Origin of the sequence: Cognatiyoonia sp. (assembly GCF_965661665.1) — a bacterium.
GTDB lineage: Bacteria > Pseudomonadota > Alphaproteobacteria > Rhodobacterales > Rhodobacteraceae > Cognatiyoonia.
The window spans coordinates 146,281-246,194 of the sequence record NZ_CBFIEO010000001.1; the positions used below are offsets into that span (position 1 = coordinate 146,281).

Sequence of the window (99,914 nt, forward strand, 5' to 3'; positions counted from 1 at the left end):
GTCAAAACATCGCGGATGTCTTGGCCTTCCAAGCCTTCCAGCTTTTCATAGCCGTCGGTGTTCGGGTTCATCAGTGTGCTGATGACCTTACCGGTCTCATCAACCACAATGCCGATGTCAGACACCTCAGAAATGATGTCGCCCAAAATCTCTGGTGCGATCAGTGGGATTGAGCCGTTGTCCCAATACTTCGCGCCACGCGATTGCACGCCGGAGCTGGTCCGCTTCTCAGCCCGATCACCGCTCATAGCACGAAATCCTGACTGGCTTGGGATTTTGTCTTTAGGCCGCAAAGAACAATCGCCTCATCTGGATCTTTGGTTGTAAACGTCGCACCGGTTGCAGCCTTAACATCGTAATCGGTCTCTAAGATTGTCCCGCCAATGACCACGGGAGGGGGGTTATCAATCGCCTCATGAATAGACTTCACAATTCCGCGAAGACTTTCAAGGGTTTCGCCGATTGATGCGGAAATGAAGACGGCATCGAAAGCATGATGGACGAGTTTTTGGCGCACGTCGTCTGGATGCGCGTCGAGCAGCAGATTAACCGACAAGCCGCGGCGCCGCAGTTGCCCAGCAAGAAGCACGGCGCCCAATGTATGGAAAATATCCTTGGCAACAACAATAAGCACCGTCGGTGCGTCGGCTGTTGCGGGTGTTTTTCCACTTGGCGCCGGGCCGAGTTCATGTAGCAACGACTGTAGTCTAGACACCCCAATCGTGACGCCGCTAAAGCTCATTTCGTCTTTGCACCAAGCATCGCCCATCTGTCTAGCGAGAGCTGGCACATAGCGGTCGACAATCAAATCTGGTGAGATGCCGGAGGCGATCGCCTCGTTAACCGTTGCCGACATTGCGCGCCGATCAGTGCTGAGGGCGGCAAGGCTGAATTTCACAAGAAGGTTGGTATCGAGGTCATCCAAATTCCCAACACCAAAAGCGCCGCCAGGATCCCCTAGCCGCGGTTTGGTCGTTTTGGAGGTGCGATACTCGGTCATCCGTGCATCCTTGTCAGTTAGGCCCACGTGGACCTAGCCTATATCTATTCTCTATTGCGCGACATGTAATGTCAAAGAGTATTGACAGTTACGCGGTTGTACAGCGCGATCCAGAAGATTTCTGATCAAAAAAGATTGGTATTTCTTACGGATTTAGCCCCAAAAATGAAAATTTGACAGCTTATAGAACTATGTAACGCAAGGTTGACACTTCGGGTCGGCGCCTCCTAAACTTTACAATAAGAAATGTAAGGGAGAGTTTACATGTCCATTGTTTCAGAACAGCCGGTTTCGGTTGGTTCTGCCTTTGGGCAGGCAAAAGGGTCTCTCTATACCCCTGAACAACGCGCCCGCCGTGATGCCACAGTCTGGACACTGGTGCAGGGTATTTTGGCGCCTTTACAGTTTCTCGTCTTCCTCGTGTCGGTCGTGCTGGTCGTGCGATACCTCCTGTCTGGCGTCGGATATGAAGCTGCAACGTGGTCGATTGTGATTAAAACTGCAGTGCTTCTAACCATCATGGTGACAGGCGCGATTTGGGAAAAAGTCGTCTTTGGGCGGTACCTTTTTGCGCCGTCATTCTTCTGGGAGGATGTGGTGAGTTTTGCGGTTATCGCATTGCATTTGTTATATATTCTTGCGCTTTGGTTTGATCTGCTCGACCCTATTCAGCTGATGATCGTCGCGCTCGTGGCCTATGCCGCCTATGTCCTCAATGCGGCGCAATTCCTGTGGAAGCTCCGGCAAGCACGCCTCCAGTCGGAGGGCGCCGCATGAACGACCTGACGCCAGCACCCAACAACGGATGCCGTGACACCCCAGTGTTGAAGGAACGTGGCCAACGCGAAGTCTTCTGCGGCCTCACAGGAATCATTTGGCTTCACCGCAAGATGCAGGATGCCTTCTTCCTTGTCGTTGGTTCACGCACCTGCGCGCACCTGCTGCAATCGGCCGCTGGGGTAATGATTTTTGCTGAACCACGATTCGGCACCGCGATTCTGGAAGAAACCGACCTTGCAGGTATGGTCGACGCGCATCAGGAGCTTGATCGCGAAGTGGCCCGCCTGTTGGAGCGCCGTCCGGACATCCGCCAGCTTTTCTTAGTGGGATCTTGCCCGTCTGAAGTAATCAAACTCGATTTGGCAAAGGCGGCAGAACGCCTCACCCAAGTGCACGCGCCGCACGTTCGGGTGCTCAACTACTCCGGCTCCGGCATTGAAACCACCTTTACGCAAGGGGAGGATGCCTGCCTCGCCTCAATGGTCCCCGTCCTGAACCACACCGACGAACGGCAACTGTTGGTTGTTGGCGCCCTACCGGATGTGGTTGAGGATCAAATGTTGGATTTGCTGTCGAAACTCGGCATCGTACCTGTGAAGGTGTTACCGGCGCGACGCATTGATCAAGACACCGCAATTGGTCCGAACACCGTCTTCGCGCTCACCCAGCCGTTCCTTGGTGATACTGCCGCTGCGCTGGAGCGTCGGGGTGCCAAACACATTGCTGCCCCGTTCCCATTCGGTGATGAAGGCACAACTGCGTGGCTTGCCGCCGTTGCGGAAGAATTTGGCGTCTCAAGAGAAGTCTTCGATGACGTGACCGTCGCCCCACGTACGCGCGCCAGAACCGCGATTGCGCAAGCCTCTGAGAGTTTGTGCGGCAAGTCGGTTTTCTTCTTCCCTGATAGTCAGCTTGAAGTCCCGCTTGCACGGTTCCTTGCCCGCGAATGCGGGATGACACCGATTGAGATCGGCAGCCCCTATATCCATGACGCAATCCACGGTCCTGATCTGGCGCTCATCCCGCCCGGTCCAACGATCAGCGAAGGGCAGGACGTTGAGAAGCAGCTCGACCGCGCCCGCGCAGCAAAGCCTGATCTGACGGTCTGCGGCCTTGGCCTCGCCAACCCATTGGAGGCAGAGGGCCTCAGCACGAAATGGGCGATCGAGTTGGTCTTCACCCCTGTGCATTTCTACGAGCAGGCGGGTGATCTCGCTGGTCTCTTCAGCCGACCGCTCAGACGCAAGGCGAAACTCTCGTTGGAGGCGGCAGAATGAAGCTTGCCGTTTGGACATATGAGGGGCCGCCGCACGTGGGGGCCATGCGCGTCGCAACCGCGATGAAGGGGATGCACTATGTGCTCCATGCCCCACAGGGCGACACTTACGCCGATCTTCTATTCACAATGATCGAACGCCGAAACCACCGCCCGCCTGTCACCTACACCACCTTCCAAGCCCGCGATCTTGGCTCCGACACGGCAGTCCTCTTCAAAGAGGCGGTGCAATCCGCGATGGAGCATTTCGATCCCGAAGCGCTGATCGTTGGGGCGTCTTGTACTGCCGAACTTATCCAAGACGATCCGGGCGGACTGTCGGAGGCGCTGGGCCTCTCCATCCCTGCCATCCCGCTCGAACTACCAAGCTACACGCGCAAGGAAAACTTCGGCGCGGATGAGACGTTCTACCAAATTTGTCGCGCTCTCGCGGGGCCGGTGGAGCGGACCGCGCGTGTGAGCTGCAATATCCTTGGGCCCACAGCCCTAGGCTTCCGCCATCGCGACGATGTGCAGGAACTGACAGCGCTGCTGGAGGAAGGTGGGATTGATGTGAATGTCGTGGCACCCCTGGACGCCACACCAAGCGACATCAAGCGGCTGGGCGCCGCGCATTTCAACGTCTGCCTTTACCCTGAAACAGCGAGCGCTGCCGTCCGTTGGTTGGAGCGGGAGCATCATCAAGCGTGGACCAAAACTGTGCCAATTGGGGTTGGCGCCACCCGCGATTTCCTCGCTGAAGTTTCTAAGATCACTGGCAAAGACATGCGCCCCGACGAAAGCCGCCTACGCCTGCCGTGGTGGTCCAAATCGGTCGACAGCACTTATTTGACAGGTAAGCGTGTCTTCATTTTTGGTGATGGCACACATGTCGCCGCCCATGCCCGCATCGCGCGGGATGAGATGGGGTTCGAGGTCGTTGGCATCGGTTGCTACAACCGCGAACAAGCCCGAGGAATTCGCGCGCTGGCCAAAGAATACGGCGTCGAAGCGCTCATCACAGACGACTATCTTGAAGTCGAACAGACCATCGAAACCCTTGCGCCAGAAATGATCCTTGGCACGCAGATGGAACGTCACATCGGTAAGCGGCTCGGCATCCCATGCGCTGTGATTTCAGCGCCGGTACACGTGCAGGATTTCCCCGCCCGATACTCACCGCAGGTCGGTTTTGAAGGGGCCAATGTTATCTTCGACACGCTTGTGCATCCGCTCGTGATGGGACTTGAGGAGCACCTGCTGACAATGTTCCGCGAGGACTTCGAGTTCCATGACGACGCTGGCGCGAGCCATCATGGTGGCAAAGCCGTTGAAAGGACCAAGACGGAGATCGTGGAAGCGGTCGCCTCTTTCGACAACGTTGTCTGGCTCCATGATGCAGAAAAAGAGCTGAAAAAGATCCCGTTCTTCGTGCGCGGCAAAGCCCGCCGGAATACGGAAACATTCGCGGCGGAGCGGGGCATCCACGAAATCTCGCTCGAAACGCTCTACGAGGCAAAGGCCCACTATGCGCGATGACGTGATGACATATCATCCCTATCGCGTTGTGATCGTGACGCTGGATCAGCACGCCGCTGGCCCTGCCGCCCGTGTGTCTGAGCGTCTGGCTGGTGATTTTCCGGGTCTTGAGATCAGCGTTCATGCCGCCGCTGAATGGTCCGAATGCCCCGACGCCTTGTCAGAGACCAAGAAAGCTGTGGCGCAAGCAAACCTGATCATCGCCAACATGCTTTTCCTCGAAGAGCATGTCGCCGCCATTTACGATGATCTGCTGGCCCGCCGTGAGGATTGCGACGGCATCCTTGGGATGATTGCGGAAACCAGCATCGTGAAGCTGACCAAGATCGGTGACCTCGACATGGCGAAACCGTCAAGCGCGGCGGTCAACTTGCTCAAGAAACTGCGCGGCAGTTCAAAGCCGGGCGCGGGGTCTGGTGCCAAGCAGATGAAGACGCTGCGCCGCCTGCCAAAGATCCTCAAGCTTATCCCCGGCAAGGCGCAAGACATGCGCGCTTGGTTCCTTGCGATGCAGTATTGGCTGGGCGGGTCCGACGACAACGTCGAAGGAATGGTCCGCTTCCTGTTGGGTCGCTATGCCAAGCGGGATGATTGGCAGACATCCGACGCGCCAATGCCAGTCGATTATCCAGAGCTTGGCCTCTACCACCCCGATCTTCCTGGTCACCACATCGCGACTGACCTTGCTGACCTGCCCGCGCTAAAAGAGCCGGTTGCAACAGTTGGCCTGTTGATGCTGCGGTCTTACATCCTTGCGTCTGATGCTGCGCATTATGACGATGTGATCAGGTCCTTTGAGGCGGCGGGTATGCGCGTCATTCCTGCCTTTGCGGGTGGCTTGGACGGGACACCTGCGATTGAGGAATACTTCGAAGGTCGCGTAGATGCGATGGTGTCGCTCACGGGGTTCTCCCTGATTGGTGGTCCGGCATATAACGACAGTGACGCGGCGGTCGCGCTTTTGCAGCGCTTGAACGTTCCCTACATCGCAGCGCAGCCGCTCGAATTCCAAACGCTCGACCAATGGGCAAAAAGTGGTCAGGGCTTGGGTCCAGTTGAGACAACCATGCTTGTCGCACTGCCGGAAATTGACGGTGCAACCAACCCAACTGTCTTTGCCGGACGGCACGGGGTGGAGGGGTGCAAGGGCTGCGCACATATGTGTTCGGCTGGTGTGGCCAAGACGATGGCCCCATGCCCAGAACGCATCGCGGCCCTAACAGAGCGCAGCAAGAAGCTCGCCGTTCTGCGCCGGAAGGACAACGCTGAGAAAACCGTCGCCATCGTCCTCTACGGCTTCCCGCCCAACGCCGGTGCTGTCGGAACAGCGGCCTACCTCAGCGTGTTTGAATCGCTCCACAACACGCTGCTTCAGATGAAGCGGGATGGGTATGAATTGGATGTACCCGAAACCGTTGATGACCTTCGCGCATTGGTCCTTGAAGGGAATGCCAAGCAATACGGGCAGGAGGCGAATGTTGCTGCCCAAGTCCTTGCCAATGACATCGTGACGCAAAGCCCTTGGCTGGATGAGATCGAGGCCGTTTGGGGCCCTGCACCTGGCAAGGTGCAATCAGACGGGCAGGGTGTGTTCGTTCTGGGTGCGCAGCTTGGTAAGGTCTTCATCGGGGTGCAACCGACCTTTGGGTATGAGGGCGACCCGATGCGTCTGCTTTTTGAAAAGGGCTTCGCCCCGACCCATGCCTTCGCGCAATTTTACCTCTGGCTCCGCAACACGCTGGAGGCGGATGCGGTGCTGCATTTCGGGATGCACGGCGCTTTGGAATTCATGCCGGGCAAACAGTCTGGTCCATCCGCCACCTGCTGGCCGGACCGTTTGATCGGCGACCTGCCAAACCTTTACCTCTATGCCGCCAACAACCCGTCGGAGGCATCGCTCGCCAAGCGTCGCAGCAATGCGATCACAGTCACGCATATGACGCCGCCGCTGGCGCAAGCGGGGCTTTACAAAGGGCTGAGTGAGTTGAAGGACAGCTTGCTGCGGTGGCGCGCCATGCCCGCGGATGACGACACGCGCGGTGAATTGGAAGACCTCATCCGGTCCCAAGCGAATGCGGTTGATCTCAATGCGCGCAGCTTGGAAAAACTCTGGTTGACCGTGCTTGAAACAGAAGGGTCCCTGATCCCCGACGGCCTGCATGTGGTGGGCAGGCCGATGACCGATGCGGCCAAGTTCGACATGCTGCAACTGATGCCGTCAGAGGCCCGCAAAGACGCCGCCGCGCGGCTTTCTGAGGAAAGCGAACTGCCCGCGCTGATGCGTGCATTGTCAGGGGAATATATCCCACCAGTACCCGGCGGTGACATCATCCGCAGTCCAGAAATCTTGCCAACGGGCCGCAACATCCATGCCTTCGATCCGTTCAGGATGCCAACCGCATTTGCGGTGCAAGAAGGGGCGCATCAGGCGCAGGTTCTCCTCGACACCCACACCGATTTGCCGCGCACCGTTGCGATGGTTCTATGGGGGTCGGACAACATCAAATCGGATGGCACGCCGATCTCCCAAGCTTTGGCGCTGATGGGGGCCAAGCCGCGCTTTGACAGCTATGGCCGCTTGGCAGGTGCGGACTTGATCCCGCTCTCCAAACTGGGCCGCCCGCGTATCGATGTGGTGATGACACTCTCCGGTATTTTCCGCGACCTGCTTCCACTGCAAACGCGGATGCTGGCAGAGGCGGCTTTGAAATGTGCGGAGGCGGATGAGCCGCTTGATCAAAACTACATCCGTGCCCACGCGCTCGCCTATGCGCAGGAAATGGGCTGCGATCTAGAGACGGCCGCGCTGCGTGTCTTCTCCAACGCGGAAGGGGCCTATGGGTCCAACGTCAATCAGTTGATCGACAGTTCCGCCTTCGGGGATGAGGATGAATTGGCTGACGCTTATGAGGCTCGCAAGAGCTTTGCATATGGCGTCAACGGCAAGGCCGCGCAGAATGCGGAGCTTTTGCAGAAGGCTTTGAAAGACGTTGATCTGGCCTATCAAAACCTTGAGTCTGTCGAGCTTGGCGTCACCACCGTTGATCACTACTTTGACACGCTTGGCGGTATCGCCCGCGCGGTGCGCCGCGCCAAGGGCGGGGAAGAGGCACCAGTTTACATCGGCGACCAGACCAGAGGCGGTGCAAAGGTTCGCACTCTGCAAGATCAAGTTGCGCTTGAGACCCGCAGCCGCAGTCTGAACCCAAAGTTCTTCGAGGGGCTTTTGAAGCACGGGCACGAAGGTGTCCGGCAGATCGAAGCGCAGATCACGAACACGATGGGATGGTCCGCCACCACAGGCGATGTGGAGCCTTGGGTCTACCAGCGGCTTAGCGAAACCTTCGTGTTGGACGAAGGCATGAGAGAGCGTTTGGCGGATTTGAATCCGCAAGCGTCGATGCGGATGGCAAACCGACTTTTGGAAGCATCTGACCGCGACTACTGGGCGCCGGATGCTGAAACGTTGGAGGCGTTACAAGACGCGGCTGACGCTTTGGAAGACAGAATTGAAGGGGTCGCTGCGGAGTAGCGACCGAACGAAAGGAAGGAGGCTCACATGAGCCCCAAAGACAACGTACCAAACCTGAATGGCCTTGATGGGGAGGGTTCTGTTCAGGTGCATCAGGACGCCAGCATGCAGATCGAAGGCACGAAAGTTTTCAGTGTCTACGGCAAGGGTGGGATCGGCAAGTCGACGACTTCCTCTAACTTGTCGGCTGCGTTCTCAAAGTTGGGCAAACGGGTGCTGCAAATCGGCTGTGACCCGAAGCATGACAGCACGTTCACCCTGACCGGATCATTGGTCCCCACGGTGATCGACATCTTGAAAGAGGTCGATTTCCACGCCGAGGAATTGCAGCCCGAAGACTTTGTTTTTGAGGGCTTCAACGGTGTGAAATGTGTGGAGGCTGGCGGCCCGCCAGCCGGCACAGGATGCGGCGGCTATGTCGTTGGCCAGACCGTGAAATTGCTCAAGCAGCATCACATGCTGGAAGAGACAGATGTGGTCATATTTGACGTGCTGGGCGACGTCGTCTGCGGTGGCTTTGCGGCACCGCTTCAACACGCGGATCGCGCGCTGATCGTTACGGCAAATGACTTTGACAGCATCTATGCGATGAACCGGATCATTGCGGCGGTTCAGGCGAAATCCAACAACTACAAAGTCCGCCTGGCAGGCTGCGTTGCCAACCGCAGTCGGGAGACGGATGAGGTGGATCGCTACTGCGAAAAGGTGGGCTTCAATCGCATCGCGCATATGCCGGATTTGGACGCGATCAGACGGTCGCGTTTGAAGAAGAAAACGCTGTTCGAGATGCCTGATGATGAAGAAATCGTGCAGGTCCGGAAGGAGTATATCCGTCTAGCTGAAACGCTTTGGAACGGCACCGAACCATTGGCGCCTGCGCCGATGGAAGACCGCGATATTTTCGAGCTTTTGGGGTTTGATTGATGATGTGGTCTGACCCCAAAAACCCCATGTTTTTAACGTACACCATGCGTACACACAGCATACACAGTGCATACATATGTTTTGGTGCACGCAGATGATGAGCTACGCCGCCACCCGTGACCGCGTCGAGGATTATTTCGACCGCACCGCGACCAAAACGTGGGAGCGTCTGACATCAGACGCGCCCGTGTCTGGTGTGCGGGCAACGGTGCGTGCTGGGCGGGATGAAATGCGTGCGTTGATGCTGGATCAGTTGCCTGATGATTTGACCGGTACGCGCATTCTGGATGCAGGCTGTGGCACTGGTGCGATGGCCGTCGAATTGGCGCAGCGTGGCGCGGATGTGGTGGCCGTGGACATCTCACCCGCGCTGATCGAGATTGCGAAAGAGCGGGCACCAGCAGAGCTGCGTCGACGGATCACTTGGGTGTCGGGCGACATGCTGGATAAGACCGCAGGTCGGTTCGATCATGCGCTGGCGATGGATTCGCTGATCTACTATGGCGCTAACGACATAGCGGCCCTTTTGGACAAGGCGAGCCAGCGGGTCGATGGCAAGTTTATCTTCACCCTCGCCCCGCGTACGAAGATGTTGATGCTGATGTGGCGGGTGGGAAAGCTGTTCCCGCGCAAAGACCGCAGCCCGACAATGGTACCGCACACGACCGCTGGTATTGCAACGGCCTTGCGCAATTCAGGTGCTAAGGGTCCGCTGAAAGAAATCCGGCGCGTGAAGTCCGGCTTCTACATCTCAACTGCATTTTCCTATGAGCGGAGGACGTCATGATCGTTCGCGCCGCCACGCTCAAAAAGATTTCCACCGACTTATTGCCTTTCTCGGACGCAGTGAGCGACGACCTCCCACTCGCTCAGCTTCTGCGGATGTCGCTGTTCCAATTCTCAGTTGGAATGGCGGCAGTCATGCTTCTGGGCACCTTAAACCGCGTGATGATCGTGGAGCTTTCGGTCCCAGCATTTTTAGTGGCGATTATGATTGCGATCCCTGTTTTGGTCGCACCGTTCCGTGCCCTATTGGGCTTCCGTTCTGACACCTACAAAAGTGCGATTGGCTGGAAGCGGATCCCTTACCTTTGGTTTGGATCGCTCTACCAGTTTGGTGGCTTGGCGATCATGCCGATGGCCCTGCTCGTTCTAGGCGGATCACAGGCTGTTGGTCCCACATGGGCGGGTGAAGTGGGTGTAGCTTTGGCGTTCCTCCTCACTGGTCTTGGGATGCATATGACTCAGACCGCGGGGCTGGCCTTGGCCGCTGACCGCGCGACGGAGGAGACACGGCCAAAGGTCGTCGCACTGCTGTACGTCACGTTTCTCATCGGGATGGCGTTCAGCGCTGTTATCATTGGCACCCTGTTGCGCGACTTTAGTGAGCTGCGCTTGGTGCAGGTCGTGCAAGGGGCGGCAGTTGTTACGCTGGTTTTGAACCTGACCGCGCTCTGGCGGCAGGAGCGGGTGCGTCCGATGAGCAAAGCCGAACGCGCCAAACCGCGCCCGATGTTCCGCGATGCATGGAATGATCTGGTGTCTGGCGGGTCCGCTGGGCGGCTGCTGCTGGTCGTATTCTTGGGCACGATGGCCTTTAACATGCAGGATGTTTTGTTGGAGCCTTACGGCGGCGAAATCCTTGGGCTGTCTGTGTCTGCCACGACGCTGATGACGGCGACATGGGCAGGTGGCGCATTGGTGGGATTTGCGGTTGCAGCCCGTTGGCTGGCCGCAGGTGTTAGCACATACCGCATGGCTGCTAGAGGAATCCTGTACGGATTGGCCGCCTTCTGCGCTGTCATTTTTGCTGCACCATTTGGATCAGCTTGGTTGTTCTACATCGGGGCGACCATGATTGGGTTTGGCGGTGGATTGTTTGGGGTCGCGACCCTGACCGCTGCCATGACATTACCGACCACAGGGACTGCGGGTCGGGGACTTGCCCTTGGCGCTTGGGGGGCTGCACAGGCTACCGGAGCAGGGCTGTCCATCTTTATCGGGGGCGCGCTTCGCGACCTTGTAAACCATGCCGCCGGGAACGGCATTTTGGGAGAGGCGCTCGCCACGCCAACCACGGGCTATTCTGTCGTCTACCACACGGAGATTGGCCTTCTTTTCGTAACCCTGATTGTCCTTGGACCCTTGGTAAAGGTCCGGGCCATGACCACGGAAAACTCTGCCAAGCTCGAGCTGGCAGACTTCCCGACCTGACCACTGAAAGGAACACACAATGGTTGGAGAAACATTCTTTGGAGACTTTGATCTGGCGAGCGCAGCGATATGGCTCTTCTGGATCTTCTTTGCGGGGCTTGTCTATTACCTGCAAACCGAAAACATGCGCGAGGGGTACCCGCTGCAAGACGACGATGGCACGACATCCTCTGGACCAGGGATATTCCCGACGCCAAAGGACAAGACATTCCATCTGCGTGATGGCCGTGGGCAGGTGACTGTTCCAAGCGGGCAGAACCCTGACCGGACGAACTTGAAGATGGCGCAAACCTCGCCCTCTGCAGGTTCACCCTATGTGCCAACGGGCGATCCGATGGTGGATGGGATCGGTGCCGCTGCATGGGCGCCGCGCCGCAATGTGCCAGAACTCGACGCGCATGGGCATGTGAAGATCCGCCCGATGTCGGCGATGGATGATTTCCACGTGTCTGCAGGGCGTGATCCACGTGGTCTGCCTGTTGTGGGCGGCGACGGTGAAGTCGTCGGCCGCACAACCGACATGTGGGTCGATGTGCCAGAGCAGCTGGTGCGATATCTGACTGTTGATCTGAACCCAGAGGGGACTGGCAAGACCCGCCTGATCCCAATGAACATGGCCAAGATCGGCACGGACCGTGTGACGGTGAAGTCGCTTTATGCCCACAACTGGGACGGCGTTCCGACCATTCGGTCTGCGGATCAGGTCACACTTCTCGAAGAAGAAAAGATCATGGCCTACTACGGCGGGGGCACGCTTTATGCAACGCCTGAACGCTCTGGGACGGTGATCTAATCAACAAACCGGCCCTGCGGTTTGTGGGGCCGGTTTCTTGCCAAAGGGGAACACAATGAGTCACGACGATTTCAACTTTGAGCCTGTCCGGGGATTGCCGGAGGAACTGCCTAAGGGTGAACATATCTTGTGGCAGGGCTCGCCTGACTTCAGGCGCTTGGCGCGGGAGGCTCTGGCAGTCCGCTGGGTCGCGGCCTATTTCGCCATTCTCTGCGTATGGCGGATTGGGGTGTCGTCGGTCGAAAACCCTTTGTTTGTGTCTGTGATGCACGCGGTGCCATTGGCGATTGCGGGGGTTATCGCTTGTGTGCTGATCTATCTGATTGCTTACGTGCAAGCGCGGGCGACGGTTTACACGCTGACCAACAAACGCGTTGCGATGCGGATTGGGGCGGCGCTGACGATGACGTTAAACCTGCCTTATAATTGGATCGGCTCTGCGCAGTTGGATTTGAAGCCGTCTGGACACGGCACGCTGGCGATGGAGCTGATTGGCGACACGCGGCTGTCTTATCTGATGACGTGGCCGCATGTCCGACCGTGGAGTATCGCGCGCACTAAGCCCGCGCTGCGGTGCATCCCTGACGCTCAGAAAGTGGCAGTGATCTTTGCCGACGCGGCGGAGACGCGGGTTGGCGAACCTCAGATCACACGGAAAAGCGCTGGGCCGTCTGGCGCCGTTGCAGCGGAGTAAGCCATGTCACAGCTCGAACAACAGATGCGGCATCGGGACAAGGAGATGGTCCCAACCATTCTTGTCAAAGCGATGTTTGGATTGATGCTCGCCACCACGGGGATCGTGGCCTATGCGCAATGGTCAGGCACGCCGGATGTAGGTGTGCTGGAAGCTTCGCCGATTGAACTGAGCAGAAACATTCTGCTGATCGGGGATCGGTCCGGTGTTTACGAGGTCCGCGATGTGGATGGCACCGTGATTGCGGTTTCATCAGACCCTAAAGCGGGGTTTTTGGGCGTGATTGGCCGTGTCGTGGATCGGGAGCGCATGCTCCACGATTTGACGACGCAGGACCCGATTCAAGTCGTGCGTCGCACCAACGGCAACGTCGCCATTCTTGATGACACCACCGGCATGGCCGTCGAACTTATCGGCTATGGCGAAGATAACGTGGCTGCCTTTGCGCAGCTTTTGGACTGAAACCACCGTGGCGAGCCACCACGGGCAGATGTGAAAGGGAACCACATGGGACTATTAACACGCAGCAAGGAAACCGCACCCTGCACGGTGACGATTTCCCATCGGTTTGACGAGCTGTCAGCGCATGTGCGTTTCGACAACGGCACGACCGTGAATCCGGGCGATAGCGTTCAGGTACAGGGGCCTGAGATCATGGCGCCCTTTGGTGAGATTGTTGAGGAACAGCGCACTGCTGTCATCACCCGTGCCAGCAAGCTTGAACAGCTTTGGACCCGCGCGACCGGTGATCTGGAGTTCATGGAGCTTTGCGAATTCTCCTTTAGCGAAGAGGTGATGTCATGAACGTGCAACGCCCCACCCATTCCGCCGACGCCTCCACCGTGGAGGAGGCGCTGGCCGCTGGCAACTATGATCCGGTTGTCGATAGCAAGACCGCGACTGATGTGGCGATGCAGAACACGCTGCTGACGCCGCGGTTCTACACCACTGATTTTGATGAGATGGACGGGATTGATGTCACGCCCGTCCGCGCAGAGTGGGACAAGCTCATTAGTCAGATGAAAGCAGACCCTAACAGAGGGCATTTCAAGAAGAACGAAGACTGGGACAACATTGATTGGGATGGTATGGACCCGCACCTGAAGGCGGAGTTCATCGATTTTCTGATCAGTTCTTGCACTGCCGAATTCTCTGGCTGCGTGCTTTACAAAGAGATGAAGCGCCGTGGGTCGAATGATGATATTACCACCTTGTTCCAGCTTATGGCACGGGATGAGGCGCGGCATGCGGGCTTTATCAATGATACGCTGCGCGAGGCAGGGATTGCGGTGAACCTTGGGTTCCTGACGCAGTCAAAGAAATACACCTATTTCCGGCCAAAGTTTATCTACTACGCGACCTATCTGTCGGAGAAGATCGGATACGCCCGCTACATCACCATTTACCGTCATTTGGAGGCAAACCCCGACAAGCGGTTCCATCCAATTTTCAAGTGGTTCAAAGAGTGGTGCAATGATGAGTTCAGCCACGGCGAAGCCTTCGCCCTGCTGATGAAAACAGACCCTAAATTGACCGAAAGCTTTGCAAACAAGCTGTGGATCAAGTTTTTCCTGACGGCGGTCTATTCGACGATGTGGGTGCGCGATCACCAGCGTCCTGCCTTTCATGAGGCGCTGGGCGTTGATCCGGCGTGGTACGGGCAAGAGGTATTCCGCAAGACATCAGAGATTAGCAAGCAGGTGTTCCCGATGACGCTCGACATCGATCACCCGCGCTGGATTCCAGCGTTGAACCGGATGCAGGTCGCGAACCTAACGATTGCCAATGGGCGTAAGCAAGGCGGTATTGTCGGTTGGGCCAAGCGGATGGCGGGATCAGCGAAAGCGGCGGCGGCCTTCGTGTCGCTGATGACAATTCCGGCGAAGAGCAACGAAGTGCCCGTCAGCCCAAGATTGGAGCCTGCATACTGATGTCAACGGTCTGGGGTGCAGCATTGATCGCGGTCTTCGCATGGTGGATGTCCACTGGCGTGATCCTGTTCGCTGTGCACTGGGCCGACCGTGCGAGTGCAAAAGCGCGGGGACGGTTCGCGATCCTCACCTTTCCGTTTAGTTTACTTGGGCTTTGGTTGTTGTCCTCTGCGGATGTGACCGTGGCGGGGGCCTATCAAGGGTTCGTTGGTGCCTTGCTCGTCTGGGGGTGGGTTGAACTGTCGTTCCTTACAGGCGCGATCGTGGGCCAACCTGTTCCAACGACGGAGGGGCAAAGCGCATGGCGGCGGTTTGGTGCCGCGTTGCGCGCACTCATATATCATGAAGCGGCTTTGGTCGCGGCGCTGATCGTCGTGGCGATGCTGTCCGTCGGGCTAGAGAACCGCGTTGGCATGGCGAGCTTTCTGATCCTCTACCTCGCGCGGGTGATGGCGAAGTTGAACCTCTATTTCGGTGTGCCACGGATCAATATTGAGTTCCTCCCCCGCGCCTTGGCGCATCTCAAGACCTACTTCCGGCAAGGGCCGATCACCTTTGCCTTTCCTGTGGCGATCACGCTGCTCACTATCATTTTTGCGGTTTGTGCCGAACGGCTTTGGACTGCAGAAACAGACTCTATTGCTGTTGGTTTCGCACTTTTGTCGACGCTGACGGCGCTTGGTTTGCTCGAGCATTGGCTCATGGTTGTGCCTTTGCCTGACGCGAAACTCTGGCGCTGGCTTTTGCCGGATGCTGCCGTAATTCCAGAAGACAAAGGGAAGACCCATGGATTTTGATGCGCTGTTTGACGCCCAATTGGATCAGCTGAAAAGCGAAGGAAACTATCGATATTTTGCTGAGCTTGAACGGCAATGTGGGAAGTTCCCGCGTGCGGCCAATCATGGGGAGGATGGCGTGCGCGATGTCACCGTTTGGTGCTCCAACGATTATCTGGGCATGGGCCAGCATCCGGCGGTCATCAACGCGATGTGTGAAGCGGTTCAGCGGACAGGCACGGGCGCGGGCGGCACGCGCAACATCTCCGGCACGAACCACGATCATTTGCTGCTTGAGGCGGAGCTAGCTGACCTCCACGGGAAAGAGGCCGCGTTGCTGTTCACCAGCGGATATGTGTCGAATTGGACGGCGTTAAGCACGCTGGGGTCACGGTTGGAGAATTGCGTGATCCTGTCGGATGCGGGCAATCATGCCTCCATGATCGAAGGGATCCGGCATTCCAAAGCGGACAAAGTGATTTGGAAGCACAATGATGTGGTGGATCTGGAAGCGAAGCTCGCTGCGCTGCCAAAGGATGTGCCCAAGATTGTTGCGTTTGAGAGTGTCTATTCGATGGACGGGGATGTTGCCCCCATTCGGGAGATTGTCGAGGTGGCCGAAAAGTACGGTGCGATGACTTATCTAGATGAGGTGCATGCGGTGGGCCTTTATGGACCGCGCGGTGGCGGGATCAGTGAGCGAGATGGGCTCGCAGATCGGATCACATTGATCGAAGGGACGCTCGGAAAGGCGTTTGGTGTTGTGGGCGGGTATATCACTGGTTCTGTCGCCCTGTGTGATTTCATTCGCAGCTTTGCCAGTGGGTTCATTTTCACGACTGCCTTGCCGCCAGCGGTGGCGGTAGCAGCCCGTACCTCCATCGCTCATCTGAAAGTGTCGCGGGCGGAGCGAACGCAGCAGCGGCGACAGGTGGCGCGGTTGCGCGCGCGGCTCGATCAGGCAGGGATCCCGCATATGCTGAACGACAGCCATATCGTGCCGGTGATGATCGGCGATCCGGTGAAGACGCGGATGCTGGCCGATTATCTGATGCGTGAGTGGGATATATATGTGCAGCCGATCAATTATCCGACGGTGCCGAAAGGGACGGAGCGGTTGCGCTTTACACCGTCGCCTTTGCACACGGATGATGACATCGATCATCTGGTCCAAGCGCTTCAGGTGCTATGGTCGCAATGCGCTGTGGCGCATGCGGTCGCTTAGGCCAATCGCTCTTTAAACCAGTTTGCCACTAAGTCTGGCGCCTCTTCATGGATGAGGTGCCCGTAATCTGGCACCTCCGTCAGGGTGGCTTTCGGCATCCTGTCGCTGGCTGTCCGGCTGGTGGCTGGTGGCACAGCTTTGTCGTTTGTTGCTGTCAGAAAATGGGTCGGCGTGTTGAACTTTGGCAACCGCGCCAGCAGCGGGTCGAGCGACCATTGCGCCATCATAGACAGCGTTCCGTCGACGTGTGCGGCGTCTATGGCAAGACGCAGGTAGAGCGCTTGGCCAGCCTCATCGATCTTTGATCCGGTGCCTTCAAGCAGTTGCCGGACAGAAGACCGGCTTGAGGTCGCGGCTAAGACCTGCGCGGCGAAGGGCGTTATGGAAAGGGCTTTGGCCATCAACGGGAAGAGCCAACCCGCGATGCCATCAAAGTTGCTGAGAGCTGCGTTGATCCCGAAGAGTTGTTGGGTCGGGAGTCCTAGTTCTACCATCCGCATGGCGATCGGCACGCCAGCGGAATGACCAACCAGCGCTTCGGGGGTGATGCTGAGGTGTTGGAGGAGGGCGTTCAAATCCTCCGCTATTGGGTCAAGGCCGTGGCGGTGCTGTGCGCCGGATTGGGTGAAGCCCTGACCGGGAAGGTCGATGGCTGTAACGTCGCATGTTTCGGCCAAGATCGGGAACAGGGCGCGCCAGCTTTGCGTGGCCCCGCCTGCGCCGTGGATCAGGACGAGTTTCGGACCTGTGCCCTGGCGCTGGATGTGCCATCTGTGAGGGCGATGGAGCACGATCTGCGACTGGTTGCGCATCGGCCACCCTGCCGCATCTGAGGGCCATTTCATGAGGTGGCGCTCAGGCCAGCGGTAACTGCGTTGGAGATGCTGCTGGCTTGGGCGCGGGGGAGGGAAACGTAGGTTGCGTTCATCACAGAGGCGAGCGTGCGCAGTTGGGACTCTGGTCGCTGGCCGGTGTCGATGATGACAGTGTCGATCCCTTCGGAGAGGACGATTTTGGCGATGTTACGCGCATCCTGTGCGGCTTGCGGTCGGTTGCCCGCGCCATCAAGCGCGACATTGGCGCGACCGTCCGTCAGAACGCAGATCGTCGGCGTCATGCCACGACGCCGCGCGGTAATGGCTTGCAAAAGTGCGGATTGAAGTCCGGCCGCAAGTGGCGTGCCGCCACCACCGGGAAGGGCAGCCAAGCGGCGTTTGGTCAGGACGAGGGAGCGTGTGGAGGGGAGGAGCACCTCCGCTTCTGTCCCGCGGAATGAAAGGAGGGAGACATGATCGCGCCGCGCATAAGCATCGGCAAGCAAAAGTTCGACCGCGCCTTTCGCCTCAGCCAAGCGGCCCATCGCGGCGGAGCCGGAGGCGTCTACGGCAAAGACGACGAGACGGTCTGATCGTTCCTCAAACCGTTTAATGCGCAGGTCGTCTGGGCTGATCTTGACCCGCCCGTCGAAGTTCGGCCCCCGTCGCAGCCTTTGAAACGGCGCGGCGGCGCGGAGTGTCGCGACGACGTCAAGCCGTGCTTCGCTATTCGGCCTCCCCGCTTTTGGCGCGATGGGTCGGCCGCGTCTGTTTGAACGTTTCGCCTGCCCCGTTCCAGAGCCTGCTGCGCCATTGGAGAGCGTCTTTGAACTGAACATCAAAAGGCCTGCAGGGATTGCTGCTTTCACGGCATCGATGATGCGGTCTTCGAGCGGGCCAATAGCGTCCGTGTCATCAGATTCGTTGCTGTCGCGCACTTGAGTGCCTGGAGGCTCCGGCTGCTCCGATTCCTGCGGGGTGGGGAGGCGCTTCGCGCGATGGGCAAAGACGAGTTCGGCGGCAAAGGTCACATCCACTTCGTCCAACGTTCTGGCCCCCCTCAGGCGGGCCAACGCCCGCGCGGCGCGAAGAGCGAAATCCGGGGCGCGGAGGGAGTCGATGCCGAGGTTTGCACTGATCTCGGTCAAGAGGACGATGGCATCCACGACTTCGATCTGGCCAGTTGGCGCTGGCAGCTTTGGGACGTGGGTGATGTCGCGCATCGACAGGTCTGTCAGGTCGATCCGAAAGGCCAAACGCTCTGCAAAGACTGCGGGGAAGGTGTCGTCTTCCAAATCACTTTCATCGACGGCGAAGATGGGTGTCTTCCCTTCTGTTGCTGCGAGAACGCGGCGGGCTGTGCCGCGGATCATTCGGTCCGCCATTGTGAGCAGAAGCGGCGCACCAGAGTTCACGATCCCTTGCGCGGCGACCATGCGCCCTTTGGTCAGGGTTGCTGTCACATCCATACCGCCGAAAAGTGCGGTTTCGTCCATTGCTGGATGGATACGGCGTGTGGATTTTGGCAATCGCGCCAGCAGCGCGTCGCGAACCGGACCTGGTCGCCCACGGCAGATCAAACCGCCGAGTGAGGGGTCATCACGGATCAGTTGAATGCAAATCAGCCCGTTGTGGTAGGCGTCTGGGGCGTCAGCCGAGGACATCGACCAAGACCCGTTCGACCCGCGCGGTTGATCCAGAATCGTCCAGCGGATCGCGGCGTAATCTGTGGCGCAGGGCCATTGGCGCGACAGCGCGGACATGGTCGCGCTTGAGCGTTGTGCCGCCGGACCATGCGCAATACGCGCGGGCGGCTTTCAGCAGGGTCAATTCGCCGCGCAGGCCGTCGGACCCAAGGGCAAGGCAAAGCTCCGCCACATCCCGCAAAACGCTTTCGCCGGTTGCGAGTGTCTTGATGTTTTCACGGGCCACGAGGATTTGATCGCGCACGGCGGCGTCTTCGGCTTGCCAGCGCAGAAGGAACGCAGCGTTGTCATTCTCAAAAGCATCGCGGCGGCGGATTACCTCTATCCGCGTGTCGATGTCGGTTGGGGTGCGGACGTCGAGCGACAGGCCAAAACGATCGAGGAGTTGTGGCCGAAGCTCGCCTTCCTCCGGGTTGCCGGAACCAACGAGGACAAAGCGCGCGGGATGGCGGATGGAAAGCCCTTCCCGTTCCACCAAATTCTCTCCACTTTGGGCCACATCGAGAAGCAAGTCGACAATGTGATCTTCGAGGAGGTTTACTTCGTCAATGTAGAGGTACCCGCGATTGGCGCGGGCGAGGAGGCCGGGTTCGAATGCTTTTTCACCTTTTGTGAGCGCCTTTTCGATGTCCAACGCACCTGTGACCCGATCTTCCGACGCGCCGAGCGGCAGGTCGACGACAGGGGTTTGTTGTTCCCCTATCGTGTGGTTGCAAAGGCCGGACCAATTGGGCACATCCTCTGCCGCAGGGCTGTTGACCGGGCAGCCTTTTACGGCGCGGATCGGCGGCAGCAGATTAGCGAGCGCGCGGACGGCAGTTGATTTGCCAGTACCACGGTCGCCAAACACCAAGACACCGCCAATTGAATGGTCGATCGCCGTCAGGATCATGGCGAGCTTCATCTCGTCTTGTCCAACGATGGCTGAGAAGGGGAATGGCTGTTTCATGCGGCTTCCAATTTCCGAAGGGGGGAGCGACCGCCCCATGAGCCCAGATCCGAATGAATTCTGAATCGGGCATAAAGTTCTTCTTGAAACCATCCTTCGGTGCGGACGGCTTTGATGGCTTCGGCGTGGGGGCCGGTGCGGGCGAAAGCGTTCATGCTTTGCTCCGACGGCCAGATGGAGAATGTGACCTGATGCAGCATTGGGATTTCGCCAATGCCGATTTTGAAGGCGACGTTGGGGTCTTGGCCGATCACTTCTGAGATGTTCGGAACACGGCCCCAGAACCGCGACAGGATGCGCGGCTTGATAGAGGCGCGGGTGAGCGCGGCGAGGGGGCCATTGAAATTCGCGGCGGCAGGCTCAAACGGTTCTTTGCCCGACCATTTGCCCCATGCGCGGGTCGGGTGCAGGAAGACGGACCAATCCTCAGATGCGCGGTTGCGGTAACGCTGGAAGATCGGGGAGCTGCGCACGCGGTCCACGGCGGTGTCCGTATCGGGCCATGTGGCGAGAATTGCGATGACCGATGGATTTGAGGTGGGTGTGAAACCTTCACCGACGCCTGATCCGCAGAGTTTCCAAAAACCGATATCGGGCGTTCTGGCCAAGGGAATCCGTGCAGATGCCATCATAGAGAGCGCCCAAAAGCGCGCCCAAAATCCGTCAAAACGGAAAAACGATAGGCTGACAGTCTGAGTCACGTACGACTCCCTTCGTAGTGTAAACTAATACTGACACATTGCGGATAATAAAGGAAGGTTTTGCTGAATTTTTCGGAATTGGTTGTAAAGTAAGGTTTACATAACTAGCCTGACTGCATGGAATCTGAATTTGATCAGCAAAGTGCGGCGGGCCGCGCGGTTGTGATTGGTGCCGGGCTGGGTGGCTTGTCGGCAGCGATGCGGCTTTGCGCGAAGGGGTATGCTGTCACCGTGGTCGATCGTTTGGACACAGTGGGCGGGCGCGGATCGTCCGTTCAGCAGGGTGGGCATCGGTTTGATCTAGGCCCAACGATTGTGACGGTTCCACAGGTGTTTGAGAAATTATGGGCCGATTGCGGGCGAGATTTTCGCAAAGATGTGACGCTTGAGCCGCTTGATCCGTTCTACGAAATTCGGTGGCCGGACGGCAGCATTTTCACCATGCGCAGTGGTGAGGAAGCGATGCGCGACGAAGTGCGGCGCATGTCGCCGCGCGATCTGAAAGGGTTCGATCGCTTCTTGAAAGACGCGCATCGGCGGTATGTGATTGGTTTCGAAGGCATGGTCGCCAAGCCGATGCATCGGCTATGGGACACGCTGAAAGTCCTTCCGACGTTTGCGATGTTGCGGGCCGATCGGTCGATCCTTGGGCTGGCGAAGGCACGGGTGAAAGACTCGCGGTTGCAGATGGCGCTGTCGTTCCATCCGCTGTTTATCGGTGGCGATCCGATGCATGTGACGTCGATGTACGCGCTTGTCAGCCATTTGGAAGCGAACTTCGGCGTGCATTACGCACAAGGTGGCGTGCAGGCGATTGCGGATGCGATGGCCAAGGTCGTCCGCTCGCAAGGGGGGCAGATCCTGTTGCGCGAAGAGGTCAGCAAGATTGCGTTTAGCGCGGGCAAAGCGGAAGCGGTTGAGTTGAAATCTGGTAAGCAGTTGGCCGCCCCGTTGATTGTGAGCAATGCCGACGCGGGCCATACTTATGAGACGCTTATGGCGGATCATCAAAAGCGCCGCTGGACACCCAAGAAGTTGAACCGCAAGCGGTGGTCTATGGGGTTGTTCGTGTGGTATTTTGGAACCAAGGGCACCGCTGACATGTGGCAGGACGTGGGACACCACACGATCCTGTCAGGACCACGGTATGAAGGGTTGCTGCGCGACATTTTCATTAAGGGCAAGCTGGCGGATGATATGTCGCTCTACTTGCACCGTCCGTCCGTGACGGACCCGTCTGCCGCGCCTGCGGGGGATGACACGTTCTATGCTTTGTCACCTGTCCCGCATCTTGGGTTCAAGAACCCTGTGGATTGGTCCGCTATGAAGGCGGAGTATCAGGACAAGGTCGCGGCGGTTTTGGATCAGACCTTGCCAGGTTTCCGTGATCGGATCACGACAGAGTTGGTTTATACCCCCGAAGATTTCAGGGATCGGTATCTGTCGCCGCATGGGTGCGGGTTCTCGCTTGAGCCGCGCATTTTGCAATCGGCTTGGTTCCGCCCGCACAACGTGAGCGAAGAGGCTGATGGGCTGTTCCTTGTTGGCGCTGGAACGCACCCTGGGGCTGGTTTGCCAGGGGTCGTCTCCTCTGCTGAGGTGCTGGGCAAACTTGTGCCGGATGCGCCGATGCGGGCTGATGTGAAGATGGCAGCAGAATGATACGGCCCGATGATCTGGAGCATTGCCGGAACGCGATCCGAACCGGGTCCCTTTCCTTTCATGCGGCGAGCAAGCTGTTGCCCGCCTCCGTCCGTGATCCATCGCTCGCGCTCTACGCGTTCTGCCGCTTGGCGGATGATGAGGTCGATGAGGGTGAGGAAAAAGCCAGCGCGGTTTTGCGACTGCGCGACCGGCTTGATCTGGCCTATGCTGGTCGTCCGCTGAACGCGCCGGAGGATCGTGCGTTTGCCGCGATTATCGAAGACTATGACATGCCCCGTGCTTTGCCAGAGGCATTGCTGGAAGGGCTGGCGTGGGATGCGGTTGGCAAGCACTACGAAACCTTGTCCGATGTGACGGCCTATTCCGCGCGGGTAGCGAGTGCTGTTGGCGTGATGATGTGCGTGTTGATGCGCGTGCGCGACCGCGATGCGCTGGCACGGGCCTGTGATTTGGGCGTCGCAATGCAACTGACCAACATAGCGCGCGATGTGGGGGAGGATGCGCGCGCTGGGCGGCTCTACCTTCCGCTCGATTGGTTTCAGCAGGCGGGCGTGATGCCTGAAGCGTTCCTCTCTGATCCGGCCCCTTCAGAGCCCATCCGTCAGATGACCAAACGCCTGTTGGCGCAGGCGCGGCTGCTCTATGAGCGGTCAGAGGCGGGGATCAACGCTTTGCCGCTGAATGCGCGGACGGGAATTTGGGCGGCGCGGTTGGTCTATGATGGGATAGGCAAAGACGTGCGTCGGAACCGCTATGACAACGTCACATGGCGCGCCCACACCAGCCGCCGTCAAAAGCTGGGTTGGTTGACGCAAGCCGCGGGTCAGACGGCGATGTCCCTTGTCATGCCGAAGTCGGCGATGCTTTATGCGCAACCGCTGCCAGAGGTGGCGTTTTTGGTCGACGCAGCGGGGCGGGATGCCAAGCAGCAGGGCCGCACGCAAGCCGTGCTGGACATCTTGTCAGAGCTGAGAGCACGCGAGGTGTCATTGGAATTTGAGCGCCGCTGACCTAGATTAAAGCCTCGAGAACATCGGAGCTGAGACATGGATATTTGGCTGTTTTTTCTGTTTTTTCTGGCGACTTTTGGCGCTGGGGCCACGGGTGCGTTGTTCCCGACGGGCGAGTGGTACAAAAGCTTGAATAAACCCACTTGGGTGCCGCCTGATTGGGTGTTTCCGATTGCTTGGACCTCGATCTATTTGCTGATTGCCTTTGCCGGTGCGCGGGTCGCGGGGCAAGATGGCAGCGGTTATGCGATGGCGTTCTGGGGTCTTCAGATCGCTTTTAATACGCTTTGGACGCCGGTGTTTTTCGGCCTCCGCGGGTTGCGAGAATCTTTGCCGGTGATGGCAATGCTTTGGCTGTCAGTCTTGGGCGCTTTGGTGACCCACTGGCAGGTTGATCTTTATGCGGGTCTCGCTTTTGTCCCCTACATGATTTGGGTCACAATTGCGTCGGCTTTGAACCTGTCGATGATACGGCTTAACCCCGATCAGGAGAAGTTGGAGCTTCACAAGATCTGACCTTGCGCCTTCACTGAAACTCGTGCCAGTTTTGGGGATGGAACATCACGTGAAATCTTGGGCGGAGGTTGCGCCGCATTTGGTTGCGGTGACGGCGGGCCGTGCGCCTGCAGACCTTGTCATTACCGGTGGCCGTTTGGTCAGCGTGCAAACGCGTGAGGTGTTGGATGGTTGGCAGGTGGCCATTGCGGAGGGGCGGTTCGCCTATGTCGGGCCGGACGCCAGTCATTGCGTCGGGCCAGAGACAGAGGTGCTAGACGCCAATGGCTGCTATCTGATCCCTGGTCTCTGTGATGGGCATATGCACATCGAAAGCGGAATGTTGACGCCAGCGGAATTTGCGGCGGCGGTCATTCCGCATGGCACCACGACAATGTTCACCGACCCGCATGAGATAGCAAATGTGCTGGGCCTTGATGGGGTGCGCATGATGCATGATGAGGCGCTGATGCAGCCCATCAACATCTACACCCAGATGCCGTCCTGTGCGCCCTCTGCCCCGGGGTTGGAGACGACAGGATTTGAGATCAGCGCCGCTGATGTGAAAGAGGCGATGGGATGGCCGGGGATCATCGGGTTGGGGGAGATGATGAACTTCCCCGGTGTGATCAACGGTGATCCGCAAATGCTGGCAGAAATGGCGGCGACGATGAATGCGGACAAGACCGTGGGTGGGCACTATGCCTCCCCCGACAAGGGTGTGGCGTTTAGTGCTTACGTCGCGGGCGGTGCGGCGGACGATCACGAAGGTACGGCAGAGGCGGATGCGCTGGCGCGAGTGCGCAACGGGATGCGGTCGATGATGCGGCTGGGATCGGCGTGGTATGACGTTGAAAGCCAGATCACCGCGGTGACGGAAAAGGGTCTGGACCCACGCAACTTCATCCTTTGCACCGATGATTGCCATTCGGGGACGCTGGTGAACGACGGTCATATGAACCGTGTTGTGCGTCATGCGATAGATTGTGGCTGTGATCCATTGGTGGCGCTGCAGATGGCGACGATCAATACGGCGACGCATTTTGGGTTGGAGCGTGAATTGGGCAGCATTGCCCCTGGACGGCGTGCCGATATGATCCTGACCTCGGATTTGACCGCCTTGCCGATTGGACAGGTGATCGCGCGGGGTCGGACCGTTGCGATCGATGGGGCGTTGCGCGCCGACTGTCCGCATTATGACTGGCCCAAGACTGCACGTGGAACGATACATTTGGGCAAAGAACTGGCGACAACAGATTTCGAAGTGGCGGCGCCCGAGGGAGCCAAAAGTGCGACTGTCAAAGTCATTGGCGTGGTGGAGAACCAAGCACCGACCAAGGCGCTGACGGCGGACTTGCCTGTGGTGGATGAGGTAATCCAAGGCCAGGGCGATGTTTGCCAGATCGCCCTTGTGGAACGTCACCGTGCGACGGGTGATGTGGTGAACGGGTTTGTCAGCGGGTTTGGGTATCAGGGGCGGATGGCGATGGCCTCCACCGTGGCGCATGATAGCCACCATATGATTGTGGTTGGGACCGATCGCGACATGATGGCCACTGCTGCGAACCGGTTGGGAGAGGTCGGCGGCGGTGTTACGGTTTGGAAAGACGGGGCGGAGCTTGCGCTGGTTGAATTGCCGATTGGCGGGCTTATGTCGGACCAACCCGCAGCTGAGGTTGCCGCCAAAGCCGATCAGATGGTCAAGGCGATGGAAGCCTGTGGCTGCACCCTCAACAACGCTTACATGCAGCATTCGCTGTTGGCCCTTGTCGTTATTCCAGAGCTTCGGATTTCGGACCTTGGGCTGGTGGATGTGACGAAATTCGAACTGACCGAATTGATCGAGACACAAGAATGAATACCCCAACGAGCAGAAACATCATCACACCAAAGGTGCTGGAAGCGGAAAGCTTTACCGACGCAGAGGCGGCGATTGAACGGTTAAAGGAGATTTATCAAATCTCCTCCAAATTTTTGTGTGATCGGTTTGAGGAGGCGCTGAAGACAGGCGTTGCCGATACAGCATATCGGGCGTTCTATCCTGAGATTAGGTTTACCTCAACCAGCTACACGAAAAGCGACTCGCGCCTATCCTTTGGCCATGTCGCGGAACCGGGCGTCTATAGCACGACAGTGACCCGGCCGGATCTGTTTGCGCATTATCTGAAACAGCAAATTACGCTGATCATGAAGAACCACGATCAGCCGGTGGTGATTGGTCCGTCGGATACGCCGATGCCGGTGCATTTTGCCGTGGCCAATGATGACACAGTGTCGGTACCGCAAGATGGCGCGATGGAGTTTTCGCTGCGCGATTATTTCGACGTGCCTGACCTTGCGACAACCCACGACAATATTGTGAACGGGGCGGAGTATCATTTCCCGAATGGATCGGCCCCTTTGGCGCTGTTTACAGCGCAGCGGATTGACTATTCACTGGCAAGGCTATCGCATTACACTGCCACCTCTGCCGAGCATTTTCAGAACCACATCCTGTTCACGAACTATCAGTTTTATGTGGAGGAGTTTGAAGGCTTCGCACGGAAGATGTTGGCGGACAAAGACAGCGGCTACACCAGCTTTGTCAGCACCGGCAATGTGGAGATTACAGACCCCAAAACCCCGATCGAGCAGCCAGCAAAGATGCCGCAAATGCCGACCTATCATTTGAAGCGTGACGGCGGCGCAGGCATCACCTTGGTCAACATTGGTGTGGGCCCGTCGAACGCGAAAACAGCCACAGATCACATCGCCGTTTTGCGCCCCCATGCATGGCTGATGGTGGGGCATTGCGCGGGGCTTCGAAACTCCCAACGGTTAGGCGATTTCGTTCTGGCGCACGCCTATTTGCGAGAGGATCACGTTCTCGATGACGACCTGCCCGTATGGGTGCCAATTCCGGCCCTGGCGGAGATTCAGATCGCGCTGGAAACAGCAGTGGCGGATGAGACCGAACTGAAGGGTTATGAACTCAAGCGCATCATGCGGACAGGGACCGTTGCCACCATCGACAACCGCAATTGGGAACTGCGCGATCATTCGGGGCCAGTGCAACGCCTGTCGCAATCGCGTGCGATTGCGCTTGATATGGAAAGCGCGACAATTGCTGCCAATGGGTTCCGCTTTCGGGTGCCCTATGGCACGCTTCTCTGTGTCAGTGACAAGCCGCTGCATGGCGAATTGAAGCTGCCAGGGATGGCCTCAAACTTCTACAAAACACAGGTTTCGCGGCATTTGATGATCGGAATTCGGGCGATGGAACAGCTTCGGGAAATGCCTTTGGAGCGGATTCACAGCCGGAAATTGCGCAGTTTTGAGGAAACAGCCTTCCTCTAACCCCATAAAATGGCACAAAATACGCCGAAATCCCTTATTTTCTTACACTAATGATTGTGGTGGACCACTATATGCCGTTAAATATGCGTATGAGGCCCAATAGGTCGGGCATAGAAGGGAGACCAGAAAATGGCGAAACCAATGACTAAGGCGCAACTCGTAACAGCGCTTGCTGAAGAATCTGGCATGGACAAAAAAGGCGCATCCAACGCGCTTGAATCCATCGTGAACATCATCACACGCGAAGTATCCGGTGGTGGTGCTGTAATGCTTCCAGGTGTTGGCAAGATTTACTGCCGCGAGCGTCCAGAGCGTATGGTCCGCAACCCAGCCACAGGTGAGCAGATCAAGAAAGATGCAGACAAAGTGGTCAAGATGACCATTGCGAAAGCACTGAAGGACAGCGTGAACGACTAATCGTCGCGGAGCCTTGCGTTCAGTTTGAGTTTACTAAAAGGTCGCTTTCTAAGGCGGCCTTTTTTCGTTGGGGGAAGCGGTGGACATCAAAGCGGTTGTGATGGGTGTGGCCTTTGCTTTGATGTGGTCATCGGCCTTTACATCTGCCCGCGTAATCGTGGCTTATGCACCTCCGATGGCATCCCTGTCTTTGCGGTTTTTGGTGTCGGGATTGATCGGTGTTGCGCTGGCCTATGGGCTAGGCCAATCGGCGCGTTTGACGCTGATGCAATGGGTGTTGGTTGTCGTATTTGGTATCTGTCAGAACGCGCTCTACCTCGGCCTGAATTTCTTCGCCATGCAGACGGTTGAGGCGTCATTGGCCTCTATCATCGCGTCGTCGCTTCCATTGATTGTCGGGCTCTTGGGATGGGTCGTGTTTCGGGAAAAGGTGCGCCCGCTGGGGATCATCGGATTGGTGGCTGGATTTGCAGGGGTGGGCCTGATCATGGGCGCGCGGTTGCAGGGCGGTGTCGACGTCTTTGGCGTGGTCTTGTGCTGCATCGCGGCTGTGTCATTGGCGGTGGCGACGCTGGCGGTCAGGGGTGCGTCGTCGGGCGGGAATATCCTGATGATCGTGGGTCTTCAGATGCTGATGGGCAGCGCCATGTTGGTCGTGCCCGCACTGATGTTGGAGACGTTGAGTGTCACATGGTCATGGCAACTGATCGTGGCGTTTATCTATACCATTTTGGTCCCCGGGCTGATTGCGACGGTGACGTGGTTCTACCTCGTTGGGCGCGTGGGTGCGGTGAAAGCCTCAGCCTTCCATTTCCTCAATCCGTTCTTCGGCGTGGCCATCGCCGCTGCGCTCTTGGGAGAGCAATTGGGGATGAGTGATATCATCGGTGTGGTGATCATTATGGCAGGTATTTTGGCTGTGAACCTGTCGAAGCAACCCACGGTGAAGTGACCGTTTGTAACCTCATTTCGCGTGACGCGGGCAGGGATGCATCGCTAGGGTCGCGGCGATGGATTTAGTTCTTGGATATCTTGCAGGCGTTTTCACCTTGATTAATCCCTGCGTTTTGCCGGTGCTTCCAATTGTTTTGGCAACGGCATTGCAAGCGGGGCGTACGGGGCCGGTCGTTCTCGCTGTGGGGATGAGCCTGTCATTCGTGAACGTCGGAATGACCGTCTCGGTGTTTGGCCGTGCGCTTGGCATTGATGAGCTGGTCGTTGCGCAGGCGGGGGCGATGCTGATGGTCGCCTTCGGGCTGGTGCTGCTCGTGCCGCGCTTTGCGGAATGGTTTGCGACAGCGACGGCGGGCGTGGCTGCGCGGGCGGACGCGGGGCTCGATGAAATTGACCGCACTGGAATGCGAGGGCAGTTCCTTGGCGGGCTGTTGCTGGGTGCTGTTTGGGTGCCTTGTGTCGGGCCGACGCTGGGTGGGGCGATTGCGCTCGCCTCCTCAGGCGAAAGCCTGTTGTGGGCCGCGATGACGATGCTGACCTTCGCGCTTGGCATATCCACCGTTATCGTTTTGCTAGCCTATGGGGCTCAAAACGTCATCCAATCCCGCCGTTATTGGATGCGGCGTATTTCGACTAAGGCGCGGCCACTGATGGGGGTCATTTTTGTCCTTGTCGGGCTCGCCTTGCTTTTCGACCTTCACAAATATGCGGAGATTTGGCTGTTGGACCATATCCCTTACTGGATCCAAGACTTGTCTGTCCGCTTCTGAAAAAGGAGATCATCATGGATCGTCGTACATTTATCGCCACAGCCGCTGCAGTCGCAGCCTTGCCTGCCGCCGCCCATGCGATTGGGTTGGAATATACACTCGGTTTGGTGAAAGAGCGTTTGGCCGCGGGGGAGACGGTGTTCATCGACTTCGCGACGCATTGGTGCGCCACCTGCCGCGCACAAGAGCGGGTGCTGTCCGCCCTGCTGGAAGAAAACCCCGCCTATGAAGAAAACATCACCTTTGTTCGCGTCGATTGGGATGTCTACAGCGACAGCGATTTGGCCATTGAGCTAAACATCCCGCGTCGCTCAACGCTCGTGGTTTTGAAGGGCGAAGAAGAATTGGGCCGCCTCGTCGCGCGCACATCCCAAGGCGACATTCAGGGGCTGTTGGATACGGCGTTGAACGCCGGCGCTTAACCGATCTGTCCGCGTTCGCCGCCTGTTTGACCACGGTCAAGCAGAAGGTGGTCGAGGATAACGCAAGCCAACATTGCCTCGCCAACCGGCACGGCACGAATACCGACGCAGGGGTCGTGGCGGCCTTTGGTGATCACCTCGGTCGCGGTGCCATCCATGCGAATGGATTTGCGCGGGCTGAGGATGGAGGAGGTTGGCTTCACAGCAAACCGTACCACGATGTCCTGACCGGTGGAGATGCCGCCCAAGATGCCACCTGAGTGGTTTGAGGAATATTCCGGTCCATCTTTCCCCAAAAAGATCTCATCGGCATTATCGCGGCCTGTCAGCGCTGCTGCGGCCATGCCTTCGCCAATCTCGACGCCTTTCACAGCATTGATCGACATCATCGCGGCAGCAAGGTCGGTGTCGAGCTTGCCATAAACAGGCGCGCCGATTCCTGTGGGTACGCCACGCGCGACCACTTCGATGATGGCTCCGACGGAGTTGTGGTCGTCCTTGCGCAGCCACGCGAGGTAGTCATTCCATTCGGCGGCGGCGTCCGCATCAGGGCAGAAGAAATCGTTTTGGTCGATCTGTTCCCAATCCACCTTGGCGGGGTCGATCTGCTTGGTGCCCATTTGGGTCATGTAGCCTTTGATCTGGACACCTGGGGCGATTTTTTGGATGGCCTCACGCGCCACGCCCCCTGCGGCCACCCGTGCAGCAGTTTCGCGGGCGGAGGAGCGGCCACCACCGCGATAGTCACGGATGCCGTATTTCTGGTGGTAGGTGATGTCGGCGTGACCGGGGCGGAAGGTATTGGCGATGTCGCCGTAATCTTTGGACCGCTGATCCGTATTTTCGATCATCAGTTGGATCGGTGTGCCGGTTGTCTGGCCTTCGAACACGCCGGACAGGATTTTCACGTCATCCGGTTCATTCCGCTGTGTTGTGTTTTTGTTGAGACCGGGGCGGCGTTTGTCCATCCACTGTTGGATCATCGCTGCTTCGAGCGGGACACCGGGTGGGCACCCATCGACCGTCGCACCCAAAGCGGGCCCGTGGCTTTCACCCCATGTGGTGAAGCGAAAAAGATGGCCAAAACTGTTGATCGACATGGGTGCTCTCCTTTGCCGGATTGGTCTAACGGTGTGCGGCTGGCTTCTCAAGTCCCAACGAAAAAAGGCCCGCTTTGAAAAGCAGGCCTCTCTAAATTCTGTGGCTGACTAAGTTCAGTCTTTGCCTTTGTGTGGTGCCCAAAGTTTCTTGTTCGTCAGATAGAGCAAGACGGACAAGACAGTCAGGAAGATCACACCAGTGAGGCCAGCCTGCTTGCGCGCCATCATCTTTGGCTCTGCCGTCCACATCAGGAAGGCTGCAACGTCTTCTGCCATGTGGTGCAGATCGTTTGCATGACCGTCATCAAATTCGACCCAACCGTCGTCGAGTGGCTGGCTCATGGAGATCCAGCTGCCTGGGTACTTGTGAGAGCCGTCTTCGTATTTACACTCATCTGGGTAGCCGCCGTTTGGGAAGGCTGAGTTGTAAAAGCCGTCCATTGGGACTTCCATGTTGGCGGCGCATTCAGGCTCTTCCTCGTAGCTCACGAGGAGGGAGGCGATGTATTCAGCGCCGCCCATGCCTTTGACCAGCTGATTGATGCCTGTGCCGTACGGGCCGTGGAAGCCCGCACGCGCCTTCGCCATCAGGCTCAGGTCAGGTGCGTTTGACAACGCGGATGCTGGGAACTTGTCAGCAGGCGTTGCTGTGCGGAAGTCACCTTCACCGTCGAAGAGTTTTTCATCGAACACTTCGTAGAATTCAGCATAGGCGCGCATCTGATCTTCTGGCAGGCTTGGTCCGCCTTCATCCGCGAGTGTGCGGAAGGCCACAAGCTCAAGACCGTGACAGGCAGAGCAAATCTCTGTGTAGATTTTCAGACCACGCTGAAGCTGCATTTGGTCGAAGCTACCGAAGGGACCTTCGAACGAGAAGTCGAAGTCTTCGATATGTGCTTCGGCACCGGCGGCGTGCAGAGCTGGCGCGGAGAGCGCCAGTGCTGCTGCGAGTGTGAGTTTACGGAACATCAGTCTTTTGTCCTTTCTCACTCAGCCGGTGCAGCCACGGCGTCACCGCCGTTGGCTTTCGCCGGATAATGAGCGTTGAAGTCATCTTCGATCGTAGCTGGTGGTGTATCCGGCTTCTCGATCACGCCAAGGAGTGGCAAGATTACCAGGAAGTAGGCAAACCAGTAGGTCGAACCGATCAAGGCGATATATGGGTAGATCCCTTCCGCCGGCATCGCACCGACCCACATCAGGATGATGAAGTCGACGCAGAGCAGCGCGAACCACCATTTGAACATGGGACGGTAACGACCTGAGCGGACGGAAGATGTGTCAAGCCATGGGGCAAGCGCCATCACAACGATCGCACCGAACATCGCCAGAACACCGAAGAACTTCGCGTCGATTATGCCGAAGGACAACCACTCTACCGCGATGACGACCCAAACTTCGTTATCGAAGGCACGCAGTATCGCGTAGAACGGCAGGAAGTACCATTCAGGCACGATGTGCGTTGGTGTCGCCAGTGGGTTCGCTGGGATGTAGTTGTCTGGGTGGCCAAGGTAGTTTGGCATGAAGCCAACGATTGCCATGAAGACAACAAGGATGATCGCCAGTGCGAAGAGGTCTTTGATGACAAAGTATGGCCAAAAGGGCAGCGTGTCTTTCGCAGCTTCTTCCTTGCTGGTGCGGCGCACTTCGACACCTGTTGGGTTGTTGTTGCCTGTCGTGTGGAATGCCCAGATGTGGACGATCACGAGACCCGCAATCAGGAACGGCAGCAGATAATGCAGGCTGAAGAAGCGGTTCAGCGCAGGCTGACCGACAGAGGATGCACCGAGCAACCAGGTCTGCAAGCTGTCACCGATGAACGGGATCGCACCGAAGAGGCCGGTGATCACCGCTGTCCCGTGGAAGGACATCTGACCCCAAGGCAGAACGTAACCCATGAAGGCTGTGCCCATCATCAGCAGGTAGATCAGCATACCGATGATCCATGTGACTTCGCGCGGAGCCTTGTAGGAGCCATAGTAAAGACCACGGAAGATGTGCAGGTAGACTGCAAAGAAGAACAGCGATGCGCCGTTCATGTGGAAGTAGCGGATCATGTGACCGCCGTTCACGTTGCGCATGATGTGCTCTACAGAGGTGAACGCCATGTCGACATGAGGCGTGTAGTGCATCACGAGCACGATGCCGGTGATGATCTGAAGCGCCAGTGTGAATGTCAGAACGATGCCCCAGATCCACATCCAGTTCAGGTTTTTGGGTGTTGGGATCATCAGGGTGTCATAGAGAAGTCCGACGATTGGCAGGCGCTTGGCCATGCCCTTTTCGAAGTTGGACTTCGGTTCGTAATGGTCGTGGGGAATACCGCCCATGAGACTGTCTCCTTAACCGAGTTCGATTGTCGAGCCGTCAACGAAGGCGGCAGGTGGAATTTCGAGGTTGCGCGGCGCTGGACCTTTGCGGATCCGACCGGACAGGTCGTAGTGCGAGCCATGGCATGGGCAGAACCAACCGCCGAAATCGCCAGCACCGTCGCCCAAAGGCACACAGCCCAAGTGTGTGCAGACACCCATCTGAACGATCCACGCACCCGCGCCTTCGCCTTCAGGCGATGGGATCGTGCGGTTTGCGTCGGTGGCGAGCGCCTCAGCCGCGAGGTTTTCGTTGCGTGCGTCGCGGTCAGGCAGAGAGTCGACGATGGAGTCGTCGGCCATTGCCGCTTGAATTTCTTCACCAGTGCGGTGGCGGATGAAGACAGGCTTGCCTTGCCACAGAACTGTCAGCTGTGTGCCGGGTGCGACGTCGGCCACGTCAACACGGATTGAGGCCAATGCTTGCACGTCAGCGGATGGGTTCATTTGGTTGACCAAAGGCCAAACGGCTGCGCCTGTGACAACTGCGCCTGTTCCGGCGGTTGCATAATAAAGGAAATCGCGGCGCGTCCCTTGATGGTCGTCTGCATGTGACACGAGATACATCTCCGGCTAGTTTCGGGGCTCAGAGGCCCACACGTTTTAACGGTAATCGGCAAACCGAGTTCCATTTGGGGGCTATTTAGCGTTGGAATCTAGACTCGTCCAGCGGACAATCGGGCGCAGGGCCATTACGTTCATGTGAGGAATCTTGATGGGACAATCTGGCATCAATGGAAGCTGTCATTGTGGGGCGATCAAATTCACCTACAGGGGCCGGACAGAGCGGCTTGTCAGTTGTAATTGCAGCATTTGTCGCTGCTATCGCTCGCTTTGGGTGCATGCGGAGCGGTCGAATTTGGAATTTCACGAGAAAGGAGAGATGGTTGAATACCTTTGGGGCGATCGTGAGATTATTTTCGGCAACTGCGCCACTTGCGGCTGTACGACGCATTAGTCGTTAGGCAAGTGCCGAATCTCATGACCGCGTGGCAGAGAATATGGCGATGGTGGACCTGCAAGACATTGCACATATCAAGGTTAGGCATTTTGATGGGGCTGACACGTGGGAATTCATCGACTAACCTCGTAATTGTGAACGGTTTCCCGTCACAACCAGCATTGTTAAATCACACAAGACGTCTATATCAGTGGAATGACCAAAACTTGGACATCATCCCTTTGCGCGCTTGCGTTTTTGCTCCCTTCTTTGGTTTTGGCCGAGGTTGAGTTGAGCCTTTATGGTGGTGCGCAGAACGCGCCGCATTCAGACGTGTTCTTTTCGGGTGATTCCGTGATTCCTGATGGGAAGGTCTTCATTGGGTGGGAAGGAAAATCGTTCGAAGCGCCCCCCTACTACGGTATTCGCGCAACGGTTTGGAACACGCCGACCTTTGGCTACGGTGTCGATTTCACGCACAACAAAATTTACCCGCAAGAGGGTGAGCTGCCGCCAACGATTGAGCGGTTGGAATTCACCGATGGTCTGAACACGTTGACCGTGAACGCCTATAAACGGTGGGATGGCGCGCTTGGTGAGATCACGCCTTACGTCGGCGGCGGTGTCGGTGTGTCTGTCCCGCATGTTGAGGTGATCTCTGGTTCCTCAACGACGCTAGGTTATCAATTGACTGGCCCTGCTGCGACGTGGATCGCCGGTGCGAAATATCCAATCAATGACGAATGGTCTGTGTTCGGCGAATACAAAGGCACCTACACCATGAATACGGGTGAGCTTGATACTGGCGGCACGGTGGAGACGAATGTTATCACCAACGCCATCAATGTGGGTGTGAGTTTCAGTTTTTAGGGCAGCGTGCTAGCCTGCCTTTAGAAACATATCGTCCTTTTTCTATTACTGACTTTTCCCGTCGCCGCCCATTCTGAGATTGAGTCGAGCTTTTACACAGGCATTCAGGAAGCGCCGCCCTCTGACATCTCTGTTTGGGGCGACGGTGTGCTTCCAGACGGTGGCTTCAATATCGCATGGGAGGGGCTATCGTTTGAGTGGCCGCTCTATGCTGGGTTTCGGATCACTAATTGGCAATCTGAGACGTCTGGTTGGGGTCTGGATTACGCACACAACAAGACCTACCCGATCGAAGCAGAGCTTCCACCTGGCTATAGCGCGTTGAAATTCACTGACAGTTTAAACACATGGAAGATCAACGCCTATCGCCGCTGGCCGCAGCAGTTTGGCGACGTCACGCCGTATGTTGATGCGGGGGTTGGCCTGTCGGTACCTGGCGTGGAGGTGACTTACCTCGGGCGGCAAACGTTTGAGTATCAACTGACTGGCGTTGCCGAGACGTGGCTCGCAGGGGCGAGCTATCCGATCAACGACCAATGGTCGGTGTTCGGGGAATACAAAGGCACCTACACTAGCAATTCCGTCAGTCTGCGCGACGGCGGCACGTTGGAGACGGATATATTCACCAATGCGATCAATTTTGGTGTGAACTACCGCTATTAATTATCCAGGCGTCGTTGCAGTCATACTGTCGCGTGCGGCGAAACCTGCGTGCCAATTGGCCAGTGCTTCGCGTCCTTCGCGCCATCCGCGTGCATCATGCCGGAAGTCGAGGCAGGACAATGCGCATCCGACAGAAATTTGCCCCATGGTCAGCGGTCCTTCGAGGTGGCTGAGCCAGCGGTCGCCAAGAGCGTCGAGGGCGCGAGTGGCTTTGTTCCACTGTGCCTCAATCCAGTAAGGTGATTGCTGCGCTTCTGGGCGGAGGCGTGCCTCATAAGTCATCGAAACGGTCGCCTCCATAATGCCATTGCCTGTCGCCTCCAAGGTCAGCACCTCCCACAGGCGGGACGCGGGATAAAGGTTGGCGTTGGCGTAGTCATCGAGATAGCGACTGATCACGCTGCTGTCGTATAGCGTTGGGCCTTCATTGCGGACCGAAGTGGGGATTTTGCCCAACGGATTGGCGGCGAGGGCTTCGGCGGCGGATGCAAGGGGAGTTGTAACCACTGTCACCTCTTCCACCACATCGGTCAATTTCGCCTCCCGCGTTAGCACACGGATTTTCCGAACGAAGGGGGAGGTGGACGACATGATGAGCTGCATGAGGTGATCCTAGCTTGGGAAGACAACAGGCTCCTGATCTGGAACCCAAGGTGGGTATTTCGTCATAATGGCCGCAAATTCGGCGCTGTCTAAGAATCGGTCGAGCCATCTGATGAGGGCGGGCCAGTCTTGTGCGTCGAACCAAGCGCGGTCCGTGTTGGCGAATTGTCGGACGAAGGGCAGGATCGCCATGTCGGCAAGGTTCGGATTGTTGCCTAAGAGATATGCTTTTTCAGCCAGGAGCGTGTTGAGCTTTCGGAGGAAGATGGAAGCCTTCGCCCGCTTTTCCGTCTCATCGAGATCGGGATAGCGTACGGCGTATTTCGTGTGATCCAAGGCCGATTTGAACGGGCCATCGCACTCGGCAATGAGGTCATGGCCGCCCTCCGGCATCGCAAGCCAACCCAACGGATCGGACTTGTTGAGCGCCCAGAACATAATCTCCAAACTTTCGTCGAGGATCAGATCACCTTCTTTCAAGGCGGGCACTGTGGCAGAGGTGGAGGTGTCCAGAAACGCGGCTGGTTTGTCTTTCAAAAGGATTTCGCGCAACTCAACGGCAACGCCAGAGCATTGCACAGCCAGCCGCGCCCGCATGGCGTAGGGGCAGCGGCGAAAGCTCCAGAATATCGGCATACTCATGTGACCAACTGGGTGTCGGCGACCGATTTGATCTTAGCTTCTACGATGCTGCTTTCGATCTGGTCGGTGTCAAAGACAACCTCCGCAAACTGTTCCGTCCGGCCCATGCGCGGGTTTTCCATCAGGATGTGATGGGCGCGGCCAACCTGCGCGGTGAGGTGTTTAGTCACTTGCGCCTCGCCTGCGGCGCGGAGTTTTGCCGCGCGTGCCTTGATCGTGGGGCCTGCCACCTGTGGCATCTTAGCCGCTGGTGTGCCGGGGCGCGGAGAATAGGGGAAGACGTGGAGCCACGTGAGATCGCAATCGTCGACCAGCTTCAGGGAGTTTTCAAACATCGCGTCCGTCTCCGTCGGGAAACCCGCGATGATGTCAGCGCCGAAGGTCATGTCTGGGCGGACTTTGCGGGCCTCTTCGCAAAAGTGGATCGCGTCGTCGCGCAAATGCCGCCGCTTCATGCGTTTTAGGATCAGGTCGTCGCCATGCTGCAGTGACAGGTGCAGATGCGGCATCAAACGCGCCTCGGTCGCGATGGCATGCATTAGGTTCTCATCCACTTCGATGGAGTCGATGGAACTGATCCGAAGACGGGGCAGGTCTGGGACAAGGCGCAGGATGCGCATCACAAGATCGCCAAGTTTCGGCGCGCTGGGCAGATCAGCGCCCCAGCTTGTTAGGTCGACGCCAGTGAGCACGATTTCGTTAAAGCCCTTATCCACCAGCCGTTTGATTTGATTCACGACCACACCGGCTGGAACAGAGCGGGAGTTGCCGCGTCCGTAAGGGATGATGCAGAAAGTGCAGCGGTGATCGCAGCCGTTTTGTACTTGGACATAGGCGCGGCTGCGGGTACCAAAACCATCGATCAGATGGCCTGCGGTTTCGGTGACCGACATGATGTCGTCGACCTGCACGGGTTCGGTCAAACCGATGAGGTTGCCCGCAAACCCTTGCCAGACTTTTGGGTCCATCTTTTCGGTGTTGCCGATGACAACATCGACCTCTGCCATTTCGGCAAAGGCGGCGGGATTAGTTTGTGCTGCGCAACCGGTCACGATGATCTTGGCGTCGGGATTGGTGCGGCGTTGGCGGCGCACGTCTTGTTTGGCTTTGCGGACCGCTTCCGACGTGACCGCACACGTGTTGATGACAACGGCATTGTCGACGCCCGCTTGTTCGGCCAGCTCTTTCATCGCGGCGGTCTCATAGGCGTTGAGCCGACAGCCGTGGTTGGAAAAGATTGGGGCTTTGATCATGTGAGGTGCCAAACACCGTCAAAGACATGGGCGGTTGGGCCTGTCATCCAGACCCCATCGTCGCTCCATGATATGTCGAGCTTGCCGCCATCCAGATCAATCCGTACGTCGCGTCCTGTCAGACCCCGCCGCACAGCGGCAACGGCCGTGGCACAGCTTGACGAGCCGGAGGCGAGCGTGATGCCCACGCCACGTTCCCAGACCCGCATTCTGAGATGATCCGGTCCGACCACATGCGCGAATTGCACGTTGGTGCGTTCGGGGTAGAGGGGGTGATGCTCCATCTCTGCACCGCGCGCGGTCAGATCGACAGCCCCCGCATCCTCCACGAAGAAAGTGCAGTGCGGGTTGCCCATCCCTGTGGCGGTCGGTGCGCCTTCAATCGGCAGTTCGAGCGTGTCCATTTCTTGCGCTAACGGGACTTGCGACCATTCTAACTGGGGGTGCCCCATGTTGACGGCGGTCAGGCCATTGCCGACGTCCTTGGCAATGAGGCGGTCGAAGTCGGTGGTCAGTGACAGTTCTGTCCTGCCGGTCTCCGCAAAAAGGTGCCGTGCAATGCAGCGTGTGGCGTTCCCGCAAGCCGCGGATGTGGACCCATCGGCATTCCAGAACGTCAGATGCACGTCGGCCTTGTCGGTGTCCGACAGGACTGTCAATTGATCGAATCCCACGCCTCGATGCCGGTCGCCAATCGCGCGCGCCAAATCCGCATCCACACGCGGCGCGATTCCCCGCTCATCCACAACAACGAAGTCGTTTCCGAGGCCATGCATCTTCATGAAAGGCAAGATATTTTGCGGATTATGGGCCATCTTGGCGCATATAAGCAAACCAGAGATACTTATCCAGCATCTTTCCCATTTGTGGGGTTGACCAGATGCACCCTGCTTCGTAGAGAGCGCCCCTAGTGGGCCGTTAGCTCAGTTGGTAGAGCAACTGACTTTTAATCAGTGGGTCGTAGGTTCGAATCCTACACGGCTCACCACTAAAATCAAAGGTTTAGCCGAATATGGCTGAGCCTTTTGTTTTTTCAGGGAGACATTCAGCGAAACAAAGTGTCGAGGGACCTTGTGTCAGTGCGTTGAATAACGGGGAGTGCCAAAGCCTTACACTACAACTCCGACACTTCAGTGATGGCCCTTGCCCCTCGCGCGCAGACGCGCCGTTGCCCAGAGAGTTTTCGGCCATTTACCCTGAATATTGTGTGAGCCGTTTGGTTTAGGAACCAGTAGTACGAGCTGGGGGTTACTGCCTTTGTATGGTGATCTTAGCCAACAGACCTCCGTTGGCGGCCGGTTCGAATTTCAGTGATCCACCATGCATCTTTGCGATGGTCGATACGATCGTTAGTCCGAGACCATGACCGCCAATGAGCTTCGTATTACTTCCGCGCTTAAACGGGGCCATCAGGTCTTCGATGTCTTGAATGGTCATGCTTCCGCCTTCATCCTCGATGGTGATGACAGCGCTGTCGGCGTCTTTTTCCAGACCAATTTTGGCGCGGCGACCATACTTTAGTGCGTTGTCAATCAAGTTGGAGACAGCCCGATTAAGCGCAACTGGACGCGCGTTCACGACGACTTTGTCGTCTGGTGGAAGGGTCCTCGTGCCTCGGCGAGACATGAAAACCGATTGACCGCCCTCGATAGTGACCTTTTCTGCCGCATGAAACTCAACTGGGCTCCCCACGTCCTGATAGTCTGCCACAACGGACTCTATAAGTGAGGTGAGCGAGATCCGCCGTGGTTGCTCGGCGTCAAGTTCCGCTCGCGTGTATGTCAGAACGCTTTCGATGATGCCCGTCATTGCGTCAATATCGGATTCAAGTTTTGCCCGAAGCTCGCTATCTTGGATGAGTGCAGTTCGGAGTTTCAGGCGTGTTGCCGGCGTGCCCAAATCGTGGCTGACACCCGACAAAACTGCAACACGTTCGGCGAGCCTGTCCCGTTCGACCTCCAGATAGCCGTTTACTGCTGAAACGATGTCCCGAAGTTCAAATGGTCCATTTGCTTCGTAGGATTCAGGACCGCCAATCTTGTTACGCGCGCGCAGCATTTGCGCGAAACCTTGGAATTGGGCGGAACTGTTGAGGACTATCGTTGTGAGAATACCAACAGATACCAAAGCTAACGCTACCGCGAAGAGCCTTAGGTCTTTTGGTGCCACTGAACAGTTCCAAACCTGCTGCCCCTCAATTCTGACCCAAGGCCCTTCGCCTAACTGGGCGATCAGAACAGGATTGCTGCAATATGTTGCCAAAAGCGAGGTGAGTGCACCTAGGGTTTCTGCTGAAGTTTGACCAGATCGTGTTGAGACATTCGCCAGTGGATAGCGCAGATCAGACGAAAGAATGGCAACGGTCAGGGGGTTTGCGGTCCGCCCGCCTGTCGGGCTGGGCCGGATCGAGAAATTCGTGACCCGAGCCGATTGAGGCACATCCGAAATCGCCTCAAAACGTCCCGTCGCCGCAAGGGCCTGATCGGCGGGGGCAAGAGTTTGGATGTCGATCCCTTGGGGTGGTGTGCCGCTTGATTCCAGGCTTTCATAGAGAACAGCACCAGCAAATCTTGCATCGTTTAGATGGGCCGTCCAACGTGCATTCGATGTAAACCAAAGGCTTGCAGCAATGAGGCCAAGCCAAAATGCCGACATCACAAGAAACGTACCGCCAATGCGTAGGCTTGCAAGAGTGTTCATCCGTCATCCTCAGTGACGACATCTACGGCAAAGACATACCCGACTCCACGTTCTGTTCGGAGCATGTCGGGCGCCTTGGGGTCTTTTTCAATCTTGGCGCGGAGCCTGCCTACCAGGACGTCTATCGCGCGGCCCTCGGCGTCAGACGTTTTCTCCCCTTCGCCCGTCACATCTAGTGCAACTGCGATTTCCTGTCGTGTCAGTGGAATTCGTGCGTTGGCTAGAAGCGCTTGAAGTAGCATCGTTTCACGGCGAGAGAGCGACACTTGGAAACCTTCGGGTGATATGACTTCGTCGCGCTTTGAATCGTAGACCCAACCTGAAAAACTGAAGGTCGCCATCTTGCGTCGATGTGCTAGAGACGACGTGCGCCGTGCCCGCGCCAAAACGGCGCGAATGCGCGCCAAGAGCAGTTCGGTATTGAAGGGCTTTGCGATGTAGTCATCCGCCCCGACCGAATAACCGGCCATCCGATCACTATCTGCCGATAGCGCAGAGATCATAATGATCGGCACCGATTGTTCCAATCGCAAACGGGCGCAGATTTCTACACCACTTTCGTCCCCCAACATCACATCGAGAAGGATCAGGTCGATCCGGCCCGCTGCCAAATGTTTGCGGATCTCGGCCTCGTTACTGGCGGGTAGTGCAATACATCCATTCTGCCGAAGGAACTGGGTCAGCATCTGTCGCAGTTCAACGTCGTCGTCGACTACAAGCAATCTTGGAATTGTCACGCGAGCCTCCCCTCCGGACAGCGCTGCGCCTGTCCCTATGTAACACTGTGCAACAAAATCAAGACTCAGGTAACAGCCGGTAACAAAACGGCTGACTTTGTGGTCCTATGGGTTGAATAACTGGATTGCGCCAATTGCATGGCATCCAACCGTCAGTCCACAACCATGCCACGTAAAGGGGCCGGCTCACGGCCAGCCTCATTGTCCTTACGGGAGGAACCGAAAATGAAAAACTATGTCTTTTGCGCTGTATCTTCAGTTGCCCTCATGTCGGCCAGCGTTGTGGTGGCTGAGCCTCAAGCCGAAGTCCTGCACTGGTGGACATCCGGCGGTGAAGCAAAGTCGGTTGCTGTTTTGCAGCAAGAGTTTGCAGATAATGGTGGTACGTGGACCGATATGCCTGTTGCAGGCGGTGGTGGTGATGCCGCAATGAGCGCCTTGCGTGCTCGAGTTCTGGCTGGTAACGCGCCAACTGCAGTTCAGTTGAAAGGGCCTGCCATTCAGGAATGGTACGAAGAAGGCGTCTTGGCTGACATCTCATCAGTGGCTGAAGCCGAAGGCTGGGCCGATGTGTTGCCTGCGTCGATTGCAGGTCACATGAAGTGTGAAGGCACCTGGTGCGCAGCACCGGTCAACGTACACCGTGTCGACTGGATCTGGGCAAACGCCGATGTGTTGGAAGTAAATGGCATCGCAATGCCAACAACTTGGGACGAGTTCAACGCGGCTGCAGAAAAGCTGCAAGCGGCAGGAATTATCCCGCTAGCCCATGGTGGTCAGGCTTGGCAGGACGCCACCGTTTTTGAGGCTGTCGCTCTTGGCCTTCTTGGACCGGACGGTTTCCATAAGGCATTCGTTGAGCTTGATGAGGCAACTCTGACATCGCCTGAAATGATTGCGGTCTTTGACCAGATGCGCACGTTACGCGGCTATGTTGACCCGAACTTCCCAGGTCGTGACTGGAACCTGGCAACAGCGATGGTCATGAATGGTGAAGCTGCGTTCCAGATTATGGGTGACTGGGCCAAGGGTGAATTCCTCGCGGCTGGCAAGGCACCAGGTGAAGATTTCCTGTGTGCTTCTGTTCCAGGTGAGGGCTTTCTCTATAACGTCGATAGCTTTGCCATGTTTGACGTAGACGGTGAAGACAATCAGGCCGGTCAGGCGCTTCTGGCCAAGTTGATTGTCGGTCAGAGCTTCCAGAAGGTGTTCAACCTCAACAAGGGCTCAATCCCAGCACGGGTTGACGTCGCTCTAGATGAGTTCGACAGCTGCGCGCATCTGTCAGCCGAGGATATGGCTGCAAGTTCTGAAGGGGGTTCGCTCCTGCCAAGCTATGCGCACGGCATGGCCCTCCGCGGTGCGCAGTCGGGCGCGATCACTGATGTTGTGACTTCGCACTTCAACTCCGACATGTCGTCGGAAGAGGCAGTTCAGCAACTGGCTGCGGCTATCGCCAACAGCTTCTGATCCTTCGAAAACTGGCTGCCTGCATCTCTCCCAGAGGGGGTGCAGGCAGCGACTTAGGAGCATCCCATGACAAAATGGCTTGAAGATCACCTGCCGAAAGTCGTCCTTGCGCCATCTTTCATAGCCGTTCTCATTTTTGTTTACGGCTTCATAGCCTGGACGGCGTGGGTCTCACTGACGCGGTCAAAGCTGCTCCCAAAGTACGACATCCACGGTTTTATTCAGTACGAGCGACTGTTCGCTGCGCCGCGTTGGGACGTGGCCATGACCAACCTGTTCATTTTTGGCGCCCTCTTCATTGTGATCTCGATGATCCTCGGGCTGCTGCTTGCGATCCTTTTGGATCAAAACATCCGAACAGAAGGGGCGATCCGCACAATCTATCTTTATCCGATGGCTCTCTCCATGATTGTCACGGGTACCGCTTGGAAGTGGATCTTAAATCCGGGCCTTGGCATCGAAGCAACCGTCAAAGGATGGGGATTTGAGAATTTCAAGTTCGATTGGTTGGTGAATCCCGACATGGCGATCTACACGATTGTCATTGCCGCCATCTGGCAAAGCTCGGGTTTCGTGATGGCGCTGTTCTTGGCTGGGCTCCGTTCCGTCGATACAGAGATTATCCGCGCCGCTCAGGTTGATGGCATTCCGACGTTGCGTGTTTATACGGCGATCATTATCCCCTCCATGGCGCCGATCTTCCTATCCGCGTTCATCGTACTGTCACACCTTGCGATCAAGAGTTTTGATCTTGTTATCGCGCTCACAGGAGGTGGCCCTGGCTTCGCCTCAGACCTACCCGCCACTTATATGTACGCGATGGCGTTTTCCCGTGGTGACATTGGGCAAGCTGCAAGCTCCGCCATGATCATGATGGCTGTCGTCTTTACGATTGTAGTCCCATACCTTTACTCTGAACTGAGGGCGAAAAATGACTGATCTCGCCGTGCATCCCGCCCGCAGCCAAAGTCGCTATGGCAAAATCGCACTCCGTTGGCTGCTCTATATTATTCTTGGCCTCTTTGCGCTCTATTATCTGATGCCGCTCTTTGTGATGGTCACGACCTCACTGAAGAGCCTTGAAGAAATCCGTACGGGCGACCTGATTTCTCTCCCTCGCGAAGTTACCTTCAATGCGTGGGTTACAGCTTGGTCTGAAGCGTGTACTGGCATTCAATGTGAGGGTGTTCGCCCATTCTTTTGGAACTCGGTCCTTATTGCAGTTCCTGCTGTTCTTATCTCAACCCTAATTGGTGCTCTCAACGGCTACGTCGTCGCCCAATGGCGCTTCCGGGGGTCAAATTTGTTCTTCGCCGCGATGCTGTTTGGATGCTTTATTCCGTTTCAGGTGGTCTTGCTCCCTATGGCGCGGCTTTTGGGTATCATGGGCATCGCAGGTACGATCCCAGGACTGATTTTCGTACATGTGATTTATGGCCTTGGGTTCACGACACTATTCTTCCGGAACTACTATGTGTCGATCCCATCAGAGTTGACCAAAGCAGCCAAGGTCGATGGAGCAGGGTTCTTCCGTATCTTTTGGTCAATCTTCCTGCCACTGAGCCTTCCGATCATCGTGGTTTCAGTAATCTGGCAGTTCACCCAAATCTGGAACGATTTCCTGTTTGGCGTTTCGTTTAGTCAGGCAGGGACACAGCCCATAACCGTAGCGCTCAACAACATCGTAAATTCGACCACAGGCGTGAAGGAATACAACGTGGATATGGCCACTGCGATCATCGCGGCCCTGCCCACACTTCTCGTCTACGTCGTCGCAGGCAAGTACTTCATCCGCGGCCTTACCGCTGGGTCAGTGAAAGGATAATTCCATGGCTCCAATTCTTGACATCAAAAACCTATACAAGAACTACGGCCCGGTCGAAATCCTGAAGGACATCAACGTTTCGATCGATCCCGGTGACTTTCTCGTACTGGTTGGACCTTCTGGTTGCGGGAAATCGACTTTGCTGAACTGCATCGCTGGTCTGGAACCGATCACTGGCGGCACGCTGAAGATCGATGGGCAGGACACAACCGATGTCAGCCCGAAGGATCGCGACATTGCGATGGTGTTCCAGTCTTACGCGCTCTATCCGACGATGAGTGTCGCGAAGAATATCACTTTTGGCATGAAGGTGCGCGGCATTGATCAGGCCACTCAAGACGCAAAGCTTCAAGAGGTGGCGAGGCAATTGCAGATCGAGCAGCTCTTGTCGCGCAAACCCGGTCAGCTCTCAGGTGGACAGCGCCAGCGCGTCGCCATGGGACGGGCTTTGGTCCGCGATCCAAAACTGTTTCTATTCGACGAACCGCTGAGTAATCTTGACGCCAAATTGCGTGTCGAGATGCGCACCGAGATTAAAGAACTGCATCAAAGACTGAACGCCTCGATCGTTTATGTGACCCATGACCAGATCGAGGCTATGACGCTGGCGACCAAGATTGTTGTCATGAAAGGGGGCGTTATCCAGCAGATTGGAAGTCCGGCTGAAATTTATCAGCGGCCTGCGAACCTTTTTGTGGCGGACTTCATGGGAAACCCGGCAATGAATCTGATACCAGCCAAGGCAATGCAGAATGGTAAGGGTACAAAGATTGAAATTGCGCGGAAAGACGGCACACCAATCATTCTGACCGATAGGAATAACCGGAACCTGCCTGAAGACGTGATCCTCGGCGTCCGCCCTGAGGACATTGCTGAACCCGACTTCCGCGCAAGTCAGGGGGCGCAACCGGCCGAATGCATGGTCGACATCGTGGAACCAGCAGGGGCTGACACATTTGTCGTAATGCAGTTGGGCGGCAAACACGTGACCGCGCGCCTTCATGCAGAGACCACAGCAAGGCCCGGTCAGATGCAACAACTTGCATTCGATTTGGGCAAAGTTTCTTATTTTGCGCCTGAAACAGGCGAGCGCTTGAACTGATCGATTTCTCGCCTTTTGTGGAAGCGTCGCGTCGCCGTCTAAAAAGCTGCTAGGGTGTGTTCCAGACCGCCTTCGATATGGGCCTGAAGTGATTGCGCGGCGCGATCGACGTCGCGGGCGAGCGCGGCATCAAACATTTCTTTGTGTTCTTCAACGGCCACTTGGCCACGGTTGGTCAAGACCAGCATTTGGTAGCGCAGATACTTGTCAAACAGCACCGCGTGCAAAGACAAAAGGTTGCGAGATCCGCATGCTTCGATCAAGGCGAGGTGGAATTCCCAATCGTATCGCTTCCAGTCTTCTTTCTGGCTGTCGTCGCCATCAAGCATCTTCTGTTCCATCAAGTGGAGTTTGTGGTGCGCGGCGACGAGGTTGCCTTCCCAATCCGTGTCGCCATTTGCGACCGAGAGGCGCAAGGCATGACATTCGAGCAGAACGCGCAGGTTGGCAATTTCGATAAGGTCTTCGCGTGACACGGGCGTAACAAAGAAACCGCGCTGGTCCAGCGCATCGACAAACCCTTCACTTGCAAGTCTGTTCAATGTTTCGCGCAGCGTTGACATTGACGCTGAATATCGCTCACGCAGTCCTTCCAGCTTCAGCTTCGATCCCGGAGCGAGATCACCAAAGATGATGTCACGCTTGATATTCTGGTAGGTTGATGCACCGACAACATTGCGAGACTTGGCCATTTCTTTTCATCCAGTAAACTTCGGGATCTCTGATAAAATACCCTAATCAGTTAAGGGCTGCAAACCAGCAAATGGTATGCTGCAGTAAAAAATATCTGACATTATTGATTTCATGTGGCGATCATGTAGTTTGGCGTAAGCGGAGAGTTGATAAGCGAAAAAGGTCGCAACATGTCGAAGAAAACTGAGATCGTGGTTGCAGGATTTGGACTTGTCGGACGCCGTCATGCGGAGGTGATCAGGCGTGCGCCGAATATGTCATTGGCGGCAATCGTTGAGCCTAGTCCAGAAGGGCAGCTTGCCGCTCGTGCATGTGATGTTCCCGTGTTCGCAACGATCGAAGAGATGTTTTCGATATCAAAGCCTGAAGGCGTCGTGCTCGCCACTCCAACACCGTTTCATCTCCAGCAAGGCCTGACCTGTATCGATGCAGGCTGTCCGGTTCTGATTGAAAAGCCAATTGCTGTTACGTCAGAGGAAGCGCTCCAATTAACGGAAGCTGCGGATAGGGCAGGCATTCCGCTGCTTGTAGGGCATCACCGGCGCCATAACGGCATGGTTCAGGCCGCAAAACTTGCGCTGACCCAAGGTGCGGTTGGCGATATTCGCGCAGTACAGGCCACTTGCTGGTTCTATAAACCCGACCATTATTTCGAGGTTGCGCCGTGGCGAGTGCAAAAGGGGGCTGGCCCAATCTCAGTCAACCTCGTCCATGATGTTGATTTGCTTCGGCATTTCTGCGGCGATGTGACATCGGTTCAGGCGATTGCAGTTCCATCCCGTCGAGGTTTCGAGAACGAGGATTTAGCAACAGCTATTTTACGATTTGAGTCTGGTGCAGTTGCGACAATTTCCGTTTCGGACAGCATTGTCTCACCTTGGAGTTGGGAACTGACCGCACGCGAAAATCCGGCCTATCCGGCGACGTCGGAAAGTTGCTATCTGATCGGTGGGTCCGAAGGCGGCCTGTCTTTGCCCGACCTGCGCGTTTGGCGGCACGAAGATAAGCCGGATTGGTGGACGCCGATTTCTGCAAAAAATCTGACGTGTCGAATGGACGATCCCCTAGCTGTCCAAATGGCGCATTTTGCTGCAGTGATCACTGGTGAGGAAACCCCATTAGTATCGGGGTGGGAGGGGCTGAGGTCCCTAGAAGTCGTAGAAGCGGTTGGCCTTTCTTCGCGTTCGGGTCGCGAGATTGCCTTGGAGCAAACGACTCCAAGGAAATCGCTACAGCAAGGTTTTGCATAGAAATATCTGATATTTTGCAAAACATATTGCAAAATATGAAAAATCATTGATAACTTTACGGGCGCCCATCGCGGCGTAACATCAAAGGGAGGAACTTATGTTCAATTTCACACGTCGTGCCGCGATCGCTTCGGTTGCCGCACTTGGTATTGCTGCCACTGCGATTCCGGCCGCAGCCGATGGGCACAAAATGACATTCACGCTGGCGACATCCGGTTCGGAAACGGACCAGCGTTCCGTTGCCATGGCCGAGGTGTTCGCGCCAATGGTCGCCGGGTTTGCTGACTACCAGCCTGGTTACAACGGTAGCCTGTTCGCGCAAGGGACTGAGCTTGAAGCCATCGCAGGCGGCAACCTGACGATGTCGATTGCATCTGCACAGGAGCTCGCACAGTTTTTCCCGGAGTTTTCGATCTTCGCAACGGGTTACGTTCACCAAGACGCTGCCCACCAGGTTCGCGTTTTCAATGATCCGCTGATGGATCCCTTCAAAGCCAAGGTAGAAGACGAACTCGGTGTGAAGCTGCTTTCCGTGATGTACCTTGGTCGTCGCCACGTAAACCTGCGTCAGACACGGGAAGAGCTGGATGTGCAGACACCCGCTGACTTGGCTGGTGTGAACTTACGGATGCCTGGCACGGATGCGTGGCAGTTCTTGGGTGCGGCCTTGGGTGCATCGCCAACACCATTGGCGTTCTCTGAAGTCTATACATCGCTGGCTTCTGGCGCGATTGATGGTCAAGACAACCCACTGCCAACCGTTGTCGACCAGAAGTTCTATGAAGTGACGAAGCAGATCTCGCTGACATCGCACCTTGTGGACCTCAACTACATCGCGTTTTCGAAAGAGACTTGGGACGGTTTGACAGCTGATCAGCAACTTACCGTGCAACGCGCAGCAGATGCTGCCGCTGCCTACGGTCGCTTGAAGCAGCTCGATAAAGAGAACAACCTTGCAGACTTTATTCGCAGCCAAGGTGTTGAAATCTACACACCAGACCTTGCGGCTTTCCGTGAGCATGTGCAGGCTCAATATGTTGGAAGTGAAGTTGCAGCTTCTTGGCCAGAAGGCGTGCTCGAGCGGATCAACGCACTGGGTAACTAAGCCAGAAGATCAACCGCGGGGACTGACCATGAAGACACTTTCTAAGTGGTTCACCCGCGGTGCAGAATTTATCGCCGCCATGTGTTTGGCGGCGATTTTTGTTACATTTCTTCTACAGATTGTTTTTAGGTACGTCCCATTTCTGGAACCAATAGGCTGGTCGGTGGTTCTGATCTCGTTGCTCTGGGTCTTTGTGATCTTCTTTGGATGTTCGTTCATTGTGCGAGAGTCAGATCACGTTACCTTTGATATCCTCTACCTTGCTGCAACTCCCAAGGCGCGGCGAGTGTTGGCACTGATTACGGCCGTGCTGATGGTTGTGGCGATGATGTATTCGCTCCCATCTGTCTGGGATACTGTCTTTGCCAACCGTTTGATGGAACTGAAGAAAATTCAGACCCTTCGTGTGCCAATCACGGGAGGAAAAATCCCAATCAAATGGCTCTTTGCGCCCTTTGTGATGATGATGATCGTTGTCACGTTCCGATATGTTTGGCGCATCTTCACAGTCATTCGTTTTGGTGCACCGGAAACTGAACTGGAAGTTCTGGTGGCCAGCGACGATGCCGAGAAGCCATCGCAATGAGCTTCGAACTTATCCTCGGCATGATCGCCCTATTCGGGATGGCGGCGATTGGCACACCGGTGGCTTACGCCATTCTTGTAGGCGTTCTGGTGTACCTTGGTGCATCGGGCCAAGACCTCGCTATCGCCGGTACAACGATGGTGCAGCGCTTGTTCGATGGTTTCTTGTTGTTAGCAGTGCCTTTATTCATCGCCTCCGCGAACATTATGAACGCGGGGTCAATCTCTGACCGGCTACTGCAATTTTGTATTGCGCTGGTTGGGCGGTTCAGGGGTGGTTTGGGTCACGTCAACGTTGTTGCAAGTTTGATATTCTCTGGGATGTCTGGGTCTGCGGTGGCTGACGCGGCTGGGATCGGCAAGATCATCATTGATATGATGGTCAAAAGTGGTCGCTATACGCGTGGATATGCTGCGGCGATCACCGCCGCAACCGCAACCATTGGACCGATTATTCCGCCCTCGATCCCAATGGTTCTGTATGCGCTTGTCTCTAATGAATCGATTGGTGTGCTCTTTATGGCTGGCATCGTTCCGGGCTTAGTTATGGGCGTTGTACTGATGGGGATGAACTTTGCGATCTCCCATCGTCGCGGCTTTGGGAAAGAAGAACCGGTGCCAATCCGTGAATTGCCAGTAGTGACGGCTCGTGCAACGCCTGCGCTGTTGATGCCCGTTATTCTTCTTGGGTGCATCTATTCTGGGGTCACGACCCCGACGGAAGCGGCGGCAATCGCGGCCCTTTATGCTTTGATTGTGGCTGCGGGTCTCTATCGCGCCATTCAGATAAAAACGCTTTACCAAATCTTTGTGGAAAGCGCTCGTTCGGCTGCATCCGTTGGCCTTGTTATCGGGGCGTCGATGATCCTGACCTACGTGGTGGTGCAAGAGCAGGTTCCACAAGCGATTTCGGCAATGTTTGCTGGTGCTGAGATCAGTCCACTGATGTTTATCATACTAGTGAACGTTCTGGTTCTCCTTCTGGGCTGTATTCTGGATGCGACTGTCATCATTTTGGTCATCATCCCACTTTTCATTCCGACCTGTCGTGAACTGGGGATCGACCTTGTCCACTTCGGTGTTCTGATTGTGGTCAATTCGATGATTGGCCTGATCACGCCGCCTTACGGGATCCTGCTCTTCGTCATAAATGCAGTTACAGGTATTCCTTTGCGAGAAATCATTGCTGAGATCTGGGCGTTTCTAGCAGTTCTTTTGGGGGCGCTGCTGCTGATGATTATATTGCCGGATATCGTTCTGTGGCTGCCGCGTCTGTTTGGGTATCAGGGATGACAGGCCTATCAATCGCGACTACAAATGTTCCTGGCGTACTCCCTCAAAAGCTAGAACAGATCGCAGCGGCTGGTTTCACGGGTGTTGAAATCTATGAGCCCGATTTGACCGGGTATGCCGGCAGCGCCGAAGAAATTGGCCAGCTGGCTCGATCCTTGGGCCTCCAAATTCACGTTTTGCAACCATTTCATGACTTCGAAGGATTGAGTGGCGCTAGTCGAAAGTCGGCGTTTGCACGGCTCCATCAAAAGTTGGAAGTTCTAGAGGGTTTTGGTGCTCAGACGTTGATGATTGGGACCAGCACGCACCCTGAAGCATCGTTAGACATCTCCCAAATCACGGATGATTTCAGTGAACTTGCCGAGTGTGTCGCAAAGGTTGGGCGCCGCGCAGCATTGATCGCATTGCCTTGGGCGCGGCACATCACCAGCGAAGTAGAGGCCTTGAAAATTGTCGAAGCTGTAGGCAGTTCTGCCTTTGGACTTGCGCTCAATTCGTTCTTCTCTCTTGCTGGTGGCGGACAGGCAGCACGGTTGCGCAACGTTCCAGGGGATCGCATCTTTCACGTCCAGCTTTCGGATGCGCCAGCGCTTGAGTTTGATATCACCCGACCGAAAAGCCATTTCAGCCTCTTGCCGGGGCAAGGGGGGCTGAACCTCGAAAGCTTTGTGCAGATTGTGGCGCGCGCTGGCTATGCTGGCACTTGGTCTATTTCTCGCGTTGGCGCGACCGCAGAGGGAAGCCGCACAGACCATGCACGGGATGCGTTTCGTGCCTTGGTTTCGCTTCTGGACGAGGTTTCCACGCGCGAGCTTGCTCTACGCCGCCCGCTTGAAGGACTTCCACCGCGCGTGACCCCTACTGGGTTGGAGTTTCTGGAATTTGCTGCCGAGGGGTCGGATCGTGACCGCTTGACACAACTGTTGGAGTCGCTGTGTTTTCGCAAAGAGCGTCAACATCGATCCAAATCGGTGGAGCTTTGGCGACAAGGTGCGATCAATATTGTCGTCAATTCAGAGACCAAGGGGTTGGCGGCAGAAGCACGAGCCGAACATGGGCCCTGCGTTTGCGATATGGGCCTTCGCGTTCAAGATGCGGATCAGACTGTTGCGCGTGCCACGGCGCTCGGCACGCCTGCTTTTTCGCAGCCCGTTGGCGCAGGAGAGTTGGAAATACCAGCTATCAAGGGTGTCGGTGGGTCTGTCGTCCATTTCATTGACGAGAAGTCCGATCTTCACCGCGTCTGGGATATCGAATTCGATCCAGTGCCGAAGGAACGCGCTGCACAGCCTGCTGGCCTTCGACGTGTCGATCATGTCGCCCAAACCATGCGTTATCAAGAGATGCAAAGTTGGCTGACCTATTACCTCTCCACCTTCCGGATGGAGAAAGCACCAGTTGTCGACGTCGCCGATCCGGCCGGAATCATACTGAGCCAAGCGCTGGCCAGTCCCGAAGGGGAAGTCCGTTTAAATCTGAATGGTGCGGGTGAGCGGCGCACCTTTGCTGGCGCCTTCCTTGCTCAGGGTTTCGGTGCGGGGGTGCAGCATCTTGCATTTCTAAGTGACGATATTTTCGAAACCTCAGAGCTTCTTTCGCGCTCAGGGTTTGAACGTCTCGCGATGCCCGCGAACTATTATCAAGATTTGGCGGTTCGTTTTGACTTGGCTGAAGAGACGGTTTCCAGATTGAAGCGAGGACAGATCCTTTATGACCGCGATGGAAGGGGGGAGTATTTCCAGATCTACTCCGTTCCGATCTGGGGCGGGTTTTTCTTCGAAATCGTCGCTCGGACAGGAGGCTATCAAGGATATGGCGCACGCAACGCGCCGATCCGGCTTGCAGCACAGATGCGATACTTGGAAGAACGGCAGGTGGTCCATGCCTGAGATAAGAGCTGGCTTGGTTGGGGATGGGATTGGCCCTTCGTTGACCCCAGATGTGCATATGGCGGAGGGGCGCGCGCTGGGTTTGACTTACACCTATGAGCGTTTTGATACGGAGAGATCGGAAACGCTTGCCTCGGCGCTGTCTATGGCACAAGGCGAAGGCTATGCAGGGTTGAATATCACGCATCCCCATAAGCAGGCTGTGGTCGCACACCTTGATCGGCTTGAAAGCGTGGCCGCGCAAATCCGGACGGTCAACACTGTTGTCTTCCAGAATGATCAATCCGTCGGCTGGAACACTGACTATTGCGGCTTCAAAACGGCTTTGGCGCGCCAAATCGGATCGGTTGAAGGACAAACGGTTCAGGTGCTTGGTGCTGGGGGCGCAGGACTTGCTGTCGTTCTGGCGTTGTTGGACAGCGGTGTCGCCCATATCGTCGTTTCAGATTTAAACCCTAAGCGCTCTGAAGAACTTGTCTCTGACGTATTGTCCATTCGCCCTCAAGTCGTGTTGGAGGTGGTTTCCCCTCTGGCCGCAACGCCTTCTGTCGATGGCCTTGTGAATTGCACGCCTATGGGAATGGCCAATCATCCGGGAATCGCAGCCGATCCTGCCCACTATGGACATCGCTGTTGGGCAGCTGACATCGTCTATTTTCCGAAAGACACGGAATTTGTGAAGCGGGCTCGCGCAGCTGGAATGCGTGTCATGGACGGAACAGGAATGGCGCTTTGGCAGGCAGTGGAGGCGTTCCGGCTGATCACTGGGCACGTGCCAGACACAATGCGGATGAAGGCAACACTTCAAGAGCTTCTCTCGCAAAACGGGGAGATCGCGGCACAATGATGTCTGATGCAGATGCCGTACGCCATTGGTGGCGAACCTCGATTATCGAAATGGCGCCGGGCCAGATCGCGTTTAGAGGGCATGCAGTTGAAGATTTGATCGGCAATGTCAGCTTTGGCCAAATGATTTGGCTGATGATGCGGGGTGATTTGCCGTCGGCCGAACAAGCCGCGCTGCTGGAATGCGCCCTTGTCGCGGGCGTTGATCACGGGCCGCAGGCACCGTCAATTGCTGCGGCGCGCATGGCGGCAACATGCGGCGTCGGGCTCAACAACGTGATGGCCACTGGGGTCAATATGTTGGGTGATGTACACGGCGGAGCCGGAGAGCAATGCGCCGAGCTTTATGAAGATATCGCTCAGCGGTTGGATGCAGGCGAAGACCTTCGCACTGCTACTCAAAACGGCCTTGCTGCGTGGTGCGAAACCTACGGCAAAATTGTTTCTGGCTTTGGTCATCGCTTTCACAAACCTGTTGATCCGCGTGCGCCACGACTGATGGCACTTGTCCGCGAAGCGGCTGAGGCCGGCACGGTATCTGGTCGGTACGCGGATATCGGTGAGGCGGTGCAAGCGGAGATCGGCGCGCAGCGTGGCAAAGAAATCGCGATGAATATTGATGGCGCGACATCGGTAATTTTCTGTGAATTGGGATTTCCGCCGCCGTTGTCGCGCGGGCTTTTTTGCCTGAGCCGGTCGGTCGGTGTGTTGGCGCATGGATGGGAGCAAATGCAACAGGGCGGGCGGAACAAGGGCCCGATACCCCCTGCATATCTGCCTGATTACATACCGAAGAGGGACAATGAGTGAGCCTTCGAAAACCTTCCGGGTCGGTCTGATAGGCACCGGTCGCATCAGCGACATCTATCTTAGGAACATCAAAGGCTTTCAGGGGGTGGAAATCACCGCCTGTGGGAGCTTACATATGGACGAAAGTCGGGCCAAGGCGGCTGAACATGGAGTCCAGCGAGTGGCGCCGCCGGACGAAATCATTGCCGATCCGGACATCGATGCGGTGCTAAATCTTACTATTCCGGCGGCCCATGCAGACGTGAGCCTTGCCGCTATTAAGTCAGGTAAGCATGTCTATTCTGAGAAGCCTTTTGTCACAGACTTGACTGAAGGGCGATACATCCTTGAATTGGCGGCCTCTCGAGGTCTGAAAGTTGGTAACGCGCCAGACACATTCTTCGGCGGGCGCTGGCAGACGTTACGCAAGCTGTTGGACGCAGGCGTCATCGGCGAAACTCATGGCGTTTCGGCGTTTGTGCCGACGAGCGGCGTGGAACGACACCACCCCAACCCCGATTTCTACTACGCAGCGGGTGGCGGACCACTTTTGGACCTTGGTCCTTATTACCTAGCGGCGATGGTGTTTTGTCTTGGTCCAGTTGCCAGGGTGGCAGGGTTGGGCCGTCGACGCGCGCAGTCTCGCTTGATTGGAAATGGTCCACGCACTGGTGAGACTATCCCGGTTCATGTCGACACCCATTCGCTAAGCCTGATCGAGTTTGAAAATGGGATAGCCGGACAGATGATGGTTAGCTTTGATGTTTGGGAAAGCGAAACACCCCGTTTGGAGATTTACGGAAGCGAAGGCACGCTTTGTATTCCGGATCCTGACCCCGGTGACGGTGCCAATGTTTTTCATGGACCAGTATGGGTGCGGACCAAAGAAACAGCACGATGGACAATGCGTCCGCGCCCGCAAGCTCCAGCGGCATGGGACATTGCCGAGAATACCCACGGCTTGAACTTTGATGCACGCGGCATTGGGTTGGCTGATTTAGCCGTGGCTGTGCGCGAAGGACGTGAACCGCGCGCGAGTGGTGCACTAGGTCTACACCTTTGTGAGGTGATGGATGGAGTAGAGCGTAGCGGTGAACTGGGCGAGTTCGTCAGTATTAAAAGCACTTGTGACCGTCCCCCAATGCTGGCCGAAACTTCTGAGACTGGGCTGAATGTTGATTTGAGAGCCGTAGAATGACAATTCAAACACTGACAATTGGCGATCCGTTCTTTGCAATTCGAATCCTGAAAGACGAAAGCCGCCACCCAATCTCAGGCAAGGCGATTGTTCTGAATCTTGCTGATACGGCGCTCAAAGTCCGTGAGCAAAGCATTGGCGCGTTGCAATCCGTAATCTTGACGGAGACCGAAATCCGCGAAGTGGCACAGGCAGTGCTGATCGAAGGATATGACGACCATAGTGACGAGGCGGATCTGTTGGCCCGCATCCGCCAGACTTGGCCTTCAGCTTTCCAAGTGCGCGGTGAAGAGCGGTTGCGCGGCGTGGAGCATTACATGTCACCAAAGGTCTGGGTTGGTCAGTATGGCTTCACGTTGTACCACTCCGCCTCCGTCCCATTGAATGTCGGGCTGCACTGCGATCATGCCTTTTGCCCAGTGCCGGGGTTTCGTGAAGTGCACACTCAGATCATTGGTTTTGGGAAGATGCAGCAATGCCGGGAGAGGGATGTCGCGTCACTGTACCTAGAAGAGACCATGGCCCCAGGCGGCACACATCGCCCGATGTATGATGCCCAAGGAAACTACCCGTGGCACCAATACGAAACCATCACGCCCTCGGTCTTCATGGCAATCGAGATGCTGCCCGAGGGTGCATTCCCACCGGAGGTATGAGATATGATTTTGCCTGAAAAGATTGATGTCTACGGGCTGTTTCCACGCTTGTCGCGTCGTTTGCGGCTGGGCGTAGTCGGTGGCGGGCGCATTTCTGGGATGCAAGCAACCGCTGCGCGGATGACCGATCGGTGGGAGATCGTCGCAGGCGCTTTTTCTTCTGATCCTGCGCGCGCTAAAGCGGCCGCCTTGGAATGGTTCCTTCCAGAAGATCGTTGCTACACGTCATATACAGAGATGGCGCGCGCCGAAGCGGGACGTGACGACGGCGTTGATGCCGTGATGATCACCACGCCCAATCATTTACACTTTGACTGCGCAAAAACTTTCTTGGAAGCCGGAATCGACGTGTTGTGTGACAAGCCGCTCACAAATGAAATTGTCGAGGCGAAGGCTCTTATCGAGTTGGTAGGTGAAACAGGCTGCGTCTTTGGTGTCTCCTATGTCATGTCTTGCTTTCCGATGATCCGGCAGGCGCGCGAGATCGTGGCCGAAGGCGGTATCGGTAAGATCAATCAAATCCATGTTGAGTTCATGCAAGACTGGATGACGCCTGAGGATGTAGCGGACGCCCCCTATGTAAAGTGGCGACTTGATCCTTCAAAGTCTGGTCGGACCAGCTGTGTCGGTGACATTGGCACCCACGCTGCCCATCTGGCAGGCTTTGTCAGTCACTTGGAGCTGACAGAACTAAGAGCTGAGTTTCACGTGTGCGGCACGCCAAAGCCGCTTGAAGACACCTTTTTCGCCTGGACCCGACACTCTGACGTGCCCGGTACTTTGATGGCCACGCGGCTTGCTCCTGGAAATCGCGGTGGGCTGAGGCTGCGGGTGTTTGGTTCTGAAGGCGGATTGGAGTGGGATTTGGAGGACTGTGATCGCCTCAAGTACTATCGGTTTGGAGAACCAGATCGCATCCTTAGCCGTGGTCACGGGCATGGTATTTCATCTGCGACTGAAAGGCTCGTCCGCAGCGCCCGAGGGTTCCCAGAAGGGATCATTGAGGCATGGGGCAATCTTTACACTGAATTTGCGATGGCCGTTGCTGCACGGAGGGACGGGCGCTCCCTTCCGAAAGGTTGGCTTGGTTTGCCGAGCGTTGCGGATGGGGCCAATGGCGTTCGATTTATAGATGCGTGTGTGCATTCAAATGAAGCCAGCGGAGCATGGGTAGATGTCGTTTAAAATGATGATTTACAAAATATCAGATATTTTATAAATAATAGGAAGAAAGAGACTCGGTCCGGGAGACCACCCATGTCAGATGCCATGCAAGCCGACTGCGGAGAGCCGCTCTATTCGCTTGCGCATCTGACGCTGATCAATTGCACCCCAGCAGAACTGATCTACATCGCGGCACGTGCTGGCTACGATGCTGTCAGTCCACGTTTCATCACAATGAATGTTCCTGGAGAGTTCACCCACTCACCGCTCGACAAGGCGCAAGCCCAGGCCACAAGAACCGCGCTCGCGACGACAGGGATCAAGGTGCTGGACATCGAATTGGCCCGGATCACCGAGGACTGTGACCCACGTGAATTCGAGGCAGCACTTGAGCTCGGTGGCGAGCTTGGTGCACGACATATGATCATGTCAGCCTGGACGAAACGGCGCGATGATCGAAATTTTTTGTTGGACGTCTATGCGGAGACTTGCGACCTGGCCGCGCCCTATGGTCTGACCATCGACCTCGAATTCCCCTCTTTTTCGCGCTTAAGGACGCTTGACGAGGTGCTCGATATTGTGCGAGCAGCCGATCGTCCAAACGGTGGGGTTCTCGTCGACACGCTTTACTTGCATCTCTCTCGTGTTGACCTTGGGGAACTGCTTCATGTGCCGCCGGAGTGGTTGCATTTCTTACATATCTCGGACTGCTTACCAGGCATCGCTGATACACGAGAAGGCATGATCCAACTTGCCCGTGACGCGCGTCTCTATCCTGGTGAGGGTTGGATTGATTTTGCAGGCATCATCGAGCGCTGCCCACCAATGAATTATTCAATTGAATTGCCCAACCAGAGTCGCGTGGCAGAGCTGGGCTATGAAGAACACGCTCGCCGCTGCCTAACCCATGCCAAGCGAACATTTGGTGCCGCCCGATCCAAACGGCGGGTGTCCGAGCCCTTGGCGGCCTAAACCCTAATACCAAAATCAAGAGGAAGCCTCTATGGCACTTGACCTGACCGACGATGAGAAGACCCTTGCAAATGACATGCTCAACCGTGCCTGGGCTGCGCAATCTCAAATCGAGAATTGGAGCCAAGAACGACTTAATCGGCTGAGCCAAGCAATTGCATGGTATGCGGGAAACGAAGAGACTTTCACGCGTTTAGCTGAGCAGGGCGTAGACGAAAGTGGAATTGGAGATCGTCAAGGGCGTCCAAAAAAGCGTTTTAAAATCCAGATGGTCCTCCGCGATGTGTTGCGGACGCCATCAACCGGTATCGTGGAGGTTGATGAAGCCAAAGGGTTGGTGAAGTATGCCAAGCCCGTGGGTGTCATCGCTTCGCTGATACCCATGACCAATCCGGCGATGACGCCGCCTGTGACCGGGGTCTCCTCCGCCAACGCACGCAACGCGGTTATCTTCAGTCCGCACCCGCGCACCGCACAGACCACGTGGGATATGACCCAGGTGATGCGTGCCGCTTGCCGAGCGGCAGGTGCCCCGGAAGACTTGTTTCAATGTGTGCGTAAGCCATCAATTCCGTTGACCCAATACCTGATGAAAATCTGTGATTTGACATTGGCCACGGGCGGCAAACCGATGGTGGAGGCGGCTTATTCAAGTGGCAAACCTGCATATGGGGTGGGCGCAGGGAATTCGTCGATCGTGATTGATGGGACAGCGGATATCGAAGTTGCTGCCCAGAATACTCGAATTTCCAAGACCTCCGATTTTGGGTCAGGCTGTTCAGCCGACGGGAATATCATCATCCAGCGTTCGATCTATGATCAAATGGTCGCCGCGCTTCAGGCCGAAGGTGGTTATCTCTGCACATCCGAAGAGAAGGCAATGCTTCAGGCCGCAATGTGGGACGAGAAAGGCAACCGGACCTTCCCGACAATTGCTTGCCGTCCTCAGCAAACGGCAGAACTGGCTGGCTTTTCAATCCCTGAGGATCGTAAGTTCCTAATGGTGGAGAATCAGGGTCAGATTGGACCAGAGCACAAATTTTCCAAAGAGAAGCTGACGACTCTCATGGCTTTGTATCATTTTGAGACCTTCGACGAGGCGCTCAAGACGGTTGCTGCAATCTACAATACCGGCGGGAAGGGGCATTCCTGCGGTATCTATTCCCATAACGACGAAAACATCGACCGATTGGCCCGTTTGGCGCCTGTCAGTCGAATGATGGTCCGGCAGCCACAATCTAAGGCTAACGCCGGTGCTTGGACCAATGGGATGCCTATGACTTCGAGCCTTGGCTGCGGCGTTTGGGGCGGAAATATCACCAATGAGAATGTTACCATGAAGCACATGATGAACTATACGTGGGTCAGCCGCCCAATCCCTGAGGATAGGCCATCAGAAGAAGAGTTGTTTGGAGAATTCTACGGGCAGGAGGTTGCTTGATGGACGGCAGTAAACTCGATGGCAAAACTGTTGCGGAACACATCGTCGACTTTCTTGAACGGCGGGAAGTGAAACATGTTTTTGGTCTTTGCGGACACACGAATATCGCAGTGTTAGCCGCATTAGCGGAGAGCCCGATCGACTTCGTCACTGTGAGGCACGAACAGATTGCAAGCCATGCAGCGGATGCCTATGCGCGGGTGCAGGGCAGGGCGTCCGTCGTCCTAAGCCACCTCAGCCCCGGTCTTACCAATTGCGCAACCGGTGTTGCCAACGCCGCGCTTGATTGCATTCCAATGGTCGTGATCGCAGGAGATATTCCGACACACTACTATGGCAAGCATCCGCATCAGGAAGTGAATCTGCATGCCGACGCTGCACAGTGGGAAATATATCGTCCTTTCGTAAAGCGTGCTTGGCGTGTGGATCGGGCCGATTTGATAGCCGAGATTTTGGAAAAGGCGTTCCAGCTTGCAGAAAGCGGTCAACCCGGACCGGTTTTGGTGAACGTACCTATGGACATCTTCAGCGAGGTAATCCCGTCGGACAGTTTTGACCGGGTGGCACAGAACGCGAGGGCGCTGAAGAAGCCGTCGATTGATGATGAGACTGCGCGTGAGATCGTGACGGCGTTGGCCGAAGCTAAGGCCCCTGTTGCCTATGTCGGTGGTGGAATTCTGTTGGCGCAGGCCACCGAAGAGCTGCGTGAGTTTGTCGAGCATATGGAGCTGCCCGTTGCGCATAGCTTGATGGGCAAGGGCGCGCTGAGAGATGACCACCCGTTGGTCATGGGTATGACTGGTTTTTGGGGCACCTCGCTTGTGAACCAGACTTGTCTGAATGCGGACTACGTTTTCGCCGTTGGTACGCGCTTCAAAGAAGCTGACTGCTCAAGCTGGTATCTTGGATACACATTCAACATCGGTGCGAAGGATAACAACACAAAGGTCATTCATATCGATATTGAGCCGCAAGAAATTGGCCGCAATTACCCAACAAAGATCGGCGTAGTAGCTGACGCCAAATCTGCCCTAAGCGTCCTGACCAGAGTGGCGAAAGAGCTCTATCCGGATGGCTTTGATAGATCGCGAAAAAGGGCGGAGATTGCCGACTTCCGCGCGGCTTTCAAAGAAAAAAACTCTGACATGGCAGAAAGCGATGCGTTCCCGATGATGCCTGAGCGCATCCTTGCAGATACGCGAAAGGCATTGCCGGATGACGCGATCATCACAACGGATGTGGGCTGGAACAAGAACGGTGTTGGGCAGCAATTTGATATACTAACCCCTGGTTCCATTCTGACACCTGGAGGATTTGCCACGATGGGCTTTGGGCCGCCTGCAGCCATAGGCGCAAAACTTGCGGCCCCCGAGCGGGTTGTGATCAGTCTGGTTGGCGACGGCGGCTTTGGGCAGAACCCCTCCATGCTTGCGACAGCTGTTGAGCTGAATTTGGGCATCGTATGGCTGGTGATGAACAACAACGCTTTTGGCACCATCGCAGGCCTTCAAAAGGCGCACTACGGGCTGACCTACGGGACCACCTTCCCCGGATCTGCGGACGCTCCCGCAAACGGACCAAGCTATTCTGACATCGCAAAGGCATATGGTGCGGTCGGCCTTCGAATTGCGTCTGCGGATGAACTACTTCCAGCGCTGCAATCCGCGATTTCAAGTGGCAAACCCACGGTCTTGGACGTTCCTATGATTAACAATCCGACGCCTACAACAGGTCATTGGAATATCTTGGATATCTATTCGCCAAACCAAGAAGTGAGCCATGTAGCGACCTAGGAAGGGAAGAATGTTGCGAGGAATGTTCGTGCCGTTTGCTAGGTAGTGACGGGGTTAAGAACGGCACAATTCGAATAGCAGCAGGCCCTTTGTGCTAGACCGTAGAGCGGTTGGGGAGGGCTGGTAATTTACGTTTCTGTATAGTTTGCGCCGTCATGGATGGGTTAGGGTGAAGTGTGTGAAGGTCGCGGTGTTGGCGCGACCAGTGAGGTCTTGCGCGGCCATGCCAATGAAGGTGCCAGTGAAACTCGAATGCTCCCCCCGCACACCTTCGTCTGACAGGATATCCGCGTTGAGGGCGGGACCGATGTTGGTGAACGCCGTACCATCAAGGCTGTAGCGGAATTGCAGCGCACCGTCGGTGATGTTGAGGCCGAGCCAGACAGGGCCGTCTTTGATGGGGACCATCGTCTCTAGCGGATAGGTGATCCGGCCTTCGGGCCAGTCATGACAGCTGAGGATGTTGAGCGTACGTTCGCCAGAGCGTGCGCGCGTGACGCAGAGGTAGTGGAATTGCGTGCGGTTGTAGTAGCCCGCGATTCCCGCCATCTGCTGGAAATCCTCCGGCGCGAAATCGACGCAAGTGACAGCATCGCAATTCCATTCGGTCAGCCGCCGCGCGACGAGCGCTTGTTCAAACCACGACCCGATGCTTTCGCGCCCTGTGAGGCGGAGACCGTCAGTGGTCAGGGTGAACAGGCGGTCCGGTTCGGGGGAACGGAGCCACATGAAGGTGTTGGGCAGCGCTGACATCTTGGTAAAATCATGCGTCTCAGGCTCCGCATCAAACGGGTGCGCGGGCAAATCGGGCGCGGTTTCTGTGGCGGGCGGGACCAAGCTGCCGTCCTCTAGATAGAGCCAATCATCTTCCCTCCAGCGACAGCGCGCGATTCCGGTTTCCCGCCCCATGGGGGAGATGCTTTTGCCCGGGATCGGCCGCGTGCAGAGGAAGGTGTGATAGGGCGTACCATCCGGCGTTTCGACATATTGCCCGTGGCCTGTTCGTTGGATCGGGCTGTCGGGCTGGTTCAGCACATTGATGACATGGGTGTTGGGGTGCAACTCATAAGGGCCATCAATCGTCTTGGCCCGCGCATAGGTGACGGCATGTTCATAACCTGTGCCGCCCTCTGCCGTGATGAGGTAGTAGTAGCCGTGTTTTTTGAAGAGATGCGGCGCCTCCACCAATCCCAGATCGCTGCCGGGGAAGATGTTCTTGATCTCACCTGTGAGGCGTTTCTGCGCATGGTCGTATTCCTGCAAAAGGATCCCGCCAAACAGCTTTTTGGGCGGTGCGTTGGGGTCGCCTTGGGTGGCGAGGTGGTTCCAGACCATGTTGACGAACCATTTGCGCCCTTCGTCATCGTGAAAGAGCGACGGATCAAAGCCGGAGGAGTTCATGTAGATCGGATCGCTCCACGGTCCGTCGATGCTGTCGGCTGTGACCAGATAGTTGTGCGCGTCCTTGAAGCTGCCGTCGAGCCGTTTGACGTCTGTGTAGATCAGCCAAAATTTGCCATCGGCGTAGCTCAGTGCTGGGGCCCAGACGCCGCAGGAATCGGGATTGCCGCGCATGTCGAGCTGATCCGCGCGGTTCAGCGCCTGACCTACAGTCCGCCAGTTTATCAGGTCGCGCGACTGGCTGATCTGCACGCCGGGGTACCATTCGAAGGTTGAGGTAGCGATGTAGAAATCATCGCCCGCGCGGCAGATGGAGGGATCGGGGTGAAAGCCCCGCAGGATCGGGTTTTGAATGGCGGTCATGACTAATCCGAAAACAAGAGAGGGCCTGAAAGGATTAGTCTATCAGGGAATTGAAAAGCGACAAGGCCGGGCGCGGGGCCCGGCCTTTTGGATTAATGGTGCCAGTGGCGGTGGCCAAAGTCATGGAAGAGGTCGAAGCCGATGCCAAAGGCCACGTTGGAGATCATCGCGAGGGTGACAACCACGCATCCGGTGATGACGTAGAACCGTGTCGTCATCAGATTACGCAGGCTGGGTGGCAGATGTATCGAGATCGACAGGCTCTTCCGCGGCAGCTTCGAATGTGGCGTCTTCAACGTCCGCTTCTTGCGTAGCGCGCGCGGCGTAGGTGACGACCGCGGCACCAATTAGCGCCAGACCGAAGGAGAGCCCCAGCATCATCAGGCCAAAGAAGGCGACGAAGGGGGCGAGGATCAGGGCGCCAAGGATGCCAAGGGTCACGGCGAAGAAGTTTTTGATAGAGGTCATAGGGTGTTCCTTTCTGTTGATGAGACAGATATGGACTCCGCGTGTTGCCGTTGCCTGACGGCACCCTTACATGTTTGTAAGGTCCGTTATTTTTACGAAAAATCGAGCATGACGCGCAGACCTTTGGTCGCGGCGTCGGGATTGGCACTAAAGCTGAGGCGCGCGTGATGCGCCGCCGCGATGGTTTTGACGAGGGCAAGACCCAGCCCCGCGCCCTCATCTGTGCGGCTTTTGTCGAGCCGGTAAAGCGGCTGCGTGATGCGGTCGTATTCGTCGTCAGGAATGCCCGCGCCGGTGTCAGCGACACCCAGTTTGGCCCCCTCAGTAAATAGCGTGATGTCGGACCCTTTGGGCGTGTAGCGCAGCGCGTTCTCAACAAGGTTGGCAAGCGTCTGGATCAGCAGAACGCGGTCGCCTTGGATCGTCTGTGGCTGCGTGACCTTTTGGGATAGGGTGCGTCCGCTGTCTTCGACCACGGCGTCGTAAATCTCCGCCACCTCCTGCACCAGTCCGCCAAGATCGATGGGTTCGAATTTCGCTTGGGCGGTGCCAGCCTCTAGTTTGGCGATGCGCAGAAAGGCATCAAATATAGCGATCACGCGGTCGGCCTGCTCCAAGGCTGCGCCGATTTGTTCGACGCTGTCGCCCTCCTCCATCTCCACCGTTAGGGCGGTTTCCAAGCGGATGCGCAGGCGGGCGAGGGGGGTTTTGAGATCATGGGCAATATTGGCGGAAAAATCGCGCGTCTGGCGCATCAAGACATCAAGCTGCGCCAGCGTTTCATCGACCTGATGCGCCAAGCCATCCAGATCGTCGCGGTTGCGTTTGACATCAATGCGGGTGGTCAAATCGCCGGTCTTCGCGGTTTCCAAAGTGCGGGTGATTTTCGACATGCGGCGCTGTTGCAGAAAGCCCAGCACGCCGCCGATGAGCAGGGCCAGAACCGCAGCCATCAGACCGACAAAGGTCATTGCCTGCACGATGATTTCGATAAATTCATTGCGGCGGCCGATGCTCGACCCAATGATCAGCTTGCCGCCAGAGGTATCGCCCACAAGGTAGATCCATTGCCCCGGCCCGTCGAAACTGTCCGATCTGAGGCTGCTTTCGATACTGTCCTCATCATGAAAGCCGTTGCGCAGGCGTAAGCTGTCATCCAGCAGGGCGATGCGTTCAAAGCGGGAGTTGGCATAGTTCGCAGCATTAAAGCGCCCCGCCTCAATATCTGTGGCGACGGTGGTGTAGCGGGCGGTTAGCTCATCCTCGATCCGGTTGTCGAAGACGCGGGCAAATTCAAAAACTGAAAACCCTCCGGCCAAGACCAGAAGGATCAGAAACACCACCGTCAAAAGAACGGATTGGCGCAGGGCCGAGAGCCGCCAGATGCTACGAAGTCGGTTCAAAGATATATCCCGCCCCGCGCATAGTTTTGATCACGCTGTCGCCGAACGGCTTTTCGATCTTGCCGCGCAACCGGCTGATGTGGGTTTCAACCACGCTGGTGGTCGGGTCAAAGTTCATATCCCAGACCTTTTCCAACAGCATATTGCGCGTCAGGACCCGTCCGTTGGACCGCATGAAAGCTTCGAGCAAGCGAAACTCTTTTGCGTTAAGGTCAATGTCTTGGCCCTGCCGTGAGCAGCGTTGCTTCAAGAGATCGAGGGAGATGTCACCGGCGGTGAGTTTGGTCACTTCGCCAGTGGTCACATCGCTGGCGCGGCGGCCCAAAACGGCGACGCGGGCTTCAAGCTCGGAAAAGGCGAAAGGCTTTGGCAGGTAATCATCCGCCCCCGCTTGCAGACCTTCAACACGGTCATCCACATCGCCCAAAGCGGTGAGGAACAGCGCAGGTGTGGTGTTCTTTGACGCGCGCACAGCTTTTAGGACGGACATGCCATCAAGCTCTGGCGTCATACGGTCCAGGATCATCACGTCGAAGTCTTGCGTGGTGGCCGCAATCAGCACGTCGCGCCCGTTTTTGTGCCAGTCGATCACATGGCCCGCACGGGTCAGTCCGTCGCTGACCCATTTACCAATCTCTTCATCGTCTTCGAGCAGAAGTATTTTCATGGGCTTAGGATATGTGAGGTGACCGCGAAGGGCCACCATCGTTTCGAAGGAATCAGGCACCATCTTCTAAGTTGTCGTCACCATCCTCGTCCTCTTCGTCTTTATAGTCATCCTCGTGGTTATCGCGGTCATGCTTGCCGCAGTCGCGCTTTCCGTCCTTTTTCACCTCTTCTTCGATCAGGATGTTCTGGATGTCTTCGATGATAGGAAGCTCTGGCTGGGATTGCGCATAAACAAGCGTGCCCGCGGCCAATGCGACGACGGATGTGGCGATCACGAGTGTGTTGGTTTTCATTAGTCTTTCCTTTTTCTCAAGTCTGGCGTTGTTGCCGATGCTCAAGACCTAAGGTGGTGACCTGACAGCCGCCTCGCCACAGCATTACAAGTTTGTAAGGTGGGAGGGCGTCGCAAAGCGGCGGCTAAAGGACGCGGATCCTTGCCCATGCGCCGTGAATCGTTTGTAGTGTCAACGCATCACGACAAGGTAGGGTTTTACATGCACGGGTCGCCACGGATCGACAATTTGCAATACGCGAATTGGTCGGAAAAGATCTTTCGCCAGATACGCGAAGGAGCGGTGGACGCCGTACATGCCACGATCGCCTATCATGAGAATTTTCGAGAGACGGTTCTGAACTTTGAAAAGTGGAACCGCTGGTTTGAGCAATATCCCGATCTGATCATGAAAGGGCTGACTGCGGCGGATGTAGATACCGCGCGGGAAACAGGACGCACGGCGATCTTTTTCGGCTTTCAGAACCCGAGTCCGATTGAGGATGACATCGGATTGGTGGAGATCGTGCACACGCTGGGCGTGCGGTTCATGCAGCTAACCTACAACAACCAATCGCTGCTGGCGACGGGCTGTTATGAGGCCGAAGACCCCGGCATCACCCGCATGGGGCGGCAGGTGATAAAAGAGATGAACCGCGTCGGGCTGGTCGTCGACATGAGCCATTCAGCGGATCGATCGACCATTGAGGCGGCGGAGATTTCGGAGCGGCCTATCGCCATCACCCACGCCAACCCGCATGTCTGGGAACCGGCGCGGCGCAACAAGCGCGATGATGTCATTCGCGCGGTGACGGAGAATGGCGGCATGATCGGCTTCTCGCTCTACCCGCATCACTTGAAGGACAAGACCAACTGCACGTTGGAAAGTTTCTGCCAGATGGTGGCGGACACGGCGGAGCGGTTCGGGGTGGAGCATTTGGGCCTTGGCAGCGACCTGTGCCAAGATCACCCTGACAGCGTTGTGGAATGGATGCGCGTTGGACGTTGGAGCAAAGAGATTGACTATGGCGAAGGGTCCGCCGCCGCTCCTGGCTTCCCCCCGATGCCAGCGTGGTTTCAGGACAACCGTGATTTCGGGAATATAGAGGCCGGGCTGAAAGCGGTCAGCTTCTCTGACGCGGATGTTGCGGGTATTATGGGTGGGAACTGGTATCGCTTTTACGCGGCCAACTTTGGTCCGCAGGAGGCTGGATCATGACGATCAAACTGGACGGCAAACCCACAGTTGCCTTGCGCCCGCCATCACAGGTGATGCGATTGGCGCGGCTCGGTTCGCTCCATCAATGTCGGCTGTCGTTCATGCGGATATTGCTGCGCAAGCTGACGCAAGAAGGCTGGACCTTCTCCCGCCCTGTATTTGACATTGATGCGGATGGTGTGGGCCGAGCGGTCTATACTGCCGAAGGGCCGAGTGAGACTTATAGTCTGGTGTGCTTTGGTCACGATCTGCCGGACGATCAACGCTCCGACCGCGTGATTGCGGAGGCGTGGGATGCGACCTTTACCCTGACCAAGGGCGTGCCGACCGCTGCTGATATTGATCGGTTGGAGGCGAATGTCCCCTATCAAGAGGTGGGTCGCGTGACGGAGAATGAAGTCTCCCTCTCCCGCGCCAATCGGTCGGTGCGGCTCTTTGGGCATGTGCTGGAGTGTTTGGCGGCGGGTCGGCAGCCCAACCTCGAAGAGATTAACGCCGTGGGCTACCTGATGCGGACAACGGCGGTGTATGGGTCGGGTAAGTTTGGGGCTGCGGATCATCCGGCGGGTGATGCGCCGTTTCAGAAAGAAATGCTCACCGTCTATCTGATCCGTGCGTTCACGCTTGATCTGGTGGAGCACATGGCCGCGTTGCGGGCGCCCGAGACTGCCGTGCCACTCGACCCCGCGTTGCGGCGACAGTTTGGTGTGGGCAATTCGACCGGGCTGGGCATGGCGCCGTTCCTCATTCACCATCCTGTGCTGCTCAACAACTGGATCGCCGCGCGGGAAGAGGCGCTGGCGCGGGTGCGGTCGGTAGCGGTTGCCACAGTGGAGGCGCAAGAGGTGTTCCGCGATGTCTTGGCGCGGGCGATCCGCAACGTGCAGCTTTGGCGGTCACAGCATCCGGTACAGGTTGAGAAACTGGCTGGCCTGACCCGCGATCTCGCTGCTTTGGCGGCGGAGGTGGAGCGTGGGGCGTTGACCAAGGCAGACCCATGGGACGGGCTGCTTGCATGGGCGGAGGCGCTTCTATCGCTCGATGGACAAGAGCAATTGGTATCGCTGATGCTGGAGCCTTATCCAGAGCTGGTTGATGATCTGACCGCTGGGATGGGTGCGGATGAGGTGGCCGAATTTGCGATCAATGGTAGCCAATCGCTGGCCGATTTCCGCGCCGAGGTGCAGGCGGTCTATGGTTGGGCGCTGGAGCTTGATTGGGACGACCCGACGCAAGTGGCCCGCTGTTGGTACGTGTCGGAGGAAAAGCTCGAACCGCGCTTGGGCGAGTTGGCAGAGGAACCGTTAGAGTCTTACGCGCAGCCGCTATCCCCCGCCCGCGACATTGCGCGGATGGCGCGCGATTTGGACGGTTGGGATGGTGCGGAACGGTTGGCCGCCTTCCTGATGCGGCATCCTGAGCACCGTCACGTGGCCCGCCGTGTGCAGGTGGTCGCGCGGCATCCCTATGCAGAGATTTGCGACAACACGATCGCGGCAGAGATGCTGCCTATCGATCTGCTGCGCTGCAAACTGTCGTTCTTTGGGGCCACGCATTTCGATCCGCGTTCTGACCGGTGGGTGCGGATCACGATGTTCCGCAACGCGCCGTTTCCGGCAGAGCTTGGCACAGCGGCAGAAGACTGGGCCTATCCAGAGGCGGCATGTACTCCCTAAACGAAATTGACAGCACCGCGAAACGGGCCGCGCGGGGGATTGGCCTGTCTTGGGGCATGGCCGAAGAAGTGGGCAAAGCCGCCCGTTGGTTGGAGGGGCGCGGTCATGCTGGCGTGCGGCTGACGGCGCTGCATCTGACGCAAATTGACGGGCGCGACCATCGGCTGATGTACCCGCAAATGTCGGGTGCGCAGTGGTGCGCTGCGGATGGGGACTTGTGCCCGATTGCTACGGGTGTCACCCTGTCCGATCTGGCGCGGGAGTTGGATCGTCCCATTAAGCTGGGCGCGATGGCATTTCCGATGCTGATGCTGCCTCACCTCGCCTTGGTTGCCAAGCAGCGCGGGCAGGCGATGCAGGTGTCTTGGCCCGAAGCGGTGTTCATAGTGTCAAATGTTGGTGCCGTCGAAGGGGCGGCGGCAGATGTGTCCCGCGCCGACTGGGTCGCCGTGGACAGCATCGCAATGGACGTACCAGTCTGTGTCGTCAAACGTCCCGATCATATCGACCCGAAGGACTGGGCGACATTGGAGGGGCTGGGTCATCGCATCTTTGCCCCCAATACGGAGCATTCCCGCACAGCAGGGGCAGGGGCGGCGGATGATGGTGCGGATTGACGCGCCCAATGGGGTCGGACGCGCCGATTAGTTTCGCCTAGAAGTGGACCGACAAGGCGTCGATTGGCGCCTTCTTTGGCGGTGCGAATTTGGTCAGGTCGATGCCTTCGACGGCTTTCTTGTACTCTTCCAATGTGGGCGTGCGGCCAAGGATGGCCGACAAGACCACCACAGGTGTGGAGCCGAGCAGTGATTCACCCTTCTTCTCTGGCAGGTCGCCAACAACGCGGCCTTGGAATAAACGGGTAGAGGTGGCCAGAACGGTGTCGCCCTTCTCCGCCTTTTCCTGGTTGCCCATGCAGAGGTTACAGCCCGGGCGTTCGAGGTAGAGGATTTTATCATACTCCGTCCGTGCGACCGTTTTTGGAGCGGCGTCGTCAAACTCGAACCCTGCATATTTCTGCAGGATTTCCCAGTCGCCCTCTTCCTTCAGCTCATCAATGATGTTGTAGGTCGGGGCGGTGACGACGAGTGGTGCCTTGAACTCAACCTTGCCGTGGGCGGCTTCGAGGTTGCGCAGCATCTGCGCTACGATCTTGATGTCGCCTTTGTGGACCATGCAGGAGCCGACAAAGCCCAGATCGACATGCTTTTCCGCCTTGTAGAAAGAGATTGGGCGGATTGTGTCGTGTGTGTAGCGCTTGGACACATCAGCGTTGTTCACGTCTGGGTCCGCGATCATCGGTTCGACGATCTCATCAAGGTCGACGACCACTTCGGCGAAGTACTTTGCATCTGCGTCAGGTCGCAGCGCAGGTTTTTCACCTGACTTGATCTCTGCAATTCGTTTGTCAGCAATCGCGATCAGGTTTCCGAGCATGCCATTATCATGCTCCATCCCTTTGTCGATCATGATCTGAATGCGGGATTTCGCCAGTTCGAGCGATCCGATCAGCGTCTCATCGTTCGAAATGCAGACTGAGGCTTTCGCCTTCATCTCTGCCGTCCAGTCGGTGAAAGTGAAGGCTTGGTCGGCCAGCAAAGTGCCGATGTGGACTTCGATTACGCGGCCTTGGAAGACGTTGTCGCCGTGCTGAGCGAACATCTGAGCCTGTGTGGCGTGGACCACATCGCGGAAGTCCATGTGGCTCGCCATCTCGCCTTTGAACGTCACTTTGACGGACTCGGGGATTGGCATGGAGGCTTCGCCTGTCGCCAGTGCCAGTGCCACGGTGCCGGAGTCAGCACCAAAAGCCACGCCTTTGGACATCCGTGTGTGGCTGTCGCCCCCAATGATGATCGCCCAGTCGTCGACTGTGATGTCGTTGAGCACTTTGTGGATCACGTCGGTCATTGGTGGATAGACGCCCTTAGGATCGCGACCGGTGACAAGGCCGAAGTCATTCATGAACTTCATCAGCCGTGGCGTGTTGGCCTGTGCCTTTGCGTCCCAGACGGAGGCTGTGTGACAACCAGACTGATACGCGCCGTAAACAGTCGGCGACAGGGTAGTCGCAGCCATCGCTTCCAGTTCTTGCATCGTCATCAAGCCGGTAGTGTCTTGGGAGCCGACGATATCAACTGCAACCCGCACGTCAGATCCTGCATGCAGAACTTTGCCTGGCGTGGTGCCGCGCGCGTTCTTGTTGAAGATCTTTTCAACCGCCGTCAGGCCCTGACCTTCGATGCTGACTTCCTTTGCGGGCGCAAAAGCGGATTTCATTTCGATATCCAGTGCCTCGCACGCGAATGTCTGGAGCTTCTTGCCAAAGACGATCGCGTAAGACCCGCCCGCCTTCATGAACTCCACTTTTTGCGGGGTGAAGGACGCGCCCATATCGGCCAGCTCTTCGTTGCCGTCTTCGCTGTAGAGCTTTTTGTCCTTCGTGTTGATCGTCATGACCGTGCCGGTCGCGACGGAATACTTTTCTTCCAAGATCGGATCGCCGTCGTTGTTGAGGATCGGCTTGCCGTCCTCGTCCAGTTTTTTAACCCAGTTCTTGAGGTCGACACCGATCCCGCCTGTCACGCCAACCGTGGTCAGGAAGATGGGGGAGATGCCGTTGGTGCCCGCAACCACAGGGGCGATGTTGACAAACGGCACATAGGGGGAAGCTTGCTTGCCCGTCCAAAGTGCGACGTTGTTGACGCCGGACATGCGGGACGATCCAACGCCCATCGTGCCTTTTTCGGCCACCAGCATCACCTGTTTGTCAGGGTGTTGAAGCTTGAGTTCTTCAATGTGCTTCTGCGCCTTTTCATCAATGAAACACTTGCCGTGAAGCTCACGGTCGGCGCGGGAGTGCGCTTGGTTGCCGGGGGACAGAAGGTCGGTTGAGATGTCGCCTTCTGCAGCCACGTAGGAGACGACCTTCACCTCTTCCGGCACGTCCGGCAGTTTGGTGAAGAATTCCGCGTCAGAGTAGCTGACAAGGATCTCTCTCGCGACTGCGTTGCCCGCGTCGAGCGCGGCTCTCAGCCGGTCCATGTCCGCTTCATAGAGGAACACTTGCGTTTTCAGGACGTGGCCAGCCGCTTTTGCGATGTCGGCATCCTCGCCCAAAGCGAGGTCGAGCAGGACGCGCACGGATGGGCCACCCTTCATGTGGGAGAGCAGTTCGAAGGCAAACTCTTTGCTGATTTCTTCAACGGTTGCGTTGCTGAGGATGATGTCCTTGAGGAACTCAGCCTTCACGCCTGCCGCGCTCGTTGTACCGGGCAGGGTGTTGTAGATGAAGTGGTGCAGCGCGTCGGCACGGTGTTCGTTGCCGCTGTCCTTGATTATTGCGATCAGGTCTTCGACTAGCGCACCTTCATCAATCGGTTTTGGGTTCAGACCTTGGGCTTTGCGGGTGCCAATGTCATCAAGATAGGCTGTGTAGTGCTTCATAGCGGCCTCGGATTCTTTAAATTTTTGTGCGTTTGGGCGCGGGTTTTTGGATGTGACGACTTATTCGATACATAATTGTATGCAGTGGTATACTGAAGCGTCGACACATGCAAGGGCTCGCCCTGTCGAAGGCGTCTTTACAATACCATAACGTTATTTGGAATGGATCGGTTTCACGCAGGGATTTTGGTTTTGGCCCTTTGGGTGCTTGAGCGTTCGATCAGTCTGACAGGGATCATCTCAACCAAATCCGCTTTTGAGGCACCGCCGCGCAACAGAACCTGCGCCGCTGTTGTGCCCAAGGCCACCCGATCCTGTCGTATCGTGGTCAGGGGCGGGACGAAGTGTTCGCTAAACTCCAGATCATCAAACCCAATGACGGAGATATCCTCTGGCACGTGAATGCCACAGCGGGCGAGGCCGGAAATGAGGCCAAAGGCGATTACATCCGACGCGCAGAAGATAGCGGTTGGTATGTCGGACATCGCCTTGATCTGCTTGGCGGCTTGCAAGCCAGCTTCGAGGCTGAAATCGCCTTCGATATAATGCGGTTCCAACCCCAGCTTTTTGCAGGCCGTCTCATGACCTGCGATGCGGGCATGGGTCAGCACGTTGTCTTTCGGGCCGGTGATTTGGATGATGTTGCGATGCCCAGCGTCATAGAGGTGTTGGATCGCCAAGATCGCCCCGTCTTCGTTGCTGCTGCGCACCGAGGGGAAGCCATCAACGTTAGTCCATTCACAGGCGAAGACGATGTTGGCGTCGGGTTGGGAGGCCAAGAAGCGGTTCAACGACTCAGCCGGCACACCGCCATCAAGGATGATCATCCCGTCCGCACGCTGCGCCCGATAGTAGGAAAAGAGGTCATCTCCGGCGCTGTAGATTTGCCGCGTTTCCGCGACTACAAGCGACTGACCCGCAGGTGTCAGCACATCAACGATCCCTTGCAGCACCAAACTGAAGAACGGATTTCCCAAGTTTGGAAGCAGCACCAAAATGTTGTTGGACCGCTGGGTTCTCAGGCTTCTGGCGGCGCGATTGACGCGGTATCCGGTCGCCTCAATCGCGTCCAAAACGGCCTGACGTTTCTTGGCTGAAACGGAGTCTGGCGCACTCAGAGTACGGGATACGGTTGCGGTCGACACGTTAGCGTGACGCGCAACATCTTGAACTGTCGCAGCTTTTTGATTGGTCTTCAGGCTCATTTGAAAACGATTACAAAATTTCTTGACAGAATCAACCACTCTCGTGCATGCTCAGTTTGTAATCGTTTACAAGGAGCGAGAGGCTTCGAAGACGGTTTCAACAATGTAGCCAATAAAGCTCGATCTGGGAGGATCACATGAAAAGAACCATTGCTGCGCTTTGCGCAACGACTGCACTTGCATTGCCAACTGCTTCTTGGTCGGCTGACCTTGAAGTTACGCACTGGTGGACATCCGGCGGTGAAGCCGCTGCTGTGTCCGAATTTGCTAAAGCATTTAACGAACAGACAGAGCACAACTGGGTCGACGGCGCGATTGCCGGCTCCGGTGGTACTGCGCGTCCGATCATCATTTCACGCATCTTGGGCGGCGACCCAATGCACGCGACACAGCTGAATCACGGTCGTCAGGCCGAGGAACTGGTCGAAGCTGGTCTGATGCTTGACTTGACAGACATCGCAGAAGCGGAAGGCTGGGCCGACGTTGTGAACCCAGTGCGTTTGCTGGATGCATGTACACTGGACGGCAAAGTCTACTGTGTGCCAGTGAACATCCACTCCCCTCAGTGGCTGTGGCTGTCCCATGACGCTTTTGCAAAGGCTGGCGTTGATGTTCCAGCTGACTGGTTCGAATTCGTAGAAGCTGCACCAGCTCTGCGTGATGCGGGCCTCGTCCCACTTGCGATGGGCCAGCAGTCTTGGCAGACAAGCCTCGCGTTCGGCGCACTGATGGTGGCAGTTGGTGGTACAGACCTCTACATCGACGTTCTGACAAACAAGAACGCTGACGCAGCGGCAAGCGAAGACATGACAAAGGTTTGGGAAGCTTACGCAGCAGCACGCCTGTTGTCTGAAGGCTCCAACGTTAACGACTGGAACCAAGCGACAAACCTCGTCATCACAGGTCAGGCCGGTGGTCAGATCCACGGTGACTGGGCACAGGGTGAATTCCAGGTGGCTGAACAGGTTGCTGGCGAAGACTACACCTGTTTGCCAGGTTTGGGTGTGAATGAAATCATCGCAACAGGTGGTGATGCGTTCTACTTCCCTAAGCAGGACGATCCAGCAATCGAAGCAGCTCAGAAAGAGATGGCTTCCCTGATGATCTCTCAGGAAGTTCAGGTTGCGTTTAACCTCAAGAAAGGCTCCTTGCCGATCCGTGGTGATATCGACCTGTCCGCGGCAAACGACTGTATGCAGAAGGGTCTGGCGATTCTGGCTGCTGGTAACGTTCTGCCAGACGGCGTGAACAGCTTCTCTGCTGACACCGCTGGCCAGATCGACGACCTGACAGTTGAATTCTGGAACGACACTTCGATCACTGTTGAGGACGCACAAGCACGTTACGTCGACATCATCGCAAGCGCCGACTAATCGCTTACTCCCTGTTAGGTCCGCGGCTTTCCTGCCGCGGGCCTGGCAGACTTTCCGTTCAACGGGCAATTCTAAGCACCCCCTAAGGGATAGGGGTGTTTTGACTTACCCAAAGTAGCCAAACACGGGGGACAGGATGGCCATAACCGATAGTGGGCAGATGGTGCGGGGCGCAAAACGTCCGAACCGTTTGTTCAAAAACCTCACGGCCAAGATCGCAGCGATCCCGATGATTGCGACGGCGGTTGTCGTCTTCGTCGGCTGTACGCTTTGGACGATCTACCATTCCTTCACCAAATCGCGTCTGCTGCCCGCGCCCCAAAAATGGGTCGGTACCGACAACTATGACCGGTTGTGGAGCGAGAACCGCTGGATCACCTCGATCGAGAATTTAGCGATCTATGGTGCGTGTTCCTTGGTGTTGTCGCTTTGCATTGGCTTTTTGCTGGCGGCCTTGCTCGACCGGAAAATCCGGTTTGAAAACACGATCCGTACGATCATCCTTTATCCCTTCGCGCTGTCCTTCGTTGTCACCGGTCTGGTGTGGCAGTGGTTGCTGAACCCAGACCTCGGCATTCAAAACGTGATCCAGAACCTCGGTTGGACCAGTTTTGCCTTCGACCCGCTCAACAACGCCGATATCGTGATCTACGGCATTCTGATCGCGGGTATCTGGCAGGGGTCCGGCTTTGTGATGGTCCTGATGCTCGCAGGGATGCGCGGTATTGATGAGGATGTCTGGAAAGCGTCGCGCGTCGAAGGCATCCCGGTGTGGAAGACCTACCTGTTCATCGTCATTCCGATGATGCGGCCGGTGTTCGTGACGGCGCTTGTGATCATCTCTGCCGGTATCATCAAAGTCTATGACCTTGTGGTCGCGCAAACCAGCGGCGGCCCCGGCATCGCGTCCGAAGTGCCTGCGAAATATGTGATCGACAAGATGTTCGGCTCACAAAACCTCGGGCTGGGATTTGCGGCCTCGACCATGATGCTTTTGAGCGTTCTGGTCGTGCTGATCCCTTGGGCGTACCTCGAATTTGGCGGGAAGAAGAAAAAATGACCGATGCAACTGCAAACGCGCTGAGCGGGCCACGCGGTCCAAAGCCCAAGCGGGCGTTCTCTTCCACCAACATCATCATCTACGGCACGTTGTTCGTGGTCTGCATGTACTACCTGCTGCCGCTTTACGTGATGATCGTGACCTCGTTGAAAGGCATGCCGGAAATCCGGTTGGGCAACATCTTTAGCCCACCTGTTGAGGTCACTTATGAACCTTGGGTTAAAGCTTGGGCAGAGGCCTGTACCGGCATCAACTGCGAAGGGTTGAGCCGCGGATTCTGGAACTCCGTCTGGATTTTGGTACCCTCTGTTTTGTTGTCCATCGCGATTGCGTCGGTCAATGGTTACGCGCTGGCGAACTGGAAATTCAAAGGGTCAGAGGTCTTCTTCACCATCCTGATCTTTGGTGCGTTCATTCCTTATCAGGTAATGATCTATCCAATCGTGATCTTGCTGAGGGAAAGCGGCGAAGGGATCACCGGTTTCATCCGACTTTTCAATTCGGACGCTGCACCCTTCCGCCTGATGGGATCGCTCTGGGGCTTGGTGATTGTCCACACGATTTTCGGGATGCCGATCCTGACGCTCCTGTTCCGCAACTACTTCACATCGGTGCCGGAGGAGCTGTTCAAAGCCGCGCGCGTTGATGGGGCAGGGTTCTGGGGCATTTACTTCCGCATCATGCTGCCGATGTCGCTGCCAATCTTTGTGGTGGCGATGATCTTGCAGGTCACGGGTATCTGGAACGACTTCCTCTTTGGTGTGATCTACACCAAGCCCGACACCTATCCGATGACGGTGCAGCTCAATAACATCGTGAACTCCGTCCAAGGGGTGAAGGAATACAACGTGAATATGGCCGCGACACTGCTGACCGGTCTGGTTCCGTTGGTGATTTACTTCGCCTCAGGCAAACTCTTCGTCCGCGGCATCGCTGCCGGTGCTGTGAAAGGTTAAGAACATGGCAAACTCCGTAGAAATCAAACATCTCGACCTGAGCTTTGGCGCCGTGGAGGTCCTGAAAGACCTGAACCTCCACATCACAGAGGGTGAGTTCCTTGTCCTTCTGGGGTCATCGGGCTGCGGCAAGTCGACCTTGCTGAACTGTATCGCAGGGCTTTTGGAAGTCACCGACGGTCAGATCTTCATCAAGGGCAACAACGTCACATGGGCGGAACCGTCAGAGCGGGGCATCGGCATGGTGTTCCAATCCTACGCGCTTTATCCGCAGATGACCGTGCGCGGGAACCTGAGCTTTGGCCTAAAAAACGCGAAATTCTCCAAGGCAGAGATCGAGCGGCGCGTCGCGCGTGCCTCCGAAATTTTGCAGATTGAGCCGTTGCTTGACCGCAAACCGAGTGCGTTGTCTGGGGGTCAGCGTCAGCGTGTGGCCATCGGTCGGGCGCTGGTGCGCGATGTGGATGTGTTCCTGTTTGATGAGCCGCTGTCGAACCTCGATGCAAAATTACGGACCGATCTACGCGTTGAACTCAAGCGGTTGCACCAGCAGTTGGGCAACACGATGATCTATGTGACGCACGATCAGGTCGAAGCGATGACGCTCGCCGACCGCGTGGCGATCATGAAGGACGGCGCGATCCAACAGCTGGATGCCCCGCGCACGATCTACACCAAGCCACGCAACAAATACGTGGCGGGCTTCATCGGCTCCCCTGCCATGAACTTCATTAAGGGGGAGATCAGTGGCGGCGATCCTGTCTTTTCTTGTGATGGTCTGTCGATCCCGCTGAAAGACTACCCGTTCGAAGCCCCGTTCAGCGGGTCCGCTTGGATGGGCATCCGGCCAGAGCATATCCGCGTCGGGGATATGGCGGACGGCTGTGCCTACACCGCTGATGTAAAGATCGACCTCGTCGAACCGATGGGGGCCGATACCCTCATCTGGACAGAGCTTGCCGGTGACCCGTTCCGTATGCGGATCGAAGGCCAGATGGATGTGAAAGCTGGCGAAACCATTCGGATCGGCGTTGATACGTCGGTCGCCTCCCTCTTTGACGTGGCATCGGAGCTGCGTCTCTAAAATGTAAGGACTTTGGAAATGTATGTTTCATTTCAACTCTACTCCTCCCGTGATGTTGCATCTCAGGAGGATTTTGTCGGCACGCTTGCCGGTCTGGGCTATACGCAGGTCGAAGGCTACGGCGGCGTTTACGGTGATCCAGCATCCTTCCGCGCAGCGATGGATGCGGCTGGTGTCACCATGCCGTCCGGCCACTTTGGGATTGCCGAGTTCGAGGATGATTTCGACCGTGTCGTCGAAACCGCAAAGACATTGGGCATGAACCGCTTTTATGCGCCTTACCTTGACGCCAGCGAACGGCCGATCGACCGCGCAGGCTATGCTGATTTGGCGAAACGTTTGGCGGCCATCGGCGTGAAGGCGAAGGCGGCGGGCTTTGGCTTTGGCTGGCACAACCACGATTTTGAGCTTTTGCCGCTCGCTGACGGCTCCATCCCGCTTGAGACGATCCTTGATGAAGCGCCCGACATTGATTGGGAAGCAGACATCGCATGGGTCGTACGTGGTGGTGCCGATCCGGTCGATTGGATCAACCGTTATGGCAACCGCATGACCGCAGTACACGTCAAAGACATCGCGCCAGTGGGCGAGAACCTCGATCAAGATGGTTGGTGCCATGTGGGGCAGGGCACCATCGACTGGGCCGATCTCACCGCTCGCGCCCGTGCGGCGGCCCCTAACGCGCTGATGGTGATGGAACACGACAAACCCACAAACGCAGAAGAGTTTGCAGCCGCATCGATCGCGGCCTTCAAAGCCTACTAAAGGAACCGAACATGGCTGATAAACTCGGCGTTGGCGTCATTGGGTGCGGCAACATTTCATCTGCGTATTTCCGTCTGGCCCCGATGTTCAAAGGGATCGAGATGCGCGCCTGTGCAGACATCAACATGGCCGCGGCAGAGGCGCAGGCGGACGCCTTTAGCCTTCGCGCGATGTCGGTCGATGACATCTTGGCGAGCGATGACATCGACATCGTCGTAAACCTAACGATCCCAGCGGCACACAAGGATATCTGCGTTGCCGCTTTGGATGCGGGCAAGCACGTCTATTCCGAAAAACCATTCGTCTTGAGCGCGGAGGAGGGGACAATGATCCTCTCCAAAGCGAAGGCGGCTGGCCTGCGTGTCGGCTCCGCCCCTGATACGTTCCTTGGCGGATCGCATCAGTTGGCGCGCAAGCTGATCGACGATGGTGCGATTGGGCCTGTGACCTCTGGCACAGCCGTGGTGCAAAGCCCCGGCATGGAAAGCTGGCACCCGAACCCTGATTTCTTCTTCTTGCCCGGCGCTGGTCCGGTTCTGGACCTTGGGCCGTACTATATTTCCAACCTCGTGCAGTTGCTGGGGCCGGTTGCGGCGGTGCAGGCCGTGTCGTCCACACCGCGAAAAACCCGCGTGATCGGCAATGGCGCCCGTGAGGGCGAAGAGGTGCCGGTGAAAACGCCAACCACTATCCACTCCACGCTGCAATTCCACAGCGGCGCAGTCATCACCATGCTGACAAGCTGGGATGTCTGGTCGCAAAGCCACGGGAATATGGAGCTCTATGGCGAAAGCGGCACGCTCTATTTGCCTGATCCGAACTTCTTCGGCGGCGAGGTGAAAGTGACCGACAAGGGCGACATGGTGGATGCGCCCGCGTGGGATCACCCTTTCTCCGTCCCCAATGACGGGGATCATGCGAATTATCGCGCGGCGGGTCTGTCCGATATGGCGATGGCCATTCAGGAAGGACGTCCGCATCGCTGTTCGGCTGAATTTGCCCACCACGTTGTTGACGTGATGGCCTCTATTCTAACAGCAGGTGAAACTGGCCAGCGGCTCGAGATTGGAACCACCTGCGAGCGTCCCGCACCATTGGATGGGGCCGCTGCGCGCGCATTGATGAGCGCAAATTAAGGAGACAGATCATGGCATCCAAAACGATGAAGGGGCCGGGTATTTTCCTAGCACAGTTCTTGGGCGATGGCGCGCCTTTCAACTCCCTCCCTGAGATCACAAAATGGGCCGCCGGTTTGGGCTATGAAGGCGTGCAAATCCCTACTTGGGACGCCCGCATCTTTGATCTGGCGAAAGCGACGGAGAGCAAGACCTATTGCGATGAGGTCAAAGGCATTTGCGCCGACGCTGGAGTCGAAATCACCGAACTCTCAACCCACCTTCAAGGCCAGCTTGTCGCGGTGAACCCTGCCTATGACGTGGCTTTCGATGCTTTCGCGCCAGAGGCGGTACATGGCAACCCTGCCGCCCGTCAGGAATGGGCCGTCGATCAGATGAAGAAGGCGGCGGTGGCCTGCAACCATCTTGGGCTGACGGGCTCCGTGTCTTTCACCGGCTCGCTCGCCTTTCCCTACATTTACCCATGGCCGCAGCGCCCCGCCGGATTGATTGAGGAGGCGTTTGTCGAACTCGCACGTCGTTGGAAGCCGATCCTTGATGTCTATGATGAGAATGGCGTTGACGTAGGCTATGAAATCCATCCCGGTGAGGATGTGTTTGACGGAGCCACGTTCGAGATGTTCTTGGAGGCTGTCGGCAACCACCCGCGCTGTATGATCAACTACGACCCATCGCACTTCTTGCTACAACAGATGGATTACCTCGCCTTTATTGACGTTTATTTCGAACGCATCAGCGCGTTTCACGTTAAAGATGCGGAGTTCAATCCAGACGCGCGGCAAGGCGTTTATTCCGGTTATCAGCCGTGGACCCAACGCGCAGGCCGGTTCCGGTCCTTGGGTGACGGTCAGGTCGACTTCAAAGGTATTTTTTCCAAAATGGCGACGCATGGTTTTGATGGCTGGCCCGTCTTGGAATGGGAATGCTGCCTGAAACATCCAGAGGTCGGCGCTGCCGAAGGCGCCCCCTTTATCCGCGAACACACGATCCCGCTGACCGACAAAGCCTTTGATGACTTTGCAGGGGCGGAGACGGACATGGGCATGATCAAATCGATGTTGGGGACAGATTGATGTCACGCCGCATTCGCTTTGGCATGGTTGGCGGCGGGCAGGGCGCCTTTATCGGTGCTGTGCACCGCATCGCGGCCCGCATCGACGACCAGTTTGAACTGGTGGCGGGCTGCCTGTCGTCCAAGCCAGAGAAATCTGCCGCTTCGGCGAAAGAGATCGGTCTCGCACGGTCTTATGGCAGCTATGAGGAGATGGCCGTTGCAGAAGCCGCGCGCGAAGATGGCATCCAAGCGGTTGCGATTGTCACCCCCAACCACATGCACGCGCCTGTCGCGATGGCGTTTTTGAAGGTGGGTATCCATGTCATCTGTGACAAACCGCTGACTGCCACAATAGAGGATGCGCTGGCGCTTGAGTCGGCCGTGGCGGACTCGGGCAAGCTTTTTGTCCTGACCCACAACTACACCGGCTATCCGCTGATGCGCGAAGCGCGGGCGATGGTTGCGCGTGGCGATTTCGGCGACATCCTGCAAATCCGGGCCGAATACCTGCAAGACTGGCTGGCCAAGGCACCGGACCCCGATCAGAAACAAGCCGCGTGGCGTCTCGATCCCGCGAAAGCAGGGGCTGGGGCCTTGGGCGACATTGGCACTCACGCCTACAACCTTGCCTGTTTCGTAGCAGGTGAAACCGCTGCGTCTGTTTCGGCAGAAGCCTACGCCTCCGTCCCTGGTCGGGTGATTGATGACACGGTAAGCGCGCATTTGCGTTTCGCCAGTGGTGCCAAGGGGCTGATCTTTGCCTCCAACGCCGCTGTGGGGCATGAGAATGACCTGAGCTTGCGCATCTATGGCACCAAAGGCAGCCTGTCATGGCGGCAGGAAGAGCCAAACAAGATGCTCTACGCCCAATTTGGTAGGCCTGTGCAAATCCTAACTCGTGGCACGACTGATGCCGAAGGCGCCGGCGCCCGTGTCACCCGCACACCAGGCGGGCATCCCGAAGGGTATCTGGAGGCATTTGCCACCACCTATTCAGACGCCGCCCACGCCATCCGCGCCCATGACGACGGCACCACGCTGCCAGATCACCACCACACCAATACGGTAGGCGACGGCGTGGCCGGCATGGTGTTCGTGGCGGGCTGTTTGGCGTCGGCCAAGAACGATGCAGCTTGGACACCCCTCATCTGCTAGGATCAAATTGACCGTTGAGAAACGGATTTGGCTGCTAACTTGAGCTGTTGGGTTTTCTAAGACGCCAACTTCACGCTGAATGGCACTCACATAGTGTGATTTGGACCACTCATACCATCAAATAATCTCGTCCTTGTCGAACATCGGGTCATCGCCGATCTGGGTTTGAATATGTTCAGCGGTTCCTTCCGCATCGGTCATGGAGTCGACATGCCCGATGTGAAAGATGGCATCGCCCTCGTTCACGATTGGCATGACGGCACGGCCGACGTGATCCCAGAGAATGGGTCGATGATCTCCATCTCCCGCTCGCCAAAGGGATCAGAGACCACCGCCAGAAGTTCCCCTTTTCGAACGAGTGAGCCGTCTGCTTTGAAAATACGGAGCAGCCCGCCCATCGGTGCCCGAACCCACTTGCTTGATGGGCAGAACTGGGGGGATGCCTTTGGTTTGTGACACCTCTGCGGGAGATCGTGCCGTGATGATTGAGAACGCGCAGGACACATGCGACACCAGCACGAATTGCGATCTCACCAAAGCGAAGACCTTCTTCACCTTCAAACAGCAGCACCTGCTGACCAATCTTCTGTGCCGCATCTCTGAGGGAGCCCTCCCGAATTGCGGTTTTCATCACCATTGGCGCGCCAAAGACTTCAGCAAGCTCTTGCATTTTTTCATCATCCGGTGAAATGCGCACTTGGGGATAGTTGGTGCGGTGAATTGCGGCGGAGCGAAGATCGTTGCCAATATCGGCGCGCGCCACCACTTCTTTGAAAAATCTGTTGGCCAGTCGCGCCGCGAGCGAGCCTGTTTCGCTGCCTGGAAAGCACCAGTTGAGGTCGCGCCGATCAGGGAGATAGCGAGAGTGATTGATCAAGCCATAGGTGTTACCATGTGATCGACGATCCAAAGTCCCTCCGCCGTATGCACCAATTCAAACCGCGCCGTGCCGGCAGGCAGGTTCATATCCGACATCAGGTGCAGATAGCGGTTCATTTGCTCAATCGAATACGCCAGAGAGGCGGAGGTGTGTACAATTTGACCAACTCTCCAACCGCGACTCGAGCGTGTGCTTCAACAGCAGCGCGGTGTCGCCGGTCTGGTGGATCGCAGCGCCAATCAGCGCCTGATAAAAGGCCATCGGTATGCGGTCGTCCTGATTTGACAGATCACCCTCTGACAACCCGCTGAAGGACAGCAGCGTTTGACGGTCTGCGCCTTTCTCACAGGCATAGTCCGCAAACGCAGCAGCAAAACTCGCCGCCCTTGTCTGTTCGGTCACACTCAGAGGTTCACTCACTATCAATATCTGTAGGGTAATGTCGGTTGTTGTTTGCGATCAAATTTTGACCGCAAATCCTTAGGTCAATGCTTGGGGAATAGGGTGGGATGCCCAGCTCTTGCGCAGGTCGCAACCCCTTTGGACCTGTCCAACAAAAAAGACCGGCGTTTCCGCCGGCCTCTGTCTCTTATCCGTCTGCTTAGGCGGAGCGGTAAAGCTTCGTCATGGAGAATTCGCGGTGGCCCAAAGCCTCTGCCGCCGTGTTGCGGCCGTTCGCTGTGCGGCGGATCATCTCGATCAGCGCGTCACCTGCTTCATCAATGGTTTGCTCGCGGCGCAAGATGCCGGAGACGTCGACGTCAATATGCTCTCCCATTGTGCGCACGGTGCGCGGGTTCGCGGTGATCTTGATAACAGGCACAATTGGGTTGCCGACCACGTTGCCCTGACCGGTTGGGAAGGTGTGGATCACCGCACCGCCAGCCGCCATCAAGGTCACGCATTCCGCCGCAGCGGAAGAGCTGTCCATGAAGTAGAGGCCTTTGCCGGACTTTGGCGCTTCTGCTGGGTCCAGAATGTCGATGAATTGCGACGTGCGACCAATCTTTTCGAGGTTTCCGAGCGCCTTCTCCTCGATAGTGGTCAGACCACCTTCGATGTTGCCTTTGGTCGGCTGGCTGTCAGACAAATCGTCCGTCTGATGCGCAAAGATCACATCATCCTGATAGGCTTTCCACATCTTGTACCAACGCTCACCAACTTCTTCGTTGATCGCGCGCTTCTGGCAGATGTGCTCCGCGCCCGTGATCTCTGACGTCTCACCAAAAAAGCCAGTGATCCCTTCAGGCAGCATCTTGTCATACATGTTGCCAACCGTCGGGCAGGAGCCTAGACCTGTTGTCGTGTCCGATTCACCGCATTTGGTTGAAATCCAAAGCTCGTTGATAGAGCATTCCTCGCGCTGCACCTCTGTCGCCTTGTGAACGAAGTCTTTCGCGGCCCAAGACGCGGCACGGATGGTTTCGAAATCACCCTTCTGCTCGATGGAGAATTCAGCCACTTCCTTGCCGGTTTCGCGGATGCCGTCAGCGATGCGCTTGGTCCAGCCAGGCTCAATCCCGATCACGACCACGGAGTGAACGTTCGGGTTGGCGCCTGTGCCGATCATGGTGCGGAAATGCACTTCGAGGTCTTCACCAAACTGCAAGCGGCCATAGGCATGTGGGATCGCCAGCGTGCCTTTGACGTTGTTGGCAACAGCTTCACAAGCAGCGTTTGAAATATCGTCAACCGGCAGGATCAGAACGTGGTTCCGAACACCCACACGGCCGTTTTCGCGGCGGTAGCCTTTGATCGTCATGTTTGAAAGTTGTGACATGGGGCAGCTCCTTACCAGCGCTTTGTTTTGCAGTTGTGGGTGTGCAGATGCCCGCCCTTTGGAATGTCAGCGATAATCTTGCCGATGTCTTCGCCGTATTTGATGGCGGTGTCGCCCTCTTTGAAGTCTTTCAATGCGATCTTGTGACCGATTGGCACATCCGCGCCAGAGGTTAGGCGGAATGTTGAATTGTCATGCGTCACGCAGACCAGCATGTCGGTGCCAGCGGTCAAGCCTTCGACAACAACAACGCCAACATTGTCTTCGTGCTCATGCACGAGAAGATGCGGAATTTCACTCATGGGGATGCTCCAAATGTTCAGTGAGTCTCAAGAAAAGGAACTACAATTACTCTTATATAAGAGTCAATGTGTATATTGCGAAGTCTTAAGCCCGCATGCTACCAAACTTCAAAGGAAGGGCAACCGTGACCGAGCCACTTTACAGAAGCGTCTACAACACCATTGTGAAACGTATCGCAGACGCCGATTACGTGCCCGGTTCGATGTTGCCAAGCGAGTTTGATCTCGCCGCTGAACTCAGCGTCAGCCAAGGCACCGCCCGCAAAGCGCTGATCGAGCTGGAGCAAAAAGGCATCGTCCAAAGACGGCAGGGGAAGGGGACGTTTGTGACCCTGCGCACGCCGGAAAACTCTCTCTTTCATTTCTTCAGCCTCAGGGACAAGAACGGCGATCAGGTCGCGCCGCAGCTTCAAACCGAAACGGTGATTATCCGCGCCGCTCGTAAGTATGAGCGTGCGCTGCTTCACGATCAGCCCGACAAGGTGTTTGAGATCACCCGCGTCCGCACCTTTGACGGCAAGCCGCTCTGCCATGAAAAAACCGTTGTGCCTGCGCCGCTGTTTCCCGGTCTCAAGGACCGCAGCCCTTTGCCAAACGCACTCTACGTTCTGTTTCAGCAGGCCTATTCCTGCATCATCATCTCGGCAGAGGAAAACCTCAAAGCCGCGACGCTGGATGCCACGCTCGCCAGCCAACTCGACGTTGCGCCTGGGACGCCCGCGATCGTCGCGCAGCGGCGGGCCTTTGATTTGAAAGAGCGGTTGGTCGAACTGCGCACCAGCACATTCCTGACAGAGAGCACGTCTTACTTTGTGGATTTGAACTAGGCTGGGCGGTCAGCCCGTCGCCCGACAAAGCGCACGGGTGCTGTCCAGATAATGACTTGGCACCAACAGGCCGTCTTTCATTGCTGCCGTCCGCGCCTCCAGCCGCCGCTGACCGGGCAGGCGGGTGCCGTCGAGCGCGGATATGGAGTCAAGCAACTGGTCAATCCGTTCGAAATAGTCGGGCGACCCCTCAGGCGAAATGGCCATCAAGAACTGCCCGACACGTGGCTGTTTGCCCGTGGCTTTAAAGAATGACCCCGCCTCCGACGAAAACGTGCCGCCAGCAAAACAGGTGGCCAAAACCTCCACCATCAACGCCAGCGCCGTGCCTTTGGCATCACCAATCGGCAGCATGGAGCCAGCCAAGGCTGCTTCCGCATCTGTTGTTGGCTGCCCATCGACATCAATTGCCCAACCTTCGGGGATGTCTTTGCCCAGCTTCTTGGCATTCATCACCTTGCCCCGCGCCACTTTTGACAGGGAAAGGTCAATCACGAGTGGAGGCTTGCCCTGACGCGGTGCGGCGAAAGCAATGGGATTGGTGCCAAAGACAGGAGTTTTTGCGCCCCAAGGTGCGATGGCTTTCGGCGCATTCGCCACCATCATGCAGATGAGACCCTGTTCGGCCACTTGTTCCACATGCGACGCCAGAACACCGCAGTGGTGCGAATTATAGACCGACATGGTGGCCGTGCCGTTGGCGCGCGCCACCGCGACTCCTTTGCCAATGACCTCTTGCAAGGCAGGAAAGGCAAAGCCGCCGTCTGCGTCCGTGCGAAGGGCAGTGGTATTGGTGAGTTGGGTGCGCACCTCAGCCGCAGCATTGATCTTTCCCGACTGCACTTGGGAGATGTAATCCTCGATCCGTGAGAACCCGTGGCCGGATTGTCCTTCGGCTTCAGCGTGGACAAGTGCACTTGCTACGATCTGTGCGTCGTCCTCACGGACGCCATTGGCCTGAAACGCCGTACGGACTAGATCGATCGCGTCCTCAATCGCGATCCGCTCTACAGTGTCAGTCACGCTCACCTCCGCCTTGCCAACCACGACACCGTTTCACAATGTCACCAATCCCACAAGCGGACGGGTGCTGCACAGTAGATGAACCGCATACTCAATATTATGTAATATGTTCTGATGCTCAACCGTCCAACATCAAATCCACATGAATGTGGTTGCCGTCAGGGTCCCAGACGTTGAAGGCGGCGGTGTTGATCTCTTCGATGTCGGACCGGCGGTAGGTTTGACCGGCGGCTTTCAGCGTCGCCTCAAACGTCTTTGGGCTGCCGGCGGCGCGGAAGGCGAAATGCTCAATCTTCAGGGGCACCTCTGAGCCGGTCAGCTCCTGATCCAACACTTCGATCAGATGCAACATCACCGTCTCACCGGAATAGAGCCAGACACCCACATTGCCGAAATTCGGACGGAAGCCGGGAACCAGCCCCAGAATATCGCCGTACCACGCGGTCATGGCATCGGTGTTGGCGGTGAGCAGGCTGATATGGTCGAGGTGCTGAATTTTCATGTCCCAACCCTATGCAATAGCGCTAACGGCAATCAAGGCCACTTCAACAGCTCCGCGCGTCCAAGCTCTGCCAAACGACGATTGAAATCCACGGCGCGGTCATCCCCCAATTCTAGTGCAAATACGAATGCGTGGGTGAGGAAGAAACACATCGCATCCTCTTCCGCTGCCTCATCTGCCGCTTGTGCATAGAGCGTGACCAAGGCCGCTTTGTCATCCGCGGCATGTGCATCCAGCAACGCGGTGTCCAGCGCAGCCAAGGCTCACCCCTTGGTCAGTTGCGTGGCGACCCAATGGTGGAAGTTGTGCGTCGGCCCATCCATCGCGGGCGAAAACCGCCCGCCGTCAAAGTAATCGCCATGCCGCCCCTTCTGCATCCCTTCCACGACAAAGATATCCTCTTCAAACACGGTCTTCCAAAGTGCCGCGTTCTGCTCGCGCAGATCAGACAAGTCCGGCGACGCCTCAGGCGCAGTAGCATAGTAGAGTTCGATATGCTCCACTGTCTGCTCACAGGCTTTTGGCTCCAACACGATGGCAAAGGCATGATCGCGCTGCACACCCATCAGCACGTTGGGATAGACGGTGATATATTCCGCCCCCTCATCCCACTGTTGGGACAAGCCGTCGAAATCAGGAAACACCTCCCCGCTCTCGCCCTTGAGTTGGCGATAAACCAACGTGCCCTGCCCTGAATACCGATCCCGCTCTTCAATGTTGTAATGATCCTCCAACCGCGAATAACTGTTCAGCCCCGGATGCACCCACGGCAGGTGATAACTTTCGCAATAATTCTCCACCGCCAGCTTCCAGTTGGTTTTCACCCCCAATTTGAAAGACGACGTGTCACCGCCGTGATGCACGGGCTGCTCAAACTCTGACCAGCGCTGCAACAGATCGGCGTGCACCTCTTCAAACGGTGCGGCCTGCCCATCGACGTTGACAAAGATAACATCGCGCCAGACGTGGGATTTGATGCGGATGAGGCCCAATTCTGACTTATCCACATCCTCGTGCATGTTCTGACCCGGCCCGCCGACATGCGGCGTCGCCCGCAAGCTGCCGTCCAGCGCATAGCACCAGCTGTGATAAGGGCAGCGCACCACGCCTCCGATTTTCTTAGGCTTGTCGACAAGGATCATCCCGCGGTGCCGACAGGTGTTTTGAAACACACCGATCTGCCCCTCATGATCGCGCACTATCAACAGCGGCATGCCAAGGAAATCCACCGGCATGGCATCACCCGCCTTCGGCACATCTTTGCCAAAGCCAACGCCTGACCAATTTGTGAAAAGCACCTTGCGCTTTTCCAAATCGAACATCTCTGTATCGGTATAATGGGCGTTCGGCAGACCGTTCGCGGTGTTCACGGACTGAAGAACCGAACTCAATTCGCTGTGCTTGTTCATCTTAGGCGCTCCGAAAGGACTCGTCCGATATTGTGGCGCTTCAAGAGGTCCCGCCACAATCCCGTTCGCGCCATGAATCGGCCAATCGCGTCATTTTGGGTAGGCCGCGGTGCGTGGCAGCGCCGTTCAAATCTCCCGCGTGGCCCGCTTGTTGGCCGCCAATCGTAGGGTGAACGACACGAGGAAAAGAAGCGTCTGGACCAGCACAATGGTTGGCGCCGGCGCGCTGTCGAGGAAGAAGCTGGCGTAGATCCCAACCATCATGGTCGCAAAATTCACAACCACCGCGACCCAGAGCATTTGACTGAACCGCCGCGACAAAAGGAACGCAATCGCCCCCGGTGCGATCAGCAATCCGATCGACAGGATCAAACCGACCGCGGCCAAAGTCGCCACGATGGTCAGCGACAAAGCGGCCAGCAACCCATAGTGCAAAAGACCAACCGCTAGCCCCGCCGCCTTAGCCTGCGCCGGATCAAAGCTGTGCAGCAGCAGGTCTTTCCATTTCATCAAGATCAACCCGCTCACCAGAACGGAGATAATGCCAGCCGTCCAAAGCTCCGCTGGTTCGATACCCAGAATATTGCCAAAAAGGATGTGGTCGAGGTGTGCGTTCGTCTCCAACGCCACAAACATCACAATCCCTAATCCGAACATGCCGGAAAAGACGACGCCCATGACCGTGTCCTGTTTCACGCGGCTGTTCTCGGTCAGATATCCCGTCGCCACGGCGCAGAACATGCCCGCCGCAAACGCCCCGATCAAAAGCGGGATACCCGTGACATAGGCAAGCACAATCCCCGGCAGCACCGCATGGCTGACCGCGTCGCCCATCAGCGCCCAGCCTTTCAGCACTAGGTAGCAGGACAACAGCGCAGTCGGCACCGACACCAGCATCGCGATGTAAAAGGCGTTTTGCATAAAGCCGAACTGAAACGGTATTAAAAGTGTGTCGAAGGTCATCTGGCCACCTCCCGCGCGCGGGGCTTCGCAGCCAGCAGCCCGTATTTCGGCGCAAAGAGGAAGGACAATAGGAAAATGACCGTTTGCAAGACCACGATGATCCCACCCGTTGCCCCGTCAAAGAAATAACTGATGTAGGCCCCAAAAAAGCTCGTCACCGCACCAATCGCGACGGAGACGGCGATCAAACGTGGGAAGCGGTCACAAAGCAGATAGGCTGTCGCCCCCGGCGTCACCACCATCGCAATGACAAGGAATGCACCCACCGTCTGCAAAGCTGCAACGACGGAAGCGGAGAGGAGGATGAAAAACATCGCGCGCAACCGCTCTGGCCTCAAACCAATCGACCGCGCGTGGTTCTCATCAAAGAACGCGACCATAAGGTCCTTCCATTTCAACAACAGCACCGCCAAAGACACTAACCCGATGATCGCGAGTTGCAGCGTATCCGACGGCGAAATCGCCAGCACGTTGCCCATGATGATCGTCTGCACGTCAATGGCCACGGGGTTGATCGACACGATGAACAGGCCCAGCCCGAAGAAGGACGTGAAGATCAGCCCGATCACCACATCTACCTTCAGCCCCGACCGCTCCGTCAGGAACAGCATCGCCCCTGCCGCCAGCCCGCCCGCAAAGAAGGCACCAATCGCAAACGGCAGCCCCAGCATATAGGCGCCCGCAACGCCTGGGACGACAGAATGGGACAGCGCATCGCCGATCAGGGACCACCCCTTGAGCATCAGGAACGCCGATAGAAAGGCGCAGACTGCACCCACCAGCGCCGACACCCACATTGCATTGGTCATGTAGCCATAGCTGAAAGGTTCCAGCAGCAACTCCATCAGGGAGATTTGTCCTGTGTCTGTGTCTTTTCGCCGTATTGGACAAAGGGCCGCTCATCATCGGTGAGGATTGTCACCGTCCGCCCGTCGTCATCATCGTGCAGCTCATCACCGCCCAAGGTGAAGCGGCGCAGGACTCCGCCAAAGGCTTTCTCAAGATTGGACTTGGTAAAGGTCGTCTCCGTCGGGCCGTGGCTCAGGATAGTGCCTTTGACCAGCACCACACGGTCGCAAAACTCAGGGACGGAGCCAAGGTTGTGCGTCGACACCAGCATCACCCGCCCCTCGTCCTTGAGGTCGCGGAGCAGCTGGATGATCTGCTCTTCGGTTTTGACATCAACACCAGTGAACGGCTCATCCAGCAGGATCACCTGCCCGTCTTGCGCCAAAGCCCGCGCCAGAAACACCCGCTTGCGCTGACCGCCTGACAACTCCCCAATCTGGCGTTTGCGGTAGTCTTGCATGTTGACGCGCGCCAGCGCCTGATCGACCGCATCGCGGTCCACCTGCGACGGGCGGCGCATGAAGCCCATATGCCCGTAGCGGCCCATCATCACCACATCTTCGACCAGCACGGGGAAGGCCCAATCGACCTCCTCCGCCTGTGGGACGTAAGCGACAAGGTTTTGCTTCAGCGCCTCTTTGACCGATCTGCCAAGGACCGTGATCTCTCCCTTGGCGGTGGGGACAAACCCCATGATCGCCTTGAACAGGGTCGATTTGCCCGCGCCGTTGACGCCGACCAATGCAGTTACAGTGCCGCGCGGAATATCAAAGGACGCATCCCAAAGCGCGGCGTGCCCGTTGCGGTATGTGACCTTCACATCGCGAGCCGACAGCCCCGTTTGGGTGGAGAAGGCATCGAGCACTGCGTTACTCCGCTCCCTTGGTCAGACCTTCGGCAACCGTGCGTGCGGTCACAGTCAGCAGGTCAAGGTAGGTGGGCACCGGCCCATCCGCCTCGCTCAAACTGTCGACATAAAGCTCCCCACCATAGAGCGCGCCAGTTTCCCGCGCGACCTGTTTGGCTGGTGACGTGTTGACCGTGCTTTCACAGAACACGGTGGGGATCCCATTTTCCCGAACGCCATCAATCACTTTGCGCACCTGCTGCGGCGTGCCCACCTGATCGGCGTTCATCGGCCAGAGGTAGAGCTCCTTCAACTCAAAATCCCGCGCCAGATAGCTGAACGCCCCTTCACAAGTGACAAGCCAGCGCTTGTATTCTGGAATCTCCACGATCTGCTCGCGCAGCGGCTCAATCGTGTCGCGCAACTGGTCCTTATAAGCCGCCGCATTCGCCGCATAAAGCGCGGCATTGAGCGGGTCGTGTTCCGACAAGGCGGCGGTGATGTTGTCGATGTAAATCAGCGCATTCTCCAACCCCATCCACGCATGCGGGTTCGGCTTGCCGTTGTAGGTGCCTTCCGAAATCGCAATCGGCTCAATCCCGTCGGTCAGGGTGACAGAGGGCACATTGTCCAGATTGCTCAGAAACTGTTCAAACCAAAATTCAAGGTTCAGCCCGTTCCACAGGATCAGATCGGCATCGACAGCTTTGACAATATCGCGCGGCGTCGGCTCATAGCCGTGGATCTCTGCCCCCGGCTTGGTGATCGACACCACATCGGCTAAATCCCCCGCCACGTTCTGCGCCATATCGGCCAAAACGGTGAAGGTGGTCACAACTTTCAACCGCTCAGCCGAGGCCGCATTGGCCAGCATCCCGAACAGCAGGGCAAGCGCGATGACACGCATCAAACATCTCCTTTGAGTCTCTTACGACAAGAAAATGCGAATAGTTCGCAAATTGTCAATGCTATTGCGAACCATTCTCAGGGTGTTGTGAGTGCTAGGAAAGGCACTCCCCAAACGCGGCCGCCATATTGGTGATCATCTGCGGGTACAGCGATGGTCCGGGCGCGTACTCCAACCCCAACGGACTGATAATAACAGTCTTCACTGGCTGAGGGCCAAAGAGGATCGACACGAAGTCCTCATCAAAGGGCGCATCGGCCACAAAACAGGCGGCGCCGGAGGCCTCAATATCCCCCCTGATGCGGATGATATTCGACGGGCTCGGCTCCCGCGCATCGGCTGGGGTGACGGCAGCCACTTTGGTCAGGCCGAAATACCGGTCAAAATAGGCAAAGGCATCGTGATAGGCGATGTAAGACTTCCCGTCCAAGTCCACCGCTGCATTGGCGCGCGAAACGGCCCCCTCAATCGTCGAAATCCCGATCCGCGCGTTGATTGCGTAGTCATCGGCATTCTCGGGATCCAAGGCGGACAATACTTCCGCAATCTGCGTTAGCCACATCATAGCGTTGTCCGGATCAAGCCATCCATGCGGGTCATAGTCAGCATCGCCATGATCGTGATCGGAATGATCCTCATGCCCGTCTTCCAACGCGATGACCGTCAACTCGACATCCTCGCGCATCAAGGTGAAGTGCTGCGCCTCAGCGCCCAACGTTTCCAACGGTTCTTCCAACCACGGCGTCAGCGACGCCCCAATCCAGAATACGACATCTGCCTCACGGATCGACCGCGCCTCTGATGGGCGCAGCGTATGACCATGCGGCGACGCCCCAGGTGGCAGGATCAAAGACGGTTCCCCCACCCCATCCATCACTTGCGACACAAGGCTGTGCACAGGTAGAATATCGGTGGCGACGGATGGCACATCGGCCAAGATGAAAGAGGGCACCCCCAGAAGGGGCAAAGCCAAAAGCATTTTGCGAAACATGTGTCGATCCCAAGTCAGAACAAACGAGTTGATAGATGATATAATATAACATATCAACACCCAGACCTAAAATTGTCGGTACCCATGACACACGCCCATCACGACCACGGAAAATGCATCCAGAACGCGCGCCAGAAAGCGGATCAGTATTGTCGAGACAACGCCCTGCAACTCACACCCGTGCGCAAGCGGGTTCATGAGATCCTGCTGGGCGAACACCGCGCGATGGGGGCCTATGACATCTTAGAAACGTTGAGCGACGAAGGCTTGGGCAGCCAACCACCCGCCGTCTACCGTGCGCTCGACTTCCTGCAACAGCATGGCTTCGTGCATAAGATCGAACGGCTGAACGCCTTCGTCGCCTGTTCCAACCCCCTCAGCCATCATACACCCGCCTTCTTGATCTGCGGCACTTGCAAAGCCGTGGCGGAAGAGACCACAACCCACGACGTCAGCGCGCTCAACGCTACCGCTGCGGCGGCAGGATTCGACGTGGACCGGATCGTTGTCGAAGCGGTCGGCAACTGCGCCAAATGTCAGGACGCCTAACCATGCTCATCACGGCCAAGGGCTTGTCGGTCACGCTCGACAACCGCACCATTTTGCACCACGTCGACTTCGCTCTGAACGCCGGTGAGATTGTCACTGTGGTGGGGCCAAACGGATCCGGCAAGTCGACGCTGTTGCGCAGCCTCATTGGGGCGATCCCGCCCACCTCCGGCACGGTCGCGCAAGCGGACGGTCTGCGCATTGGCTACGTGCCGCAAAAGCTCGCCATCGACCCGACTTTGCCGCTGACCGTCGATCGGTTCTTGAAGCTGCCCAAACCCTCCCCAAACAAACAGATTGCGGAGGCTTTGAGCCGGACCGGCGCGGACCATCTGCGCCACCAACAGATGTCGCAACTTTCCGGCGGGCAGTTCCAACGCGTCCTTTTGGCCCGCGCGCTTTTGAGCGAGCCGCAGCTTCTGATCCTTGATGAGCCGACCCAAGGCCTCGACCAACCCGGTTCCGCCGCCTTCTATCAACTCATCGCCACGATCCGCGATGAACTCGGCTGCGCGATCCTGATGGTGAGCCATGAACTCCACGTTGTCATGGCCGCCTCTGACCGTGTGATTTGCCTCAACGGGCATGTCTGCTGCGAAGGCGCGCCAGAGCATGTCGCTTCCGCCCCTGAATATCGTGCGCTCTTTGGATCGGGCACCAAAGGAGCGCTGGCGCTCTACCGACACGATCACAACCACTCTCATGATCACGACCACAATCATGAGCACGCGGTCGAATAAAGATGATCGACAGCTTCCTTCTGATGACCGCCCTCGCTGGGATCGGTGTTGCCCTTGCCGCCGCCCCATTGGGCTGCTTTGTGGTCTGGCGACGGATGGCCTACTTCGGCGACGCCACCGCCCACGCCGCCCTGCTTGGCGTGGCACTCGCTTTGGCGCTCAACCTCTCCGTTTTTGTTGGCGTCGTATGTCTGACGCTGGTCATGGCGCTTGCCGTCACATCGCTGACTTCGCGCGGCTACGCGATGGACACGCTGCTTGGTGTCATGGCGCACAGCGCGCTGGCGCTTGGCCTTGTCGCGGTGTCCTTCATCCAAGGCGTTCGCATTGATCTGATGGCGTACCTTTTTGGCGACATCCTCGCCGTGGGCACGACCGATCTTCTGGTGATCTGGGGCGGTGCCATCGCGGTCATCGTGCTGCTGACATGGCGTTGGTCCGCCTTGCTCACCAGCACTTTGAACGTCGACCTCGCAAAAGCCTCCGGCATCGACCCGAAGCGAGAGGAGCTGATCCTGACCGTTGCCCTCGCCATCACCATCGCGGTGGCGATCAAAGTGATTGGCGTGCTTTTAATCGCCTCCATGTTGATCATTCCTGCCGCTTCCGCGCGGCAACTGGCCAGCACGCCAGAGCGTATGGCCTTCACCGCCGCCGCCCTGGGCTGTGTCTCCGTCGTGTCAGGGATTTTGGCGTCGTTCACCTTCGACACACCCACGGGGCCTACCATCGTCTGCGCCGCGGCGCTACTCTTTTGTCTGGCAAATATCGCGGCGCTTTTCCGGCGCGCGGCCTAAGGGTCAACTAAAAAATCCTTGCTCCGAAACACTTTGACAGAGCCCAAAAACTTCCTAAGGGTATGATATGACTAACTGTACGCACCTCGCATCTGAAAAAGTTGAAGGGTTCTGGTTGGATGATCCTGTTCATCGCGTTTGGCTGAAATCCGACGCCCAGAGTCAGTTTGAATTCTTCAAATCTAGTATGCGGCCCGAGGGCGGGTTTCATTTGCTGGATTGGCACGGCAACCCGCTGGCCACGGATTTGCAAGAACTGCATTCAACGACGCGGTTGGTGCATTCCTATGCTTTGGGTCATCAGTTTGGTGTTGCTGGTGCGGATGACATGATCGACCAGGGGATGTCTTATCTGTTTAACGCACATCGTGATCAGACGTTCGGCGGGTACTTCTGGTCCTGTGACAGCGCCGGGTCGGTGGATGACAAAAAGCTGGCTTATGGGCATGTCTTTGTCTTGCTTGCTGGAGCGAGTGCCAAGATGGCAGGGCATCCCAAAGCGAATGAATTGATCGAAGATGTCACCACCATCCTGAATGATCGGTTCTGGGAAGAGGACGTTGGTCTTTTTGCGGATGAATGGAACCGTGACTGGACCCCGTTTTCAACCTATCGCGGGATGAATGCGAATATGCATGCGGTGGAGGCGCTGCTGACAGCTTTTGAAGCGACGGGTCAGGCCGAGTATCTTGAGAAGGCGGGCCGCATCCTTGAGTTCTTCATTGGACGGATTGCGCCTGACTATGATTGGCGCTTACCGGAGCATTACGATGCGCAATGGCGGGTCGATCTGGCCTATGTGGGCAATCCGATGTTCCGGCCAAATGGTACAACGCCAGGGCATTCTTTCGAACTCACGCGCTTGCATCTACAGCATTGGGATTTGGCCGGTCGGCCCGACACCGGCGCCCCGCAAGCGGCGCGACGCATTATGGAAACCGCGCTGCGGGATGCATGGTCGGAGGAGGGCGGGTTCTTCTACACGCTGGATGCGCAAGGTCAGCCAGCGATCAGGGATCGCTATTGGTGGCCCGTAACAGAAGCGATTGGCGTGCTTGCGGCTTTTATCAAATTGGAACGAAATCCAGCGGATGAATACTGGTATCGGCACGTCTGGCGTTTTGCCCATGACCATTTCGTAGATCATGACGCCGGCGGTTGGTTTCATGAGTTGGATGCCGACGGTCGCGCGATAGAGGCACTTTTCGCCGGTAAGGGCGACATATACCACGCGCTGCAGGCTGATCTGTTTCCGCTGGCGCGCGGTATATCACGGTTGGATCTGTCGGCGACCTAGGCCCCACTACGCCTTTCGATCCAAGCATATCCTTCGAAGGTGTGGAGGAAGGCCCTGTCTTGGACGGGGTTGTCCAAATCCACGGTTGCAGCACAGGCGCTCCGGCAGGGAGTGCCAGTTTGACAGGGTGAATGACGATGCGGATGTCGGGTCGGTGCGAAGACAGAATCCCGAAAGCTGCAAAACGTGTCTTGCCTGCGTGCGGCGTGAAATGGTGAGGCCCGCGCTACGTCTTCCGGATCAATGTGTCGCCTGGTTGCTGCTTTGGCTTCAGACTGATGGTCGTTTCATGGTCTTTCACACCCATATGACGTTCCACGATAACCTCAGCAGCCCTTTGACCAATCTCGCGGCGGCAGGCATCCATAGTCGCCAAACGCAACGACAGCCCTTCGAGCAACTCAACAGCGTTGAAACCCGCCAACCCGATGTCATCAGGAATTTTGCGCCCCGTTTCCTGCAGATATAGCAAGCCGCCAGCGCCGATCATATCATTGGAATAATAAAGAAAATCGAGGTCCGGCGAACGTTCTAGCATAGCTTGGGTCATTTCGCGCCCTTTGGCTAGCGCGGACCCGCCGGAGTAGAATTCCTGATCGGCGATTTCGATCCCGCTTTGGGCCAACGTGCGGGTGAACCCTTCAAACCTCTTACGGGCGCGGTGGTCGAGCGGCATTTTCGTGCCCATGAAGCCGATCTTGCGATAGCCCGCTTCAATGATCGCTTCCGCCATTTTCCGACCTGCGCGTCGGTGGGATATGCCGACACATGTGTCGATCGGTTCGCCGTCTACGTCCATGATCTCGATTACCGGAATGTCGGCTTGCCGGAGCATAGCGCGCGACGCCTCGGAATGTTCAAGTCCCGCGATGATGACGCCAGCAGGCCGCCACGACAGCATATCGAAAAGAACTTTCTCTTCCTTCTCAGGCAGATAGTCCGTGACGCCAACAACGGGCTGCAGCTCAGTCGATTCAAGGACAGACGAAATGCCTGAAAGCACCTCCGGAAACACCATATTGCCTAAGGACGGGATGATAACGGCCACGAGATTGACTTGTTGGGAGGCCAACGCGCCTGCGATCTTGTTCGGCACGTAGCCAAGGCGTTTCGCGGCATTCTGAACTTTTTCGCGGGTAACGGCGCTGACATCGCCCTTGTTGCGCAGGACGCGGCTGACGGTCATTTCGCTGACGCCGGATGCTTCTGAGACATCGCGTAAGGTCAGTGGGCGCTTGGTTGGATCGGTCAAGTACGTCTTGCCCCATAGTTTTGGCAGTTATGAACCTCTACCTTGCCTGAGCGTCCAATCCAAGCCCGACCGTTGACCACGCTTAATTTCTGCGCGACGTAGAGGTTAGAGGCCCCGTGGCTCAACTGGATAGAGCAGCCCCCTCCTAAGGGGCAGGTTGCAGGTTCGAATCCTGCCGGGGTCGCCAGCAAATTATTGAAAAATATACTAAAATATACAGCCGCCTTGATGTAATGAGGTGTGAGTAGGGGCATCTCTGTACCAAATTTTAGTATTTCCTGTACCGAATTTGCTTGACAAATCTAGTAAAATGTTATAGTATATTGTCAAGGGACGACGCCTCAGGTGCGAACTCCCTTGCCCCCATAAATATAGCAGCAGGTGACCCATGAGTGTCTTCTCTCAAGACTCAGACTCCATTTCGGATTCCAAGCAAAACAACGAACCAAAAACCTTTCAGCAGTGGCAGCAGATGAGACGATCAAATCCTTCTGGGATGGCTGGTTACTACTCAACCAAGTCGCAGCAGAAGATGATGCAAGATCGGGAAATTTTAGGGAGTGCTTTCTATGACTAATCTGGAACTCCTCGAGCAGCTGGACGGGGCAAGAGACCTTTTCCAATCAGCAAACGTACAAGAGCAACATGAGATTGAAGCTATTCGTACTGAACTGCGTCTTCGGGGTTTGTTTAGCTCAAAGCAAATCAGACCGACCAGCTTGGCTTATGAGTCAATCGTCGCTGTTTTGTTTATGCAGATGGTGCAGACAGGTGCGAGGCTGACTGTTCCGCCTACTATTCAAAGTAATCCTCACAAATACTCAATACCTACGGCGTTGCCTCGTGACTTAACAGCAGCCGTAAAGGGCAACCTGCTTTCGTTAGAGGACAGTACGTACAGTGCATCGCTTCCTTTGTATCAGCTGGTTCAAGATACCTTAGCACGTGTCAACGGGACTAAGGAGGCAGCAGCATGAGTATGACGCCTCTTACAGATCGTATTTATGATGACCCACGTGATTGTCCTAATGAGTATGTCCGCAACGGATACACTTTGTTTAGACCTGCGTTCAGTGATCCTGAGCGCCTAAATGGGCTATCAGCATGGGCAGTTTTGAATGATGGCAGCGAAATCAGCCTCTGGCGTCATCCCACAACTGTTCGTTTGTACGAAGCTCGTGGTGGCGTCACCGCTGGAACGATGTGGACAGGTGTCGGGGCTTGGTGTGCCGCCATTCAGAAGCACGTCCTCAAGAATGAGGAGGTGACAGATGACGCATAGAACAACTGACAAACCAGACGGAAGTGCAGCTTATCCCTCGCAACCGAAGTGGACAGAGAGCGTGTCGATGAATCTCATCGTGTACGCAGCAATCCCGCAGAACACGTTCTACAAAGACCCTGACGGTCTACTGAGATTCAAGGGAGACCTACAATGAAGAA

General features: G+C 56.7%; 100 protein-coding genes, 2 tRNA genes and 1 pseudogene (1 of these 103 running past the window's edge). 62 read left to right on the plus strand and 41 right to left on the minus strand.

The window, feature by feature from the left end; all coding sequences use genetic code 11:
* Both ppsR and ACTF5F_RS00745 read right to left on the minus strand, forming a co-directional pair.
* Nucleotides 1-248: the 5' end (the start) of a transcriptional regulator PpsR gene (gene ppsR / locus ACTF5F_RS00740; protein ID WP_438954968.1), read on the minus strand. 1,204 nt of this gene lie to the left of the window's left edge; the window shows 248 of its 1,452 coding nt (coding positions 1-248); its start codon is at nucleotides 246-248; the stop codon falls past the left edge of the window.
* Entirely contained in the window at nucleotides 245-925 is a 681-nt protein-coding gene (locus ACTF5F_RS00745; protein WP_438954969.1) for a cobalamin B12-binding domain-containing protein, read from the minus strand. Before ACTF5F_RS00745 ends, ppsR begins: the two co-directional genes overlap by 4 nt.
* 339 nt (nucleotides 926-1,264) lie before the next feature.
* Between ACTF5F_RS00745 and bchF the strand changes: the two genes are divergently transcribed.
* The 14 genes from bchF to hemA all read left to right on the plus strand — a co-directional run bounded on the left by bchF (nucleotide 1,265) and on the right by hemA (nucleotide 16,663).
* The gene (gene bchF / locus ACTF5F_RS00750; RefSeq protein ID WP_438954970.1) at nucleotides 1,265-1,777 is read left to right on the plus strand and encodes a 2-vinyl bacteriochlorophyllide hydratase; all 513 of its coding nucleotides are present in this window, start codon (nucleotides 1,265-1,267) and stop codon (nucleotides 1,775-1,777) included.
* Complete coding sequence (locus ACTF5F_RS00755; RefSeq protein ID WP_438954971.1) at nucleotides 1,774-3,057, plus strand: ferredoxin:protochlorophyllide reductase (ATP-dependent) subunit N; 1,284 nt, start codon at nucleotides 1,774-1,776, stop codon at nucleotides 3,055-3,057. Before bchF ends, ACTF5F_RS00755 begins: the two co-directional genes overlap by 4 nt.
* Nucleotides 3,054-4,574 (plus strand): ferredoxin:protochlorophyllide reductase (ATP-dependent) subunit B, encoded by a 1,521-nt coding sequence (gene bchB, locus ACTF5F_RS00760; protein ID WP_438954972.1) that lies wholly within the window; start codon nucleotides 3,054-3,056, stop codon nucleotides 4,572-4,574. Before ACTF5F_RS00755 ends, bchB begins: the two co-directional genes overlap by 4 nt.
* The gene (locus ACTF5F_RS00765) at nucleotides 4,564-8,106 is read left to right on the plus strand and encodes a magnesium chelatase subunit H (protein WP_438954973.1); all 3,543 of its coding nucleotides are present in this window, start codon (nucleotides 4,564-4,566) and stop codon (nucleotides 8,104-8,106) included. The genes bchB and ACTF5F_RS00765 overlap by 11 nt, the downstream gene beginning before the upstream one ends.
* Before the next feature lie 27 nt (nucleotides 8,107-8,133).
* The gene (gene bchL, locus ACTF5F_RS00770) at nucleotides 8,134-9,030 is read left to right on the plus strand and encodes a ferredoxin:protochlorophyllide reductase (ATP-dependent) iron-sulfur ATP-binding protein (protein WP_438954974.1); all 897 of its coding nucleotides are present in this window, start codon (nucleotides 8,134-8,136) and stop codon (nucleotides 9,028-9,030) included.
* Between the two features lie 94 nt (nucleotides 9,031-9,124).
* Nucleotides 9,125-9,817 (plus strand): magnesium protoporphyrin IX methyltransferase, encoded by a 693-nt coding sequence (bchM, locus tag ACTF5F_RS00775; protein ID WP_438954975.1) that lies wholly within the window; start codon nucleotides 9,125-9,127, stop codon nucleotides 9,815-9,817.
* Entirely contained in the window at nucleotides 9,814-11,244 is a 1,431-nt protein-coding gene (locus tag ACTF5F_RS00780) for a PucC family protein (protein ID WP_438954976.1), read from the plus strand. The genes bchM and ACTF5F_RS00780 overlap by 4 nt, the downstream gene beginning before the upstream one ends.
* Before the next feature lie 19 nt (nucleotides 11,245-11,263).
* Nucleotides 11,264-12,037 (plus strand): photosynthetic reaction center subunit H, encoded by a 774-nt coding sequence (gene puhA / locus ACTF5F_RS00785; protein WP_438954977.1) that lies wholly within the window; start codon nucleotides 11,264-11,266, stop codon nucleotides 12,035-12,037.
* Nucleotides 12,038-12,092: 55 nt separating this feature from the next.
* Complete coding sequence (gene puhB, locus ACTF5F_RS00790; protein WP_438954978.1) at nucleotides 12,093-12,731, plus strand: photosynthetic complex putative assembly protein PuhB; 639 nt, start codon at nucleotides 12,093-12,095, stop codon at nucleotides 12,729-12,731.
* Nucleotides 12,732-12,734: 3 nt separating this feature from the next.
* The gene (gene puhC / locus ACTF5F_RS00795; RefSeq protein ID WP_438954979.1) at nucleotides 12,735-13,193 is read left to right on the plus strand and encodes a photosynthetic complex assembly protein PuhC; all 459 of its coding nucleotides are present in this window, start codon (nucleotides 12,735-12,737) and stop codon (nucleotides 13,191-13,193) included.
* A 45-nt stretch (nucleotides 13,194-13,238) separates the two neighbouring features.
* Complete coding sequence (locus ACTF5F_RS00800) at nucleotides 13,239-13,535, plus strand: hypothetical protein (protein ID WP_438954980.1); 297 nt, start codon at nucleotides 13,239-13,241, stop codon at nucleotides 13,533-13,535.
* Complete coding sequence (gene acsF, locus ACTF5F_RS00805) at nucleotides 13,532-14,662, plus strand: magnesium-protoporphyrin IX monomethyl ester (oxidative) cyclase (protein ID WP_438954981.1); 1,131 nt, start codon at nucleotides 13,532-13,534, stop codon at nucleotides 14,660-14,662. Before ACTF5F_RS00800 ends, acsF begins: the two co-directional genes overlap by 4 nt.
* Nucleotides 14,662-15,459 carry a putative photosynthetic complex assembly protein PuhE gene (puhE, locus tag ACTF5F_RS00810; protein WP_438954982.1) on the plus strand — a complete coding sequence of 266 codons (798 nt, stop codon included), beginning with the start codon at nucleotides 14,662-14,664 and terminating at the stop codon, nucleotides 15,457-15,459. The genes acsF and puhE overlap by 1 nt, the downstream gene beginning before the upstream one ends.
* Nucleotides 15,449-16,663 carry a 5-aminolevulinate synthase gene (gene hemA, locus ACTF5F_RS00815; RefSeq protein WP_438954983.1) on the plus strand — a complete coding sequence of 405 codons (1,215 nt, stop codon included), beginning with the start codon at nucleotides 15,449-15,451 and terminating at the stop codon, nucleotides 16,661-16,663. The genes puhE and hemA overlap by 11 nt, the downstream gene beginning before the upstream one ends.
* On the opposite strand, the gene bchO is transcribed toward hemA, so the two are convergent.
* Genes bchO through crtA form a run of 4 tightly spaced genes read right to left on the minus strand, consistent with a single transcriptional unit; the run spans nucleotide 16,660 to nucleotide 20,834 of the window.
* On the minus strand, nucleotides 16,660-17,508 hold the full coding sequence (gene bchO, locus ACTF5F_RS00820; RefSeq protein WP_438954984.1) for an alpha/beta fold hydrolase BchO: 849 nt from the start codon (nucleotides 17,506-17,508) through the stop codon (nucleotides 16,660-16,662). The two genes, hemA and bchO, sit on opposite strands and share 4 nt — an antisense overlap.
* Entirely contained in the window at nucleotides 17,505-19,241 is a 1,737-nt protein-coding gene (locus tag ACTF5F_RS00825; protein WP_438954985.1) for a VWA domain-containing protein, read from the minus strand. The genes bchO and ACTF5F_RS00825 overlap by 4 nt, the downstream gene beginning before the upstream one ends.
* A complete protein-coding gene (bchI, locus tag ACTF5F_RS00830) occupies nucleotides 19,129-20,133 on the minus strand; it encodes a magnesium chelatase ATPase subunit I (RefSeq protein WP_438954986.1) in 1,005 nt (334 codons plus the stop codon). Before bchI ends, ACTF5F_RS00825 begins: the two co-directional genes overlap by 113 nt.
* Nucleotides 20,130-20,834: a spheroidene monooxygenase gene (crtA, locus tag ACTF5F_RS00835; protein WP_438954987.1), complete on the minus strand. Its 705-nt coding sequence runs from the start codon at nucleotides 20,832-20,834 to the stop codon at nucleotides 20,130-20,132. Before crtA ends, bchI begins: the two co-directional genes overlap by 4 nt.
* Nucleotides 20,835-20,951: 117 nt before the next feature.
* Between crtA and ACTF5F_RS00840 the strand changes: the two genes are divergently transcribed.
* The 9 genes from ACTF5F_RS00840 (at nucleotide 20,952) to ACTF5F_RS00880 (ending at nucleotide 29,903) form a co-directional block, all read left to right on the plus strand.
* The gene (locus ACTF5F_RS00840; protein ID WP_438954988.1) at nucleotides 20,952-22,496 is read left to right on the plus strand and encodes a phytoene desaturase; all 1,545 of its coding nucleotides are present in this window, start codon (nucleotides 20,952-20,954) and stop codon (nucleotides 22,494-22,496) included.
* A complete protein-coding gene (gene crtB / locus ACTF5F_RS00845) occupies nucleotides 22,493-23,509 on the plus strand; it encodes a 15-cis-phytoene synthase (RefSeq protein WP_438954989.1) in 1,017 nt (338 codons plus the stop codon). Before ACTF5F_RS00840 ends, crtB begins: the two co-directional genes overlap by 4 nt.
* A gap of 36 nt (nucleotides 23,510-23,545) precedes the next feature.
* Nucleotides 23,546-24,025 (plus strand): tryptophan-rich sensory protein TspO, encoded by a 480-nt coding sequence (tspO, locus tag ACTF5F_RS00850; protein WP_438954990.1) that lies wholly within the window; start codon nucleotides 23,546-23,548, stop codon nucleotides 24,023-24,025.
* Nucleotides 24,026-24,062: 37 nt separating this feature from the next.
* On the plus strand, nucleotides 24,063-25,862 hold the full coding sequence (gene ade, locus ACTF5F_RS00855) for an adenine deaminase (protein WP_438954991.1): 1,800 nt from the start codon (nucleotides 24,063-24,065) through the stop codon (nucleotides 25,860-25,862).
* Nucleotides 25,859-27,340, plus strand: a complete 1,482-nt coding sequence (locus ACTF5F_RS00860) for an AMP nucleosidase (protein ID WP_438954992.1) — start codon at nucleotides 25,859-25,861, stop codon at nucleotides 27,338-27,340. The genes ade and ACTF5F_RS00860 overlap by 4 nt, the downstream gene beginning before the upstream one ends.
* A gap of 129 nt (nucleotides 27,341-27,469) precedes the next feature.
* Nucleotides 27,470-27,757 (plus strand): HU family DNA-binding protein, encoded by a 288-nt coding sequence (locus ACTF5F_RS00865; RefSeq protein ID WP_438954993.1) that lies wholly within the window; start codon nucleotides 27,470-27,472, stop codon nucleotides 27,755-27,757.
* A gap of 79 nt (nucleotides 27,758-27,836) precedes the next feature.
* Complete coding sequence (locus ACTF5F_RS00870; RefSeq protein ID WP_438954994.1) at nucleotides 27,837-28,709, plus strand: DMT family transporter; 873 nt, start codon at nucleotides 27,837-27,839, stop codon at nucleotides 28,707-28,709.
* Between the two features lie 58 nt (nucleotides 28,710-28,767).
* On the plus strand, nucleotides 28,768-29,481 hold the full coding sequence (locus ACTF5F_RS00875) for a cytochrome c biogenesis CcdA family protein (protein ID WP_438954995.1): 714 nt from the start codon (nucleotides 28,768-28,770) through the stop codon (nucleotides 29,479-29,481).
* Nucleotides 29,482-29,495: 14 nt separating this feature from the next.
* Nucleotides 29,496-29,903 carry a thioredoxin family protein gene (locus tag ACTF5F_RS00880; protein WP_438954996.1) on the plus strand — a complete coding sequence of 136 codons (408 nt, stop codon included), beginning with the start codon at nucleotides 29,496-29,498 and terminating at the stop codon, nucleotides 29,901-29,903.
* Here the strand turns inward: ACTF5F_RS00880 and aroC are convergent.
* From aroC to petA, 4 genes are all read right to left on the minus strand, one after another.
* Nucleotides 29,900-31,003 (minus strand): chorismate synthase, encoded by a 1,104-nt coding sequence (aroC, locus tag ACTF5F_RS00885; RefSeq protein WP_438954997.1) that lies wholly within the window; start codon nucleotides 31,001-31,003, stop codon nucleotides 29,900-29,902. The genes ACTF5F_RS00880 and aroC overlap by 4 nt on opposite strands.
* A 114-nt stretch (nucleotides 31,004-31,117) precedes the next feature.
* Nucleotides 31,118-31,972, minus strand: a complete 855-nt coding sequence (locus ACTF5F_RS00890) for a cytochrome c1 (protein ID WP_438954998.1) — start codon at nucleotides 31,970-31,972, stop codon at nucleotides 31,118-31,120.
* A 17-nt stretch (nucleotides 31,973-31,989) separates the two neighbouring features.
* Nucleotides 31,990-33,333, minus strand: coding sequence for a cytochrome b (locus ACTF5F_RS00895; RefSeq protein WP_438954999.1), 1,344 nt, complete (start codon nucleotides 33,331-33,333; stop codon nucleotides 31,990-31,992).
* A 12-nt stretch (nucleotides 33,334-33,345) separates the two neighbouring features.
* Nucleotides 33,346-33,930, minus strand: coding sequence for a ubiquinol-cytochrome c reductase iron-sulfur subunit (petA, locus tag ACTF5F_RS00900; protein ID WP_438955000.1), 585 nt, complete (start codon nucleotides 33,928-33,930; stop codon nucleotides 33,346-33,348).
* 598 nt (nucleotides 33,931-34,528) lie between these two features.
* On the opposite strand from petA, the gene ACTF5F_RS00905 reads away from it, so the two are divergent.
* Both ACTF5F_RS00905 and ACTF5F_RS00910 read left to right on the plus strand, forming a co-directional pair.
* On the plus strand, nucleotides 34,529-35,182 hold the full coding sequence (locus tag ACTF5F_RS00905) for an outer membrane protein (RefSeq protein WP_438955001.1): 654 nt from the start codon (nucleotides 34,529-34,531) through the stop codon (nucleotides 35,180-35,182).
* Between the two features lie 30 nt (nucleotides 35,183-35,212).
* Nucleotides 35,213-35,845: an outer membrane protein gene (locus tag ACTF5F_RS00910; RefSeq protein WP_438955067.1), complete on the plus strand. Its 633-nt coding sequence runs from the start codon at nucleotides 35,213-35,215 to the stop codon at nucleotides 35,843-35,845.
* Here ACTF5F_RS00910 and ACTF5F_RS00915 read toward each other — a convergent pair whose 3' ends face one another.
* From ACTF5F_RS00915 to dapF, 4 genes are read right to left on the minus strand one after another with little or no spacing between them, the layout of a single operon-like run.
* Nucleotides 35,846-36,448, minus strand: a complete 603-nt coding sequence (locus ACTF5F_RS00915) for a glutathione S-transferase family protein (protein WP_438955002.1) — start codon at nucleotides 36,446-36,448, stop codon at nucleotides 35,846-35,848.
* Between the two features lie 9 nt (nucleotides 36,449-36,457).
* Nucleotides 36,458-37,084, minus strand: coding sequence for a glutathione S-transferase (locus ACTF5F_RS00920; protein WP_438955003.1), 627 nt, complete (start codon nucleotides 37,082-37,084; stop codon nucleotides 36,458-36,460).
* Nucleotides 37,085-37,086: 2 nt separating this feature from the next.
* Nucleotides 37,087-38,343, minus strand: coding sequence for a tRNA (N(6)-L-threonylcarbamoyladenosine(37)-C(2))-methylthiotransferase MtaB (gene mtaB / locus ACTF5F_RS00925; protein WP_438955004.1), 1,257 nt, complete (start codon nucleotides 38,341-38,343; stop codon nucleotides 37,087-37,089).
* Nucleotides 38,340-39,158 carry a diaminopimelate epimerase gene (gene dapF, locus ACTF5F_RS00930; protein WP_438955005.1) on the minus strand — a complete coding sequence of 273 codons (819 nt, stop codon included), beginning with the start codon at nucleotides 39,156-39,158 and terminating at the stop codon, nucleotides 38,340-38,342. The genes mtaB and dapF overlap by 4 nt, the downstream gene beginning before the upstream one ends.
* Nucleotides 39,159-39,255: 97 nt before the next feature.
* Between dapF and ACTF5F_RS00935 the strand changes: the two genes are divergently transcribed.
* Nucleotides 39,256-39,331 (plus strand) — tRNA-Lys (locus ACTF5F_RS00935).
* A 260-nt stretch (nucleotides 39,332-39,591) separates the two neighbouring features.
* Here ACTF5F_RS00935 and ACTF5F_RS00940 read toward each other — a convergent pair.
* The gene (locus ACTF5F_RS00940; protein ID WP_438955006.1) at nucleotides 39,592-41,043 is read right to left on the minus strand and encodes a sensor histidine kinase; all 1,452 of its coding nucleotides are present in this window, start codon (nucleotides 41,041-41,043) and stop codon (nucleotides 39,592-39,594) included.
* Nucleotides 41,040-41,780, minus strand: a complete 741-nt coding sequence (locus ACTF5F_RS00945) for a response regulator transcription factor (RefSeq protein ID WP_438955007.1) — start codon at nucleotides 41,778-41,780, stop codon at nucleotides 41,040-41,042. The genes ACTF5F_RS00940 and ACTF5F_RS00945 overlap by 4 nt, the downstream gene beginning before the upstream one ends.
* A 225-nt stretch (nucleotides 41,781-42,005) precedes the next feature.
* On the opposite strand from ACTF5F_RS00945, the gene ACTF5F_RS00950 reads away from it, so the two are divergent.
* The 4 genes from ACTF5F_RS00950 to ACTF5F_RS00965 all read left to right on the plus strand — a co-directional run bounded on the left by ACTF5F_RS00950 (nucleotide 42,006) and on the right by ACTF5F_RS00965 (nucleotide 46,177).
* The gene (locus ACTF5F_RS00950; protein WP_438955008.1) at nucleotides 42,006-43,250 is read left to right on the plus strand and encodes an ABC transporter substrate-binding protein; all 1,245 of its coding nucleotides are present in this window, start codon (nucleotides 42,006-42,008) and stop codon (nucleotides 43,248-43,250) included.
* Between the two features lie 66 nt (nucleotides 43,251-43,316).
* Nucleotides 43,317-44,189 carry a carbohydrate ABC transporter permease gene (locus ACTF5F_RS00955; RefSeq protein ID WP_438955009.1) on the plus strand — a complete coding sequence of 291 codons (873 nt, stop codon included), beginning with the start codon at nucleotides 43,317-43,319 and terminating at the stop codon, nucleotides 44,187-44,189.
* Nucleotides 44,182-45,075 (plus strand): carbohydrate ABC transporter permease, encoded by an 894-nt coding sequence (locus ACTF5F_RS00960; RefSeq protein WP_438955010.1) that lies wholly within the window; start codon nucleotides 44,182-44,184, stop codon nucleotides 45,073-45,075. Before ACTF5F_RS00955 ends, ACTF5F_RS00960 begins: the two co-directional genes overlap by 8 nt.
* A 4-nt stretch (nucleotides 45,076-45,079) precedes the next feature.
* Nucleotides 45,080-46,177, plus strand: coding sequence for an ABC transporter ATP-binding protein (locus ACTF5F_RS00965; protein ID WP_438955011.1), 1,098 nt, complete (start codon nucleotides 45,080-45,082; stop codon nucleotides 46,175-46,177).
* Nucleotides 46,178-46,215: 38 nt separating this feature from the next.
* On the opposite strand, the gene ACTF5F_RS00970 is transcribed toward ACTF5F_RS00965, so the two are convergent.
* Complete coding sequence (locus tag ACTF5F_RS00970) at nucleotides 46,216-46,869, minus strand: GntR family transcriptional regulator (protein ID WP_438955012.1); 654 nt, start codon at nucleotides 46,867-46,869, stop codon at nucleotides 46,216-46,218.
* Nucleotides 46,870-47,040: 171 nt separating this feature from the next.
* Here ACTF5F_RS00970 and ACTF5F_RS00975 point away from each other — a divergent pair, with 171 nt between their 5' ends.
* From ACTF5F_RS00975 to ACTF5F_RS01035, 13 genes are all read left to right on the plus strand, one after another.
* The gene (locus ACTF5F_RS00975; protein WP_438955013.1) at nucleotides 47,041-48,120 is read left to right on the plus strand and encodes a Gfo/Idh/MocA family protein; all 1,080 of its coding nucleotides are present in this window, start codon (nucleotides 47,041-47,043) and stop codon (nucleotides 48,118-48,120) included.
* Between the two features lie 97 nt (nucleotides 48,121-48,217).
* The gene (dctP, locus tag ACTF5F_RS00980) at nucleotides 48,218-49,225 is read left to right on the plus strand and encodes a TRAP transporter substrate-binding protein DctP (protein WP_438955014.1); all 1,008 of its coding nucleotides are present in this window, start codon (nucleotides 48,218-48,220) and stop codon (nucleotides 49,223-49,225) included.
* 28 nt (nucleotides 49,226-49,253) lie between these two features.
* Nucleotides 49,254-49,811 (plus strand): TRAP transporter small permease, encoded by a 558-nt coding sequence (locus ACTF5F_RS00985; protein WP_438955015.1) that lies wholly within the window; start codon nucleotides 49,254-49,256, stop codon nucleotides 49,809-49,811.
* Complete coding sequence (locus tag ACTF5F_RS00990) at nucleotides 49,808-51,103, plus strand: TRAP transporter large permease (RefSeq protein WP_438955016.1); 1,296 nt, start codon at nucleotides 49,808-49,810, stop codon at nucleotides 51,101-51,103. Before ACTF5F_RS00985 ends, ACTF5F_RS00990 begins: the two co-directional genes overlap by 4 nt.
* The gene (locus tag ACTF5F_RS00995) at nucleotides 51,100-52,992 is read left to right on the plus strand and encodes a bifunctional sugar phosphate isomerase/epimerase/4-hydroxyphenylpyruvate dioxygenase family protein (protein ID WP_438955017.1); all 1,893 of its coding nucleotides are present in this window, start codon (nucleotides 51,100-51,102) and stop codon (nucleotides 52,990-52,992) included. Before ACTF5F_RS00990 ends, ACTF5F_RS00995 begins: the two co-directional genes overlap by 4 nt.
* The gene (locus ACTF5F_RS01000; protein WP_438955018.1) at nucleotides 52,985-53,839 is read left to right on the plus strand and encodes a shikimate dehydrogenase; all 855 of its coding nucleotides are present in this window, start codon (nucleotides 52,985-52,987) and stop codon (nucleotides 53,837-53,839) included. The genes ACTF5F_RS00995 and ACTF5F_RS01000 overlap by 8 nt, the downstream gene beginning before the upstream one ends.
* On the plus strand, nucleotides 53,836-54,648 hold the full coding sequence (locus ACTF5F_RS01005; protein WP_438955019.1) for a citryl-CoA lyase: 813 nt from the start codon (nucleotides 53,836-53,838) through the stop codon (nucleotides 54,646-54,648). The genes ACTF5F_RS01000 and ACTF5F_RS01005 overlap by 4 nt, the downstream gene beginning before the upstream one ends.
* The gene (locus tag ACTF5F_RS01010) at nucleotides 54,641-55,825 is read left to right on the plus strand and encodes a Gfo/Idh/MocA family protein (RefSeq protein WP_438955020.1); all 1,185 of its coding nucleotides are present in this window, start codon (nucleotides 54,641-54,643) and stop codon (nucleotides 55,823-55,825) included. Before ACTF5F_RS01005 ends, ACTF5F_RS01010 begins: the two co-directional genes overlap by 8 nt.
* Nucleotides 55,822-56,481, plus strand: coding sequence for a hypothetical protein (locus ACTF5F_RS01015; protein ID WP_438955021.1), 660 nt, complete (start codon nucleotides 55,822-55,824; stop codon nucleotides 56,479-56,481). Before ACTF5F_RS01010 ends, ACTF5F_RS01015 begins: the two co-directional genes overlap by 4 nt.
* Nucleotides 56,482-56,484: 3 nt before the next feature.
* A complete protein-coding gene (locus ACTF5F_RS01020) occupies nucleotides 56,485-57,666 on the plus strand; it encodes a Gfo/Idh/MocA family protein (RefSeq protein ID WP_438955022.1) in 1,182 nt (393 codons plus the stop codon).
* Nucleotides 57,667-57,738: 72 nt separating this feature from the next.
* A complete protein-coding gene (locus ACTF5F_RS01025) occupies nucleotides 57,739-58,617 on the plus strand; it encodes a sugar phosphate isomerase/epimerase family protein (protein ID WP_438955023.1) in 879 nt (292 codons plus the stop codon).
* Nucleotides 58,618-58,648: 31 nt separating this feature from the next.
* Entirely contained in the window at nucleotides 58,649-60,058 is a 1,410-nt protein-coding gene (locus tag ACTF5F_RS01030; RefSeq protein WP_438955024.1) for an aldehyde dehydrogenase family protein, read from the plus strand.
* Complete coding sequence (locus ACTF5F_RS01035; protein ID WP_438955025.1) at nucleotides 60,058-61,851, plus strand: thiamine pyrophosphate-binding protein; 1,794 nt, start codon at nucleotides 60,058-60,060, stop codon at nucleotides 61,849-61,851. Before ACTF5F_RS01030 ends, ACTF5F_RS01035 begins: the two co-directional genes overlap by 1 nt.
* 153 nt (nucleotides 61,852-62,004) lie before the next feature.
* Here ACTF5F_RS01035 and ACTF5F_RS01040 read toward each other — a convergent pair whose 3' ends face one another.
* From ACTF5F_RS01040 to ACTF5F_RS01065, 6 genes are all read right to left on the minus strand, one after another.
* Entirely contained in the window at nucleotides 62,005-63,615 is a 1,611-nt protein-coding gene (locus ACTF5F_RS01040) for a glycoside hydrolase family 43 protein (protein WP_438955026.1), read from the minus strand.
* Between the two features lie 92 nt (nucleotides 63,616-63,707).
* Nucleotides 63,708-63,833: a hypothetical protein gene (locus tag ACTF5F_RS01045; RefSeq protein WP_438955027.1), complete on the minus strand. Its 126-nt coding sequence runs from the start codon at nucleotides 63,831-63,833 to the stop codon at nucleotides 63,708-63,710.
* A 4-nt stretch (nucleotides 63,834-63,837) separates the two neighbouring features.
* Complete coding sequence (locus ACTF5F_RS01050) at nucleotides 63,838-64,083, minus strand: hypothetical protein (protein WP_438955028.1); 246 nt, start codon at nucleotides 64,081-64,083, stop codon at nucleotides 63,838-63,840.
* Between the two features lie 92 nt (nucleotides 64,084-64,175).
* Nucleotides 64,176-65,486, minus strand: a complete 1,311-nt coding sequence (locus ACTF5F_RS01055; RefSeq protein WP_438955029.1) for an ATP-binding protein — start codon at nucleotides 65,484-65,486, stop codon at nucleotides 64,176-64,178.
* Nucleotides 65,470-66,153, minus strand: a complete 684-nt coding sequence (locus ACTF5F_RS01060) for a winged helix-turn-helix domain-containing protein (protein WP_438955030.1) — start codon at nucleotides 66,151-66,153, stop codon at nucleotides 65,470-65,472. Before ACTF5F_RS01060 ends, ACTF5F_RS01055 begins: the two co-directional genes overlap by 17 nt.
* Before the next feature lie 52 nt (nucleotides 66,154-66,205).
* Entirely contained in the window at nucleotides 66,206-66,448 is a 243-nt protein-coding gene (locus ACTF5F_RS01065) for a hypothetical protein (protein WP_438955031.1), read from the minus strand.
* Between the two features lie 147 nt (nucleotides 66,449-66,595).
* Here ACTF5F_RS01065 and ACTF5F_RS01070 point away from each other — a divergent pair, with 147 nt between their 5' ends.
* Genes ACTF5F_RS01070 through ACTF5F_RS01080 form a run of 3 tightly spaced genes read left to right on the plus strand, consistent with a single transcriptional unit; the run spans nucleotide 66,596 to nucleotide 69,938 of the window.
* Complete coding sequence (locus ACTF5F_RS01070; protein ID WP_438955032.1) at nucleotides 66,596-67,645, plus strand: membrane dipeptidase; 1,050 nt, start codon at nucleotides 66,596-66,598, stop codon at nucleotides 67,643-67,645.
* Nucleotides 67,642-69,321, plus strand: coding sequence for a hypothetical protein (locus tag ACTF5F_RS01075; protein WP_438955033.1), 1,680 nt, complete (start codon nucleotides 67,642-67,644; stop codon nucleotides 69,319-69,321). The genes ACTF5F_RS01070 and ACTF5F_RS01075 overlap by 4 nt, the downstream gene beginning before the upstream one ends.
* Nucleotides 69,309-69,938, plus strand: a complete 630-nt coding sequence (locus ACTF5F_RS01080) for a DUF3726 domain-containing protein (RefSeq protein WP_438955034.1) — start codon at nucleotides 69,309-69,311, stop codon at nucleotides 69,936-69,938. Before ACTF5F_RS01075 ends, ACTF5F_RS01080 begins: the two co-directional genes overlap by 13 nt.
* 37 nt (nucleotides 69,939-69,975) lie before the next feature.
* Here ACTF5F_RS01080 and ACTF5F_RS01085 read toward each other — a convergent pair whose 3' ends face one another.
* A complete protein-coding gene (locus ACTF5F_RS01085; RefSeq protein ID WP_438955035.1) occupies nucleotides 69,976-72,768 on the minus strand; it encodes a bifunctional aconitate hydratase 2/2-methylisocitrate dehydratase in 2,793 nt (930 codons plus the stop codon).
* A 173-nt stretch (nucleotides 72,769-72,941) separates the two neighbouring features.
* Nucleotides 72,942-73,973 carry a LacI family DNA-binding transcriptional regulator gene (locus ACTF5F_RS01090; protein ID WP_438955036.1) on the minus strand — a complete coding sequence of 344 codons (1,032 nt, stop codon included), beginning with the start codon at nucleotides 73,971-73,973 and terminating at the stop codon, nucleotides 72,942-72,944.
* Nucleotides 73,974-74,110: 137 nt separating this feature from the next.
* Here ACTF5F_RS01090 and ACTF5F_RS01095 point away from each other — a divergent pair, with 137 nt between their 5' ends.
* The 8 genes from ACTF5F_RS01095 to ACTF5F_RS01130 all read left to right on the plus strand — a co-directional run bounded on the left by ACTF5F_RS01095 (nucleotide 74,111) and on the right by ACTF5F_RS01130 (nucleotide 82,556).
* Complete coding sequence (locus ACTF5F_RS01095) at nucleotides 74,111-75,346, plus strand: ABC transporter substrate-binding protein (RefSeq protein WP_438955037.1); 1,236 nt, start codon at nucleotides 74,111-74,113, stop codon at nucleotides 75,344-75,346.
* Between the two features lie 136 nt (nucleotides 75,347-75,482).
* Nucleotides 75,483-76,406 carry a carbohydrate ABC transporter permease gene (locus tag ACTF5F_RS01100; RefSeq protein WP_438955038.1) on the plus strand — a complete coding sequence of 308 codons (924 nt, stop codon included), beginning with the start codon at nucleotides 75,483-75,485 and terminating at the stop codon, nucleotides 76,404-76,406.
* Nucleotides 76,403-77,362: a carbohydrate ABC transporter permease gene (locus tag ACTF5F_RS01105; RefSeq protein ID WP_438955039.1), complete on the plus strand. Its 960-nt coding sequence runs from the start codon at nucleotides 76,403-76,405 to the stop codon at nucleotides 77,360-77,362. Before ACTF5F_RS01100 ends, ACTF5F_RS01105 begins: the two co-directional genes overlap by 4 nt.
* Before the next feature lie 4 nt (nucleotides 77,363-77,366).
* Complete coding sequence (locus tag ACTF5F_RS01110; protein ID WP_438955040.1) at nucleotides 77,367-78,446, plus strand: ABC transporter ATP-binding protein; 1,080 nt, start codon at nucleotides 77,367-77,369, stop codon at nucleotides 78,444-78,446.
* Between the two features lie 18 nt (nucleotides 78,447-78,464).
* Entirely contained in the window at nucleotides 78,465-79,211 is a 747-nt protein-coding gene (locus ACTF5F_RS01115) for a sugar phosphate isomerase/epimerase family protein (RefSeq protein ID WP_438955041.1), read from the plus strand.
* Nucleotides 79,212-79,222: 11 nt separating this feature from the next.
* Nucleotides 79,223-80,347, plus strand: a complete 1,125-nt coding sequence (locus tag ACTF5F_RS01120) for a Gfo/Idh/MocA family protein (protein WP_438955042.1) — start codon at nucleotides 79,223-79,225, stop codon at nucleotides 80,345-80,347.
* A gap of 11 nt (nucleotides 80,348-80,358) precedes the next feature.
* Nucleotides 80,359-81,420, plus strand: coding sequence for a sugar phosphate isomerase/epimerase family protein (locus tag ACTF5F_RS01125; RefSeq protein ID WP_438955043.1), 1,062 nt, complete (start codon nucleotides 80,359-80,361; stop codon nucleotides 81,418-81,420).
* Nucleotides 81,420-82,556, plus strand: coding sequence for a Gfo/Idh/MocA family protein (locus ACTF5F_RS01130; protein ID WP_438955044.1), 1,137 nt, complete (start codon nucleotides 81,420-81,422; stop codon nucleotides 82,554-82,556). The genes ACTF5F_RS01125 and ACTF5F_RS01130 overlap by 1 nt, the downstream gene beginning before the upstream one ends.
* A gap of 117 nt (nucleotides 82,557-82,673) precedes the next feature.
* Here ACTF5F_RS01130 and ACTF5F_RS01135 read toward each other — a convergent pair whose 3' ends face one another.
* From ACTF5F_RS01135 to ACTF5F_RS01160, 6 genes and pseudogenes are all read right to left on the minus strand, one after another.
* The gene (locus ACTF5F_RS01135; RefSeq protein WP_438955068.1) at nucleotides 82,674-82,811 is read right to left on the minus strand and encodes a hypothetical protein; all 138 of its coding nucleotides are present in this window, start codon (nucleotides 82,809-82,811) and stop codon (nucleotides 82,674-82,676) included.
* Between the two features lie 286 nt (nucleotides 82,812-83,097).
* Nucleotides 83,098-83,466: pseudogene (locus ACTF5F_RS01140) on the minus strand (succinylglutamate desuccinylase); the annotation flags it as partial.
* Complete coding sequence (locus ACTF5F_RS01145; RefSeq protein WP_438955045.1) at nucleotides 83,430-83,552, minus strand: hypothetical protein; 123 nt, start codon at nucleotides 83,550-83,552, stop codon at nucleotides 83,430-83,432. The pseudogene ACTF5F_RS01140 and the gene ACTF5F_RS01145, both read right to left, overlap by 37 nt.
* 4 nt (nucleotides 83,553-83,556) lie before the next feature.
* Nucleotides 83,557-83,856 (minus strand): AraC family transcriptional regulator ligand-binding domain-containing protein, encoded by a 300-nt coding sequence (locus ACTF5F_RS01150; protein WP_438955046.1) that lies wholly within the window; start codon nucleotides 83,854-83,856, stop codon nucleotides 83,557-83,559.
* Between the two features lie 181 nt (nucleotides 83,857-84,037).
* Complete coding sequence (locus tag ACTF5F_RS01155; protein ID WP_438955047.1) at nucleotides 84,038-85,216, minus strand: UxaA family hydrolase; 1,179 nt, start codon at nucleotides 85,214-85,216, stop codon at nucleotides 84,038-84,040.
* Between the two features lie 11 nt (nucleotides 85,217-85,227).
* Nucleotides 85,228-85,518, minus strand: coding sequence for a UxaA family hydrolase (locus ACTF5F_RS01160; RefSeq protein WP_438955048.1), 291 nt, complete (start codon nucleotides 85,516-85,518; stop codon nucleotides 85,228-85,230).
* Nucleotides 85,519-85,643: 125 nt separating this feature from the next.
* Here ACTF5F_RS01160 and ACTF5F_RS01165 point away from each other — a divergent pair, with 125 nt between their 5' ends.
* Nucleotides 85,644-86,345: a GntR family transcriptional regulator gene (locus tag ACTF5F_RS01165; protein ID WP_438955049.1), complete on the plus strand. Its 702-nt coding sequence runs from the start codon at nucleotides 85,644-85,646 to the stop codon at nucleotides 86,343-86,345.
* Between the two features lie 9 nt (nucleotides 86,346-86,354).
* On the opposite strand, the gene ACTF5F_RS01170 is transcribed toward ACTF5F_RS01165, so the two are convergent.
* The 9 genes from ACTF5F_RS01170 to ACTF5F_RS01210 all read right to left on the minus strand — a co-directional run bounded on the left by ACTF5F_RS01170 (nucleotide 86,355) and on the right by ACTF5F_RS01210 (nucleotide 93,836).
* Nucleotides 86,355-87,368, minus strand: coding sequence for an Ldh family oxidoreductase (locus ACTF5F_RS01170; protein WP_438955050.1), 1,014 nt, complete (start codon nucleotides 87,366-87,368; stop codon nucleotides 86,355-86,357).
* Between the two features lie 118 nt (nucleotides 87,369-87,486).
* Entirely contained in the window at nucleotides 87,487-87,870 is a 384-nt protein-coding gene (locus tag ACTF5F_RS01175; protein ID WP_438955051.1) for a glyoxalase, read from the minus strand.
* A gap of 32 nt (nucleotides 87,871-87,902) precedes the next feature.
* Nucleotides 87,903-88,130 carry a hypothetical protein gene (locus ACTF5F_RS01180; protein WP_438955052.1) on the minus strand — a complete coding sequence of 76 codons (228 nt, stop codon included), beginning with the start codon at nucleotides 88,128-88,130 and terminating at the stop codon, nucleotides 87,903-87,905.
* A 3-nt stretch (nucleotides 88,131-88,133) separates the two neighbouring features.
* Nucleotides 88,134-89,279 (minus strand): aromatic ring-hydroxylating oxygenase subunit alpha, encoded by a 1,146-nt coding sequence (locus ACTF5F_RS01185; RefSeq protein WP_438955053.1) that lies wholly within the window; start codon nucleotides 89,277-89,279, stop codon nucleotides 88,134-88,136.
* A 126-nt stretch (nucleotides 89,280-89,405) separates the two neighbouring features.
* A complete protein-coding gene (locus ACTF5F_RS01190; RefSeq protein ID WP_438955054.1) occupies nucleotides 89,406-90,242 on the minus strand; it encodes a metal ABC transporter permease in 837 nt (278 codons plus the stop codon).
* Entirely contained in the window at nucleotides 90,239-91,087 is an 849-nt protein-coding gene (locus ACTF5F_RS01195; protein ID WP_438955055.1) for a metal ABC transporter permease, read from the minus strand. Before ACTF5F_RS01195 ends, ACTF5F_RS01190 begins: the two co-directional genes overlap by 4 nt.
* Nucleotides 91,087-91,956, minus strand: a complete 870-nt coding sequence (locus ACTF5F_RS01200; RefSeq protein ID WP_438955056.1) for a manganese/iron ABC transporter ATP-binding protein — start codon at nucleotides 91,954-91,956, stop codon at nucleotides 91,087-91,089. The genes ACTF5F_RS01195 and ACTF5F_RS01200 overlap by 1 nt, the downstream gene beginning before the upstream one ends.
* 4 nt (nucleotides 91,957-91,960) lie before the next feature.
* A complete protein-coding gene (locus ACTF5F_RS01205) occupies nucleotides 91,961-92,845 on the minus strand; it encodes a metal ABC transporter substrate-binding protein (RefSeq protein ID WP_438955057.1) in 885 nt (294 codons plus the stop codon).
* Between the two features lie 94 nt (nucleotides 92,846-92,939).
* The gene (locus ACTF5F_RS01210) at nucleotides 92,940-93,836 is read right to left on the minus strand and encodes a zinc ABC transporter substrate-binding protein (RefSeq protein WP_438955058.1); all 897 of its coding nucleotides are present in this window, start codon (nucleotides 93,834-93,836) and stop codon (nucleotides 92,940-92,942) included.
* An 84-nt stretch (nucleotides 93,837-93,920) separates the two neighbouring features.
* Between ACTF5F_RS01210 and ACTF5F_RS01215 the strand changes: the two genes are divergently transcribed.
* The 4 genes from ACTF5F_RS01215 to ACTF5F_RS01230 all read left to right on the plus strand — a co-directional run bounded on the left by ACTF5F_RS01215 (nucleotide 93,921) and on the right by ACTF5F_RS01230 (nucleotide 97,219).
* Complete coding sequence (locus ACTF5F_RS01215) at nucleotides 93,921-94,385, plus strand: Fur family transcriptional regulator (protein ID WP_438955059.1); 465 nt, start codon at nucleotides 93,921-93,923, stop codon at nucleotides 94,383-94,385.
* Nucleotides 94,386-94,387: 2 nt separating this feature from the next.
* On the plus strand, nucleotides 94,388-95,125 hold the full coding sequence (gene znuC / locus ACTF5F_RS01220; RefSeq protein ID WP_438955060.1) for a zinc ABC transporter ATP-binding protein ZnuC: 738 nt from the start codon (nucleotides 94,388-94,390) through the stop codon (nucleotides 95,123-95,125).
* Between the two features lie 2 nt (nucleotides 95,126-95,127).
* Nucleotides 95,128-95,922: a metal ABC transporter permease gene (locus tag ACTF5F_RS01225; protein ID WP_438955061.1), complete on the plus strand. Its 795-nt coding sequence runs from the start codon at nucleotides 95,128-95,130 to the stop codon at nucleotides 95,920-95,922.
* Between the two features lie 67 nt (nucleotides 95,923-95,989).
* The gene (locus ACTF5F_RS01230) at nucleotides 95,990-97,219 is read left to right on the plus strand and encodes an AGE family epimerase/isomerase (protein ID WP_438955062.1); all 1,230 of its coding nucleotides are present in this window, start codon (nucleotides 95,990-95,992) and stop codon (nucleotides 97,217-97,219) included.
* A gap of 226 nt (nucleotides 97,220-97,445) precedes the next feature.
* Here the strand turns inward: ACTF5F_RS01230 and ACTF5F_RS01235 are convergent, their stop codons facing one another.
* The gene (locus ACTF5F_RS01235) at nucleotides 97,446-98,471 is read right to left on the minus strand and encodes a LacI family DNA-binding transcriptional regulator (RefSeq protein WP_438955063.1); all 1,026 of its coding nucleotides are present in this window, start codon (nucleotides 98,469-98,471) and stop codon (nucleotides 97,446-97,448) included.
* Between the two features lie 110 nt (nucleotides 98,472-98,581).
* On the opposite strand from ACTF5F_RS01235, the gene ACTF5F_RS01240 reads away from it, so the two are divergent.
* The 3 genes from ACTF5F_RS01240 to ACTF5F_RS01250 all read left to right on the plus strand — a co-directional run bounded on the left by ACTF5F_RS01240 (nucleotide 98,582) and on the right by ACTF5F_RS01250 (nucleotide 99,753).
* Nucleotides 98,582-98,658 (plus strand) — tRNA-Arg (locus ACTF5F_RS01240).
* 382 nt (nucleotides 98,659-99,040) lie between these two features.
* A complete protein-coding gene (locus tag ACTF5F_RS01245) occupies nucleotides 99,041-99,448 on the plus strand; it encodes a hypothetical protein (protein ID WP_438955064.1) in 408 nt (135 codons plus the stop codon).
* Nucleotides 99,445-99,753 carry a hypothetical protein gene (locus tag ACTF5F_RS01250; RefSeq protein WP_438955065.1) on the plus strand — a complete coding sequence of 103 codons (309 nt, stop codon included), beginning with the start codon at nucleotides 99,445-99,447 and terminating at the stop codon, nucleotides 99,751-99,753. Before ACTF5F_RS01245 ends, ACTF5F_RS01250 begins: the two co-directional genes overlap by 4 nt.
* Nucleotides 99,754-99,914: the final 161 nt, after the last annotated feature.

Excerpts from the sequence above, each read along its gene's own strand:
- ACTF5F_RS00995 (WP_438955017.1), top strand. The coding sequence starts at position 51,100 with ATGACAGGCCTATCAATCGCGACTACAAATGTTCCTGGCGTACTCCCT.
- ACTF5F_RS01100 (WP_438955038.1), top strand. The coding sequence starts at position 75,483 with ATGGCCATAACCGATAGTGGGCAGATGGTGCGGGGCGCAAAACGTCCG.
- ACTF5F_RS00905 (WP_438955001.1), top strand. The coding sequence starts at position 34,529 with ATGACCAAAACTTGGACATCATCCCTTTGCGCGCTTGCGTTTTTGCTC.
- ACTF5F_RS01190 (WP_438955054.1), bottom strand. The coding sequence starts at position 90,242 with ATGACCTTCGACACACTTTTAATACCGTTTCAGTTCGGCTTTATGCAA.
- ACTF5F_RS00895 (WP_438954999.1), bottom strand. The coding sequence starts at position 33,333 with ATGGGCGGTATTCCCCACGACCATTACGAACCGAAGTCCAACTTCGAA.
- ACTF5F_RS01075 (WP_438955033.1), top strand. The coding sequence starts at position 67,642 with ATGACGATCAAACTGGACGGCAAACCCACAGTTGCCTTGCGCCCGCCA.
- ACTF5F_RS01245 (WP_438955064.1), top strand. The coding sequence starts at position 99,041 with ATGACTAATCTGGAACTCCTCGAGCAGCTGGACGGGGCAAGAGACCTT.
- dapF (WP_438955005.1), bottom strand. The coding sequence starts at position 39,158 with ATGGCCCATAATCCGCAAAATATCTTGCCTTTCATGAAGATGCATGGC.
- ACTF5F_RS01160 (WP_438955048.1), bottom strand. The coding sequence starts at position 85,518 with ATGAGTGAAATTCCGCATCTTCTCGTGCATGAGCACGAAGACAATGTT.
- ACTF5F_RS00890 (WP_438954998.1), bottom strand. The coding sequence starts at position 31,972 with ATGTTCCGTAAACTCACACTCGCAGCAGCACTGGCGCTCTCCGCGCCA.
- znuC (WP_438955060.1), top strand. The coding sequence starts at position 94,388 with ATGCTCATCACGGCCAAGGGCTTGTCGGTCACGCTCGACAACCGCACC.
- ACTF5F_RS01045 (WP_438955027.1), bottom strand. The coding sequence starts at position 63,833 with ATGACGACACGGTTCTACGTCATCACCGGATGCGTGGTTGTCACCCTC.
- ACTF5F_RS00865 (WP_438954993.1), top strand. The coding sequence starts at position 27,470 with ATGGCGAAACCAATGACTAAGGCGCAACTCGTAACAGCGCTTGCTGAA.
- bchM (WP_438954975.1), top strand. The coding sequence starts at position 9,125 with ATGATGAGCTACGCCGCCACCCGTGACCGCGTCGAGGATTATTTCGAC.
- ACTF5F_RS01215 (WP_438955059.1), top strand. The coding sequence starts at position 93,921 with ATGACACACGCCCATCACGACCACGGAAAATGCATCCAGAACGCGCGC.
- aroC (WP_438954997.1), bottom strand. The coding sequence starts at position 31,003 with ATGTCGATCAACAGTTTTGGCCATCTTTTTCGCTTCACCACATGGGGT.
- ACTF5F_RS01065 (WP_438955031.1), bottom strand. The coding sequence starts at position 66,448 with ATGAAAACCAACACACTCGTGATCGCCACATCCGTCGTCGCATTGGCC.
- mtaB (WP_438955004.1), bottom strand. The coding sequence starts at position 38,343 with ATGATCAAAGCCCCAATCTTTTCCAACCACGGCTGTCGGCTCAACGCC.
- ACTF5F_RS00950 (WP_438955008.1), top strand. The coding sequence starts at position 42,006 with ATGAAAAACTATGTCTTTTGCGCTGTATCTTCAGTTGCCCTCATGTCG.
- ACTF5F_RS01090 (WP_438955036.1), bottom strand. The coding sequence starts at position 73,973 with ATGAGCCTGAAGACCAATCAAAAAGCTGCGACAGTTCAAGATGTTGCG.
- acsF (WP_438954981.1), top strand. The coding sequence starts at position 13,532 with ATGAACGTGCAACGCCCCACCCATTCCGCCGACGCCTCCACCGTGGAG.
- ACTF5F_RS01145 (WP_438955045.1), bottom strand. The coding sequence starts at position 83,552 with ATGAACCGCTATCTGCACCTGATGTCGGATATGAACCTGCCTGCCGGC.
- ACTF5F_RS01135 (WP_438955068.1), bottom strand. The coding sequence starts at position 82,811 with ATGCCAATCGTGAACGAGGGCGATGCCATCTTTCACATCGGGCATGTC.
- ACTF5F_RS01010 (WP_438955020.1), top strand. The coding sequence starts at position 54,641 with ATGAGTGAGCCTTCGAAAACCTTCCGGGTCGGTCTGATAGGCACCGGT.
- bchO (WP_438954984.1), bottom strand. The coding sequence starts at position 17,508 with ATGAAATGGCCCTCAGATGCGGCAGGGTGGCCGATGCGCAACCAGTCG.
- hemA (WP_438954983.1), top strand. The coding sequence starts at position 15,449 with ATGGATTTTGATGCGCTGTTTGACGCCCAATTGGATCAGCTGAAAAGC.
- ACTF5F_RS00825 (WP_438954985.1), bottom strand. The coding sequence starts at position 19,241 with ATGTCCGCGCTGTCGCGCCAATGGCCCTGCGCCACAGATTACGCCGCG.
- bchF (WP_438954970.1), top strand. The coding sequence starts at position 1,265 with ATGTCCATTGTTTCAGAACAGCCGGTTTCGGTTGGTTCTGCCTTTGGG.
- ACTF5F_RS01015 (WP_438955021.1), top strand. The coding sequence starts at position 55,822 with ATGACAATTCAAACACTGACAATTGGCGATCCGTTCTTTGCAATTCGA.
- ACTF5F_RS01110 (WP_438955040.1), top strand. The coding sequence starts at position 77,367 with ATGGCAAACTCCGTAGAAATCAAACATCTCGACCTGAGCTTTGGCGCC.
- ACTF5F_RS00940 (WP_438955006.1), bottom strand. The coding sequence starts at position 41,043 with ATGAACACTCTTGCAAGCCTACGCATTGGCGGTACGTTTCTTGTGATG.
- ACTF5F_RS01005 (WP_438955019.1), top strand. The coding sequence starts at position 53,836 with ATGATGTCTGATGCAGATGCCGTACGCCATTGGTGGCGAACCTCGATT.
- ACTF5F_RS00960 (WP_438955010.1), top strand. The coding sequence starts at position 44,182 with ATGACTGATCTCGCCGTGCATCCCGCCCGCAGCCAAAGTCGCTATGGC.
- ACTF5F_RS00920 (WP_438955003.1), bottom strand. The coding sequence starts at position 37,084 with ATGCCGATATTCTGGAGCTTTCGCCGCTGCCCCTACGCCATGCGGGCG.
- tspO (WP_438954990.1), top strand. The coding sequence starts at position 23,546 with ATGGATATTTGGCTGTTTTTTCTGTTTTTTCTGGCGACTTTTGGCGCT.
- ACTF5F_RS01035 (WP_438955025.1), top strand. The coding sequence starts at position 60,058 with ATGGACGGCAGTAAACTCGATGGCAAAACTGTTGCGGAACACATCGTC.
- ACTF5F_RS00780 (WP_438954976.1), top strand. The coding sequence starts at position 9,814 with ATGATCGTTCGCGCCGCCACGCTCAAAAAGATTTCCACCGACTTATTG.
- ACTF5F_RS01185 (WP_438955053.1), bottom strand. The coding sequence starts at position 89,279 with ATGAACAAGCACAGCGAATTGAGTTCGGTTCTTCAGTCCGTGAACACC.
- ACTF5F_RS01050 (WP_438955028.1), bottom strand. The coding sequence starts at position 64,083 with ATGACCTCTATCAAAAACTTCTTCGCCGTGACCCTTGGCATCCTTGGC.
- ACTF5F_RS01040 (WP_438955026.1), bottom strand. The coding sequence starts at position 63,615 with ATGACCGCCATTCAAAACCCGATCCTGCGGGGCTTTCACCCCGATCCC.
- puhC (WP_438954979.1), top strand. The coding sequence starts at position 12,735 with ATGTCACAGCTCGAACAACAGATGCGGCATCGGGACAAGGAGATGGTC.
- ACTF5F_RS01120 (WP_438955042.1), top strand. The coding sequence starts at position 79,223 with ATGGCTGATAAACTCGGCGTTGGCGTCATTGGGTGCGGCAACATTTCA.
- ACTF5F_RS00875 (WP_438954995.1), top strand. The coding sequence starts at position 28,768 with ATGGATTTAGTTCTTGGATATCTTGCAGGCGTTTTCACCTTGATTAAT.
- ACTF5F_RS01020 (WP_438955022.1), top strand. The coding sequence starts at position 56,485 with ATGATTTTGCCTGAAAAGATTGATGTCTACGGGCTGTTTCCACGCTTG.
- ACTF5F_RS01175 (WP_438955051.1), bottom strand. The coding sequence starts at position 87,870 with ATGAAAATTCAGCACCTCGACCATATCAGCCTGCTCACCGCCAACACC.
- ACTF5F_RS01130 (WP_438955044.1), top strand. The coding sequence starts at position 81,420 with ATGTCACGCCGCATTCGCTTTGGCATGGTTGGCGGCGGGCAGGGCGCC.
- ACTF5F_RS01085 (WP_438955035.1), bottom strand. The coding sequence starts at position 72,768 with ATGAAGCACTACACAGCCTATCTTGATGACATTGGCACCCGCAAAGCC.
- bchB (WP_438954972.1), top strand. The coding sequence starts at position 3,054 with ATGAAGCTTGCCGTTTGGACATATGAGGGGCCGCCGCACGTGGGGGCC.
- crtB (WP_438954989.1), top strand. The coding sequence starts at position 22,493 with ATGATACGGCCCGATGATCTGGAGCATTGCCGGAACGCGATCCGAACC.
- bchI (WP_438954986.1), bottom strand. The coding sequence starts at position 20,133 with ATGAAACAGCCATTCCCCTTCTCAGCCATCGTTGGACAAGACGAGATG.
- ACTF5F_RS01030 (WP_438955024.1), top strand. The coding sequence starts at position 58,649 with ATGGCACTTGACCTGACCGACGATGAGAAGACCCTTGCAAATGACATG.
- ACTF5F_RS00765 (WP_438954973.1), top strand. The coding sequence starts at position 4,564 with ATGCGCGATGACGTGATGACATATCATCCCTATCGCGTTGTGATCGTG.
- puhE (WP_438954982.1), top strand. The coding sequence starts at position 14,662 with ATGTCAACGGTCTGGGGTGCAGCATTGATCGCGGTCTTCGCATGGTGG.
- ACTF5F_RS00985 (WP_438955015.1), top strand. The coding sequence starts at position 49,254 with ATGAAGACACTTTCTAAGTGGTTCACCCGCGGTGCAGAATTTATCGCC.
- ACTF5F_RS01195 (WP_438955055.1), bottom strand. The coding sequence starts at position 91,087 with ATGGAGTTGCTGCTGGAACCTTTCAGCTATGGCTACATGACCAATGCA.
- ACTF5F_RS00955 (WP_438955009.1), top strand. The coding sequence starts at position 43,317 with ATGACAAAATGGCTTGAAGATCACCTGCCGAAAGTCGTCCTTGCGCCA.
- ade (WP_438954991.1), top strand. The coding sequence starts at position 24,063 with ATGGAACATCACGTGAAATCTTGGGCGGAGGTTGCGCCGCATTTGGTT.
- ACTF5F_RS01070 (WP_438955032.1), top strand. The coding sequence starts at position 66,596 with ATGCGCCGTGAATCGTTTGTAGTGTCAACGCATCACGACAAGGTAGGG.
- ACTF5F_RS00860 (WP_438954992.1), top strand. The coding sequence starts at position 25,859 with ATGAATACCCCAACGAGCAGAAACATCATCACACCAAAGGTGCTGGAA.
- ACTF5F_RS01025 (WP_438955023.1), top strand. The coding sequence starts at position 57,739 with ATGTCAGATGCCATGCAAGCCGACTGCGGAGAGCCGCTCTATTCGCTT.
- ACTF5F_RS01230 (WP_438955062.1), top strand. The coding sequence starts at position 95,990 with ATGACTAACTGTACGCACCTCGCATCTGAAAAAGTTGAAGGGTTCTGG.
- ACTF5F_RS01205 (WP_438955057.1), bottom strand. The coding sequence starts at position 92,845 with ATGCGTGTCATCGCGCTTGCCCTGCTGTTCGGGATGCTGGCCAATGCG.
- bchL (WP_438954974.1), top strand. The coding sequence starts at position 8,134 with ATGAGCCCCAAAGACAACGTACCAAACCTGAATGGCCTTGATGGGGAG.
- ACTF5F_RS00800 (WP_438954980.1), top strand. The coding sequence starts at position 13,239 with ATGGGACTATTAACACGCAGCAAGGAAACCGCACCCTGCACGGTGACG.
- ACTF5F_RS00840 (WP_438954988.1), top strand. The coding sequence starts at position 20,952 with ATGGAATCTGAATTTGATCAGCAAAGTGCGGCGGGCCGCGCGGTTGTG.
- ACTF5F_RS01225 (WP_438955061.1), top strand. The coding sequence starts at position 95,128 with ATGATCGACAGCTTCCTTCTGATGACCGCCCTCGCTGGGATCGGTGTT.
- ACTF5F_RS00880 (WP_438954996.1), top strand. The coding sequence starts at position 29,496 with ATGGATCGTCGTACATTTATCGCCACAGCCGCTGCAGTCGCAGCCTTG.
- ACTF5F_RS00755 (WP_438954971.1), top strand. The coding sequence starts at position 1,774 with ATGAACGACCTGACGCCAGCACCCAACAACGGATGCCGTGACACCCCA.
- ACTF5F_RS01250 (WP_438955065.1), top strand. The coding sequence starts at position 99,445 with ATGAGTATGACGCCTCTTACAGATCGTATTTATGATGACCCACGTGAT.
- ACTF5F_RS01080 (WP_438955034.1), top strand. The coding sequence starts at position 69,309 with ATGTACTCCCTAAACGAAATTGACAGCACCGCGAAACGGGCCGCGCGG.
- ACTF5F_RS00970 (WP_438955012.1), bottom strand. The coding sequence starts at position 46,869 with ATGGCCAAGTCTCGCAATGTTGTCGGTGCATCAACCTACCAGAATATC.
- ACTF5F_RS01095 (WP_438955037.1), top strand. The coding sequence starts at position 74,111 with ATGAAAAGAACCATTGCTGCGCTTTGCGCAACGACTGCACTTGCATTG.
- ACTF5F_RS01105 (WP_438955039.1), top strand. The coding sequence starts at position 76,403 with ATGACCGATGCAACTGCAAACGCGCTGAGCGGGCCACGCGGTCCAAAG.
- ACTF5F_RS00915 (WP_438955002.1), bottom strand. The coding sequence starts at position 36,448 with ATGCAGCTCATCATGTCGTCCACCTCCCCCTTCGTTCGGAAAATCCGT.
- puhA (WP_438954977.1), top strand. The coding sequence starts at position 11,264 with ATGGTTGGAGAAACATTCTTTGGAGACTTTGATCTGGCGAGCGCAGCG.
- ACTF5F_RS01155 (WP_438955047.1), bottom strand. The coding sequence starts at position 85,216 with ATGTCACAACTTTCAAACATGACGATCAAAGGCTACCGCCGCGAAAAC.
- ACTF5F_RS00990 (WP_438955016.1), top strand. The coding sequence starts at position 49,808 with ATGAGCTTCGAACTTATCCTCGGCATGATCGCCCTATTCGGGATGGCG.
- ACTF5F_RS01210 (WP_438955058.1), bottom strand. The coding sequence starts at position 93,836 with ATGTTTCGCAAAATGCTTTTGGCTTTGCCCCTTCTGGGGGTGCCCTCT.
- ACTF5F_RS01115 (WP_438955041.1), top strand. The coding sequence starts at position 78,465 with ATGTATGTTTCATTTCAACTCTACTCCTCCCGTGATGTTGCATCTCAG.
- ACTF5F_RS00975 (WP_438955013.1), top strand. The coding sequence starts at position 47,041 with ATGTCGAAGAAAACTGAGATCGTGGTTGCAGGATTTGGACTTGTCGGA.
- ACTF5F_RS01000 (WP_438955018.1), top strand. The coding sequence starts at position 52,985 with ATGCCTGAGATAAGAGCTGGCTTGGTTGGGGATGGGATTGGCCCTTCG.
- dctP (WP_438955014.1), top strand. The coding sequence starts at position 48,218 with ATGTTCAATTTCACACGTCGTGCCGCGATCGCTTCGGTTGCCGCACTT.
- puhB (WP_438954978.1), top strand. The coding sequence starts at position 12,093 with ATGAGTCACGACGATTTCAACTTTGAGCCTGTCCGGGGATTGCCGGAG.
- ACTF5F_RS01060 (WP_438955030.1), bottom strand. The coding sequence starts at position 66,153 with ATGAAAATACTTCTGCTCGAAGACGATGAAGAGATTGGTAAATGGGTC.
- ACTF5F_RS01125 (WP_438955043.1), top strand. The coding sequence starts at position 80,359 with ATGGCATCCAAAACGATGAAGGGGCCGGGTATTTTCCTAGCACAGTTC.
- ACTF5F_RS00965 (WP_438955011.1), top strand. The coding sequence starts at position 45,080 with ATGGCTCCAATTCTTGACATCAAAAACCTATACAAGAACTACGGCCCG.